The sequence below is a fragment of the Pseudaminobacter salicylatoxidans genome, assembly GCF_003148475.1.
GTDB classification, from domain to species: Bacteria; Pseudomonadota; Alphaproteobacteria; order Rhizobiales; family Rhizobiaceae; genus Pseudaminobacter; species Pseudaminobacter salicylatoxidans.
Window position 1 is genome coordinate 113845 of sequence record NZ_QGGG01000007.1, and the last position, 111021, is coordinate 224865.

The 111021-nt window shown below is 64.4% G+C and carries 114 protein-coding genes, 1 tRNA gene, 1 other RNA gene, 1 pseudogene and 1 riboswitch (2 of these 118 cut by a window edge); of the genes and pseudogenes, 67 read left to right on the forward strand and 50 right to left on the reverse strand.

Annotated features, from left to right (window positions below; all coding sequences use genetic code 11):
- The 7 genes from ftsZ to C7441_RS11545 form a co-directional block, all read left to right on the forward strand.
- Positions 1-1650 carry the 3' portion of a cell division protein FtsZ gene (gene ftsZ, locus C7441_RS11515; RefSeq protein WP_109612989.1) on the forward strand. Its footprint begins 48 nt before the window's first position, so 1650 of the gene's 1698 nt are visible here — the last part of the coding sequence; its start codon lies off the left edge, out of view; its stop codon occupies positions 1648-1650.
- A gap of 284 nt (positions 1651-1934) precedes the next feature.
- Entirely contained in the window at positions 1935-2879 is a 945-nt protein-coding gene (lpxC, locus tag C7441_RS11520) for a UDP-3-O-acyl-N-acetylglucosamine deacetylase (protein ID WP_109612990.1), read from the forward strand.
- Between the two features lie 171 nt (positions 2880-3050).
- Positions 3051-3920, forward strand: a complete 870-nt coding sequence (locus tag C7441_RS11525) for an outer membrane protein assembly factor BamD (protein ID WP_026060247.1) — start codon at positions 3051-3053, stop codon at positions 3918-3920.
- A 14-nt stretch (positions 3921-3934) separates the two neighbouring features.
- On the forward strand, positions 3935-5614 hold the full coding sequence (recN, locus tag C7441_RS11530) for a DNA repair protein RecN (RefSeq protein WP_109612991.1): 1680 nt from the start codon (positions 3935-3937) through the stop codon (positions 5612-5614).
- A gap of 115 nt (positions 5615-5729) precedes the next feature.
- Positions 5730-7883 (forward strand): NAD-dependent DNA ligase LigA, encoded by a 2154-nt coding sequence (gene ligA, locus C7441_RS11535; RefSeq protein ID WP_109612992.1) that lies wholly within the window; start codon positions 5730-5732, stop codon positions 7881-7883.
- A 95-nt stretch (positions 7884-7978) separates the two neighbouring features.
- Positions 7979-8725: an AzlC family ABC transporter permease gene (locus C7441_RS11540; protein WP_019171507.1), complete on the forward strand. Its 747-nt coding sequence runs from the start codon at positions 7979-7981 to the stop codon at positions 8723-8725.
- Positions 8722-9018, forward strand: a complete 297-nt coding sequence (locus tag C7441_RS11545; RefSeq protein ID WP_019171508.1) for an AzlD family protein — start codon at positions 8722-8724, stop codon at positions 9016-9018. The genes C7441_RS11540 and C7441_RS11545 overlap by 4 nt, the downstream gene beginning before the upstream one ends.
- Positions 9019-9031: 13 nt before the next feature.
- On the opposite strand, the gene C7441_RS11550 is transcribed toward C7441_RS11545, so the two are convergent.
- The 3 genes from C7441_RS11550 to C7441_RS11560 all read right to left on the reverse strand — a co-directional run bounded on the left by C7441_RS11550 (position 9032) and on the right by C7441_RS11560 (position 12448).
- Positions 9032-10861: an aminopeptidase P family protein gene (locus C7441_RS11550; protein ID WP_109612993.1), complete on the reverse strand. Its 1830-nt coding sequence runs from the start codon at positions 10859-10861 to the stop codon at positions 9032-9034.
- Positions 10862-10945: 84 nt separating this feature from the next.
- The gene (locus tag C7441_RS11555) at positions 10946-11818 is read right to left on the reverse strand and encodes a 50S ribosomal protein L11 methyltransferase (protein ID WP_109612994.1); all 873 of its coding nucleotides are present in this window, start codon (positions 11816-11818) and stop codon (positions 10946-10948) included.
- Positions 11819-11869: 51 nt separating this feature from the next.
- Positions 11870-12448 (reverse strand): SCO family protein, encoded by a 579-nt coding sequence (locus C7441_RS11560; RefSeq protein ID WP_109613089.1) that lies wholly within the window; start codon positions 12446-12448, stop codon positions 11870-11872.
- A gap of 224 nt (positions 12449-12672) precedes the next feature.
- On the opposite strand from C7441_RS11560, the gene C7441_RS11565 reads away from it, so the two are divergent.
- The 3 genes from C7441_RS11565 to C7441_RS11575 all read left to right on the forward strand — a co-directional run bounded on the left by C7441_RS11565 (position 12673) and on the right by C7441_RS11575 (position 14383).
- Positions 12673-13155: a CreA family protein gene (locus tag C7441_RS11565; RefSeq protein ID WP_109612995.1), complete on the forward strand. Its 483-nt coding sequence runs from the start codon at positions 12673-12675 to the stop codon at positions 13153-13155.
- Positions 13156-13201: 46 nt separating this feature from the next.
- Positions 13202-13837: a DapH/DapD/GlmU-related protein gene (locus C7441_RS11570; RefSeq protein ID WP_109612996.1), complete on the forward strand. Its 636-nt coding sequence runs from the start codon at positions 13202-13204 to the stop codon at positions 13835-13837.
- A 219-nt stretch (positions 13838-14056) separates the two neighbouring features.
- Positions 14057-14383, forward strand: a complete 327-nt coding sequence (locus C7441_RS11575) for a hypothetical protein (RefSeq protein WP_109612997.1) — start codon at positions 14057-14059, stop codon at positions 14381-14383.
- Positions 14384-14481: 98 nt separating this feature from the next.
- Here the strand turns inward: C7441_RS11575 and C7441_RS11580 are convergent, their stop codons facing one another.
- Positions 14482-15648 (reverse strand): hypothetical protein, encoded by a 1167-nt coding sequence (locus C7441_RS11580; RefSeq protein WP_109612998.1) that lies wholly within the window; start codon positions 15646-15648, stop codon positions 14482-14484.
- A 256-nt stretch (positions 15649-15904) separates the two neighbouring features.
- On the opposite strand from C7441_RS11580, the gene C7441_RS11585 reads away from it, so the two are divergent.
- Entirely contained in the window at positions 15905-16186 is a 282-nt protein-coding gene (locus C7441_RS11585) for a hypothetical protein (protein WP_109612999.1), read from the forward strand.
- Positions 16187-16289: 103 nt separating this feature from the next.
- On the opposite strand, the gene C7441_RS11590 is transcribed toward C7441_RS11585, so the two are convergent.
- The gene (locus C7441_RS11590; protein WP_109613090.1) at positions 16290-18803 is read right to left on the reverse strand and encodes an ATP-dependent helicase; all 2514 of its coding nucleotides are present in this window, start codon (positions 18801-18803) and stop codon (positions 16290-16292) included.
- A gap of 243 nt (positions 18804-19046) precedes the next feature.
- On the opposite strand from C7441_RS11590, the gene C7441_RS11595 reads away from it, so the two are divergent.
- A complete protein-coding gene (locus C7441_RS11595; protein ID WP_109613091.1) occupies positions 19047-19595 on the forward strand; it encodes a glyoxalase superfamily protein in 549 nt (182 codons plus the stop codon).
- Positions 19596-19668: 73 nt separating this feature from the next.
- Here C7441_RS11595 and C7441_RS11600 read toward each other — a convergent pair whose 3' ends face one another.
- Both C7441_RS11600 and C7441_RS11605 read right to left on the reverse strand, forming a co-directional pair.
- Positions 19669-20100 (reverse strand): hypothetical protein, encoded by a 432-nt coding sequence (locus C7441_RS11600; protein WP_109613000.1) that lies wholly within the window; start codon positions 20098-20100, stop codon positions 19669-19671.
- A gap of 9 nt (positions 20101-20109) precedes the next feature.
- Positions 20110-20859, reverse strand: a complete 750-nt coding sequence (locus C7441_RS11605) for a hypothetical protein (RefSeq protein ID WP_146201453.1) — start codon at positions 20857-20859, stop codon at positions 20110-20112.
- Between C7441_RS11605 and C7441_RS11610 the strand changes: the two genes are divergently transcribed.
- Positions 20840-21718 carry a dienelactone hydrolase family protein gene (locus C7441_RS11610; protein WP_109613002.1) on the forward strand — a complete coding sequence of 293 codons (879 nt, stop codon included), beginning with the start codon at positions 20840-20842 and terminating at the stop codon, positions 21716-21718. The two genes, C7441_RS11605 and C7441_RS11610, sit on opposite strands and share 20 nt — an antisense overlap.
- Before the next feature lie 170 nt (positions 21719-21888).
- On the opposite strand, the gene C7441_RS11615 is transcribed toward C7441_RS11610, so the two are convergent.
- Both C7441_RS11615 and C7441_RS11620 read right to left on the reverse strand, forming a co-directional pair.
- Positions 21889-22089 (reverse strand): hypothetical protein, encoded by a 201-nt coding sequence (locus tag C7441_RS11615; protein WP_019171520.1) that lies wholly within the window; start codon positions 22087-22089, stop codon positions 21889-21891.
- Positions 22090-22420: 331 nt separating this feature from the next.
- Entirely contained in the window at positions 22421-22906 is a 486-nt protein-coding gene (locus C7441_RS11620) for a thioesterase family protein (protein WP_109613003.1), read from the reverse strand.
- Positions 22907-22993: 87 nt separating this feature from the next.
- On the opposite strand from C7441_RS11620, the gene C7441_RS11625 reads away from it, so the two are divergent.
- Positions 22994-24403 (forward strand): FAD-binding oxidoreductase, encoded by a 1410-nt coding sequence (locus tag C7441_RS11625; protein ID WP_109613004.1) that lies wholly within the window; start codon positions 22994-22996, stop codon positions 24401-24403.
- 10 nt (positions 24404-24413) lie between these two features.
- Here C7441_RS11625 and C7441_RS11630 read toward each other — a convergent pair whose 3' ends face one another.
- Together C7441_RS11630 and C7441_RS11635 are read right to left on the reverse strand one after the other, a co-directional pair.
- Positions 24414-25196, reverse strand: a complete 783-nt coding sequence (locus C7441_RS11630) for a DUF2182 domain-containing protein (RefSeq protein ID WP_109613005.1) — start codon at positions 25194-25196, stop codon at positions 24414-24416.
- A 59-nt stretch (positions 25197-25255) separates the two neighbouring features.
- A complete protein-coding gene (locus C7441_RS11635; RefSeq protein WP_109613006.1) occupies positions 25256-25888 on the reverse strand; it encodes a DUF1326 domain-containing protein in 633 nt (210 codons plus the stop codon).
- A 207-nt stretch (positions 25889-26095) separates the two neighbouring features.
- Between C7441_RS11635 and C7441_RS11640 the strand changes: the two genes are divergently transcribed.
- The 4 genes from C7441_RS11640 to C7441_RS11655 all read left to right on the forward strand — a co-directional run bounded on the left by C7441_RS11640 (position 26096) and on the right by C7441_RS11655 (position 31844).
- Entirely contained in the window at positions 26096-26632 is a 537-nt protein-coding gene (locus tag C7441_RS11640) for a hypothetical protein (RefSeq protein WP_109613007.1), read from the forward strand.
- Positions 26633-26828: 196 nt separating this feature from the next.
- Positions 26829-27275 (forward strand): GNAT family N-acetyltransferase, encoded by a 447-nt coding sequence (locus C7441_RS11645; protein ID WP_109613008.1) that lies wholly within the window; start codon positions 26829-26831, stop codon positions 27273-27275.
- Positions 27276-27381: 106 nt separating this feature from the next.
- Positions 27382-31263, forward strand: coding sequence for an AsmA family protein (locus tag C7441_RS11650; protein ID WP_109613009.1), 3882 nt, complete (start codon positions 27382-27384; stop codon positions 31261-31263).
- 98 nt (positions 31264-31361) lie between these two features.
- Positions 31362-31844 carry an SRPBCC family protein gene (locus C7441_RS11655; RefSeq protein ID WP_019171527.1) on the forward strand — a complete coding sequence of 161 codons (483 nt, stop codon included), beginning with the start codon at positions 31362-31364 and terminating at the stop codon, positions 31842-31844.
- Positions 31845-31935: 91 nt separating this feature from the next.
- On the opposite strand, the gene C7441_RS11660 is transcribed toward C7441_RS11655, so the two are convergent.
- From C7441_RS11660 to ssrA, 6 genes are all read right to left on the reverse strand, one after another.
- The gene (locus C7441_RS11660) at positions 31936-32661 is read right to left on the reverse strand and encodes a hypothetical protein (RefSeq protein ID WP_109613010.1); all 726 of its coding nucleotides are present in this window, start codon (positions 32659-32661) and stop codon (positions 31936-31938) included.
- Between the two features lie 38 nt (positions 32662-32699).
- Positions 32700-32924: a ribbon-helix-helix domain-containing protein gene (locus tag C7441_RS11665; protein ID WP_109613011.1), complete on the reverse strand. Its 225-nt coding sequence runs from the start codon at positions 32922-32924 to the stop codon at positions 32700-32702.
- On the reverse strand, positions 32921-33136 hold the full coding sequence (locus C7441_RS11670) for a DUF4169 family protein (RefSeq protein ID WP_170125095.1): 216 nt from the start codon (positions 33134-33136) through the stop codon (positions 32921-32923). The genes C7441_RS11665 and C7441_RS11670 overlap by 4 nt, the downstream gene beginning before the upstream one ends.
- A 12-nt stretch (positions 33137-33148) precedes the next feature.
- Positions 33149-33670, reverse strand: a complete 522-nt coding sequence (locus C7441_RS11675) for an SspB family protein (RefSeq protein ID WP_109613013.1) — start codon at positions 33668-33670, stop codon at positions 33149-33151.
- Positions 33671-33866: 196 nt separating this feature from the next.
- The gene (locus tag C7441_RS11680; protein ID WP_109613014.1) at positions 33867-34421 is read right to left on the reverse strand and encodes an AAA family ATPase; all 555 of its coding nucleotides are present in this window, start codon (positions 34419-34421) and stop codon (positions 33867-33869) included.
- Between the two features lie 111 nt (positions 34422-34532).
- Positions 34533-34890, reverse strand: a transfer-messenger RNA (tmRNA) gene (gene ssrA / locus C7441_RS11685).
- Positions 34891-35040: 150 nt separating this feature from the next.
- Here ssrA and C7441_RS11690 point away from each other — a divergent pair.
- Both C7441_RS11690 and C7441_RS11695 read left to right on the forward strand, forming a co-directional pair.
- Entirely contained in the window at positions 35041-35352 is a 312-nt protein-coding gene (locus tag C7441_RS11690; protein ID WP_019171532.1) for a DUF2853 family protein, read from the forward strand.
- A 127-nt stretch (positions 35353-35479) separates the two neighbouring features.
- Positions 35480-36274, forward strand: coding sequence for a thymidylate synthase (locus C7441_RS11695; protein WP_109613015.1), 795 nt, complete (start codon positions 35480-35482; stop codon positions 36272-36274).
- Positions 36275-36470: 196 nt separating this feature from the next.
- Here C7441_RS11695 and C7441_RS11700 read toward each other — a convergent pair whose 3' ends face one another.
- The 4 genes from C7441_RS11700 to C7441_RS11710 all read right to left on the reverse strand — a co-directional run bounded on the left by C7441_RS11700 (position 36471) and on the right by C7441_RS11710 (position 39045).
- Complete coding sequence (locus C7441_RS11700; RefSeq protein WP_109613016.1) at positions 36471-37475, reverse strand: inorganic phosphate transporter; 1005 nt, start codon at positions 37473-37475, stop codon at positions 36471-36473.
- Between the two features lie 6 nt (positions 37476-37481).
- Positions 37482-38123, reverse strand: coding sequence for a DUF47 domain-containing protein (locus tag C7441_RS11705; RefSeq protein WP_109613017.1), 642 nt, complete (start codon positions 38121-38123; stop codon positions 37482-37484).
- Between the two features lie 154 nt (positions 38124-38277).
- On the reverse strand, positions 38278-38511 hold the full coding sequence (locus tag C7441_RS23740) for a hypothetical protein (protein ID WP_146201454.1): 234 nt from the start codon (positions 38509-38511) through the stop codon (positions 38278-38280).
- A 75-nt stretch (positions 38512-38586) separates the two neighbouring features.
- Positions 38587-39045, reverse strand: coding sequence for a GNAT family N-acetyltransferase (locus C7441_RS11710; RefSeq protein WP_109613018.1), 459 nt, complete (start codon positions 39043-39045; stop codon positions 38587-38589).
- Positions 39046-39252: 207 nt separating this feature from the next.
- Here C7441_RS11710 and C7441_RS11715 point away from each other — a divergent pair, with 207 nt between their 5' ends.
- The 5 genes from C7441_RS11715 (at position 39253) to C7441_RS11735 (ending at position 43917) form a co-directional block, all read left to right on the forward strand.
- Positions 39253-39774, forward strand: coding sequence for a dihydrofolate reductase (locus tag C7441_RS11715; RefSeq protein ID WP_109613019.1), 522 nt, complete (start codon positions 39253-39255; stop codon positions 39772-39774).
- 160 nt (positions 39775-39934) lie between these two features.
- Entirely contained in the window at positions 39935-41044 is a 1110-nt protein-coding gene (hflK, locus tag C7441_RS11720; protein WP_109613020.1) for an FtsH protease activity modulator HflK, read from the forward strand.
- Complete coding sequence (gene hflC, locus C7441_RS11725; RefSeq protein ID WP_019171540.1) at positions 41044-41985, forward strand: protease modulator HflC; 942 nt, start codon at positions 41044-41046, stop codon at positions 41983-41985. The genes hflK and hflC overlap by 1 nt, the downstream gene beginning before the upstream one ends.
- A 9-nt stretch (positions 41986-41994) precedes the next feature.
- Positions 41995-42180, forward strand: a complete 186-nt coding sequence (locus C7441_RS11730) for a DUF2065 domain-containing protein (RefSeq protein ID WP_109613021.1) — start codon at positions 41995-41997, stop codon at positions 42178-42180.
- 192 nt (positions 42181-42372) lie between these two features.
- Positions 42373-43917, forward strand: a complete 1545-nt coding sequence (locus C7441_RS11735) for a DegQ family serine endoprotease (RefSeq protein WP_109613022.1) — start codon at positions 42373-42375, stop codon at positions 43915-43917.
- Positions 43918-43962: 45 nt separating this feature from the next.
- On the opposite strand, the gene C7441_RS11740 is transcribed toward C7441_RS11735, so the two are convergent.
- Together C7441_RS11740 and serB are read right to left on the reverse strand one after the other, a co-directional pair.
- Positions 43963-44535 carry a GNAT family N-acetyltransferase gene (locus C7441_RS11740; RefSeq protein WP_109613023.1) on the reverse strand — a complete coding sequence of 191 codons (573 nt, stop codon included), beginning with the start codon at positions 44533-44535 and terminating at the stop codon, positions 43963-43965.
- Positions 44532-45419 carry a phosphoserine phosphatase SerB gene (gene serB, locus C7441_RS11745; RefSeq protein WP_109613024.1) on the reverse strand — a complete coding sequence of 296 codons (888 nt, stop codon included), beginning with the start codon at positions 45417-45419 and terminating at the stop codon, positions 44532-44534. The genes C7441_RS11740 and serB overlap by 4 nt, the downstream gene beginning before the upstream one ends.
- On the opposite strand from serB, the gene miaA reads away from it, so the two are divergent.
- Both miaA and C7441_RS11755 read left to right on the forward strand, forming a co-directional pair.
- Positions 45418-46341 carry a tRNA (adenosine(37)-N6)-dimethylallyltransferase MiaA gene (gene miaA, locus C7441_RS11750; protein ID WP_109613025.1) on the forward strand — a complete coding sequence of 308 codons (924 nt, stop codon included), beginning with the start codon at positions 45418-45420 and terminating at the stop codon, positions 46339-46341. The two genes, serB and miaA, sit on opposite strands and share 2 nt — an antisense overlap.
- Positions 46342-46485: 144 nt before the next feature.
- Entirely contained in the window at positions 46486-47277 is a 792-nt protein-coding gene (locus tag C7441_RS11755) for a GGDEF domain-containing protein (RefSeq protein WP_109613026.1), read from the forward strand.
- A gap of 74 nt (positions 47278-47351) precedes the next feature.
- Here C7441_RS11755 and C7441_RS11760 read toward each other — a convergent pair whose 3' ends face one another.
- Positions 47352-49184 carry an ATP-binding protein gene (locus C7441_RS11760; protein ID WP_109613027.1) on the reverse strand — a complete coding sequence of 611 codons (1833 nt, stop codon included), beginning with the start codon at positions 49182-49184 and terminating at the stop codon, positions 47352-47354.
- A 361-nt stretch (positions 49185-49545) separates the two neighbouring features.
- Between C7441_RS11760 and C7441_RS11765 the strand changes: the two genes are divergently transcribed.
- Entirely contained in the window at positions 49546-51333 is a 1788-nt protein-coding gene (locus tag C7441_RS11765; protein ID WP_109613028.1) for an acetolactate synthase 3 large subunit, read from the forward strand.
- 81 nt (positions 51334-51414) lie between these two features.
- On the forward strand, positions 51415-51987 hold the full coding sequence (gene ilvN / locus C7441_RS11770; protein WP_026060250.1) for an acetolactate synthase small subunit: 573 nt from the start codon (positions 51415-51417) through the stop codon (positions 51985-51987).
- A 75-nt stretch (positions 51988-52062) separates the two neighbouring features.
- On the opposite strand, the gene C7441_RS11775 is transcribed toward ilvN, so the two are convergent.
- Positions 52063-52818, reverse strand: coding sequence for a hypothetical protein (locus C7441_RS11775; RefSeq protein WP_109613029.1), 756 nt, complete (start codon positions 52816-52818; stop codon positions 52063-52065).
- 188 nt (positions 52819-53006) lie between these two features.
- On the opposite strand from C7441_RS11775, the gene C7441_RS11780 reads away from it, so the two are divergent.
- The 8 genes from C7441_RS11780 (at position 53007) to C7441_RS11815 (ending at position 58339) form a co-directional block, all read left to right on the forward strand.
- Positions 53007-53603 (forward strand): LysE family translocator, encoded by a 597-nt coding sequence (locus C7441_RS11780; protein ID WP_019171547.1) that lies wholly within the window; start codon positions 53007-53009, stop codon positions 53601-53603.
- 46 nt (positions 53604-53649) lie between these two features.
- Entirely contained in the window at positions 53650-54261 is a 612-nt protein-coding gene (gene nthA, locus C7441_RS11785) for a nitrile hydratase subunit alpha (RefSeq protein ID WP_109613030.1), read from the forward strand.
- A complete protein-coding gene (gene nthB / locus C7441_RS11790) occupies positions 54258-54917 on the forward strand; it encodes a nitrile hydratase subunit beta (RefSeq protein WP_109613031.1) in 660 nt (219 codons plus the stop codon). The genes nthA and nthB overlap by 4 nt, the downstream gene beginning before the upstream one ends.
- Entirely contained in the window at positions 54886-55260 is a 375-nt protein-coding gene (locus C7441_RS11795; protein ID WP_109613092.1) for a nitrile hydratase accessory protein, read from the forward strand. The genes nthB and C7441_RS11795 overlap by 32 nt, the downstream gene beginning before the upstream one ends.
- Positions 55261-55310: 50 nt before the next feature.
- Complete coding sequence (locus C7441_RS11800; RefSeq protein WP_019171551.1) at positions 55311-56279, forward strand: threo-3-hydroxy-L-aspartate ammonia-lyase; 969 nt, start codon at positions 55311-55313, stop codon at positions 56277-56279.
- 217 nt (positions 56280-56496) lie between these two features.
- Entirely contained in the window at positions 56497-56754 is a 258-nt protein-coding gene (locus C7441_RS11805) for a type II toxin-antitoxin system VapB family antitoxin (RefSeq protein ID WP_109613032.1), read from the forward strand.
- Between the two features lie 27 nt (positions 56755-56781).
- Entirely contained in the window at positions 56782-57165 is a 384-nt protein-coding gene (locus C7441_RS11810) for a type II toxin-antitoxin system VapC family toxin (protein ID WP_244916125.1), read from the forward strand.
- 46 nt (positions 57166-57211) lie between these two features.
- A complete protein-coding gene (locus tag C7441_RS11815) occupies positions 57212-58339 on the forward strand; it encodes an ATP-dependent DNA helicase (RefSeq protein WP_109613034.1) in 1128 nt (375 codons plus the stop codon).
- Positions 58340-58345: 6 nt separating this feature from the next.
- On the opposite strand, the gene C7441_RS11820 is transcribed toward C7441_RS11815, so the two are convergent.
- Complete coding sequence (locus C7441_RS11820) at positions 58346-59218, reverse strand: hypothetical protein (protein WP_109613035.1); 873 nt, start codon at positions 59216-59218, stop codon at positions 58346-58348.
- A 64-nt stretch (positions 59219-59282) separates the two neighbouring features.
- Complete coding sequence (locus tag C7441_RS11825; protein WP_019171556.1) at positions 59283-59687, reverse strand: SpoIIAA family protein; 405 nt, start codon at positions 59685-59687, stop codon at positions 59283-59285.
- Between the two features lie 111 nt (positions 59688-59798).
- On the opposite strand from C7441_RS11825, the gene C7441_RS11830 reads away from it, so the two are divergent.
- From C7441_RS11830 to ilvC, 4 genes are all read left to right on the forward strand, one after another.
- Entirely contained in the window at positions 59799-60560 is a 762-nt protein-coding gene (locus C7441_RS11830; protein ID WP_109613036.1) for a pyridoxine 5'-phosphate synthase, read from the forward strand.
- A gap of 101 nt (positions 60561-60661) precedes the next feature.
- On the forward strand, positions 60662-62584 hold the full coding sequence (locus tag C7441_RS11835) for a potassium transporter Kup (RefSeq protein ID WP_109613037.1): 1923 nt from the start codon (positions 60662-60664) through the stop codon (positions 62582-62584).
- 175 nt (positions 62585-62759) lie between these two features.
- A complete protein-coding gene (locus tag C7441_RS11840) occupies positions 62760-63416 on the forward strand; it encodes a TetR/AcrR family transcriptional regulator C-terminal domain-containing protein (protein ID WP_109613038.1) in 657 nt (218 codons plus the stop codon).
- A 25-nt stretch (positions 63417-63441) separates the two neighbouring features.
- On the forward strand, positions 63442-64461 hold the full coding sequence (ilvC, locus tag C7441_RS11845; protein WP_019171560.1) for a ketol-acid reductoisomerase: 1020 nt from the start codon (positions 63442-63444) through the stop codon (positions 64459-64461).
- Positions 64462-64749: 288 nt separating this feature from the next.
- On the opposite strand, the gene C7441_RS11850 is transcribed toward ilvC, so the two are convergent.
- Positions 64750-65043, reverse strand: a complete 294-nt coding sequence (locus C7441_RS11850; RefSeq protein ID WP_109613039.1) for a PilZ domain-containing protein — start codon at positions 65041-65043, stop codon at positions 64750-64752.
- Between the two features lie 131 nt (positions 65044-65174).
- The gene (locus tag C7441_RS11855) at positions 65175-65852 is read right to left on the reverse strand and encodes a BA14K family protein (RefSeq protein ID WP_170125097.1); all 678 of its coding nucleotides are present in this window, start codon (positions 65850-65852) and stop codon (positions 65175-65177) included.
- A gap of 231 nt (positions 65853-66083) precedes the next feature.
- On the opposite strand from C7441_RS11855, the gene C7441_RS11860 reads away from it, so the two are divergent.
- Both C7441_RS11860 and C7441_RS11865 read left to right on the forward strand, forming a co-directional pair.
- On the forward strand, positions 66084-67196 hold the full coding sequence (locus C7441_RS11860; RefSeq protein ID WP_109613040.1) for an endonuclease/exonuclease/phosphatase family protein: 1113 nt from the start codon (positions 66084-66086) through the stop codon (positions 67194-67196).
- 3 nt (positions 67197-67199) lie between these two features.
- Positions 67200-67916 carry a hypothetical protein gene (locus tag C7441_RS11865; protein WP_109613041.1) on the forward strand — a complete coding sequence of 239 codons (717 nt, stop codon included), beginning with the start codon at positions 67200-67202 and terminating at the stop codon, positions 67914-67916.
- A gap of 38 nt (positions 67917-67954) precedes the next feature.
- Here C7441_RS11865 and C7441_RS11870 read toward each other — a convergent pair whose 3' ends face one another.
- From C7441_RS11870 to C7441_RS11880, 3 genes are read right to left on the reverse strand one after another with little or no spacing between them, the layout of a single operon-like run.
- Positions 67955-69163, reverse strand: a complete 1209-nt coding sequence (locus tag C7441_RS11870) for an ABC transporter permease (protein ID WP_109613042.1) — start codon at positions 69161-69163, stop codon at positions 67955-67957.
- A complete protein-coding gene (locus tag C7441_RS11875; RefSeq protein ID WP_109613043.1) occupies positions 69163-69867 on the reverse strand; it encodes an ABC transporter ATP-binding protein in 705 nt (234 codons plus the stop codon). The genes C7441_RS11870 and C7441_RS11875 overlap by 1 nt, the downstream gene beginning before the upstream one ends.
- Before the next feature lie 4 nt (positions 69868-69871).
- Complete coding sequence (locus C7441_RS11880) at positions 69872-71152, reverse strand: efflux RND transporter periplasmic adaptor subunit (RefSeq protein WP_109613044.1); 1281 nt, start codon at positions 71150-71152, stop codon at positions 69872-69874.
- A 110-nt stretch (positions 71153-71262) separates the two neighbouring features.
- Here C7441_RS11880 and C7441_RS11885 point away from each other — a divergent pair, with 110 nt between their 5' ends.
- Together C7441_RS11885 and C7441_RS11890 are read left to right on the forward strand one after the other, a co-directional pair.
- On the forward strand, positions 71263-72174 hold the full coding sequence (locus C7441_RS11885; protein ID WP_109613045.1) for a PhzF family phenazine biosynthesis protein: 912 nt from the start codon (positions 71263-71265) through the stop codon (positions 72172-72174).
- A gap of 108 nt (positions 72175-72282) precedes the next feature.
- Positions 72283-72358: transfer RNA gene (locus C7441_RS11890), tRNA-Lys, on the forward strand.
- A 244-nt stretch (positions 72359-72602) separates the two neighbouring features.
- On the opposite strand, the gene C7441_RS11895 is transcribed toward C7441_RS11890, so the two are convergent.
- Both C7441_RS11895 and C7441_RS11900 read right to left on the reverse strand, forming a co-directional pair.
- Positions 72603-72977 carry a hypothetical protein gene (locus C7441_RS11895; RefSeq protein WP_019173998.1) on the reverse strand — a complete coding sequence of 125 codons (375 nt, stop codon included), beginning with the start codon at positions 72975-72977 and terminating at the stop codon, positions 72603-72605.
- Between the two features lie 120 nt (positions 72978-73097).
- On the reverse strand, positions 73098-73973 hold the full coding sequence (locus C7441_RS11900) for a DMT family transporter (protein WP_109613046.1): 876 nt from the start codon (positions 73971-73973) through the stop codon (positions 73098-73100).
- A 134-nt stretch (positions 73974-74107) separates the two neighbouring features.
- Here C7441_RS11900 and C7441_RS11905 point away from each other — a divergent pair, with 134 nt between their 5' ends.
- Together C7441_RS11905 and C7441_RS11910 are read left to right on the forward strand one after the other, a co-directional pair.
- On the forward strand, positions 74108-75289 hold the full coding sequence (locus C7441_RS11905; RefSeq protein WP_109613047.1) for a BaiN/RdsA family NAD(P)/FAD-dependent oxidoreductase: 1182 nt from the start codon (positions 74108-74110) through the stop codon (positions 75287-75289).
- A 121-nt stretch (positions 75290-75410) separates the two neighbouring features.
- On the forward strand, positions 75411-76130 hold the full coding sequence (locus tag C7441_RS11910; RefSeq protein ID WP_210205633.1) for an SH3 domain-containing protein: 720 nt from the start codon (positions 75411-75413) through the stop codon (positions 76128-76130).
- Positions 76131-76141: 11 nt separating this feature from the next.
- Here the strand turns inward: C7441_RS11910 and C7441_RS11915 are convergent, their stop codons facing one another.
- From C7441_RS11915 to cobA, 5 genes are all read right to left on the reverse strand, one after another.
- The gene (locus tag C7441_RS11915; protein WP_109613049.1) at positions 76142-76474 is read right to left on the reverse strand and encodes an ElaB/YgaM/YqjD family protein; all 333 of its coding nucleotides are present in this window, start codon (positions 76472-76474) and stop codon (positions 76142-76144) included.
- Positions 76475-76559: 85 nt separating this feature from the next.
- The gene (cobT, locus tag C7441_RS11920) at positions 76560-77570 is read right to left on the reverse strand and encodes a nicotinate-nucleotide--dimethylbenzimidazole phosphoribosyltransferase (RefSeq protein ID WP_109613050.1); all 1011 of its coding nucleotides are present in this window, start codon (positions 77568-77570) and stop codon (positions 76560-76562) included.
- 17 nt (positions 77571-77587) lie between these two features.
- Positions 77588-78352, reverse strand: coding sequence for an adenosylcobinamide-GDP ribazoletransferase (locus C7441_RS11925; protein ID WP_109613051.1), 765 nt, complete (start codon positions 78350-78352; stop codon positions 77588-77590).
- 3 nt (positions 78353-78355) lie between these two features.
- Positions 78356-79669, reverse strand: a complete 1314-nt coding sequence (locus C7441_RS11930) for a cobyrinic acid a,c-diamide synthase CobB (RefSeq protein WP_109613052.1) — start codon at positions 79667-79669, stop codon at positions 78356-78358.
- Positions 79666-80451 (reverse strand): uroporphyrinogen-III C-methyltransferase, encoded by a 786-nt coding sequence (cobA, locus tag C7441_RS11935; RefSeq protein ID WP_109613053.1) that lies wholly within the window; start codon positions 80449-80451, stop codon positions 79666-79668. Before cobA ends, C7441_RS11930 begins: the two co-directional genes overlap by 4 nt.
- Before the next feature lie 53 nt (positions 80452-80504).
- On the opposite strand from cobA, the gene C7441_RS11940 reads away from it, so the two are divergent.
- Entirely contained in the window at positions 80505-81635 is a 1131-nt protein-coding gene (locus C7441_RS11940; protein ID WP_170125098.1) for a cobalt-precorrin-5B (C(1))-methyltransferase, read from the forward strand.
- Here C7441_RS11940 and cobM read toward each other — a convergent pair.
- From cobM to cbiE, 3 genes are read right to left on the reverse strand one after another with little or no spacing between them, the layout of a single operon-like run.
- Positions 81602-82366 carry a precorrin-4 C(11)-methyltransferase gene (cobM, locus tag C7441_RS11945; protein WP_109613055.1) on the reverse strand — a complete coding sequence of 255 codons (765 nt, stop codon included), beginning with the start codon at positions 82364-82366 and terminating at the stop codon, positions 81602-81604. The two genes, C7441_RS11940 and cobM, sit on opposite strands and share 34 nt — an antisense overlap.
- Positions 82363-82761: a cobalamin biosynthesis protein gene (locus C7441_RS11950; RefSeq protein WP_109613056.1), complete on the reverse strand. Its 399-nt coding sequence runs from the start codon at positions 82759-82761 to the stop codon at positions 82363-82365. The genes cobM and C7441_RS11950 overlap by 4 nt, the downstream gene beginning before the upstream one ends.
- Complete coding sequence (gene cbiE, locus C7441_RS11955; protein ID WP_109613057.1) at positions 82746-83981, reverse strand: precorrin-6y C5,15-methyltransferase (decarboxylating) subunit CbiE; 1236 nt, start codon at positions 83979-83981, stop codon at positions 82746-82748. Before cbiE ends, C7441_RS11950 begins: the two co-directional genes overlap by 16 nt.
- Position 83982: 1 nt before the next feature.
- Between cbiE and C7441_RS11960 the strand changes: the two genes are divergently transcribed.
- Positions 83983-84750 (forward strand): cobalt-precorrin-6A reductase, encoded by a 768-nt coding sequence (locus C7441_RS11960; RefSeq protein ID WP_170125099.1) that lies wholly within the window; start codon positions 83983-83985, stop codon positions 84748-84750.
- Here C7441_RS11960 and C7441_RS11965 read toward each other — a convergent pair.
- From C7441_RS11965 to C7441_RS12000, 8 genes are all read right to left on the reverse strand, one after another.
- Positions 84714-85478 carry a precorrin-3B C(17)-methyltransferase gene (locus C7441_RS11965; RefSeq protein WP_109613059.1) on the reverse strand — a complete coding sequence of 255 codons (765 nt, stop codon included), beginning with the start codon at positions 85476-85478 and terminating at the stop codon, positions 84714-84716. The two genes, C7441_RS11960 and C7441_RS11965, sit on opposite strands and share 37 nt — an antisense overlap.
- On the reverse strand, positions 85475-86212 hold the full coding sequence (locus C7441_RS11970) for a precorrin-2 C(20)-methyltransferase (RefSeq protein ID WP_109613060.1): 738 nt from the start codon (positions 86210-86212) through the stop codon (positions 85475-85477). Before C7441_RS11970 ends, C7441_RS11965 begins: the two co-directional genes overlap by 4 nt.
- Positions 86209-86841, reverse strand: a complete 633-nt coding sequence (locus C7441_RS11975) for a precorrin-8X methylmutase (RefSeq protein WP_109613061.1) — start codon at positions 86839-86841, stop codon at positions 86209-86211. Before C7441_RS11975 ends, C7441_RS11970 begins: the two co-directional genes overlap by 4 nt.
- 2 nt (positions 86842-86843) lie before the next feature.
- Positions 86844-88325 carry a precorrin-3B synthase gene (gene cobG, locus C7441_RS11980; protein ID WP_109613062.1) on the reverse strand — a complete coding sequence of 494 codons (1482 nt, stop codon included), beginning with the start codon at positions 88323-88325 and terminating at the stop codon, positions 86844-86846.
- Positions 88322-91765, reverse strand: a complete 3444-nt coding sequence (gene cobN / locus C7441_RS11985; RefSeq protein WP_109613063.1) for a cobaltochelatase subunit CobN — start codon at positions 91763-91765, stop codon at positions 88322-88324. The genes cobG and cobN overlap by 4 nt, the downstream gene beginning before the upstream one ends.
- A 100-nt stretch (positions 91766-91865) precedes the next feature.
- Complete coding sequence (gene cobW, locus C7441_RS11990; RefSeq protein WP_109613064.1) at positions 91866-92903, reverse strand: cobalamin biosynthesis protein CobW; 1038 nt, start codon at positions 92901-92903, stop codon at positions 91866-91868.
- Positions 92900-93301, reverse strand: coding sequence for a DUF1636 family protein (locus tag C7441_RS11995; RefSeq protein ID WP_109613065.1), 402 nt, complete (start codon positions 93299-93301; stop codon positions 92900-92902). The genes cobW and C7441_RS11995 overlap by 4 nt, the downstream gene beginning before the upstream one ends.
- A 63-nt stretch (positions 93302-93364) precedes the next feature.
- A riboswitch (cobalamin riboswitch) is annotated at positions 93365-93566 on the reverse strand.
- A gap of 29 nt (positions 93567-93595) precedes the next feature.
- Positions 93596-94795, reverse strand: coding sequence for a winged helix-turn-helix domain-containing protein (locus tag C7441_RS12000; protein ID WP_109613094.1), 1200 nt, complete (start codon positions 94793-94795; stop codon positions 93596-93598).
- A gap of 344 nt (positions 94796-95139) precedes the next feature.
- Here C7441_RS12000 and C7441_RS12005 point away from each other — a divergent pair, with 344 nt between their 5' ends.
- The 18 genes and pseudogenes from C7441_RS12005 to C7441_RS12090 form a co-directional block, all read left to right on the forward strand.
- The gene (locus C7441_RS12005; RefSeq protein ID WP_019173890.1) at positions 95140-95505 is read left to right on the forward strand and encodes an NADH-quinone oxidoreductase subunit A; all 366 of its coding nucleotides are present in this window, start codon (positions 95140-95142) and stop codon (positions 95503-95505) included.
- Positions 95496-96077 (forward strand): NuoB/complex I 20 kDa subunit family protein, encoded by a 582-nt coding sequence (locus C7441_RS12010; RefSeq protein ID WP_026060742.1) that lies wholly within the window; start codon positions 95496-95498, stop codon positions 96075-96077. Before C7441_RS12005 ends, C7441_RS12010 begins: the two co-directional genes overlap by 10 nt.
- A gap of 6 nt (positions 96078-96083) precedes the next feature.
- Complete coding sequence (locus tag C7441_RS12015; RefSeq protein WP_019173892.1) at positions 96084-96686, forward strand: NADH-quinone oxidoreductase subunit C; 603 nt, start codon at positions 96084-96086, stop codon at positions 96684-96686.
- Between the two features lie 21 nt (positions 96687-96707).
- Positions 96708-97106, forward strand: coding sequence for a four helix bundle protein (locus tag C7441_RS12020; RefSeq protein ID WP_019173893.1), 399 nt, complete (start codon positions 96708-96710; stop codon positions 97104-97106).
- A gap of 58 nt (positions 97107-97164) precedes the next feature.
- Positions 97165-98355 carry an NADH-quinone oxidoreductase subunit D gene (locus C7441_RS12025; RefSeq protein WP_109613066.1) on the forward strand — a complete coding sequence of 397 codons (1191 nt, stop codon included), beginning with the start codon at positions 97165-97167 and terminating at the stop codon, positions 98353-98355.
- A pseudogene (nuoE, locus tag C7441_RS12030) lies at positions 98355-99017 on the forward strand (NADH-quinone oxidoreductase subunit NuoE); the annotation flags it as partial. The gene C7441_RS12025 and the pseudogene nuoE, both read left to right, overlap by 1 nt.
- A gap of 28 nt (positions 99018-99045) precedes the next feature.
- Positions 99046-100350 (forward strand): NADH-quinone oxidoreductase subunit NuoF, encoded by a 1305-nt coding sequence (gene nuoF, locus C7441_RS12035; RefSeq protein WP_109613067.1) that lies wholly within the window; start codon positions 99046-99048, stop codon positions 100348-100350.
- 61 nt (positions 100351-100411) lie between these two features.
- Positions 100412-100729, forward strand: a complete 318-nt coding sequence (locus C7441_RS12040) for a hypothetical protein (RefSeq protein ID WP_146201456.1) — start codon at positions 100412-100414, stop codon at positions 100727-100729.
- Between the two features lie 74 nt (positions 100730-100803).
- Entirely contained in the window at positions 100804-102885 is a 2082-nt protein-coding gene (gene nuoG / locus C7441_RS12045; protein ID WP_109613069.1) for an NADH-quinone oxidoreductase subunit NuoG, read from the forward strand.
- 7 nt (positions 102886-102892) lie between these two features.
- Positions 102893-103936 (forward strand): NADH-quinone oxidoreductase subunit NuoH, encoded by a 1044-nt coding sequence (gene nuoH / locus C7441_RS12050; RefSeq protein ID WP_109613070.1) that lies wholly within the window; start codon positions 102893-102895, stop codon positions 103934-103936.
- Positions 103936-104127 carry a hypothetical protein gene (locus tag C7441_RS12055; RefSeq protein WP_109613071.1) on the forward strand — a complete coding sequence of 64 codons (192 nt, stop codon included), beginning with the start codon at positions 103936-103938 and terminating at the stop codon, positions 104125-104127. The genes nuoH and C7441_RS12055 overlap by 1 nt, the downstream gene beginning before the upstream one ends.
- 2 nt (positions 104128-104129) lie before the next feature.
- The gene (gene nuoI / locus C7441_RS12060; protein WP_019173901.1) at positions 104130-104621 is read left to right on the forward strand and encodes an NADH-quinone oxidoreductase subunit NuoI; all 492 of its coding nucleotides are present in this window, start codon (positions 104130-104132) and stop codon (positions 104619-104621) included.
- Positions 104622-104754: 133 nt separating this feature from the next.
- Positions 104755-105375 carry an NADH-quinone oxidoreductase subunit J gene (locus tag C7441_RS12065; protein WP_019173902.1) on the forward strand — a complete coding sequence of 207 codons (621 nt, stop codon included), beginning with the start codon at positions 104755-104757 and terminating at the stop codon, positions 105373-105375.
- 2 nt (positions 105376-105377) lie between these two features.
- Entirely contained in the window at positions 105378-105686 is a 309-nt protein-coding gene (gene nuoK, locus C7441_RS12070; protein ID WP_019173903.1) for an NADH-quinone oxidoreductase subunit NuoK, read from the forward strand.
- 15 nt (positions 105687-105701) lie between these two features.
- Positions 105702-107696, forward strand: a complete 1995-nt coding sequence (nuoL, locus tag C7441_RS12075; RefSeq protein WP_109613072.1) for an NADH-quinone oxidoreductase subunit L — start codon at positions 105702-105704, stop codon at positions 107694-107696.
- A gap of 3 nt (positions 107697-107699) precedes the next feature.
- Complete coding sequence (locus C7441_RS12080) at positions 107700-109205, forward strand: NADH-quinone oxidoreductase subunit M (RefSeq protein WP_109613073.1); 1506 nt, start codon at positions 107700-107702, stop codon at positions 109203-109205.
- A 9-nt stretch (positions 109206-109214) separates the two neighbouring features.
- The gene (gene nuoN, locus C7441_RS12085) at positions 109215-110651 is read left to right on the forward strand and encodes an NADH-quinone oxidoreductase subunit NuoN (RefSeq protein WP_109613074.1); all 1437 of its coding nucleotides are present in this window, start codon (positions 109215-109217) and stop codon (positions 110649-110651) included.
- 5 nt (positions 110652-110656) lie between these two features.
- On the forward strand, positions 110657-111021 hold the 5' portion of the coding sequence (locus tag C7441_RS12090) for a biotin--[acetyl-CoA-carboxylase] ligase (RefSeq protein WP_109613075.1). It continues 460 nt past the right edge of the window; 365 of the gene's 825 nt are visible here — the first part of the coding sequence; the start codon lies at positions 110657-110659; its stop codon lies off the right edge, out of view.

The window sequence follows — 111021 nt, forward strand, 5'->3', positions numbered from 1 at the left end:
ATCACCGTGTTCGGTGTCGGCGGCGGTGGCGGCAACGCCGTCAACAACATGATCACCGCGGGGCTTCGCGGCGTCGAGTTCGTGGTGGCGAACACCGACGCGCAGGCGCTGAGCATGACCAAGGCCGATCGCCTCATCCAGCTCGGCGCGCATGTCACCGAGGGCCTGGGCGCCGGTTCGCAGCCTGAAGTCGGTCGCGCCGCCGCCGAGGAGTGCATCGACGAGATCATCGACCATCTGTCGAATACCCATATGTGCTTCGTCACCGCCGGCATGGGCGGCGGCACCGGCACGGGTGCCGCTCCCGTCGTTGCCCGCGCCGCCCGCGAGAAGGGCATCCTCACCGTCGGCGTCGTCACCAAGCCGTTCCACTTCGAGGGCCAGCGCCGCATGAAGACGGCCGATCTGGGCATCGAGGAACTGCAGAAGTGCGTGGACACGCTGATCGTGATCCCGAACCAGAACCTGTTCCGCCTCGCCAACGACAAGACCACCTTTGCCGACGCCTTCGCCATGGCCGACCAGGTGCTCTATTCGGGCGTTGCCTGCATCACCGACCTGATGGTCAAGGAAGGCCTCATCAACCTCGACTTCGCCGACGTGCGCTCGGTGATGCGCGAGATGGGCAAGGCCATGATGGGCACCGGTGAAGCTTCGGGCGAGGGCCGTGCGATGGCTGCGGCCGAGGCGGCGATCGCCAACCCGCTGCTCGACGAGACCTCGATGAAGGGCGCCAAGGGCCTGCTGATCTCCATCACCGGCGGCCGCGACCTCACCCTGTTCGAGGTGGACGAGGCGGCGACCCGCATCCGCGAGGAAGTCGATCAGGACGCCAACATCATCCTGGGCGCGACCTTCGACGAAGAGCTCGAAGGCGTCATCCGGGTGTCGGTCGTGGCTACCGGCATCGACAAGTCGGCGGCCGAGATTGCCGCCACGCCGATCGCCATCCGCGCGCCCGTGAAGCCTGTGCAGCAGCAGCGCCCGGCTGCCGCCATGCCTGAACCCCGCCCGGCGGTGATGGCTCCGGTGCAGGAAGCGCCGCGCATGGAAGCCCGTCCGGTCGATCCGGTCGCCGATGCCATCCGTGCCGCCGAAGCGAATGCCGCCGCCATGGCCGCGGCGCGTCCGGCTCCGGCCGCCGAGGAATTCCGCCCGCAGAGCAAGCTGTTCCAGGCACCGCCGCAGCCGGTGCAGCCGCAGCCCGTCCTGCAGCAGCCGCAGCCTGTGGCCGCGCCGCAGCCGGCTCCGGTCATGCAGCAGCAGCCCGTGCAGCCGATGCCGGCCGCGCCGCGCATGCCGCGCGTCGAGGATTTCCCGCCGCTGGTGCAGGCCGAGGTGGAAGCCAAGACCCGTCCGGTTGCAGAGCAGCACCATGAGGACCGTGGTCCGATGGGCCTGCTGAAGCGCCTGACCAACGGCCTGACCCGTCGCGAGGAAGAGCCCGCCCGCCTGCAGCCCGCGCAGCCGCGCGAGCCCAAGCTGCGCCAGCAGGCTCCGGAAATGCGCCGCGTCAGCCAGGATCCGTCGCTCTATGCGCCGCGCCGTGGCCAGCTCGACGACCAAGGCCGACTGGCGCCGCAGCAGCGCTCGCACCAGGACGACGACCAGCTCGAGATTCCGGCGTTCCTGCGCAGGCAGGCAAACTGACCGCTTGACGGTGGTTGCAAGATGAAATGGGGGCGGGCAGTCGATGCTCGCCCCTTTGCGTTTGAAAGTCTCGCATAAACAAGAGGTTGGAAGATCGATCGGCGAATGCCGTCCCGTTACATAGGGTAAAAAACCGTGATTTGGACTCTCCTGACGTCGTCATTATGTTCCGGCCATCATGGACACGGTGGTGAGAATCGATTGGGGACGCGTTCCTCCCACCGGCATAAACCGCAGACCGCATCTTCTTATCGGACTATCGCGGACATGGGCTAAACGGGCACATGGGGACTTATTTGTACGACTATCAGACGACGCTGAAGTCGCGCGTGACGCTGTCGGGCGTCGGCGTTCATAGCGGCAAGCCGGTCTCGGTGACCTTCCTGCCGGCCGATGCCGATACGGGCATCGTGTTTCATTCGGCGAACGAGCCGGGCCGCGAACTGCGCGCCCTGTCTTCCGAGGTCGGTTCGACTGATCTGTGCACGCTTCTTGGCGACCCGGCCGGCTTCCATGTCGGCACGGTCGAGCATGTCATGGGCGCGCTCTTCGGCATCGGCATCGACAATCTGGTTGTCGAGATCGACGGCAACGAAGTGCCGATACTCGACGGCAGCGCCATCCGCTTCGTGGAGGCGTTCGAGCAGGCGGGCATCGAGGTTCAATCCGCGCGCCGCCGCTATATCCGCGTGCTGAAGCCGGTTCGCATCGACTCGGGCGCTTCGTGGGCCGAGTTCCGCCCGCATAACGGTACCCGTTTCGAGGTTGAGATCGACTTCGCCAGCGCGGCCATCGGGCGTCAGTCCTTCAAGGCCGATATGTCGGCGGAACTGTTCCGCAACGAGATCGCGCGTGCGCGCACCTTCGGTTTCCTGAAGGATGTCGAGCCGCTCTGGGCGGCCGGCTATGCGCTCGGTTCCTCGCTGGAGAACTCGGTGGTGATCGGCGACGACAGCCGTGTCATCAACATGGAAGGCCTGCGCTATCCGGACGAATTCGCCCGCCACAAGACGCTCGACGCCATGGGCGATCTCGCGCTTGCCGGTGCGCGCTTCCTGGGCTGCTTCCGGTCCTATCGCGGCGGTCACAAGCTCAATGCCACGGCACTGCGTGCGCTGCTGTCGGATCGCACCGCCTTCGAAATCGTCGAAGCGACGCGCCGCGACCGTGGCCGCTCGATCGAGATGGTGGCGGTCAGCTCGCCGGTCTACGCGCCCTGGACGCTCTGAGGCACAGGCGGGATAGTTGCATCCCGGCAACGGTCCACGGCAGAGCTGCCCGTGCCACAGCCGCGCCACAAAATTGCACGATTGGCTGGCGATAGCGTTGCCGTTGGGCGGCAGTTGTGATCTATGACAGCGGCCGTCGAGTATAAAACGCCGAAAGGGCAGAATCGGATCATGGTTTTTCAGCGAGCTGCACAGTCCAAACAGCCGGCGCGCGCTGCCTTTCTGGCGCTGTCGGTGATTTCAGCCCCGCTTTTCCTTTCGGCCTGCATGTCTTCGGAAAAGGATATCGATCTCTCGACCTATGTCGAGCAGACCGAGCCGGCCGACGTGCTTTACAATCAGGGCCTGGCGAATATGAATGCCGGCCGCCTGAAGGAAGCCAGCCGCAAGTTCGAGGCGGTCGATCGCCAGCATCCCTATTCGGAATATGCGCGCAAATCGATGGTCATGGGTGCCTTCGCCAACTACCGGCAGGGCAATTATGACGATGCCGTCAACTCGGCCAAGCGCTATCTGGCGCTCTATCCCTCCACGACCGATGCGGCCTATGCGCAATACATCATCGGCCTCAGCTATTTCCGCCAGATCCGCGACGTGACGCAGGACCAGAAGGAATCGCGCCGCGCCATCGAGGCGATGCAGGAGGTGGTCACGCGCTGGCCCGATTCCGAATATGTCGAGGACGCCAAGGAAAAGATCCGCTTCGCGCGCGACCAGCTTGCGGGCAAGGAAATGCAGATCGGCCGCTACTATCTGGAGCGGCGCGAATATATCGCCGCGATCAAGCGTTTCCGCTATGTCGTGGAAAATTATTCGAATACGCGTCAGGTCGAGGAGGCGCTCGCACGCCTGACCGAAGCCTATTATGCGATGGGCCTGACTTCGGAGGCGCAGACTGCTGCGGCCGTTCTGGGGCAGAACTACCCCGACAGCCAGTGGTACAAGGATTCCTACAAGCTTCTGCAATCCGGCGGATTGGAGCCGCGTGACAACGCGGGCTCGTGGCTATCCAAGGCCGGAAAGCTGATCACCGGCGCATGACATAGCAGGCGTCGATGCTTTCGAGGCTGTCGATCCGCGATATTGTTCTGATCGAAAGGCTGGATATCGATTTTTCGACCGGCCTTTCGGTGCTGACCGGTGAAACCGGCGCGGGAAAATCCATCCTTCTGGATTCGCTGTCGCTTGCGCTCGGCGCGCGCGGCGATGCTTCGCTTGTGCGCCACGGCGCCACGCAGGGGCAGGTTTCGGCGGTGTTCGATGTGCCGCGCAACCATCCGGCGCGGCAAATCCTGGCCGACAACGCCATCGAGGACGATGGCGACATAATCCTGCGCCGCGTGCAGTCCGCGGACGGGCGCACCCGCGTCTTCGTCAACGACCAGCCTTCCAGCGTCACGCTGATGCGCGATATCGGTCGCGCGCTGGTGGAAATCCACGGCCAGCATGATGACCGCGCGCTGGTGGATGCCGGCGCGCATCGCGACGTGCTCGACACCTTCGGCGGCTATCTGGGCGAGGTGCGCGCCTGCGCCGAAACCTGGCGCCAGTGGCGCGATTGCGAGCAGGAACTGGCGCGCCATCGCGCCCGCGTCGAAGCGGCCGCGCGTGAGGCGGATTATCTGCGCGCCGCCGTGGCGGAACTCACCCAACTCGACCCGCAACCGGGCGAGGAGGAGGAGCTTGCCGAAATCCGCACTTCGATGATGCGGGCAGAAAAGATCGCGAGCGAAATCCAGGATGCGCAGGACGTGCTGTCCGGCTCCAATTCGCCGCTGCCGCAGCTTGCCAGCCTGCTTCGGCGCCTGCAGCGCAAGGCGGCCGAGGTGCCGGGCCTGCTGGACGATGTCGTGACCTCGCTGGACGAGGCGATGCTCTCGCTCGATGCGGCGCAATCCGGTGTCGATGCGGCCTTGCGCGCCACCGAATACGATCCGCAGCGGCTGGAGAAGGCCGAGGAGCGGCTGTTTGCGCTGCGCGCGGCCTCGCGCAAGCACAATGTGCCGGTGGACGATCTGGCGCGGTTGCGCGACACCATGGCCGCCGATCTTTCCGATCTCGACGCCGGCGAAGAACGGCTGGTTGCGCTGGAAAAGCAGGCTGCGGTTTCGCGCGATGCCTATGACGGCGTGGCCGCGCATCTTTCGGAACTGCGCAAGTCGGCGGCAATCGCCCTGCGCAACGCCGTGATGGCCGAATTGCCGGCGCTGAAGCTGGAACGTGCCGAGTTCATCGTGGAGATGAGCGCCGAGCCGGACAACCGGCAGCAGGAAGGCATCGACCAGATCGAGTTCTGGGTGCGTACCAATCCGGGCACCAAGCCCGGCCCGATGATGAAGATCGCTTCCGGCGGCGAACTGTCGCGTTTCCTGCTGGCGCTGAAGGTTGCGCTGGCCGATCGCGGCTCGGCGCCCACGCTGGTCTTCGACGAGATCGACACGGGCGTGGGCGGCGCGGTGGCCGATGCCATCGGCCAGAGGCTGTCGCGTCTTTCCAGCAAGGTGCAGGTACTGTCCGTCACGCATGCGCCGCAGGTCGCGGCGCGCGCGGGCACGCATTTCCTGATCGCCAAGTCGGGCGGCGCCGAACAGGTTTCCACCAGCATCGCCGAAATGGACCGGGCCTCGCGGCAGGAAGAGATCGCGCGCATGCTGGCAGGCGCGACCATCACCGAGGAAGCGCGCGCGGCCGCCGAGCGACTGTTGCGCGAAAATGCCGGGGCCGCCGCGTCCTGATCGCCTCGTTGTCAGGATCTTTTGCATCCCAATCTCTTTTCACCGAAAGCCTGCTGCCCTGCCGTTGCATGTTGGGGTAGTGTGGCGCCCTGCCATTCAGCCGGATTCGCACACCATGTCCGACATGACAAAACCCGTTGAAGACCTGACCGAAGCGGAAGCTGCGGCGGAGCTTGCCCGCCTTGCCGCCGAGATTGCCGAGAACGACAGGCTTTATCATCTCCAAGATGCGCCGAAGATTTCGGACGCCGACTACGATGCCATGCGCCTGCGCAACGCTGCAATCGAGGCGCGGTTTCCGGAACTGGTGCGCTCGGATTCGCCATCGCTCAAGGTGGGGGCTACGCCCTCGGCCGCCTTCACGCAGGTGGTCCACGCGGTGCCCATGCTGTCGCTCGACAACGTCTTCACAGACGGCGACGTTCTGGATTTTATCGCGAGCGTGCGGCGCTTTCTGGCATGGCCTGCGGATCAGGAACTGGTCTTCACCGCCGAGCCGAAGATCGACGGGCTTTCCATGTCGCTGCGCTATGAGAACCGGCGGCTGGTGACGGCGGCCACGCGCGGCGACGGCACCACGGGCGAGAACGTCACAGCCAATATCCGCACCATCGCCGAGATTCCGCAGCATTTGCCGGCGGATGCGCCCGATGTGGTGGAGGTGCGCGGCGAGGTTTATATGCGCCGCGACGATTTCTTCGCGCTCAACCAGCGCATGGCCGAGACCGGGCAGGTATTTGCCAATCCGCGCAATTCGGCCGCCGGCAGCCTGCGCCAGAAGGACCCGGAGGTCACGCGCTCGCGGCCACTGAAATTCTTCGCCTATGCCTGGGGCGAGACGAGCGATCCGCTTGGCGAGACGCAATATGACGTCGTGCAGCGCTTCGGCCAATGGGGCTTTGCCATCAACGGCCTGATGGCCCGCTGCAAGTCGATCGAGGAAATACTGGAGCACTATCTCGGCATCGAGGAGCAGCGCTCCGAACTGCCCTATGACATTGACGGTGTCGTCTACAAGGTTGACCGGCTCGACCTGCAGGAGCGGCTGGGCTTCCGCTCGCGCAGCCCGCGCTGGGCGACGGCGCACAAATTCGCCGCCGAGAAGGCGACCACCGTGCTTACCGGCATCGACATTCAGGTCGGCCGCACCGGCGCGCTGACGCCGGTGGCGCGGCTGCATCCGGTGACGGTCGGCGGCGTGGTGGTGACCAATGCCACGCTGCACAATGAGGACTATATCCGGGGCATCGGCAACAGCGGCCAGCCGATCCGTGACGGGCGCGACATCCGCGTGGGCGATACGGTGCTGGTCCAGCGCGCGGGCGACGTGATCCCGCAAATCCTCGACGTGGTGCTGGAAAAGCGCCCGGCCGATGCGCAGCCTTACGTGTTTCCCGATCGCTGCCCTGTCTGCCACAGCCATGCCGTGCGCGAGGAAGGGGAGGCGGTGCGGCGCTGCACCGGCGGCCTGATCTGTGCGGCGCAGGCCGTGGAGCGACTGCGCCACTTCGTGTCGCGCAACGCGCTGGACATCGAGGGCCTTGGCGAAAAGCAGATCGAGTTCTTCTTCAACGCCGAAGACCGGGCGCTGAGCATCCGCTCGCCGGCCGACATCTTCACGCTCAAGGCGCGGCAGGCGACATCGCTGACCAAGCTGGAGAATATCGAGGGCTTCGGCGCCGTCTCGGTGCGCAAGCTGTTCGCGGCCATCGACGATCGCCGGCAGGTGGAGTTTTCGCGCTTCCTGTTCGGGCTCGGCATCCGCCATGTCGGCGAAACCAATGCCAAGCGCATCGCACGGCATTTCCTGAGCTTCACCGCCTTCCGCGCTACTGCCGAAAGCGCGGTCATGCCCGAGGGCAAGGGCGATCCCGGCAATGCCGCATGGCAGGAACTGAACGGCATCAACGGCATCGGCGCGGTGGTGGCCGAGGCGGTGGTGGAGTTCTTTGCCGAAGAACACAACCAGCAGGTGCTCAATGCCCTGCTGGCGGAGGTGACGCCGCTCGACGAGCAGCCGGTCGGGCAGGTTTCCTCGCCGGTCGCGGGCAAGACGGTGGTGTTCACCGGGGCGCTGGAACGCATGTCGCGTGACGAGGCCAAGGCCATGGCCGAGAAATTCGGCGCCAAGGTGGCCGGCTCAGTGTCGAAGAAGACGGATCTGGTGGTGGCGGGGCCGGGAGCCGGCTCCAAGCTCAAACTCGCCACCGAACTCGGCATCGAGGTTATCGACGAGGATGCCTGGTTCGAGCGGGTGGGACGGAACTGACGGACAATTCAGTTTCGCTTATCGGTGGCTCAAAGGTTTTCATATGACAGGCGCACCGGAGCTACCTAAATACGGACCTTCGCGAGGAATGGTCCATGTCGGTAGATGCAGTGTCGCAAAGGTCTGAAGCGGGCGCCTTCTGGCGCGGTGCGCGGCTGAGCATACCGGTGATCGTGGCGTCCGGTCCGTTCGCGATGCTTTTCGGAGCCATCGCGGTCGATAACGGCTTTTCGGTCTTCGAGGCGACCCTGATGAGTGCCGCCGTATTTGGCGGCGCCAGCCAGATGGTGGGCATCGAGCTCTTCGGGCACCATGTGGCGCCGTGGCTGATCGTGCTGTCGATCTTCGCGGTGAACTTTCGGCACGTGCTCTATTCGGCGGCGGTCGGCCGACATCTCGCCCATTGGCCGCTGGCGCAGCAGGCGGCCGCCTATTTCCTGCTCACCGATCCGCAATATGCCTTTGCCGAAAGTGCGGGGCAGAAGGGCAAGGTGTCCTTCGTCTGGTATATGGGGGCGGCGCTGGCCGTCTATGTGCCGTGGGTGCTGCTCACGGCGGCCGGGGCGCTCTTCGGCAAGCTCATTCCCGATACCAAGGCGCTGGGGGTCGACTTCCTGCTGCCGATCTATTTCCTCGGGCTGGTGATGGATTTCCGCAAGCGCCCGCTCTGGCTGCCCATCGTGGCCGTCAGCGCGGTTGCCTCCATCCTTGCCTACAAGCTCGTCGGCTCGCCCTGGCATGTCTCGCTGGGCGCGCTGGCGGGTGTTGCGCTCGCCGTCATCCTGCCGCCGCATCACAGTGGCGTCGGCGTGGCCGAAACGGACATCGAGAAGCTGCCATGAGCGCCACATTCTGGATCATCATCGCCGGCGCCGTCGCCACCTATCTGACCCGCGTCGGCGGGCATCTGGTGATTTCCCGCTTCGAGCGTATCCATCCGCGCGTGGAAGCCGGTCTGAACGCGGTGCCGGCCGCGGTGCTGACCACGCTGGTCGCACCGGCGATGCTCGATGCCGGCCCGGCGGAATGGGCGGCAATCGTGGTCGCGGGCCTCGTCGCCCTGCGCGGCGGGCTGCTCTCCATGTTCCTGGCCGGCGCGGTCGTGCTGAGCGTGGCGCGCCAGTTCATGGCCTGAGTTCCGGCAATCGCTAATCCATCGGCTCGGTCGCGGCTTCCAGCCAGCGCAGCGTCTCGCCGTCCACCATCGGCCCGATCTCGGCCAGCACGCGTGCATGGTAGCTGTTGAGCCAGTCGAGTTCCTCGAATGAGAGGAGGTCGGTACGGATCAGCCGGCGGTCGATGGGCGCGAGCGTCAGCGTTTCGAAGGCGTGGACGGGAATGTCGCCATCCTTCATACGCTCGGCCGGCGTGACGAGAATGAGGTTCTCGATGCGGATGCCGTAGGCGCCTTCCTTGTAATAGCCGGGCTCGTTGGACAGGATCATGCCTTCGAGCAGCTTTTCGGTGCCGGTCTTGGCGATGCGCTGCGGCCCTTCATGCACCGCCAGATAGGCGCCGACGCCGTGGCCGGTGCCGTGGGCATAGTCCAGCCCATGCCGCCACAGCGCGACGCGGGCGAAGGCGTCGATATCGCAGCCGCGCGTGCCGGCGGGAAAGTTCAGCATGGAGATGCCGATCATGCCCTTGAGGACGAGCGTGAAGCGCTCGCGCATTTCCTCCGTCGGCCGGCCGACGGCCACGGTGCGGGTGATGTCGGTGGTGCCGTCCTGATATTGCGCGCCGGAATCGAGCAGGAACAGCTCGCCGTCGTTCAGCTTGCGGTTGGTGTCGCGCGAAACGCGGTAGTGGATGATGGCTCCGTTCGGCCCCGCGCCTGAAATGGTGTCGAAGGAAATGTCGCGCAGCGGCATCTGGGTTTCCTCGCCCACCTGCCTGCGGCATTCCTCCAGTTGCGTCACCACCTTGATTTCGTCGAGCGTTCCGGCTGTCTGCGCGTCGAGCCAGCACAGCAGTTTTGCCACCGCCGCACCGTCGCGGCGATGCGCGGCGCGTGAGCCCTGTATCTCGGCCTCGTTCTTGGTGGCACGGGGCAGACGGGCGGGATCGGCCTCCGGCATCACCGTGCCGTCATTGTCCTCGACCAGAGCGCGCAGCTTGTCGGCGGCGAGTGCCGGGTCGAGCGCGATGCGGCCGCCGGCCCGCGCGATCTCGATCAGGTCGGGCTCCAGCGCATCGGGCGCGCGCAGGTCGCAAAGTTGTGTCAGATAGGCCTCGACCTTGCGCGAGAGCTTGCGCTTATCGATGAACAGGCGGTGCTTGCCGTCGGCGGCGAGGATGGCGAAGCTGAGCGCCAGCGGCGTGTGCGGAACGTCGCCGCCACGAATGTTGAAGGCCCAGGCGATGGAGGACGGGTCGGTCAGCACGCAATGGGTTGCGCCCTGCGCCGAGATGCCTGCGGCCAGCCGCTCCAGCTTGTCCCTGGCCAGTTCGCCGGCATAGGCGATGGGCTGGATTTCCACCGGCGCAAGCGGCGGCTCGGGCTGGTCGGTCCAGATTTCATCGACCGGGTTGTCGGCCAGAGCCACCAGCGTGGCGCCGTTCCTTGCCGCCGCCTGTTTCAGCGCGCGCACCTCGCCGATGGTGTGCAGCCACGGGTCGTAGCCGATCTCCGCGCCCTTGCCGAGATTGGCGGCGATCCACGCCGGCGGCGGGTTTTCGATCAGGCTTTCGACGGTGAAGATGTCCAGATCGACCTGCTCGCGCACCTGCAACTGGTAGCGCCCGTCCACGAAGATATAGGCGCGGTCGGTCAGCACGATCGCCACGCCGGCCGAGCCGCTGAAGCCGGTCAGCCAGTTCAGCCGTTCCGAGCCGGGGGCGACATATTCGCCCTGATGCTGGTCGGCGCGCGGCACGATGAAGCCGTCGAGCTTGCGGGCTGCGAGCCATTTGCGCAGCTTGGCAATGCGGGCGACCGAACTTGCCGGATCACTGGCCGAATCGAAAGTCTGGAACATGCTGGCTGCCTCGGTTGCGAAGTGTTTCGCGCCAAATTATCCGCGCGGCCGGTCGCATGCAATGCGGCCGGCGTGGGCCAGCCGTCAGCGCTTCAGGTACAGCGTCGCCCAGCCTTCCTTGTGCAGCGTGCGGACATGGCGGAAGCCTTGCGCGATGTAGGCTGCCTGCACCGCGTCGGCCTGCCGGCCCAGAATGCCGGAGAGAATGATGGAGCCGTTCGGCGCGATATGCCGGGCCATCGAAGGCGCAAGCTCCATCAGCGGTCCGGCGAGGATATTGGCGACGATCAGCTCGAAAGGCCCGCGCGCGGCAAAGACCGGATGATCGAAACCGGTGGCGGTTTCGGCCTCGACATGGTCCGAAACGCCGTTGAGGCGCGCATTGCCGGCAGCGACTTCAGTGGCGACGGGGTCGATGTCGGTCGCCAGAACGGGGATGGGCGCGAGCTTCGCCACGGCAATGGCCAGAACGGCGCTGCCCGTGCCGAGGTCGAGCGCGTTGCGCGGCTTCTCCTCGCGAACGACTTCGGCCAGCAGTTCGAGGCAGCCTGCCGTGGTGCCGTGATGGCCGGTGCCGAAAGCAAGGCCGGCTTCGATCTCGATGCTGATTTCACCCTCGCGCGCCTCGTCGCGATCATGCGCGCCATGCACGATGAAGCCGCCCGCGCGTACGGGCTTCAGCCCTTCCAGCGATTTCGCCACCCAGTCGATCTCGGGCAGTGTCTCGCGTTCGATCGGCTTGGCCAGCGAGAGCGCGGTGAGCACTCCACGCATGCGCCGCTCGGCGTCGTCCGCCTCGTCCTCGACATAGAGCGACACTTCGTGGATGTCGCGTTCCTCGTCCACTTCCAGAACGGCGATGGGGAAGCCTTCTTCCTCGAATTCAGTTTCGAGGGCGTCGAAGATGCGGGTTGCATCTTCGCGTCCGGCCGTCAGGTGGAGGCGTGTCTGGCTCATTGTGCTTCACGTTCGGAAAAAGAGGGCATTGCTGTCCCGCTTTTGAACGGTTCAGCCCTTGGCTGCAAGCCGTTTCAGCTTGGCAAGCGCGGCACTGCTGTTTTCGCCATAGGCAATGGTGCCGAAGAAGTCGCCGGCATTGTCGAGCAGCAACACGGACGCGGTGTGGTCCATCGTGTAGTCGCCGCCTTCAAGCGGCACTTTCTTGGAATAGATGCCGAAGGATTTGGCCATGGCCGCGACCTTGTCCGGCTCGCCGGTGATGCCGGTGATGCGATCCGAGACATTGCTGACATAGCTGTCCATGGCTTGCGGCGTGTCACGCTCGGGATCGACCGAGATGAAATAGACCTTGATGTCCTTGCCCTCGTCGCCAAGCTGCTTCAGCCAGCCGTCGAGTTCGAACAGCGTTGTGGGGCAGACTTCCGGGCAATGGGTGAAGCCGAAGAACACCGCCGAGGGATGGCCGCGGAAGGCGGCTTCGGTGATCGGCTGGTTCTTCTGGTCGACGAGGGTGAAAGGCGCCCCGAAAGCCTGTCCGCCATGCCGTGCCTGATACCAGTCGAAGGTGAGCCAGCCGATGCCGGCTGCCATGAGAACCAGTATGCCGACGAGAATGGAACGCATCATCGTGTCGTTCTTTCCTGAATGCAGGCGGAAAGCATGGCCTGTGAAATGTCCGGTTGCGTTCGTTTCCTCGGAGCCGAACGAGATTGTCCGCAAGATAGGGGCTGTGGCGCCGACAAGAAAGAGGCCATCTTGCCGCTGCCCGCGGGTTCGCGGCGATTGTGTCTTGCGCTGCCCCGGTTCGGGCCCCAACTGTTGCAAACCACATCGGTTTTCAGGAGGTCTTCATGCGTCTGGCTGTTTTGGGTGCGGCTTTTCTGCTTGGCGTGGCAGCGCCTGCGCCTGCCGAGGAGGTCGGACGGGTCGGCGTCGACTGGCTGGGCAACGACATCGTCGTGGAAGCGGTGAGCGATCCCAAGGTGGAGGGCGTGACCTGCCACTTCGCCTATTTCGATCGCGGCGTCATCGACCGGTTGCAGAAGGGCAACTGGTTCGAGAACCCGTCGAACTCCGCCATTTCCTGCCACCAGACCGGCCCCATCACCATCGGCAAGATCGACATGGGGGAGAAGGGCGAGGAGGTTTTCAAGCAGGGCATCAGCCTGTTCTGGAAGAAGCAGGTGGTGAAGCGCATCTACGACAAGAAGAACGATGCCCTGATCTATCTGTCGCATTCGCGGCAGGTGCAGGACGGCTCGGCCAAGATGGCCATCAGCACCGTGCCGCTCTATGGCCAGAACGTCGTCTGGACCGACGGAAAGCCGCAATAGCCATGCGGCGCTTGCGGGGCGGGGCGGGGCGGCGTAAAGCCCGGCTATGGACCCCGCTCTTCGCTTCAAGGATTCCGAGCCACGCATCCACCCGACGGCGGAACTGAAATCCAGCCGCCTCGGCCGCTATGCCGTGGTCGGCGAGCGCGTCATCCTGCGCGAAGTGACGGTCGGGGACTTTTCCTATTTCGAGCGCCATGCCGAGGCGATCTACACCACCATCGGCAAGTTCTGCTCGATTGCCGCCAACACCCGCATCAATGCGCTGGAGCACCCGGTCGAGCGCCTCACCACCCACAAGGTGAGTTACCGGCCGAACGAATATTTCCGGTATCTCGGCGTCGATCAGGCGTTCAAGGCCCGCAGGCAGGCGAAGGCCGTAACCATCGGCCATGATGTGTGGATCGGGCATGGCGCGGTCATCCTGCCCGGCGTGACGGTCGGCAACGGCGCGGTGATCGGCGCCAATGCGGTGGTGACGCGCGATGTGGCGCCTTACGAGATCGTTGCCGGCGTGCCGGCGCGCAAGAAGCGGTTGCGTTTCGCGCCCGGGATCATTGCCCGCATCGAGGCGCTCGCCTGGTGGGACTGGCCGCTCGACCGACTGGCCGACGCCATCCCCGACATGCAGGCCATGAGCATCGAGGATTTTCTCGACCGCTGGGAAAACAGAGCGGACTGAGCATTTCCACGGTTTCGGCAGTCATGGTGCGCGGCTCAAGCCCGCGCGGTAACCATGCCGCTTAACCTAAAGCATTAGCGTTAAAATTTGGAAAACAGGTTGTATTAATGAAATGATACACTTGTAGATTGTGTTTGGCGCGCCGATATGAATAATCAATATCGGAGGTAATGAACTGAAGAAGTGGATGGTTTTTCATCCAACAAGGGAGACAATACTATGAATAAGTTCGCTTTTGCATTTGCCGCAGTTGCCTTTTCTTTCTCGGTCGCTACCGCGCATGCGGGTGGCGGCTTCGGTTCCCGTTCGGCCGGCAATGTCGGCCACTCCAGCGGCGGTCTCATCAACATCTCGCCGTCGCTGGGGCTGAACAATATCGGCGTGAACCTGCTCAACGGCTCGCCCATTCTCAGCGGCATCAACGTCTCGGGCATCCTGAGCGGCAACAAGACGGGGGTCGTCTCCGGCGTGCTCAACGGGCTGGGCGTCGGCATCCTGGGCACCGGTGCCGGCGGATCGAGCTACAAGGCGAAGGGCCGCCGCTGATCCATCGCATACTGCCTGACATATATTGAAACTATACTGTCACGCACGGGCAGGAGGGTTCGCGCCCTCCTGCCTTTTTGGTTCGACAGGTCCTGATCCTAGATCTTCGTGCGGATGCCGACAAAGGCGTCGAAAGCTTTCTTGCGCATGTCGAAAACGGTGAGATAGCGGTTGGTATAATCCAGCCGCACGACCAGCGAGAGATGCCGCGTGGCGTCATAGATCGCCTCGGCATAGAGGCCGTGGGCGCGCTCCTTGTTTTCAAGCAACAGGTTTTCCTTGAGTTCGGCGAACACGCCGGTGCCCAGCGTGAGTTTTTCGCCGCAGCGCAGCCGCGCCTCGATCTCGCCGCGCTGCAACCAGGAGGCCAGCGGATCGTCGCTGTCGGTGGTTTCGAAGCGGCCGAAGGTGGTGCCGCGCAGTTCCAGCCCGTGCGGCAGCATCTTCACGAAGCCGGCCTGCCATGTCGGGCGGATGTCCTGATAGATGCGCTGCGCGCCACGCAGCATCTGCAGGCCGATTGCCGCGCCAAGGCTGGAGCCGTCCGCACCCTTCCATGCGGCTTCGGCGCGCAGCGTGTATTCGCCCAGCGACAGGCCGACCGGAGGCGCGCCCAGCCTGTCCACCGATACAAGATTTGCGGTCGCGGCCACGGCATGGGCGACCTGCCCGCTGGTGCGGGTGAGCCTTGCGCCGAAGCGCAGCCGGTTCCTGTCCGGGTCGAGTTTTGCAGGCAGCAGCAGATCGTCCTGAAAGCGTGTCCTGCCAACCTTTTCATAGGCATCGGCCAGTTCGAAGACCAGCGCCGTGCCGCCGCCGAGATCGAAACCGAGCTGGGTCTCGGCGCCGAAGACGTGTTTGGGCGTGCGCATCCCCAGCACGAAGGGGCCGATGGCAAGATCGTCGCCCTCGCTGCTGTAGCGATAGGAGAGGGCGCCGCGCAGTTCGACCGACGCGCCAAGTTTGCGCGTCGCCTCAAGCAGCACCGCGGCCGCACGGTCGTCCTCGATCCTTACCGTGTCGTAGCGGCTGGCCTGCGCCTCGACACCCAGACGGACGACACCATCCTCGATCTGCCATGCGTGCTGCAGCGAGCCGCGGATGAGCGTGTACCAGTCCGCCATGGCCAGATCGCTGTCGAGCGCATTGCTGGTGTGGTGGCGCTCGATGCTTGCGGTAACGGTCGGCGCCGGCGCAACCGGTTGGGCGGCGGCGGGAGAAGCCATCGAGAGCGTCATTGCCAGCCAGAGATTCTTCGCCCGCACAGTGCTGCAACTCCGGAATCTGGACCCCTTCCGCCTGTGGGGGGATACAGGGCGGAAGGGGCTGGAGGTAACCCACCGGGAAGCGGAGGGTGCAGGGCTTTTGCCTGCAAGTGAAGAATTGTCTTAAAGTTGAAAAGTTCTCGTGTAAGTTGTATTCCATTTTTGGTTGTGGGTGGTTGTGACCTTTCATCACCCGACCTGCGGGTTGACGCCCCGCGCCGGCGAGGGGCATTTTGCCGGCCGAAAGGGAAGTGCGATGACCGATTGGCTCGAAATCCTGCGCCAGCAGACGCAGACCTGCGCGCAGATGGGCAAGGAGGTGCCGAAAATGTTGGCCACTCCCCAAATCGCTGCCGACCAGGTCAAGGCGCTGTTCGACGCGCTCGAAGAGCAGACCCAGTTTGTGGAGCGGCTGGTGCGCACGCTGGAAAAGCACGACTACGACCCCGATGTGGTGAAGGCTGCGGAGCGACTGGAGGAGCGCTATGCCGACCTTGCGGCGCAAGCGGCGGAGCGGCTGAAGCAGCTGCGCGATTGATTCTGCAACTTGAAACGGCGACGTGAAGTTGCTTGCCCATCGCCGGGATGATGTAGTGGGTGCGGCATCCCTGACCGGCAGCATGAAGGCGTGGGGCGTAACCTCACACCGCCGTGACAAAACTGTCGATCACCCGCTTCTGCCCAGCCTTGTCGAAGTCGATGGTCAGCTTGTTGCCTTCGATCGCCGCCACGTTGCCGTTGCCGAATTTCTGGTGGAACACGCGGTCGCCGACCTTGAAGGGCGAGGGCGAGTCGGCCACCGATTTGGCGACCAGTTCGCCTTCGATGGTGCGGCTTTTCACCGAGCCGCGCCCGGCGCCGTAGCCTGAATCCGTTTCGCCATAGCCGATGCGCTCGACATGGTGGCCGGAGCGCGAGCCCCAGTTGCGGTCGGTCGCCTCGTTGCGGTTCTGCTGCGCGCGCTGCCAGCCCGGCGTGGCGTAGGTGTTGGAGAAGGAGCGCTGGTCGGAGCCGATGCTGTCGAAGCGCGAGGCGCCATAGGGGTTCTGCCGGCCGCCATATCCGCCGCCACCGTAGCCGCCATAGGAATCGCCGCCCTCGGCCACCTCCACATGCGCTTCCGGCAGTTCGTCGAGAAAGCGCGAGGGAATGGTCGACTGCCACAGGCCGTGGATGCGGCGGTTGGAGACGAACCAGATGTGCAGGTTCTTCTTGGCGCGGGTCAGGCCCACATAGGCCAGCCGCCGCTCTTCCTCCAGACCGGAGCGGCCGCCTTCGTCCAGCGAGCGCTGGTGCGGGAACAGGCCTTCCTCCCAGCCAGGCAGGAAGACCGTCTCGAATTCCAGCCCCTTGGCCGAATGCAGCGTCATGATGGTGACGGCATCCAGCTCCTCGTTCTGCTCGCTGTCCATGACCAGCGCGACATGCTCCAGGAACGAGCGCAGCGACTCGTAATCCTCCATGGAGCGTATGAGTTCTTTCAGGTTCTCCAGACGGCCCGGCGCTTCGGCGGAGCGGTCGTTCTTCCACATGTCGGTGTAGCCGCTCTCCTCGAGGATGATCTCGGCAAGCTCGGTGTGCGAGGTGTTGTCGAGAGCCTTCTGCCAGCGCTCGAAATTGGCAGCGACCGCGCGCAGCGCCGCGCGCGGCTTGGGCTTCAGCTCGTCGCTTTCGGCAAGTTTTGCCGCCGCCTCCAGCATGGGGATGCGCAGCGCGCGCGCCGTGTCGTGGATCTGGCGCACCGCGGCTTCGCCCAGCCCGCGCTTGGGCACGTTGACGATGCGCTCGAAAGCGAGGTCGTCGGCCGGCTGCGCGACGACGCGGAAATAGGCCATGGCATCTCGGATTTCCTGCCGCTCATAAAAGCGCGGGCCGCCCACGACGCGATAGTTGAGGCCGAGCGTGACGAAGCGGTCCTCGAATTCGCGCATCTGGAAGGAGGCGCGCACGAGGATGGCCATATCGTTGAGCGCATGGCCCTTGCGCTGGAGCTGTTCGATTTCCTCGCCGACGGCTCGGGCTTCCTCTTCCGAATCCCAGGCCGCGTGGACGTTCACCTTGGCGTCGTCCGGGTCGGCGATGTCGGTGAACAGCGTCTTGCCGAGACGCCCCTCGTTATGGGCGATGAGATGCGAGGCGGCGCCGAGGATATGGGCGGTGGAGCGGTAGTTGCGTTCCAGCCTGATTACGGTCGCGCCCGGAAAATCCTTCTCGAAGCGCAGGATGTTGTCCACTTCCGCGCCGCGCCAGCCATAGATGGACTGGTCGTCGTCGCCGACGCAGCAGATGTTTTTCTGCGCCGATCCGCCGGTTTCCTGCGCCAGCAGCCGCAGCCACATATATTGGGCGGTGTTGGTGTCCTGATACTCGTCCACCAATATGTATTTGAAACGGCGGTGATATTCCTTCAGCACGTCGGGATGTGCGCGGAAGATGCGGATCGGGTGGCACAGCAGGTCGCCGAAGTCGCAGGCGTTCAGCGTCTGCAAGCGGTCCTGATAGGCCTTGTAGAGTTCGCGCCCCTTGCCGTTGGCGAAGGCGCGGGCATCGCCCTCGGGAATGTCGGCGGGGCCGAGGCCCTTGTTCTTCCACGTGTCGATCATCATGGCGAACTGGCGCGGCGGCCAGCGCTTGTCGTCCAGCCCCTCGGCCTGAATGAGCTGCTTGATGAGGCGGATGACGTCGTCGGTGTCAAGGATGGTGAAGTCCGAGCGCAACCCGGCAAGCTCGGCGTGGCGGCGCAGCATCTTCACGCCGATGGAGTGGAAGGTGCCGAGCCAGGGCATGCCCTCGATGGCCTCGCCCACCAGAAGGCCGATGCGCTGCTTCATCTCGCGCGCGGCCTTGTTGGTGAAGGTGACGGCCAGGATCTGGCTGGGATAGGCACGGCCGAGGCTGAGAATATGCGCGATGCGGGTGGTCAGCACGCGCGTCTTGCCGGTGCCGGCGCCCGCAAGCACCAGAACCGGGCCTTCCGTGGTTTCGACGGCCTGCCGCTGTTCGGCATTGAGGCCCTTCAGGTAATCGGGCGCGGAGGCGTTGCGCGCGGCCATGGCGCGCGCGGCGATGCCGCTGGGCGCAGGCGCGCCGGAGGGGCGTGGAGCGGGTGCGCCGGGCTCGTCGAAGAACGGAATATCATCGGGAAAGTCGGACATTTCCACGGAATGTAGTGATTCGGCCGGGAAACGCCAGCAGTGTTGCCGTTTTGTGCCCATCTTGACCGGCCGAACCTTGCCCACTACCGTCGAAATCGGCCGGATGCGGCCGGCAGCCCGCGCCTTTCGAGGCATGGCGAACGCATCCAGGGTGCCTGTCACGATCCTTTCCGGACGGTGAGAGCATCAGCAATGCGGGCACTGATGAACCTTCTCGCCGCAACCGAAGGATCGATAGACGCCATGCGAACCCATCTCGACGCCAAGGCGATGGCGAAGGCCATGCGCACAGCCCTTGCCGAGCGCAACCTGACGATTTCCCACAGCGAGGCGCTGGAAATCGTTGCAAGGCAGTTCGGGCTTTCCACCTGGAACATCTTGTCCGCGAGGCTCGAAGCGGAGCAGGAAATGGCCGCACCGGGAGGCGGCATTGCCTTCGAACAGGCCGTACCCATCGTGCGCATCTTCGATGTCGCCAAGGCGCATGAATTCTATCTCGGCTTCCTTGGCTTCAAGGTGGATTGGGAACACCGCTTCGGCGAGAATTTCCCGCTTTACACGCAGATTTCACGCGGCGGGTTGACGCTGCACCTGAGCGAGCATTCGGGCGATGCCAGCCCCGGCGGCAACATGGTCGTCTATATGGCGGGTGTGGAAGCGTTCCAGCGCGAACTTGCGGCCAGGAACTATCGCTATATGCGGCCCGGCGTCACCTCCGAGGAGTGGGGCAAGGAGATGCAGGTGATCGATCCGTTCGGCAACCGCATCCGCTTCATGGAGCGGCGGGACTGAGGGGGAGCAGGCTGGCAGGAGTGCAGGCGGACGAACCGGCGCACGGCATCCGCCTCGCGCCGGTTCCGTTTCGTCAGAGCCCGAGCTGGCCTTTCAGGCCTGGCACGGCGTCCACGATTTTCTTCATCGCATCGGGGCCGACCGCCGCTTCGGCCTGCTCCAACAGTGTTTCGCCGGCCTGCTTGATCTGTTCGACGTCGAGCCCGCTGGCACGAAGCTGCGCGACACCGTTCACCAGTGCCCCGGCCTTTTCGCCGAGCAATCCATTCACTGCCGATCCGATAGTGCCCAACAGGCCGCCGCCACCGCCTTCGGATACGGCCATGACGTCGTGGCTGTGAGCGAGGTCTTCGGCTCCGGGCACTTTCCCGAACAGAGAGGCAATGCGGTCTTCGCCCGCTTCGTGCTCGAGCACGGAGAGTATCGTGCCCACCGCCATTTCGGTCCTGGCCGGATCAAGGCCGGTTCTGGTCGAGATCGAAGAGATGATTTCCTGAGCGTTCATGGCCTCTGCTCAACCTCCGGCTTTCAGGCGCGCGTCGCACTCGCGCCAATATTGCGCCCATTTTTCGTTCTGGGGAAGCGCACCTGCCTCCCTGGCGGCATGCCACTCGTTGGTGCAATTGAACAGGCGTTGCCGATAGCCCATTTTGCGCGGCATGGGTTGCGCGTTGTGACCGTTCATCATCGTTTCCGCGGCGAGGCTGAACAATGGAGAAACGCTGCCTGCGGCCTGCCTTTGCGCATCCGGGGTCGCGGGAATCGTGAAGAACGAGGGGGACCTAGTGGCTGGCGTATAGGTCCTGGAAGGAGCGGCTGCCGCGCCGCCCCTCATGGAGGCGCTGCAGTCGTGCAGATATTGCTGCCAGGTCTGACCGTGCAGCGTATTGGCTTTCTTGGCGGCGTCATATTTGGCGCTGCAGGCCTTGGTGACGTTCTGGGCCGCGGTGGGATTGGCCGCGAAAACGGCGGAAGGCAGGAAGAAAAGGGCTGCGCCGGCAAACAGGACGCTTGCCGGTATCAATGTCTTGAAGGTCATTGGAACCTCCTTCGTTGATAGTGTCGCGTCGTGCGGCGCAGGCGGCATTTCCGCGTGAGCGGATTGCCCGCAAGTCGGCCGCACGGCTTTTCCCTGATTTGTGGCGTGGCGGAAGGGTGGACACCGGTTGACGAAAATTTGATGGATGCAAGCCCGCCACTCCACCGCATACTTGTGCCCGTAGACCACAAGAAAGGAGGATGAGATGAACAGACCCGCGATCACCCAGGCGATGATCGACGCCTACGACGAATATACCCACCTGACGCTCGACCGCCGGGCTTTCATGGATAAGCTGACCAGGCTGGCCGGGTCCGGCGCGGCGGCGGCCGCGATCGCGCCGCTGCTGGCGGCAAATTCGGCGCAGGCCGCGATCGTGGCCGAGGACGATGCGCGCGTGAAGGGAGAAGACATCACCTTTCCCGGCTCCAGGGGCGAGATGAAGGGCTATCTGGTGCGCCCGGCCGAGGCGAGCGGCAAGCTCGGCACCGTCATCGTCATTCACGAAAACCGCGGGCTCAATCCGCACATCCGCGATGTGGCGCGGCGTGTCGCGCTGGAAGGGTTCATCGCGCTGGCCCCGGATTTCCTGTCTCCCCTTGGCGGCACGCCATCCGACGAGGACAAGGCGCGCGAGATGTTCAGCCAGCTCGCGCCCGAGCAGGCCATCGCCGATGGTGTCGCCACCGTGAGCTATCTGAAAACGCTCGACGGCGGCAACGGCAAGGTTGGCGCGATCGGTTTCTGCTGGGGCGGCGGGCTGGTCAACGATCTGGCCGTGAATGCGCCCGATCTCAATGCCGCCGTCGCCTATTACGGGCGTCAGCCGAAAAGCGAGGACGTGGCGAAGATCAAAGCGCCGCTGCTGCTGCACTATGCCGGCAAGGACGAGCGCATCAATGCCGGCATCGATGCCTACAAGGCAGCGCTCCAGTCCGGCGGCAAGGAATATGCCGTGCATGTCTATGACGGCGCGCAGCACGCCTTCAACAACGACACTTCCGCCGCGCGCTACGACAAGGCCGCTGCCGATCTGGCATGGCAGCGCACGGTCGCTTTCCTCAAGGAAAAGCTGTCGTCATAGGAGATGGCATGGCCGGTCGCGTTAACCGGGCAAGGTATCGCTTGGTTAATGCGGCCGGGAGCGCCACCCGCGAACTTGGTGCAAAAGGCGGCTTGTGCCGATCTCCATCCGGCTGGCTGAAGCCGTGTGGCAGGGGTTTTCACCACGGCGCGAGGAAAGTGGGCGCGCGCCTATATACTTGGATTGCGCTTGCTGCGCGCGGATGTGATGATCGCACGTGCATAGATCATCTTCATCGGAATAGGCATCCGAAGACGTTCTATGCGGTATAGTTCGTTGTTTATTGTCTTCAGCGCGCGCCAGAAGTCGTAATCACTTATCGTATGATCGGACGCCAGGCGGCTCGACATCTGAGCAACGTCAATCTTCATGCCAATCCTCCGAACGGCGCCGCCCCCGCCGTCTCGGTTTCGAGTCGAATCTGGATGGATTGTGCCAGCCATGCCGGTGGGATCAATCCACCCCCATGGTTCAAACTGTGCAAAAACCCTTAAGGTTAATGCCTCATTTACCACTAAAATTTTAACGATTGGCGGATTTGCAAGCGCCGGTTGTTCCGGCGCCTGTCGAACGGGCCGCTGGAGCAGCGAGTGTTGCGACGAACGCGCTTCCGCTGCCCCGGCCGGGGTTTTCTGGCCGCATTTGTGCAACGTCAGACGATACCGTCCGGCTGCAAAATGCTCTGTCGGGATGGAAGCGGCGTCAGCCCTTCCTGCGCTTGATGCCGATCGCGCGGCCTGCGCGCTCGGGCACCGGCAGGGCGGCATGGGCGGCAGCCGTGGCCTGGAGCTTTTCCATGACGTCCTCGGGGAAGGGCGCGACCTTGGGCCCGTTCATGTCGACATGCAGCGACAGCGTCTCGGCGGTTGCGGCAAGCCACCCGTCCACATGATGGATCTCCTGATAGGTGCGCAAGCGCTTCTCGTCGTAATCGAGAACCTGGAATGTCACCGTCACCTTGTCGCCCAGGAGCAATTCGCGCACATAGCACAGGTGCACTTCGGCGGTGTAGAGGGTCAGCCTGCGGTCGCGCGCATACTCCGCGCCAAGGCTCAACAGGTCGAGGGCGGCCTCGGAGCCACGATCGAATATGACGTGGTAATAGGCCATGTTGAGGTGGCCGTTATAGTCGATCCAGTCTTTCTCCATCTCCATGACATGGGAGACGAAGGGGGCAGGAAGGGGCATTGACAGTTTCCTCATTTCGGCGTTTCCAAGAGCTCTATCCATAAACGCTTCTCACTGACTGCTCATAGTCCAATAGCGGAGGAATCGATGGCTTTACGCGACGTGGCGGCAGCCGAGCGCAACGATGAGGGGATTTCGGCGGTGCTCGGCATCCTCAGGCAGCGCTTCGGCGAACGGTTCCAGACCGGCGCGTCGATTCGCGAGCAGCACGGCCACACCACCACCTATATTCCGAACCAGATGCCGGACGGCGTGGTGTTTCCCGAGAACGTGGAAGAGGTGCAGGAAATCGTGCGGGCCTGCGCGGCGCATCGCGTGCCGATCATTCCCTTCGGCACCGGCACCTCGCTGGAGGGGCAGGTGAATGCGCCCGGCGGCGGCATTTCGCTGGACATGTCGCGCATGAACCGCATCCTGGCCGTCAATGCCGAGGATCTCGACTGCGTCGTGGAACCGGGCGTGACGCGCGAGGAACTGAACACCCATCTGCGCGATACCGGCCTGTTCTTTCCCATCGATCCGGGCGCCAATGCCAGCCTTGGCGGCATGGCCTCCACCCGCGCGTCGGGTACCAATGCCGTGCGTTACGGTACCATGCGCGAGAACGTGCTGGCGCTGACGGCGGTGACTGCCGACGGCCGCGCGATCACCACCGCCAGCCGTGCCAGGAAAAGCTCGGCCGGCTACGATCTGACGCGCTTGCTGGTCGGCTCGGAAGGAACGCTCGGCATCATCACCTCGCTGACCTTGAAGCTCTACGGCATTCCGCAGGCGATTTCCGGCGGGGTGTGCCCGTTTCCGTCGGTGGAAGCGGCCTGCAATGCGGTGATCATGACGATCCAGATGGGCATTCCGATTGCGCGCATCGAACTGGCCAACGGCTTGCAGATGCGGGCGATAAATCAGTATTCGCACCTTGATTATCCGGAAAGCCCCTGCCTGTTCGTGGAGTTCCACGGCAGCGAAGCAGGCGTTGCCGAACAGGCCGAAACCTTCGGCGAGATCGCGACCGAATATGGCGGCGGCCCCTTCCTCTGGACGGGGGTGGCCGAGGAGCGCGCGAAGCTCTGGAAGGCCCGCCACGATGCCTATTGGGCGTCGCTGACGCTGCGGCCCGGCGCCAAGGGACTTTCGACCGATGTCTGCGTGCCGATTTCGCGGCTTGCCGAATGCATCGCCGAAACCGAGGCCGACATTGCCCGCACGGGCCTGATAGCGCCTATCGTCGGCCATGTCGGTGACGGCAATTTCCACACGCTGGTGCTGATGGACACGAACGAGCCCAAAGAGATCGAGCAGGCCGAGGAGTTCGTCGGGCGGCTCAATATGCGCGCCATTGCCATGGGCGGCACCTGCACCGGCGAGCATGGCGTGGGGCAGGGCAAGAAGGGCTTCCTGCGCCATGAACTCGGCGAGGCGGTGGATGTCATGCGCTCGATCAAGACCGCGCTCGACCCGCTCGATATTCTCAATCCGGGCAAGGTGCTGCCAGGCTAAGGCTCGAACCTCACGTGCCCATGAATAGCGAAGTCAGCACATAGCCGCCCCAGCCGATCAGGGCGACGCCGGCGGCCTTGCCGATCCAGTGGCCCGCCGGCGCCAGCTTTTCCACCAGAACGAAAAGCGCGATGGCGGCAATCCAGGCAAAGCTCATCACGCCGCCGACGAACAGCAGCAGCATCAACATCCAGCAGCACCCAAGGCAGTAAAGGCCATGGGTGCTGCCCATTGCAAACGCGCCGCGGCGGCCGCCGCGCCAATGCTGCAGCACGAAATCCAGCGGCGAACGGCAGTGGCGCAGGCAGGACTGTTTCAGCGGCGTCCATTGATAGACGCCGGCTGCGACCAGAAGCGCGGCCGTCAGCGCCACGCTCGTGGTCTGCAACATGGGTGACAGCAGATTGGCGCGGTCGAGGCCGTATTGCAGCGCCACCGCAAGCGCGCTGAAGCCGGCCCAGACGGCAAGATAACCGAGACCGAACAGGCTGGTCGGGCCGATAGCCGCGCTGCCGGCATTCCGCTTGCGGGCGATGACGTCGTAGAACAGCAGCATCGGCGCAGCGCTTGGCAACATCATCGCCGCCATCATCGCAACCCACATGGCAAATGTCAGCGCGGCCTGCCCGCCGGTCCAGCCGGGCGGAGACATGGCCATGCCCATGTCGTCCATCTCGGGCATGGCGGCGTCCACGCCGAACAGCAGATAGGCCCAGCTCGCGGCAATGGCGGCAAGCAGTATCAGTATGACGATCGTCCGGTCATGCCGGTGCAGGGCAACGAGGAGCGTCACGGGTCACGTCTTTTCAGCAAAACCAAACGATGCGCCGGGACTGCCCCGGCGCGCGCGTGTCAGGCTGCGACGCCCTGCGGCGTCTGCACCACATGGGCAAGCGAACTGTGCGTTCCCTCCGTCTTGAACGCGATAGCACCCATGCTGCTGATGTTGGCCGAAGCGACCTCGGCCATGCGGTGCTCGAAACCTTCCGGCATCACCACCTCGATGCGGTGCGGTTGACCGGTGACGGGGTTCCTGATCGGCTCCACCTCGGTCTCGATCACTCCGGGTACGATAATCCTGGCGGTACGGCCATCCCGATCGAAGACGAAGGTGAATGGCGCGATGATCGGGTCATGCATCCTGGTCACGATCAGGCTGAAGATATGAAACAACGTTCCCTCGGCCGAATTTTCGCCTGACAGGATCGCACCCAGCGCATCGCGCTGTTCTGGGCTTGCCCGCTCGTCGAGTATCGGCTGGGCCTCGCCATTGCCCTCATGCAAGGCGCCGGGAAAATGCACGGTGACGCAGAAGCACAGATCATCGAGCTTCACGTCCCGAAAATGGCCCTTGGTGATGTGCATGCCCACCAGGCCCTCGCAATAGCCTTTCGTCGGCCTTGCGTTGAAATCGCAGGGGCAGCCGAAGGCGCAACTGCAATTCTTGATCCAGTCCCCTTCCAACCTCCAATCGGCGAAAGTCATGTTTTCCTCCCTAGATAATCCAGACTTCTGGAAATCCGTCAGGTCGGACGGCGGAGGCACATTCGGCCAGACTACGCAATCTAGCATGAAACCGGGATCGTGAGAATCAGGCGTTTCGTCGGAGAGCGGCTTGACTGTTGCAACTTGCGCCAAACATTCTGGGTGCATTCCCTTTCTGGAGACACCCGCAGGCGAGGAGCAGACGAGATGGCGATATCACGCAAGGAAGAGGCACGGGCACTGAACGCGGATGAACGCGAGCTGGTCGAGAAATCGCACCATCCGGCTGTCCAGGAGCTTTCCGATGCGGACCTGTCGGACCTGGTCAAGCTCATGCGCGAGCGACGCGACAAGGCGCAGGCCGACGTGTTTCGCCGTCGCCGGGAAATTCGCGGCAAGGGCGCACCGAAGGGCGCGAAACCGGCCACGGGCGAAGCCGGTTCGCGCACCAAGCTTGCCGTGCTCGCCATGGCCATGCGCCGGCTGAACACCGAGACCGAGCGCCGGCGGCAACTGGCGGCCAGTCTTGAGCATATCGAGAATGCGCAGCGCGCCCTTGAGATGAAGAAAAAGAAGGCGGAGGCGCGCGCATCGGATTTCAACACGCGCCATGCCCATAATGGCATGCGGGCGAATGCCAGCCGCAAGCCCAAGAACCTGATCCGGCCGATGGAGCTCGGGCGCCAGCGCAAGGCGGCGCAGGTGGCGCAGGCCAAGCGCGATGCCCGCGGCCAGAACCCGTGAGATCACGAGCCCGTCACTTCCGACACCGTTGACTTCGGCATCCGGCCAGGAGAAAAGACAACCGGTCCACAAGGATGTTTATGCGCAGAGAACTCATTTCGAGAATGTCCGCCTGAGGGCGGATGACGGCGGCAACGCCGCGCGACGACGCGTGCGCGCCGCTCTCTGTTTTTTCATAACATCACGGATCATACTCATGACAACCACTACGGACATTCGTCCCTATGCGGCCGCGTGCGACCGCGAACGCCTTCTCGACATCTGGCTGGCGGCCTCGCGTGTCGGCCATTCCTTCCTCGGTGAAGCCGATCTTTTGGCGCAGATGAAAATCGTCGGAGACGTTTATCTGCCCAAGGCCGAAAACTGGGTCATCGTCGCAGATGGCCGTCCGGCCGGCTTTATCGGCCTGCTCGACAATTTCATCGGCGGGCTTTTCGTGGACCCGTCCCATCACGGACAGGGCCTGGGGAAGCAGCTTGTGCTTCACGCAGCGCGGCTGAAGGGCGCACTCGACGTCGAGGTCTACGCCGACAACCGCGATGCCTGCCTGTTCTACGCGCGCCTGGGGTTTGCCGAGACCGCGCGGCTTGCGCAGGACGATGAAGGGCGCCCGCTTGCGGTGATCCGCATGCACAGACCGTGACACGATCTGGCCGGGGGACATCTGTTCCCCCGGCCAACATGCCTCTTTATCGACACGCTCATAAGGGTACAGTGCTGGCTCGTTTGGGGCGAATTGCCGGAGTGAGATGCTGGCCCGACTCTTTGTTTTCGTGGGCGGATTGATCGTGCTGGCGCTGACGGCAGCGCTGGTCGCACCCTATTTCATCGACTGGACCTCCTACCGTGCCGATTTCGAGCGCGAGGCGAGCGCCATCCTCGGCCGCAAGGTCACCGTCGAGGGTTCCGCCACCGCGCGGCTCCTGCCGTTTCCTTCCGTGACCTTCTCGGACGTGTCGGTGGGCGCTTCGGCCGCCGGCGAGCCGGCCATGACGGTCGAAACTTTTTCCATGGATGCCGAACTGGCGCCCTTCATGCATGGCGAATTGCTGATCTTCGACATGCGGCTGGTGCGGCCGCGGGCCGTCATCGACATTGCCGGAGACGGCACGGTGGATTGGGCGATGCGCCCGTCCACGCCGATGGACCCGAGACGGATCGCGCTGGAAAAGCTGACGATCAGCGACGGCGAAGTGACGATCCGCCACGGCGCGGGCGGGCGCGTACATCGGTTGACCGGCATCAACACGGAAATCTCGGCCAAGTCGCTCGCCGGGCCATGGCGCGCCAACGGCACGATGCTGGTTGACGGCATGCACACCACCATTGCCGCTTCTACCGGCGCGGTGGATGCGAACGGCCAGTTGCGTGTGCGCGTCAAGGCCGATCCGGAGCTCTACCCCTTCACCATCGAGACCGATGGCAATGCGCGCTTCGAGAATGGCGCGGGCGCCTATGCCGGGCAGTTCAAGATCATCGGCCGTTCGCCCGAAAAGCCGCACCGTGATGGCGAGGCGGTGAAGACTGCAGGCAAGAAGCCGGAGCCGGGGTTCCGGCTCAATGGAGCGTTCGGCCTCGACCACCAGAAGCTCAGCATCGACAGTTTCCGCTTCGAGACCGGCCCGCTGGACAATCCCTACACAGCGGACGGCACGGCGCTCATCGAGCTGGGCGCCGCGCCCCGCTTCGCCATCGAGGCCAAGGGTGCGCAGGTGCGTTTCGACGAAGCCGTCGCGGGGGGCGACACAGGCGAGGGGCTGACGCTTGCCGAGCGCATCTCGGCCCTGGAAAAGGCACTGGCCGGCCTGCCGCGCCCGACCATTCCCGGCACCGTCGAGGTCAACCTGCCGGCAATCGTCGCGGGCGACACGACCGCGCGCGACATTCACCTCTCGGCCGAGCCGGCGGAGGGCGGCTGGAAGATCAAGTCGCTGGCGGCGACGCTGCCTGGCCGCACCACGCTGGAGGCCGACGGCTTCCTGCGCACCGGGCAGGAATTCGGCTTCCGGGGCGCGCTGCTGCTGGCTGTCGGCCAGCCATCGGGCTTCGCCGCCTGGGTGGCCTCGGACGTGGACGAGGCGATCCGGCGTCTGCCGGCCGCCGGCTTCAGCGCCGATGTGGACATGACCGAAAACCGGCAGAGCTTCGACAATCTCGAACTGGTGCTGGGTGACGCGAAATTCCGTGGCCGCATCGACAGCCGCCAGCCGACGGACATGCGCCCCTCGGTGACGCTGAAACTGGATGGCGAGGCGCTCGATGTGGAAGGGCTATCGGCTTTCGCCTCGCTGTTCGTCAGCGACAAGGGCGCAAACCGCTTTGCCGACCGCGATCTCGACTTCGACATCAAGGCGGGGCCGGTATCGGCAGGAGGCCTGTCGGCCGACCATGTGGATACGGCGCTTCGCCTGCGTGGCGGGGTTCTGGAAATCGACAGGCTTTCGGTGGAGGGACTGGCCGGAGCCTCGGTGAGCGCCACCGGCCGGGTGAAGGATTTTCCCGACAATCCGACCGGCAATCTGGATGCCTCTGTCGTGGCGGTCGATCTTGCCCCGCTCGTCAGGCTCGCGGCCGGGCACTATCCCGACAACAGACTGCTGGAAGGGCTGAATGCCCGCGCGCAGGCCTATCCGGGACTGTTCGAGGATGCCCGCATCGACGTCGTGGCGAGTGCCGCCGCCAATGACGATGGCACCACCGGCGCGGCGCTGAGCCTGCAAGGCAATGCCGGCGGTTCGGCGATCTCTGCCACGCTTTCGGCCAAGGGCCTGTCGCAGATGCCGGAAAAAGCTCCGCTGTCGCTTTCACTGTCGGCGCGTAACGACGACGCCACCGCGCTGATGGCGCTGGCCGGCGTGCCCTCCATACCGCTTGGCCTGACCGGCCCCGGCACGCTTACGCTTTCGGCCAGGGGAAGCGCGGCAGGCGGTCTCGATACGGCTTTCAGCCTCACCGGCGATGGATTTTCCGCAAAGTTCGACGGCAATGCGGTGCTTGCCGACGAGGGAGCGGAGGCAAAGGGCAGGATTGCCATCGACGCCGCCGACATCGAGCCGTGGATGATCACCGCCGGCCTGGGCCTGCCCGGCATGGGCATGGGCACGCCGCTGACGCTTGCCGCCGATGCCGACTACGGCAATGGCCTGCTGGTGCTCGACAATCTGGACGGGGTCATCAACGAGGGCGCGGTGTCCGGCGCCGTCAACGCCGAAGTGAAGAACGGCGTGCCGCTGCTGACCGGGGCGCTGTCGCTCGATGAACTCAATCTCGACCCCGCATTGGCGATGGTGCTGGGCGAACAGGCGATCGCACCAACCGGCAAGGGGTGGTCTTCCGTGCCGTTTGCGTCGAAGCCGCTGACGCCCTTCGCCGCCAATCTCGACCTGACGGCCGGTACGGTTTCGGTGGCAGGCCTTGCCAATGCCTATGATGCAAAACTGAGGTTGAACCTCGACGGCGAAGGCTTGCGGCTTTCGGACGCGCGCGCGCGTCTGTTCGGTGGCCAGTTTGCCGGGCTGTTCGAGCTGCGCAACGACGGAGGCACGGGCCTGTTTTCGGGCCAGATGAAGCTCGACGGCGTCGATCTGGCCGCGGCGCTGCCCGATAGCGGCCTTGTCGGGCAGGGCGACCTTGCCGCTCAGCTCACGGCGAGCGGCAAGTCGGTCGGCGCGCTGGTTGCCGCCTTGTCGGGTTCCGGCACGGCCGGCGTGAAGAAACTGGTGGTGCCCAACGTCAATCCGGACGCCTTGCCGGCGCTCATTGCCAAGGCCGACGAGGTTGGCCGCGACGTCGATGCGGCACGCACCGCCGGGTTCGGGCCGCGGATCGTTTCGGCGGGTAGCTTCCCGGCGGGCGAGGCCGACATCGCCTTCACCGTTGCAGGCGGCGTGTTGCGCGTGCCGCCGTTCAGCTTCGAGACGCCGGCCGCCCGGCTTTCCACCGACCTGCGCGCCGACCTCAATGACGGTACGGTGGCGGCGGACGGCACCATTGCCTACACGCCCGGCGACGAGGCGCTGGTAGGGTCGGAGCCCAGCCTGCGCTTCACCGTTTCGGGACCGATAAGCGCGCCCGCGCGCAAGCTCGACAGCGGTCCGCTGGCGCAGTTCCTGACCCAGCGCGCGCTGGAGCGCGAACAGGCGCGGGTGGAAGCCATGCAGGCCGAAGTGCTGGAAAAGCAGCGGCTGCGCCGCGAAGCCCGCTACTATGCGTCGTTGCAGGAGGAGCGCGAGCGCGCCGCCGAGGAACTGCGCCGCAAGCAGGAAGAGGAGCGCCTGCAAGCTGAAGCCAAAGCGCGCGCCGAAGCCGAAGCACGGGCGAAAGCCGAGGCGGAAGCGCAGGCCAAGGCTGAGGCGGAAGCGAAAGCTCGCGCCGCCGAAGAGGCTGCCGCACGGCAGGCCGAGAAAGCCCGGCAGGAAGCGGAAGCCAGGTCGCGTGCGGAAGCGGAGGCCAAGGCCAGGGCCGACAAGGCGCGCATGGATGCCGAGCGAAACAGCGCCGGCCAGCCTTCCGAAATCGAACGCGCGCCGCTGCCTGCGCCCAGCCAGCCGGCCCCGCCCGCCGTCGCCCCCAGAACCTTCGATCCCGATTCGATCGAGGGACTTCTGCGCACGTTGGGCAATGGTGGGTGACGTCGGCGCTCCGCGCCGACGAAAAAACTTGCATGGCGAATGTCGGGGTGCGGCTGCGTCGCGCGTCCCTATGGCATTGACAACAAGTGGAGATGCAGATGACCGCCGCCAACGAAGCCGCTTCCGCAGCCGACCGCGAACTGGTGTTGACCCGCATGATCGACGCGCCGCGTGAAAAACTCTTCCGAGCCTGGACCGAGCCGGATTTGCTGGTGCAGTGGTTTGCACCGCTCCCCTGGACGACCTCGGCAGTCGAAGTCGACCTGCGGCCGGGCGGCCGCAGCCTCTTCGTCATGCGCGACCCGGACGGCAAGGACTATCCGAACATGGGCGTCTATCTCGAGGTGGTGAAGAACGAAAAGCTGGTCTTCACCGACGCCTATACCGAAGGCTGGCAGCCTTCCGAAAAGCCGTTCTTCACCGGCATCATCACCTTCGAGGATGTCGGCGGCAAGACCCGCTACACCGCCCGCGCGCGCCACTGGACGGTCGAAAACCGCGATATGCATGAGAAGATGGGCTTCCACGAAGGCTGGGGACAATGCGCCGACCAGTTGGCGGCGCTGGTCGCGAAGATTTAGAGCATGATGCCGAAAAGCGCGAAGCGGTTTTCGGGTGACATCATGGGTCTATCTCATTGATTTTGCCGCATGTATGTGATTCCACCATGCTCTACCGACGCAGCCAGACGCGCAATTGCCCGATGCTTTCGAAGCCGGCGCGGCGGGCGGTCGCCAGATCGTCGCCGCTCTCGTAGCCGACCAGGGGCAGGCCCGGATATATCCGGGCCGCCTCCGTGACCAGTCCCTTCCAGACGGCTTCCGCAGGCAAGCCTTGCGAGAACACATTCGACAAGCCGGTCACGCCCGCCGCATGGCTCAGCACGCCGCCACCGATCGGGATGCCGTCCGCCAGCAGAAGCAGGAAGCGGATGTCCGGACCGGACAGCAGGCCGGGCAGGAATATCCGCGAACCGGCTGGCGCCGATGTCCCTGCCCAATTGTCCTCCCAGCGCTGAAGCTCAGCATCGCTGCGCATCTGGAGGCAGGATAAGGCAGCCGGACTTTCCCGGTCCGCCTCCGGGAAGGGAAGGGCAATCCAGTCGGCATCGAACAGGATTTCAAAGCCGTGCCCGGCAAGATCGAGGCGGCAAAAGCTGTCCTTGACGGCAACAGCATGGGGCCGCGCGTGGGCAAGTGCTACGATATGCCGTTCCTGGCTCCGGCCTTCTTGCGCGCTCAACGTCACCGCGTCGGGATAGAAGGGCGGCGACCCATCATGCTGAAGCCATATGTGGGGCTGGAACTCACCGGGCCTGCCATGCGCAGCACAGACACTGTCGCACCAATGGGCGTTGTTGAGGGCGGCGCGTTCAAGCAGATCGTGTGCGCCCGGCATTCAAGCGGCCATGAGGATTGATGTGAGAGTTTCGCCGGTCATCTGTCAGACTGCCTTTTGGCCCATTCGAGCACGCTGAGGCGCAGCGCCGACGACAGATTGGCCTCACGGTGGCGGTTTTCATCGATGTCGGCGACGAGCGCCGACAGTGTCAGGCCGCGCTGGGCGGCTATGACGACAAGATCGTCATAGAAAGGCTGTTCGAGCGAGAAGCTGGTACGATGACCGCGGATGGTCACCGAGTGCTTGCGCACCAGGCTCACCGTGGCGCGCCCTCTTGCGAGGGGGCCGGGTCGTCATTCTTCTCGCGTTTGTGGCCTTCGATGAAACGTGAAGCCTGCTCGGCTTGCTTGCGATCGCGCTGCTTTTCAGCCTTGCTGCGCCCATGCAGGGCACGGCTCTGTTCGGCTTCGCGCTCCTTGTCGGCGCACGCCTTCTGCTTGCGGAATTGTCGTAGATTGACGATGTCCGCCAAGGCCATGCGTTCCTATTTCTTGCGGAAGGCGTCCAATGAAACGACGTCGGCGCCCTTGCTCTCGCCGGCTTCGGCCACCGCTTCCTCGACCTTGGCTTTTTTCGCGCGGCTCTCGCTTTTGACGGGGACCTTTTCTTCCTCCGGCTGTTGGTCGAGCGAATCGATCACGCCACCCTCGATCTTGACGTCGAATTCGAGTTCGAAATTGACCGACGGATCATAGAAACCGCGCACGGCCGAGAAGGGGATTTCCAGCTTTTCGGGAATGTCCGAGAAGGACAGGCCGATTTCGAAGCCGGTTTCAGTGACCTTGAGGTCCCAGTACTGGAATTGGATGACGATCGTCATCTGCTCCGGGTAGCGTTCGCGCAGGCGGCTGGAAATGCGCACGCCCGGCGCCCCAGTCAGGAAGGTGATGAAGAAATGATGGTTCCCCGGCAGTCCCGTGCGCGCAACCTCCGCCAGAACCTTGCGCATAACGCCGCGCAGGGCTTCCTGTGCCAGAATATCGTAGCGGATGTGGTCTTCGGCCATGTGCGGATGTACTTCCGGTGAATCGCGTGACTAGCTCTAATCAAGCTGGAGCCTATCGTAAACCGCATATAGCGCATCAGCGCAACAGGGATAGAGGGCTGTCGCAGCAACGCCGGACAGGTGTGGCGGGCACGCAATATAGGTGCGCCTTGCAAGCCTGCTGTCGCCGCGGGGCCATCGGCACCGCCCGCCGCCATCAGGTGGGGGTTATCGCGTCGAGCACGAAGCGAAGCCGTTCCGGCACGGTCAGGCGCGGGACTTCGACAAGGTCGTAGCCGCAGGCGCGGTAGGTTTCGACCATTGCCTGATAGGTGCGATGGGCTTCGTCGAGATCCTGCCGACGCTCGGCATCCTGAGAGAATATTTCCGGCCAGGGCGGCAGGATGAACACCTTGCGGTTGTAGCGGAAATGCTCGGCGGCCTTCCGGGCATGAAGCGGCACCGGAAGGTCGGTGAGACACAGATAGCCGATCACGTCCGGCACGCCGCGATCGAAGAAAACCGGGCCGGTTCCCGCTCTCGCCGCTTCATGCGAGCGCATTTCCCAGGCAAGCATCAGTTCGGCGAAGAGTGCCGGGTCGTTCCATGGCAGGGCAGGGCCGTCCACCGCCATATGCTGGCGGATGATGCCGCGCCCGGCCTCCGGCGCGGTTGCGTGGCCTGCCGCCGCAAGCGCTTCGATGAGTGTCGTCTTGCCCGAACCGGGACCTCCGGTGAGCACGTGGAATCGTTCGGTGTCGGTGCCGGTCATATGGCCTCGCCTGAGTTGTGGATATTTGGAGGATGCGTGCGGGATCGCGTGCAAGGGCACGGGAAATGCAGCCGCATGCGTCGAAGAATGATGGGTAATGGAAGGGGGAGAAGTGGAGGCTTCTGTTGCCAGGTGCCTCCGGACCCCGCCTAGAGGTGCGAACCGCTAGGGCTTGATTTGAAGCGTTCGCGCCGCATTAAGCAGCGAGACGAGCTTCCGCATAGTTGTCGTTGGCAACTATAAGTTTAGCCCGATAACGGTGGTACAATGCCGGGCAAAAGTACGATCTTTACACCTTCGTCGATCCTGTTTCGCCCCCATCAAAAGCCGCTCCCTCAAGAGCGGTTTTTGGTGGAGGCGCCGGGTACCGCCCCCGGGTCCGAACGGCTTATTTCATCGCCCGTTTATTGCCATAGTCAGGCGAACTGACAGGCTGAATATAGGCAGTCTTTGCGCAAATTGAAAGGCCGCGGCCGCACAATCCACGCCCTGCAAAGTGCTTGACAGCCACGCGCTCAGCAAGGAAGGATTTGTTGTGGTGAGGACGCGTGGGAAGCGCAGAAGTTGTGGCCCCGCGACTCTCATGGATCGAAGTCTGTTTCCGACGAGGGGAATTTACATGACCGACTATCTTGCGGATGTGAAGAAGTACGATGCTGGCGCAAGCGCCGAAACGGTCGACAAGATCGTGAAGCATCTGGGCATCGCGCTGCGCAACCGCGACTCGTCGCTGGTTTCCTGCACCGACCCGAAGGAACTCGACCGCGTGAAGGAAAGCTGGATCGCCAAGAAACTCGGCGTGACCGACGACGCCAAAGCCGACGCGGCAGTCCAGGCGGTCTGCAAGGCCATGGCGGCGGATAACACCAAGAACCGCGTGACGTTCTACTATCTCGCGGCCAAGGAACTGGGCAAGCTCGCCGCCCTCTGATATCCGGCCGAAATCCATCTGGCATCGGCCGCCGCCGCGGTCGATGGCTGGGGATGGCCCCGGTTATGCATGGCGCCGACCGGGGCTTGCGCTATGATCGGTAAAGTTACCGAATCAAGCGAAGCCGATGCGCCAATATCTCGACCTTCTCAGACATGTACTCGAAACCGGAGTGGATCGCGGCGACCGCACCGGCACGGGCACACGCTCGGTGTTCGGCTACCAGATGCGCTTCGATCTGGCCGACGGCTTTCCCGTCACCACCACCAAGAAGCTGCATCTGAAGTCCATCATCCATGAACTGCTCTGGTTCCTGGCCGGCGACACCAACATCAAATATCTGAACGATAACGGCGTGACCATCTGGGACGAATGGGCGGACGCCAATGGCGATCTCGGCCCGGTCTATGGCGCGCAATGGCGCTCCTGGCCCGCGCCGGACGGCCGGCAGATCGACCAGATCGCCAACCTGCTGCAGCAATTGCGCACCAACCCCAATTCGCGCCGGCTGATCGTTTCGGCCTGGAACCCGGCCGAGGTGGACGAGATGGCGCTGCCGCCCTGCCACTGCCTGTTCCAGTTCTATGTCTCGGAAGGGCGGCTTTCGTGCCAGCTCTACCAGCGCTCGGCCGATATTTTCCTCGGCGTTCCCTTCAACATCGCCTCCTATGCGCTGCTCACCATGATGGTGGCGCAGGTGACGGGGCTGAAGCCCGGCGAGTTCATCCACACGCTGGGTGACGCGCATCTCTATGCGAATCATTTCGAGCAGGCGCGCGAGCAGCTTATGCGCTCGCCCAAGCCGCTGCCGACGATGTGGATCAATCCCGAGGTGAAGGACCTGTTCGCCTTCCGTTTCGACGATTTCCGGCTGGAGAACTATCAGGCCGATCCGACCATTCGCGCGCCGATCGCGGTTTAGAGCATTCTGCAGCCAGACTGAAATCGTCTGGCGCCGCAGGAATGCGACTGGAAAACCAAGCCGGGGCAATGGAAGCGCGTTTTCCAGAACGCCCGCTGCTCTGGTCAGAATCCAGCCCCCAAACAGGGTCTCTTTCAATAAAGAATGAGAAAGCTTTCGCGACCTGTCGCCGCGGGAGCTTCGGTCTTGTTGCCGCTCAGACGAAGAAGCCGGCAGCCATATAGGTCAGGGCCGAGATGACGGCCGCTGCCGGCAGCGTCACCACCCATGCGGTCACGATATTGCCGGCCACGCCCCAGCGCACGGCCGAGACACGCCTTGCCGCGCCGACGCCGATGATGGCGCCGGTGATGGTGTGGGTGGTGGAAACCGGAATGCCCAGCCAGGTTGCCGCAAACAGCGTGATCGCGCCGCCGGTTTCGGCGCAGAAGCCCTGCATCGGATTGAGTTTGGTGATCTTGGAGCCCATCGTGTGCACGATACGCCAGCCGCCGAACAGCGTGCCCAGCGCCATGGCGCTCTGGCAGGAAATCACCACCCAGAACGGCACGTAGAACTCGCTGCCGAGATGGCCTTGCGAGAACAGCAGAACGGCGATGATGCCCATGGTCTTTTGCGCGTCGTTGCCGCCATGGCCGAGCGAATACATCGAGGCCGACACGAACTGCATGAAGCGGAAGGTGCGGTCCACGGCGAACGGTGTCTGGCGCACGAACAGCCACGATACGGTCAGGATCAGGAGCAGGGCCAGCATGAAACCGATCAGCGGCGACAGCACGATGGCCGCCGATGTCTTGAACAGGCCCGTCCATACCACCGCACCGCCGCCGGCCTTGGCCATGCCGCCGCCCACAAGGCCGCCGATCAGCGCATGCGAGCTGCTCGAAGGGATGCCGAAAATCCAGGTCAGGATGTTCCAGACAATGGCGCCCATCAGGGCCGAGAAGATCACCCGCGCGTCCACGATGCTGGCGTCGATGATGCCGGTGCCGAGCGTCTGCGCCACATGCAGGCCGAAGAACAGGAAGGCGATGAAGTTGAAGAACGCCGCCCAGAACACCGCATATTGCGGCCGCAGCACGCGCGTGGAGACGATCGTCGCGATGGAATTGGCCGCGTCGTGCAGCCCGTTCAGGAAATCGAAGAACAGCGCGACCGCGATCAGGCCGGCAAGCAACGGAAAGGCGAGCGAGGCGTCCATCAGTGTTTACACGTTCTCGATCACAATGCCGCTGATCTCGTCGGCGACGTCCTCGAAGCGGTCCACCACCTTTTCGAGCTGGCTGTAGAGCTCGCGCCCGATCATGAAGGTCATCGGCTCGCTGTGGCCATATTTGAGGAACAGCTCCTTCATGCCCTGGTCATGGAGCTGGTCCGAGCGGCCTTCCACCCTGGTCACGTCTTCCGCGATCGCCTGCAGGCGGCTGGCGTGGACACCGACCCGGTTGAGCAGCGGGATCGCCTCGTCCACTAGCCTTGCGGCGGTGACGATGGAATCGCCCATCTCCTGCATCAGCGGCTCGAAGCTCTTCTGCTCGTAGAGCAGCACCGTCTTGACCGTCTTGCGCATCATGTCGATGGCGTCGTCCAGCGACTGGATGAGATCCTTGATGTCGCCCCGGTCGAAGGGGGTGATGAAGCTCTTGTGGACCGCCTCCAGCACCTGATGGGTGATGACATCGGCCTGATCCTCAAGGGCCATGATCTCGCGGGCAAGTTTCTCGACATCGCCGCCGGCAAGCAGGCTTTGCAGCGCCTCGGCGGCCTGCACCACGATGTGGGAGTGTTGCGCGAACAGGTCGAAGAAGCGGTCTTCTCTCGGCATCAAGGCCCGAAACCAGCCCAGCATCTCAAAATCCCTTTCCCTTCCCGTCCGGGAGCGTCAGCATGGACGGGCGGCTTCATAACAACGCATATTCGGCAGTCGATTGATTTTCCGGCTACCGGTTTCAGTTGTCGTCTATTCCACGATTGGCGGCCCCGCTAGTGCAGAAACGTCGAGATCAACGGCGAATCCGCAGCAAAATGCACATTTTGTGAGCCGCGATTGGTGATTTCCGGTCCCCGATTGCAAGGTTTTTGCCGGACAAATGGGCTTTTTGCTCAATACAGCACAGCGCTTCCACAGGATTTTCGAGACGCTTCGCAGCATGGTGCTGGAGAACTGGCCGGTCCAGGCGCATCGCCCAGGTGGCGGCCTTTTCGCTCGACAATTCCGACGTGATCGCCTTCGGCATGGCCGCCAGAGTGCGGTCCCCGGTAGGGTCGTTCCGGACGGTTTCGTCATGGCGCCCGGCAAATCGCTGGAATATTCAGAGTTTCAGCTTGTAGCCGAGATGGCTGGCCTCGAAACCGAGCCGGCCATAGAAGCGGTGGGCGTCGAGGCGGTCCCGGTCGGTGGTGAGCTGAACGAGAATGCAGCCACGCGTGCGGCATTCATCTATCGCCCATTCGAACATTTTCCGGCCGAGGCCTTTGCTGCGGTGGCTGGCTGCCACGCGCACGGCCTCGATCTGCCCGCGCAGCGCGCCCTTGCGCGACAACCCGGCGATGAAGGTAAGCTGGAGCGTGCCGACAATTGCGTCGCCCTCGGTGGCCACCGCCAGATACTGGTTGGGATCGGAATCGATTGCCTCGAAGGCCGCGAGATAGCCTTGCGCCAGCGGCAGGCCGGTGTCTTCGCGCAGCTTTCCGAGTTCGTCGTCGGCAAGCATGGCGACGATCGCGGGAAGGTCGGCTTCTCGGGCGCGGCGAAAAACGATTCCACTCATGCCGCCACCTTATCCGCTTCGAATGGCGAGGCAATGCGTGAAGAAGCCGGTTCTCTGGGGATGGTATGCACTGGCGAGGTGAGGCAGCCCGTTTTCCTTTGATCGCGCATGCCTCCACACGCTACACGCTAGATGCGTGCAGGTTTTGTATGTTTTGCCGACCGGCACGACCGAACGCGTTAGACTGAGTGAGTGGAGCAGCAACGGATGAAAGTCGCGATCTATGTGGCGATTGCCGAAAATGGCGTGATTGGGCGCGATGGCGGCCTGCCGTGGCGGCTTTCCACCGATCTCAAGCGCTTCAAGGCCGACACGATGGGCAAGCCCATCGTCATGGGCCGCAAGACGTGGGAGAGCTTTCCGCGCCGGCCGCTGCCGGGCCGCCTCAACATCGTCGTGACGCGTGACAAGGCCTATCGCGCCGAGGGCGCGGAAGTCGTCGGCTCGCTTGAGGATGCCATAACCCTTGCCACCACGCGGGCGCGCTGCATGCCGGATGTGGAGGAAATCTGCGTCGTGGGCGGCGCGGAAATCTACCGGCAGGTGCTGCCGATGACCGACCGGCTGCATGTCACCCATGTGCTGGCCACGGTGGATGGCGACACGTTTTTCCCGGACATCGACCCGGATGTCTGGCAGGTCGTCAGCGCGCTCGACGTGCCGGCCGGCGAGAAGGACAGCCATGCGACACGCTACACAGTTTACGAAAGACGCACCGATATGCATTGAAATAAGCGGGAGGCCGCGCTGAAAACGCCGTTTCGTAACCAAAACGACCGGTGCGTCAGGCGGCTGCGTTGAAAGCGGATCGTGGCATCCCTATAGATGGAAAGCACGAGAGGACAGCTTCTGCCGTCAGGCGCGGAAGTTTTGAAGCGAAAGGACATTCATGCCCTGGAACAATCAGAGCGGCGGTGGCGGCGGCCCTTGGGGGGGCGGCGGCAATAGCGGAGGACCATGGGGGCAAGGCCCTCGCGGCCCCGGCGGGCCGCAAGGAACACCCCCGGACCTCGAAGACATCATCCGCCGCGGGCAGGACAGACTGAAGAATGTGCTTCCCGGCGGCGGTGGCGGCAGCCCCGTGCTTTTCGGGCTCATCGCGCTTGCGCTTGTCGTCTTCTGGGCCTTCCAGGCAGTCTATACCGTGCAGCCCGACGAAATGGCCGTGGAACTGCGTTTCGGCAAGCCGAAGGACGAACTGTCCGGCCCCGGCCTGCACTTCCACTGGTGGCCGATCGAAACCGTCGAAAAGGCGAACACGGCTGAAAAGCTCATCAATGTCGGCGGTGGTTCGGATCGCGGCAGTTCCGGCCTGATGCTGTCGGGCGACCAGAACATCGTCAACGTGCAGTTTTCCGTCGCTTATCAGGTGAGCGACCCCAAGGCCTATCTCTTCAATGTCTCCGATCCGGACGGCATGTTGCGTCAGGTTTCCGAGAGCGCCATGCGTGAGGTGGTCGGCCGCCGTCCGGCGCAGGACATCTTCCGCGACGACCGCCAGGGCATCGCCGACGGCGTGCGCAACATCCTGCAGACGACGCTCGACGGCTATGGGGCGGGTCTGACCGTCAACGCCGTTTCCATCGAGGACGCCGCGCCGCCGCGCGAGGTGGCCGATGCGTTCGACGAGGTACAGCGCGCCGAACAGGACGAGGATCGCTTCGTGGAGGAAGCCAACCAGTATTCCAACCAGAAGCTCGGTCAGGCTCGCGGTCAGGCCGCACAGATCCGCGAAGATGCGGCCGCCTACAAGAACCGCGTGATGCAGGAGGCCGAAGGTGAGGCCCAGCGCTTCATCTCCGTCTACGACGAATATGTGAAGGCGCCGGAAGTGACGCGTCAGCGTCTCTATCTCGAAACCATGGAAACGCTGCTCAAGGGAACCAGCAAGGTTATCGTCGATGACGGCAACGGGCAGGGCGTGATTCCGTATCTGCCATTGCCAGAATTGCAAAAACGCATGCCGACTGCGGCTGCTCCGGCCGAAGGAGGCAAGTGATGTCCAATCGTCTCCCCATCATCGGCGTTATCGTCGCGATCATCCTGGTCCTGCTCTATTCCTCGATCTTCGTCGTGAATGCCCGCCAGCAGGCGATCGTCATGCGCTTCGGCCAGATCGTGGATGTGAAGAGCGACCCCGGCATCTACTTCAAGCTGCCGTTCTCCATGTTCGACGCCGACACGGTGCAATTCGTGGACGACCGCATCCTGCGCTTCGACCTCGACGACATCCGCGTTCAGGTTTCGGGCGGCAAGTTCTACGAAGTGGACGCGTTCGTGGCCTATCGCATCAAGGACCCGCGCGTGTTCCGTCAGGCCGTTTCGGGTAGCGTGCAGCTTGCCGAGCAGCGCCTGAAGACGCGTCTCGACGCGGCCCTGCGCCGGGTCTACGGCGTGCGCGGCTTCGAGGCGGCGCTGTCGGAAGAACGCGGCTCGATGATGCGCGAGGTGCGCGACCAGCTTCGCGCCGACGCGAATTCGCTCGGCCTAGAGATCGAGGACGTGCGCATCCGCCGTACCGACCTCACGGCCGAAGTTTCGCAGCAGACCTACGATCGCATGAAGGCCGAGCGACTGGCCGAAGCCGAAAGGCTGAGGGCACGTGGCCGCGAAGCGGCGCAGCGTATCCGCGCCCGCGCCGATCGCGAGGTCGTCGAGACGGTGGCCGAGGCACAGAAGGAAGGGGAAATCCTGCGCGGTGAGGGCGATGCGACCCGAAGCGCCACCTTCGCCAACGCCTACCAGCGCGACCCTGCGTTCTTCGAGTTCTACCGCTCGCTGAACGCCTATGGCATGTCGATCAACAACGCCGACACCACCATGGTGCTGTCGCCGGATTCGGAATTCTTCCGCTTCTTCCGCAACCCTTCGGGCGCAATGCCCGGTGGGGCGGCGGCGACGCCCGCACCGCAACAGCCTGCAACCGGCGCGAACCCGTAAAGCGCGCCGGTGTCCGACCTGATCGTCGCCATAGGTCTGGTGCTCGTCATCGAGGGCCTGATCTATGGCGGCTTTCCCGACCTCGCCAAGCGACTGGCGGCCGAGGTTCTCTCCCTTCCTGAAAGTGCCCTGCGCGTGGCGGGACTTGCTTCCATCGCGGTGGGTGTCGGCCTCGTCTGGCTGGCGCGCGGATAGCGTGCCGGCCGGGACGTCCGGGCTTCCGGCCGTGCCCGGCAGCCTCTGCAGGGGGGAATTATTGTCCGGCATTCCCCACAAGCCGGTATGCAAAGCCGCAAACACGCCTTATTTCTTACGATCATGGTGCCGCGCCCGTTCCATCGGGGCGGCCGTGCCTGTTTTCATGTCTGATCTGGAGACATCCTGCCTATGACAGCCAATCTCACCCTGCCGCGACTGCGCAAGAGCCTTGCCGCCACGGGCGCGGCGCTTCTGGCCGGCGCGATCGCCCTGCCGCATGTCGCCACCCCGGCGATGGCCCAGCAGGCGCAGACCAAACCGCTGATCCAGCCGCAAGGGCCGGCTTCGGTCGCGGATCTGGCCGAGGGCCTGCTTGGCGCGGTGGTCAACATCTCGACGTCGCAGACGATCAAGGGAGCCGAGGGGCCGGATGCCGTGCCCATGCCGCAGCTTCCCGAGGGATCACCCTTCCAGGATTTCTTCGATGACTTTTTCAAGAACCGTCGCGGCGACAAGGGCGGTGGCGGCGCGACGCCGCAGAAGGTCCAGTCGCTCGGCTCCGGCTTCGTGGTCGATGCCGAAAAGGGCATCATCGTCACCAACAATCACGTGATTGCCGATGCCGACGAAATCGAGGTCAACTTCTCCGACGGCTCCAAGCTGAAGGCGACGCTGGCCGGCACCGACACCAAGACCGATATTGCCGTGCTGAAGGTCGATCCGACGATCAAGAAGCTGACGGCGGTGAAGTTCGGCGATTCCAACACGCTGCGCATCGGCGACTGGGTGATGGCGGTCGGTAATCCGTTCGGGCTGGGCGGCACGGTGACGCTGGGCATCGTCTCGGCGCGCAACCGCGACATCAATTCCGGCCCCTATGATGACTTCATCCAGACCGACGCGGCCATCAATCGGGGCAATTCCGGCGGCCCGCTGTTCAACATGGACGGCGAGGTCGTGGGCATCAACACCGCGATCATCTCGCCCTCCGGTGGGTCGATCGGCATCGGCTTTTCCATTCCGTCCGAGCTTGCGGCCGGCGTGGTGGAGCAACTGGCCGAATATGGCGAGACGCGGCGCGGCTGGCTTGGCGTGCGCATCCAGCCGGTCACCGACGAGATCGCCGAAAGCCTTGGCATGAAGAGCGCGAAGGGCGCGCTGGTCGCCGGCGTCACCAAGGGCGGGCCGGTCGACAACGGCTCCATCCAGCCCGGCGACGTGATCATCAAGTTCGACGGCAAGGACGTGCACGAAATGCGCGACCTGCCGCGCGTGGTGGCCGAGAGCCCGGTCGGCAAGGATGTCGACGTGGTGCTCGTGCGCAAGGGCGTCGAGCAGACCGTCAAGGTGAAGCTCGGCCGCCTCGAGGACGGCGAGAAGATCGAGAGCGCCAGCGGCGACAAGCAGACCCAGAACGAAGACAAGGCCGTGGAAACGGCATCGGTGCTGGGCATGACCGTCGGCGAACTGGACGAGGCCACGCGTGAAAAATTCGGCATCGGCGCGGAAGTCTCCGGCGTGGTCATCACCGAAGTCGAGCCGAAATCGCCTGCTGCCGAGCGTGGCGTTTCGGCGGGCGATGTCATCACCGAAATCGCCCAGGAATCGGTTTCGACGCCCAAGGACGTGACCGACAAGGTCGCGTCGCTGAAGGAGCAGGGCCGCAAGAACGCGCTTCTGATGCTCGCCTCCAAGGCTGGCGAGCTGCGCTTCGTGACGGTGCGGATAGATTGAGTCCGGAAACGGCCTCAACGCATTGAATGAAAAAGAAAAAGGCGGCTACCGGGCCGCCTTTTTCCTTGCCTGCCAGTCTTCGCGCGTCATGCGGTAGAAGACATGAAACCTGAGCTGTGGGTGCGTATCGGGCACGCTGGGGTGATCGAAATCGCGGGACGGGTCGCGGCGCATGCCGAGCCGTTCCATTACCGCCGTCGAGCGGTTGTTGTTCGCCACCGCAAAGGAGGAAATCTCGTCGATGCCGAGCGTTTCGAAGCCGTAGTCGAACAGAGCGGCCGCGGCCTCGGTGACGTAACCGTGGCCCCAGAATTCCGGCGCCAGCCGCCAGCCGATTTCGATGGAACCGGCCGGGAGGATCGATTCGATCTCGACGTCGTGCAGTCCGACGAAGCCGATGCACTGGCCGGTCGCTGCGATCTCGACCGCCGTCCAGCCATAGCCCTGACGGGCGATTTCGGCGCGCATCTCGTCCATCTTCTCATCCGCCTGCGCGCGGTCGCGGCGGAAGGGAAAGAACTCCATCACGGTTTCATCGGAATTGATGCGGTGGAAGAGGTCGCGGTCGCGCTCTTCCCAGTTGCGCAGGATCAGGCGTTCCGTGCGGATCGGCGTCATGTGGCAAACTCGCTCTGGCTGTAACCTTGCAGATAGAGAAGGGCGGTGAGGTCGGCGTGGTCGATGCGTATGCGCGCTTCGGCCGCCACGCTGGGCTTGGCATGCAGCGCCACGCCGGTGCCGGCCAGCCGGATCATGTCGAGATCGTTGGCGCCGTCGCCCACGGCCATTGCATCGGCAGGCGCAAGCCCGAGCCGGGCCGAAATCTCGGCAAGAGCCTCGGCCTTGGCCGCGCGGCCCAATATCGGCTCGATGACTTCGCCGGTCAGCATCCCGTCGAGCTCGATCAGGCGGTTGGCGCGGTTCTCGTGGAAGCCGAGCATGGCGGCAATGCGCGAGGTGAAGACGTCGAAGCCACCCGACACCAGCGCGGTATAACCGCCATTGGCGCGCATGGTGGCCACCAGCGCCTTGCCGCCGGAGGCGAGTGTGAGGCGGTTGGAGATGATGCGCTCGATGACCGCCGCGTCCAGACCTTTCAGCAGCGCGACGCGTTCGCGCAGCGCCGGCTCGAAGGCGATCTCGCCGTTCATGGACCGCGCGGTGATGGCCGCGACATGCTCCTTGACGCCGATCTCGTCGGCAAGCTCGTCAATGCATTCCTGTTCGATCATGGTCGAATCCATGTCGGCGAGCAGGATTTTCTTTCTGCGGGCGGCAAGCTCCTGGACGGCGATGTCGATTGCCTCGGAGGCAAGTGTATCGCGCAATTTTGCCTCGGCTTCCGGTATGGAAAGCCCGGCCGGCAGGTCGAGATCGGCGGCAATTTCCTGCGCCAGCCAGCGAACGGAGCTTGCGCCCACCGCCTGCGAGGCCATATTCGCGAGCGACTGCGACAGACGGCGCTGGGCCGGATGGGAAATAAGGGTGGCGACAAGGGGCATGGGACGTTCCGGCAGAGATGAAGGCGGCGAGCGCGTGAAGAACGCAATCCTGATAGCCGGGCCGACCGCCAGCGGCAAGTCGGCACTGGCGCTGGAACTGGCGGAAAAGCAGGCAGGCGTCGTCGTCAATGCCGATTCCATGCAGGTCTATGACGTGCTGGAGGTGCTGACCGCGCGCCCCGATGCCGAAGACCGCGCGCGTGCGCCGCATCATCTTTACGGCCATGTTTCGCCGGCTGTCGCCTATTCGACCGGTGCCTGGCTGCGCGACGTGATGGTCCTGTTCGAGAGCGGTGTATTTGCCGACCGCGTGCCGATTTTCGTCGGCGGCACCGGCCTCTATTTCCGGGCGCTGTCGGAAGGCATTTCGCAGATGCCGGACGTTCCGGCCTCCACCCGCGAGCATTGGCGGAGGCGATGGGCTGAAGAGGGATCGGAGGCGCTGCATCGGGTTTTGGCCGAGCGGGACCCGGCAATGGCGCAGCGTCTCAAGCCGGGTGACAGCCAGCGCATCGTGCGGGCGCTGGAGGTGCTGGATGTGTCGGGCCGTTCCATCCTTGCCTGGCAGGGCGAACGCGGTCGGCCGCTGATCGAGCGCGGGAGCGCGCGTTTCCTGGTAATCGAGCCGGATCGTGCCGAACTGGGACGCCGCATCGACCGGCGCTTCGACCATATGCTGGAAACCGGCGCGCTGGACGAGGTGCGCGCGCTTGCAGCCATGAAGCTCGATCCGGCGCTGCCGGCGATGAAGGCCATCGGCGTGCGCGAATTGCAGGCCGCCGATGCGGGCGCATTCGGCTTCGATGAGGCAATCGCCCGCGCCAAGATCGCTACGCGTCAATATGCCAAGCGGCAATCCACATGGTTCCGAAACCAGCTTGGCCCGGAGTGGCGGCGCATTCCGGGGCCAGGCGCGGGGTAACAGCCACACATATCGCGGCGCGGCGCCGCGCCGATACAGGGCTTTTGCCCGGTTGGATTAACCCTCCGTAAGTCCGGCCATGGGATAAAAATGGACGTGCCACGGGCCCGCTGGACGGCTCGGCACTTCGGCAGCGGAAGGTTCATGCGTTTCCATCAGTCGGAATCGGCCTTCTTTGTTCTGATCACCGTGATTCTGCTCGCGGGGATGGTGACGGTGCACGCCTATGGAGTGCTGAGCGGCGCCGGGCCGATGCTCTATGAACCGGGCAGGATAGAGAATGCCGAATATCTTGCCCGGCTGCTGTTCGCCACAGGCGTGCTTCTGGCCACGGCGCTGTTTTTCGGCGTGCTGTTCATCTATCCGCAAATCCGCAGTCAGGTGAAGGAAGAAGGCAAGCTGCGCGCCATGACCGCAAAGCTCAGCGCGCGCTCCGAAACGCTGGAGCAGGCCGCCCTGACCGATGCGTTGACCGGCATGCACAATCGCCGCTATTTCGATGAGGCGCTGAAGGAATATCTCGAGGCTTTCGGGCAGATCGGCAAGCCGGTCGGCCTGATGATCCTCGATCTCGATCATTTCAAGCTGGTCAATGACACGCATGGCCACGACATAGGCGACGAGGCGTTGCGCAGCGTGGCCGGCTGCCTGCGTGGACTGACACGCTATCACGATGTCGTGGCGCGGTTGGGTGGCGAGGAATTCGCCGTGCTGGTGCCGAATATGGAAAGCGAGGGACTGGTGCGCTTTGCCGAGCGCATCCGCAAGGCTATCGCCGCCACGGCAGTGGCTTCCGGCAATATCCGGCTCAAGGTCACGGCCAGCGTCGGGCTTGCCGTCTGGGACGGAAAGGAGAGTGCGGAAGACTTTTTCCGCCGGGCCGACCAGCAGCTCTATCAGGCCAAGAGGCAAGGGCGGAACCGCGTCTGCGCGTAAGAAACTCGACAGCCATGCATCTCCCCTGACCGGCTCTGGAAGCCGATCAAAGGACTTTCACGCGCGCGGACCTTTCAATCCGAGCGCGGCCTGAGGCCGAAGGTCGTGGGCTTGAGGCCGAAGCTGACATCGAGATCGTCGGAGATGGGCGCCGGGGTCGTCTCGGCCGTGCGGCGATAGCCCGGATCGCCCGGCTGCAGCCGCGTGTCCACCGTTTCGGCAAAGGCTACTGCCTGCTGCGAGCGCGGCACGTTGCGCAGCCGCTCGACGATCTCCGCCAGATCGACATCGGCGTCGTCGCCGCTGCCGGCCTCGTGCGTATTGCGCTTATCGGCGCCGGGGATGAGACGCTGCGGCAGCTTCTCGAATTTGAGCCGCATGGTTGTCGCTACGCCCTCGCCGAAGGCAATCGCCTCGCGCTGGCCCATGGAGGACAGGAAGGCGAGCGTGGAGGCCGATGAATCGGCAATCGCCGAGCGGATGATTTTCTGGTCCTGGTCGTTGGCGAGCCTCATGGCAAAGACGGTCGAGCATTGCGACAGGATCGTCGGGTCGAGCTCGCCGGGGCGCTGGGTGACGACGCCCAGATAGCAGCCATATTTGCGGCCTTCCTTGGCGATGCGCGACAGCGCATGGCGGGTGGGCGCGAAACCGAGCCGCGTGTCGGCGGGCATGTAGCGATGCGCCTCCTCGCACAGGAGCAGCAGCCGCAGCTTGCCCTCGCTCCACAAGGCAAGGTCGAAGGCGAGCCGCGCAAGCACCGAACAGACCGAGTTCACAACCTCGGAGGGAAGTCCGGCCATCTCGAAGCAGGTGATGGGCCGCCCGCCATGCGGGATGCGGAAGATATTGCCGATCGTCTGATGGATCGTGTCCTCGATCAGCCGCGAGTTGAACATGAAGCGGTAGCGCGGGTCGGCCACGGCCGCTTCGATGCGGGTCTTGAGCGAGCGGTAGATCGGTCGGTCATTCTTACTTTCCAGCAGCCCCATGCGCTCGTCGAGCTGACGGATGAGATCGGCCATGCGGTAGGGCACGGGGGTATCGGCGGTGAGCGAATCGCTGCCGCGGCGCAGGAAGGCGCCGGCGCCCGGATTGCGATAGAGGTTCTTGGCTGCCGGTATGAGGTCGCGCAGCACGTCGAGCTCTTCCGGCACCACTTCGCGCCCGCGAAACAGCACTTCGGCAAACTCTTCCAGGCGGAACAGCCAGAAGGGCAGGTCGAGCGTGGCGGTGTCCACCTTGACGCTGTGCTCGGGCAGGGCGCTGGCGAATTCATTGTGCGGGTCGAGGATCAGCACGCGCAGGTCCGGCCGTGCCTCGATCGCCTTGCGCAAAAGCAGGGAGACGGCGGTGGACTTGCCGACGCCTGTGGTGCCCACGACCGCGAAATGACGGGCCAGCGTGTCGTCTATGGCGATGCAGGCATTGATCGCCTCGTCCTGCGAGAGCTGGCCGATGGTCACCGACTTGCGGCCGGCGAGATCATAGACCGCCTGCAGGTCGCGGGCGCGAATGCGGTGGGCGATCGCGCCGATATGCGGATAGGTGGTGATGCCGCGGTCGAAGACAGGGGCGGATCCGGCCGGTCCGTCGCGCACCTCACCGATCAGCTCCACGCTGACTTCCACGGGATTGCGGCCCTGATCGTCCCAGACCCGGTCGGGGCGGCCGATGGCATAGACGAGGCCGACGGTGCGCGACACGCCGAGATTGATGGAGATCATCCGGCCCACGGTCCACAAGCCGGTCATCGTGCCTTCGCCGCTGTCGGCAAAGGCCGCGATCGTGGCGCGTGCGCCGTCGCAATGCACGACATGGCCCAGCACCCGCGCGTCGGGTTGCGCCTGGTCTCGGCGCTCCTGCGACGTGGTCTCTCCGTCGAATCTTCCGCGATCGACAAACATGTGCTGGTCCTGCCCCCGCAAATCAATTGCTCCACCTTAGGCAATCCGGGTTAAGCGGCGATGAGACGACATGGTGCAGAAACCGCTAAGAGCCCGATTGCAACTTTAATGAGGGGCGTGCGTGACGGGCCGTGTTTCCGTACCGTAAATTGTGCGTTGACACCAAAGCGGATAGCCCCTTAATGTCCGCCACCATGAAGATGGCACTCATTCTCGTAGGAAGGCGCGTGGGCAAGGCGGTGTAACCGCCGGGCAAGTCCTCCCATGCGCAAACACACAGGCTCCCTCGGGGGCCTTTTTTATTGGCAAAAATATCGTTACGACCACAGAACGCTAAAGCGGAAGAGACGGAACCAGACCGATGAGCAACGGACAGAACGAAACCGGACGGCGCGAAATGACAGGCGCCGAAATGGTGGTGCAGGCGCTGAAGGACAATGGCGTCCAGCATATTTTCGGATATCCGGGTGGCGCGGTCCTTCCGATCTATGACGAAATCTTCCAGCAGGACGATGTCGAGCACATCCTGGTGCGCCACGAGCAGGGTGCGGGTCACGCCGCCGAAGGCTATGCGCGCTCCACCGGCAAGGCCGGCGTCATGCTGGTGACCTCCGGTCCCGGCGCGACCAATGCGGTGACGCCGCTGCAGGACGCGCTGATGGACTCGATCCCGCTGGTCTGCATCACCGGGCAGGTGCCGACGACGCTCATCGGCTCGGACGCCTTCCAGGAGTGCGACACGGTCGGCATCACACGCCCCTGCACCAAGCACAACTGGCTGGTGAAGGACGTCAATGATCTCGCCCGGACGCTGCATGAGGCTTTCCATGTCGCCACGACCGGCCGTCCCGGCCCGGTGGTGGTCGATATCCCGAAGGACGTGCAGTTCGCGCGCGGCATCTATACGCCGCCGCAGACCGCACCGCGCACCAGCTATCACCCGCAGGTTCAGGGCAGTCTGGAAAGCATCAAGGAAGCGGTGGCGCTGCTGGCCGGCGCGAAGCGCCCGATCATCTATTCGGGCGGCGGCGTCATCAATTCGGGCCTGGAAGCCAGCCATCTGCTGCGCGAACTGGTGGAGCTGAGCGGTTTTCCCATCACCTCCACGCTGATGGGGCTGGGCGCCTATCCGGCGTCGGGCAAGAACTGGCTCGGCATGCTGGGCATGCATGGCACCTATGAAGCCAACATGGCGATGCACGATTGCGATGTGATGCTGTGTATCGGCGCGCGCTTCGACGACCGCATCACCGGCCGCCTCGACGCCTTCTCGCCGGGCTCGAAGAAGATCCACATCGACATCGACCCGTCATCGATCAACAAGAATGTCCATGTCGACATTCCGATCATCGGCGATGTCGCGCATGTGCTGGAGGATCTGGTGCGACTGTGGCGCGCGACCGTCAAGGCCGACAAGAAGGCGCTCTATCCGTGGTGGGAGCAGATCGCCAAGTGGCGCGCGCGCGATTCACTGGCTTTCAAGACCAATGACGACGTGATCATGCCGCAATATGCGATCCAACGGCTCTACGAGCTGACGAAGCATCGCGAGACCTTCATCACCACGGAGGTGGGGCAGCACCAGATGTGGGCCGCCCAGCATTTCCACTTCGACAAGCCCAATCACTGGATGACCTCGGGTGGCCTCGGCACGATGGGTTACGGCCTGCCGGCGGCGCTGGGCGTGCAGATCGCGCATCCCGACGCGCTGGTCATCGACATCGCAGGCGACGCATCGATCCAGATGTGCATCCAAGAAATGAGCGCGGCGGTGCAGTATGAGGCGCCGATCAAGATCTTCATCCTGAACAACCAGTATATGGGCATGGTAAGGCAGTGGCAGCAATTGCTGCATGGCAACCGCCTGTCGCACTCCTACACCGAGGCGATGCCGGACTTCGTCAAGCTCGCCGAAGCCTATGGCGGCCACGGCATACGCTGCGACAAGCCGGCCGATCTGGACGATGCGATCAAGGAGATGATCTCGGTGAACAAGCCGGTGATCTTCGATTGCCGCGTGGCCAACCTCGCCAACTGCTTCCCGATGATCCCCTCCGGCAAGGCGCATAACGAGATGCTGCTGCCCGACGAGGCCACCGACGAGGCGGTCGCCAACGCCATCGACGCCAAGGGCCGCGAACTGGTCTGAGGTGTTTCCGGTCACCGCGTGGCCAGTAAAAGGCCACGCGAAAACAACGCATTGAGCGACACGCTTGAGAACGAGATTCACATGAACGCACAGCTACAGGCGACCGGCTCCGCCTACTTCATCTCCAAGGAGACGCAGCGGCCGGAAATCCACACGCTATCGGTTCTGGTCGACAACGAGCCGGGTGTCCTTGCCCGCGTCATCGGCCTGTTTTCCGGGCGCGGCTACAATATCGAGAGCCTCACTGTCTCGGAAACCGAGCATGAAAAGCACCTTTCGCGCATCACCATCGTGACGCGCGGAACGCAGCATGTCCTGGAGCAGATAAAGCACCAGCTCGAGCGCATCGTGCCGGTGCACCGGGTGATCGACCTGACGGTGCGCGCGGCCGAACTCGGGCAGGACCGGCCGCTGGAGCGCGAACTGGCGCTGGTCAAGGTTTCGGGCACCGGCGACGCGCGCGTCGAGGCCCTGCGGCTGGCCGACGCCTTCCGCGCCAGCGTCATCGACGCCAATACCGAGCACTTCATCTTCGAGATCACCGGCAAGGTGTCGAAGATCGAGCAGTTCATCTCCATCATGAAGCCGCTGGGGCTGGTGGAGGTCTGCCGCACCGGCGTGGCGGCCATGAACCGGGGCGCCCAGGGTATGTGACAAGAAAACGCCCGCGCAGCCTGTGGGCGGCGCGGGCGTTGATCTGGGAGGCGTGGCGGGCAGGCCCGCCGCGGCTCAGAAGCCGACGTTTTCGTTGATATAGAAGGTGTTGAGCAGGGTGATGCGCTGCTGTTCGATCGGCGTGTGGATCTTCGGGCGGCCGTGCCAGCTCATCTTCAACAGCGAATGGTAAGCCTTCAGTACCACGAAAGCGTAACCGACATTGGGCAGGAACGGCAGCGTCTTGACCGGCTCCAGCCCGTAGGAACCGACATGGACCAACCCTTTCAGCGAGGCCTGATAAAGCGTCGTGCCAAGATCGTGCTGGCTTTCGTCGGCCGGGCAGTAAAGCTGCATGGTCACGACCTTCTTGCGCGTGTCGGGGTGCGGCTTGATCTGGTAGCCGTCCTTGTCGCGGTAAAGCACCGGCTTGGCCACCAGGCGCAGGGCGTCGGGCCCGGCAACCTTGTCGCCGCGCGCGCGGATTTCCAGCCCCTCGTGAAGCTGGTTGCGGATGGCGTTTTCCACCTCGGACGAGGTCAGCATGGCCGAGACGGCCGCCCACATCTCGCGCACGCTGGCATCGACCTTGTCGACATTGTCGCCGTAGAGGCGCAGCGCCATGCGCGTGCCGTTGTCCTTGATCGGATCATATCCCTCGGTCGGGATCGACTTGATCATGTCGGCGTAAAAATCCTTCGGGAAGAAATTCCGGAAGAAAATGTGCGGAAAAGGTTTGGAAAAGCGGTCAGCCGCCTCAATGCTCGCCACGGCGTGAGCGATGAGTTCCTGGGTAAGGCTGTTGTTTTCAGCTTTGGCGACGGCGGACATTTTTCACCTGAACTTGCTGGGGGTGTCGAGAGCGGCTTCCGGCTTGCCGACTTTGTCGCAACGCGGCGAATACCGACTGGCTTGCGCCGAATATATCGTTTTCCCCGGTCCGTTCAATCCCGCACAGGACTGAACCCAACGCGGCGATGCCCTTCAACGACCGGATCGTTCAATATCGGAACCACACAATGAGCACTGACGCCTTCCTTGCCCTTTTGATCTATGCGCTGGTCACTTCGATCACGCCGGGGCCGAACAATTTCATGCTGCTGGCGTCGGGGGTGAATTTCGGCTTCGTGCGCACCATTCCGCATATGCTGGGCATCGGCATGGGGTTCCTGTCGCTGCTTCTGGGCGTCGGTTTCGGGCTGGGCGCGGTGCTGACGGCCTTTCCGGCGCTGCACACGGGGCTGAAGATCGCGGGTGGCGCCTATCTGGCCTATCTGGCCTGGCGCATCGCCATGTCGCGTTCGATGGGCAAGGACAATGACGCCAAGGCGCGGCCGATGACCTTCTTCGAGGCGGCCGCCTTCCAGTGGGTCAATCCCAAGGCATGGGTGATGGCGCTGACGGCGATGGCCGTCTACACCAATCCGGAATCGCCGTTCCTTTCGGTCGTGCTGATTTCGTTTGCCTTTGCGCTGGTCAATCTGCCGAGCGTTTCGTCGTGGGCTGGCTTCGGCATGGCGCTGCGCGGCTTCCTGTCCGATCCGGTGCGGTTGAAATGGTTCAACATCTGCATGGGGCTGCTTCTGGCGGCGACGCTGTGGCCGATGCTGAGGTGAAGTCTGGCGCTTGCGCGCAGGCCTGGTGCGGCATAGCCTGCCTGGCATGTCGCACGATCATGATCACCATCACGACAACGAGCTTGACCCGATGGCCGCGCGGGTGCGGGCGCTGGAGACGATCCTGACGCAGAAGGGGCTGCTGGACCCGGCCGCCATCGATGTCATCGTCGAAACCTATGAGACCAGGGTCGGTCCGCGCAACGGCGCGCGCGTGGTCGCCAAGGCGTGGAGCGAGCCGGAATTCGCCGACTGGCTGAAGCGCGACGCCACCGCGGCGATCGCCTCTCTTGGCTATACCGGCCGCCAGGGCGAGCACATGCAGGCGGTGTTCAACATGCAGGACCAGCACAACATGGTCGTGTGCACGCTGTGTTCCTGCTACCCATGGTCTGTGCTGGGCCTGCCGCCAGTGTGGTACAAGTCGCCGCCCTACCGGTCGCGCGCGGTGATCGACCCGCGCGGCGTGCTCGCCGAATTCGGCGTGACGCTGCCGGTTGAAACGAAAATCCGCGTCTGGGATTCCACCGCCGAACTGCGCTATCTCGTCGTGCCGTTGCGGCCGGCCGGAACCGAAGGCTGGAGCCAGGAAAAGCTTGCCGATCTGGTCACGCGCGATTCCATGATCGGCACCGGGCTGGCCAAGGAGGCTGCATGAACGGGGCGCAGGATCTCGGCGGCCAGATGGGGTTCGGCCCGGTCGCGCCCGAGAAGGATGAGCCGATATTTCACGCCGAATGGGAAAAGCGGGCGCTGGGCGTAACGCTTGCGGCCGGGGCCATGGGGCACTGGAACATCGACGAAAGCAGGCATACGCGCGAAAGCCTGCACCCGGTCGATTACTATTCCTCCAGCTATTACGAAATCTGGATCAAGGCGCTTGAAACGCTGCTCAAGCGGCATGGTTTCGTCACGCAGGGCGAGCTTCTGGTTGGCGACTCGCTGGGCGGAACCGCCAAGCCGAAGCGCGTGCTGAAGGCCGAGGAGGTACCTGCGATGCTGGCGCGTGGCGGGCCGTGCGACCGTCCGGTCCGCGGTCCTGCGCGTTTCAAGGCTGGCGACCGCATACGCACCATGAATTTTCATCCGACAGGCCATACGCGCCTGCCGCGCTATGCGCGCGACAAGGTCGGCGTGATCGACGCCGTACGGGAAGGGTTCGTGTTCCCCGACACCAATGCTCACGGTCGCGGGGAGAACCCGCAATGGGTCTACACGGTCGTTTTCGGCGGCCGCGAAATCTGGGGCGAGGGGGCCGACCCGACACTGACCATCAGCATCGATGCATGGGAGAGCTATCTTGAGCCGGCATGATGCGGAGCGTCCGCTGCCGTCCGGCATGGACGAACCGGTGTTTGCCGAACCGTGGCAGGCCGAGGCTTTCGCGCTGACGGTGGCCTTGCACGAAAAGGGCCTGTTTTCGTGGAGCGAGTGGGCCGAAATGCTTTCGGCCGAGGTGAAGGTGCCGGGCGCCGCGCAGGACGGCAGCGACTATTACCGGCACTGGTTGCGTGCGCTGGAAAAGCTTCTGGCTGCCAAAGGCCTCGCGCCTGTGCACGATGTCGATGACCTCGCCGCCGCCTGGCAGCGCGCCGCGCATGCGACGCCGCACGGCAAGCCGATCCTGCTGGAGAATGATCCGCTCCACGACCGATAAGATCCGTATTTTCATCCTGCCAAGTGTCGCCAACACGAAAGGCCGCCGCCGTGCAACCTGTTCCGACCTATGACGATGTCGCCGCCGCCGCCCGCCGCATCGAAGGACATGCGCATCGGACGCCCGTGCTCACCTCCGCCACGCTTGACGGGCAACTGGGGGCGAAAGTCTTCCTCAAGGCGGAGAATTTCCAGCGCATGGGGGCGTTCAAGTTCCGGGGCGCCTTCAACGCGCTGTCGCGCTTCACGGATGAGCAGAAGAAGACCGGCGTCCTGACGTTTTCCTCGGGCAACCACGCGCAGGCGATCGCCCTTTCGGCGAAACTGCACGGCATTGCCGCCACCATCATCATGCCTCAGGACGCGCCCGCCGCGAAGCTCGCGGCAACGAAGGGATATGGCGGCAAGGTCGTCACCTACGATCGCTATAGCGAGGACCGGGACGAGATCGGGCGCCGCCTGCGGGATGAGACGGGCGCGACCCTCATTCCACCTTACGATCATCCCGACATCATTGCCGGGCAGGGAACCGCGGCCAAGGAGCTTTTCGACGAGGTCGGGGAACTGGATGCGCTGTTCGTTTGCCTCGGCGGAGGCGGGTTGCTGGCGGGCAGCGCGCTTGCCGCGAAGGCGCTTTCTCCCCAATGCAAGGTCTATGGCGTCGAGCCGGAAGCCGGAGACGACGGGCGGCAGTCTTTCAGGCAAGGCCGCATCGTGCGCATTGCGACGCCCAAAACCATTGCGGACGGCGCCCAGACGCAGGCGCTGGGCGATCTGACGTTCGACATCATCCGGCGCGAGGTCAGCGATATAGTGGCCGTTTCGGATGCCGCACTGGTGGAAACGATGCGGTTCTTCGCGTCGCGCATGAAGATGCTGGTGGAGCCGACCGGATGTCTCGGTCTCGCCGGGGCGCGCCAGTCGGCCGGCAACCTTAACGGGCAGCGCGTGGGCGTCATCATCAGCGGCGGCAATGTCGATCTCGACCGCTTCGCAAAACTGGTTTCCGGGGTGGTATAAGACGGCACGGCCGCCTATCTGGGGAAGTCCCAGATAGGCCAGGCCGCTTTCGCAGTTATCTCGGATTGTCCTGTGTCTCGGATTGTCCTGGAAAGTCGTTGCGCGGAGCCGACGGTGGCTGACCGGGCTTCAACCGACGGAAAAATGTTCTTATTGTGTTCTCTATTTATATACATTAGAATGGTATTTACATAGCTTATTCGCGGTTGTATATAATATGGTGATACACGTTAAAGACGAGAAGGCCGACATGCTCGTTCGACGACTGGCTCGCTCGCGTGGGATTGGTATCACCGAGGCGATCAGGGAGGCCGCCGAGGAAGCCCTTGCCAAGGATGCGATGGAAGAGCGGGAGGAGGGCCTCCCGTTGCACCAGCGCCTGCAGCCGCTATTGAGCAGGCTGGATAGGTTGCCGCGACCGCAAGGCGCAACTGACAAGCGGTTTTTCGATGATTTGTGGGGTGAGGGGGGATGATCCATGGCTGCGGCTGGGAGTTGGTATGTGGAAACCTCCGCGATCGTCGCGGTCTTGAAGAACGAGCCTGAACGCGAGGATTTCATCGACAAGATCGAGCAAAGTTCTTACTGCATCACATCTCCGGTGTCGGCTTTTGAGGCGTCAATCGCGCTCACGGAAATGGTTGGCAGTTGCTCCGCCGCTTTGAGCGAAGTGCTCCGGTTTCTCCAGATTGCCAAGGTCACTATTGGTGAAATCGGCGAGGACCTGCTGCCTGAACTGGCGCTGGCAAGGGATCGCTACGGCAAGGACTCCGGGCATCCCGCGCGTCTGAACCTTGGCGATTGCTTTTCTTATGCCGTGGCTAAACAGCGCGATGTTTCACTGCTCTACAAAGGCGATGATTTTGCCCTGACCGATTTGGGCTGAGCCATCAGGCCTTGCCCTTCGGACACGAATCCTGTCTGTCAAAGCTATGGAATTCTCTCCCCAACAGGATGCCGCGCTGCAGGCGGTGGCTCAGTGGCTGAAAAGCGGCGGGCCGCAGGTGTTTCGCCTGTTCGGCTACGCCGGCACCGGCAAGACGACGCTGGCGCGCTATTTCGCCGAGCATGTCGACGGGCAGGTGCAGTTCGCCGCCTTCACCGGCAAGGCCGCGCAGGTGCTGCGTTCCAAGGGCGCAACCAACGCGCGCACCATCCATTCGCTGATCTACCGGCCGCGCGGGGAGGAAGCGGTTGAGGACGAGACGACCGGCAAGACGTCCATGTCGCCGACCTTCTCGCTCAACCGCCAGAGCCCGATCGCGAAGGCCGCGCTGGTCATCATCGACGAATGCTCGATGGTGGACGAGGAACTGGGCCGCGATCTCCTGTCCTTCGGCACGCCGATCCTCGTTCTGGGTGATCCCGGCCAGTTGCCGCCGATTTCGGGCGGCGGTTTCTTCACCGAGCACGAACCGGATTTCCTGCTGACGGAAATTCACCGGCAGGCACGCGACAACCCGATCATCCGCCTGGCGCTCGACGTGCGCGAAGGGCGCGAATTCATGCGCGGCGATTTCGGCATGGCGCAGGTCATCGGCAAGGAGCAGGTGACGCAGGAACTGGTGCTGTCGGCCGACCAGGTTCTGGTGGGCACGAACCGCACGCGCCGCCGCTACAATGGGCGGCTGCGCGAGCTGAAGGGCTTTACGGCGAGCTATCCGCAGGCCGGCGACAAGCTGGTGTGCCTGCGCAACGATCCCGCCAAGGGACTGCTCAACGGCTCGCTGTGGAAGGTCATGACCTCGTCGCGGGAGACCGTGAAGCCCGGCATCAACCTTCTGGTCTCGCCCGAGGAAGACGATCCGGACCGGGGCGTGGCCAAGATCAAGCTCCTGAAGGCCGCCTTCGAGAACCCGGACGGGGACATTCCCTGGCAGCAGAAGAAGCGTTTCGACGATTTCGACTACGGCTACGCGCTGACGGTGCACAAGGCGCAGGGCTCGCAGTGGAACAATGTCGTGCTGTTCGACGAGAGCTTCGCTTTCAAGGACACGCGCCAGCGCTGGCTCTACACGGCCATCACCCGCGCCGCCGAACGGCTGACCATCGTGCGTTGACGGCCATCACTCCACGATTTCGAACAAAACGGCGGTGGCGTCGTCGCTCATCTTGAAGCGCGGATATTTCATGCCGTCGGGGTCTTCGACGCGCTCGATCCGGCGCAATTCGTCCAGAAGGGTGGAGAGACCTGTCTCGCGCGCGGCAGCGACGAATTCCCCCGCGTTGTAGCGCTGATACTGGTCCACAAGCGCGGCAAAGCCGTCGCTGCAAAGCAGGCCGCAGGCGGGCAGGGCCGGATGCAATGGCTCGCTTGCCAGATGTTTTCCGGCCTCCGGCTCGATGCCCAGGGTCCAGATGCCGGACGACGACGTGTTGTAGGCGGCGCGGCGGCGGCGCAGTTCGTCACGCACCGCCGGCTCCTCGGCCAGCGCCTGATAGGCGGAAAAGCCGCCGGTATGCGCCAGCGCCATCCTGGCGCCCTCGCGCTCCGCCGCAGCGGCCTGCCGCATTGCACTGGTTTCAAAAGCCATGCCATTGTCGTCCAGCAGGAAGAGCCGGCAGTCGCCAAGGCCGTGGGTGACGAGGGCATCGTCTTCGACGCGCACCATCTGGAAGCCGGCGACGGGCAGGTTCCATGGCTCTATCGGCAGCGAATGGGCGGCCTCATGCACCACATTGGCCACGCGGCCATTGAATTCCTGAACGATCTCGGCCATCGGCCGGCCGGGCCTCACCATCTGCTCGAACGCGCTTTGCGCGAACTGCGCCAGCCAGGCGGCGTCGGAGCCGTGCAGGCCGACGATATTCTTGCCGCCGAGGCCGGTCGCCCCGTCGATGACGAAAGCGCAGCTTGCGTTGCCGCCGGCGGCGTCCTCGTTGGGGCGGGACGTCGAGCCGGGATCGGAGATGGAATCAATGATGCGGATATTGGCCATGACACAGCCATGTCGCGTGGGGGCATGTCGGTATTGTGACCGTAGCCCGACGCGCGGCGCGTGGCTATGCGTCATCCACAGGATGCGCATTCAGCCACTTCCACGCCTGCGACTCTTCTCCCGCCGAAAAATGACGGATGTCCACCGTGGCGACGGTCATCAGCCTGGCCTTGGCGTAGAGCGTCCAGTTCGGTTCGCCCACTGCCGCGCACCGGCGTACATGCTCCAGTGCATGCAGCCGTCCGTCGATGCGGGTTTTGCGGGACACGTCGAGCCATTCGGCGTGGTCATAATCGACGATGCGGATGAGCAGGTCGATCTTGTCGTGCAGTTCGTATGCGCCTTCGAGCAGGCCATAGAGGTTTTCGATGTCGGCCGCGGTGATGCGTCCGGTGAGTTCAAAGGCATAGCAGGTCGGCCGGTCCGTCTCGATGCGGCGAACAGCCGGGATGAAGTCCGCCATGCCCATGAAAGGCTCCTTTGCTCCTTCGATTTCGGTTGAATCTGGAACACATAAAGTCGCTGTCTGTTCCCATAGGACACGCTATAGAGGTTGCAGGTGAAAGTACGAGGTGCAGCCATGCCCGCCAAATTGTCCGTGAATCTCAACGCCGTCGCCATGCTGCGCAACCGTCGCGACCTGCCGTGGCCGAGCGTCACCGGGCTGGGGCGCATTGCGCTTGCCGCGGGCGCGCACGGGCTGACGGTGCATCCGCGCCCCGACGAGCGCCACACGCGCTTTTCCGACCTGCCGGAATTGCGGGCGTTGATCGACGACGAGTTTCCGCAGGCCGAATTCAATGTCGAAGGCTATCCCACCGAGGATTTCCTGCAGCTTGTGGAAAAACATCAACCGGATCAGGTGACGCTGGTGCCGGACGATCCGGCACAGGCGACCTCCGACCACGGCTGGAACTTCGTCGAGCATCACGCGTTCCTGACTTCGATTGTCAAACGATTGAAGCAAGGGGGATTTCGCGTGTCGCTGTTTGCAGATCCCGACCCTGCGCAGGTGTCGGCCGCGCGCGATACCGGCACCGATCGGATCGAGCTTTACACGGGGCCTTACGGCGCTTGCCATGCCGATTCCGAAAAAGCCGGGAAGGAATTGGAAAAGCTCGGAAAAACCGCCGATGCCGCTTTCGCGGCGGGGCTTGCGGTCAATGCCGGGCATGATCTGGTCGTCGCCAATCTGCCGGCGCTGGCCAGACAGATTCCGACGCTGGCCGAAGTGTCGATCGGACACGGTTTGACGGCCGATGCGCTTCAATACGGGATGGCGGAAACGACCCGTCGTTTCCTGAGGGCGTGCGGCTGGCAGGTCCAGGATCCTGGGGCCTGACGCCGAGATCGAGGGGGAGGTTCCACGAAGAGCGCACCAACATGACTGTTGATCTTGCGGCCCGACAGGAGTAGAGCCCGCCGCCTCACGGAGTGTCACGTATGGCCCAGACCAATTTGGGTGCAGATGCGGAACCGATACAACAGGCAGTCCCCACCAGTCTGGAAGCGCAGAATACGAAACTGCTTATGCTGGGCGCGCTCGGCGTCGTCTATGGCGACATAGGCACCAGCCCGATATACGCCTTTCGCGAGGCGCTTGCCGCTTCTTCCGGCGGCGGCGCGGTGGCTTCGGAGGAAGCCGTGTTTGGCGTGCTGTCGCTGATCGTGTGGGCGCTGACAATCATCGTCACCGTGAAATATGTGACTTTCGTGCTGCGGGCGGGAAACCGCGGCGAAGGCGGCACGCTGTCGCTGATGGCGCTTGCGCAGACCAGCTTCCGCGGACGGACGCCGCTTATCCTGGCGGCCGGCATTTGCGGAACGGCGCTGTTCTTCGGCGATTCCATCATCACGCCGGCAATCTCGGTGCTTTCTGCGGTGGAGGGCGTGGGCGTGATAACGCCATCCTTCGAGCCCTATGTGGTGCCGATGACGCTGGTCATTCTGGCGGTGCTGTTTTCGGTGCAGCGCTTCGGCACGGGCCGCGTCGCATCCGTGTTCGGTCCGATCACGCTGGTCTGGTTCCTCAGCATCGGCTATTCGGGGGCGCGGCACATCGCCGACGCGCCGTCGATACTGGCCGCGCTCAATCCGATCTACATCGTCGATCTGCTTTCCGACTCGCCGAGCGTCGCTTTCGTGACGATCGGCGCGATTTTCCTGGCCGTCACCGGCGCGGAGGCGCTTTATGCGGATCTCGGCCATTTCGGACGCCGGCCCATCGTACTGGCCTGGCTGGCCATCGTCTTTCCGTGCCTGCTGCTCAATTATTTCGGGCAGGGGGCCTATGTGCTGGCAAATACGGGACGCATCGGCCAGCCTTTCTTCGAAATGAATGAAGGCTGGATGCTGGTTCCGATGGTCGGCCTGGCGACGGCCGCGACGGTCATTGCCAGCCAGGCAGTGATTTCGGGCGCCTATTCGCTGGCGCGGCAGGCCGTGCAGCTCAATCTTTTGCCCCGGCTGGAGATCCAGCACACCTCCGAAACGCAACTCGGCCAGATCTACATGCCGCGGATCAACCTGCTTCTGGCGATCGGGGTCATGCTGCTGGTCGTCGGTTTCCAGGCCTCCAGCAACCTGGCTTCCGCCTACGGCATTTCGGTGACCGGCAACATGCTGGTGACGACGGTCCTGCTGTTCGTGGTCATGCGGCGCATCTGGAAATGGCCGCTCGGCATGGTGGCCGGGCTCATCGCCATATTCGCTTTTATCGATGTCGGCTTCTTCGCCTCCAACATCGTGAAGGTCTTCGACGGTGGCTGGGCGTCGCTGCTGGTGGCGGCATTCGTCATCACCGTTATGGGCACATGGGTGCGCGGCAGCCGCCTGCTGTTTGAAAAGACCCGCAAGAACGAGGTGCCGCTCGACTTCCTGGCCGAGAACCTCGACAAGAAGCCGCCGCAGATCGTACCCGGAACCGCCGTGTTCCTGACCAGCGATCCGCAAAGCGCCCCCACGGCGCTGATGCACTCCCTCAAGCACTACAAGGTGCTGCACGACAACAATGTCATCCTCACCGTCGTCACCGCGCCGCAGCCCTATGTGCCGCCGAGCGAGCGGGTGAGCATGGAGAGGATCAACAAGCTTTTCATGCGCGTGTCGCTGACCTTCGGCTATATGGAGCACCCCAATATCCCCAAGGCGCTGGTGATCTGCCGCAAGCAGGGCTGGAAGTTCGACATCATGGAAACGTCGTTCTTCCTGTCGCGGCGCTCGCTGAAGGCCTCGCCCAATTCCGGCATGCCGGTGTGGCAGGACCGGCTGTTCATAGGGCTGGCACGCACCGCCTCCGACGCGACGGAATATTTCCAGATCCCGACCGGGCGCGTGGTGGAGATCGGGACACAAGTCGCCATCTGAGGGCGTGGCCGGCCCTTCGCGCGCCGACCGTTCCGTCACCACGATCTGTTTGACCGCGACAGCGCAGAAATACGCTTGCCAATGCCCCGGCGTTTCGGCATAAGTTCAAGAACCGTAACGTACGGTACGGTTGCAGGCGAACGCATTCACGAGCGGAAACAGGACGACCAGGGCGGTGCAGACCAGCTTCGAGATCAACAGCGGCGAAGAGCTGACGGAGCGTCAGAAGGACGTTCTGAATGCTGTTCTTCTGCTCCTGGTGGAAGAGGGCGACCGGCTGACCATGACCGCCGTGGCGCGCCGGGCGAGCTGCTCGAAGGAAACGCTCTACAAATGGTTCGGCGACCGCGACGGCCTGCTGACCGCCACCGTGCAGTGGCAGGCTTCCAAGGTGCGCGTGGCATCGGTGGATCGCTCCCGCCTCGATATGCCGTCGCTGACGGAAAACCTTGAGCGCTATGCATCGGACTGGCTGCACGTCATTTCCAGCGACACCTCCATCGCGCTGAACCGGGTGGCCGTTGCCCATGCCGGCTCCGACAAGCGTGACCTTGGGGCGATTGTGCTGGAGAATGGACGCCTCGCCATGGGGCGGCGGCTGAAACCCGTTCTTCTTGCCGGCCGCGAGGCGGGCCTGCTTGCCTTCGATGACGCCGAGGAGGCGTTCAGGACCTTTTTCGGGCTGGTTGCCCGGGATGTACAGATCCGGTTGCTGCTGGGCGACCGGTTGAAACCGACTGACGCGGAGATCGACCGGGATGCGGCCGAAGCGACGCGCCAGTTCCTCGCTCTTTATGGAGCACAAACCGGGGCGGCGAGCGCCGACCTCTGAAACACCGCAAGGGAAGGAAGACGAAATGCGCGTTTATTACGATCGCGACGCCGATCTCAATCTGATCAAGGGCAAGAAGGTCGCCATCATCGGCTATGGCAGCCAGGGCCGTGCCCATGCGCTGAACCTCAAGGATTCGGGCGCCAAGGAAATCGTGATCGGCCTCAAGGCCGGTTCGCAGACCGCCAAGAAGGTCGAGGCCGACGGCCTCAAGGTGATGAGCGTGGCCGACGCCGCCAAGTGGGCCGACCTGATGATGATGGCGACGCCCGACGAACTGCAGGCCGACATCTACAAGAACGAAATCGCCCCGAACATCCGTGACGGCGCTGCAATCGCCTTCGCCCACGGTCTCAACGTGCACTTCGGCCTGATCGAGCCGAAGTCGACGGTCGACGTCGTCATGATCGCGCCGAAGGGCCCCGGCCACACCGTGCGCGGCGAGTATCAGAAGGGCGGCGGCGTGCCGTGCCTGGTCGCCGTTCATCAGGACGCTTCCGGCAACGCGCTCGACCTCGCGCTTTCCTATGCATGCGGCGTCGGCGGCGGCCGTTCGGGCATCATCGAGACCAACTTCCGCGAAGAGTGCGAAACCGACCTGTTCGGCGAGCAGGTGGTGCTCTGCGGCGGTCTGGTCGAGCTGATCCGCGCCGGCTTCGAGACGCTGGTGGAAGCCGGCTACGCGCCGGAAATGGCCTATTTCGAGTGCCTGCACGAAGTGAAGCTGATCGTCGACCTGATCTACGAAGGCGGCATCGCCAACATGAACTACTCGATCTCCAACACCGCCGAGTGGGGTGAGTATGTGTCGGGTCCGCGCATCATCACCGCCGAGACCAAGGCCGAGATGAAGCGCGTGCTCAAGGACATCCAGACCGGCAGGTTCACGTCCGAATGGATGCAGGAATACCGCTCGGGCGCCGCCCGCTTCAAGGCGACCCGCCGCCTCAATGACGAGCATCCGATCGAGCAGGTCGGCGAGAAGCTGCGCGGCATGATGCCGTGGATCTCGACGAACAAGCTTGTCGACAAGGCCAAGAACTAAAGCACGATCCCGGACCGAAGGCCCGCGCAAGTGAAACGCTGCGGACTTTTCGGATAGGGTCATGTTTCCAACGCAACGCTTTGGAGCGAGATCGATCTGGCTCCAAGGTGGACCGGGATCAAGCCGCCTCCCAGGGCTTCCTCCCCGCGCGTTCCGGCTCCGCCGGGATGCGTGGGGGCGATGGTGGAGGCTTCGTCTGGATCGAACGGGAGCGTTGCAGGTCTTCGGACAGAAAAAGCCGGCGTCATGCGCCGGCTTTCCTCGTTTCAGGTGATTTTGCTCCTGATCCTAACCATAGTGCCAGCCCGGCTTGGGCCGGGTGCCGGTGAACTGCACGCCGACACGATCTTCCTTGCGCCAGCGCACGACCGTTTCATAGGCGATGCCATCGACCGGCACGTAGAGCAGGAATTCCTGCGGCACACGCGAATCGATCGAAATCTTCAGCTCCGCGCCATCCTTGTGCATGTTGCGGATCACGCATTTGATCTCGGAATTGGCAACGCCGGTGAGGATCGAGGCGCCTTTGAACACCCGCTGGCGGTGCAGACGGCGGTTTTCCGCCCCTTCCGGTTCCGTCATGTGCGTCTCCCGTCGATTGAATCCGATTGGGAGGCCTTCTTACGACAGGCGGTTCAAAAAAGGTTTAAGGAGCGCGTCAGCGGCGGCGCCGAAGCGACGCCGCTTTCCGTCATATATCTTGCGGGCCGTGCTCAATCGTAGGGTGACACGCACTGGCGGCGCGGCCCGTAATTGGGCTGGAACGTGTTGTCATAGGGCCTGTAGGACCGGTAGCGGCTTTCGCACCACCTGACATGTGCGCTGGACATGCTCACGCGATAGCGAGGCGCATAATAGTACGGGGCATAGTAGTCGGGGCCGTAGTCATAATAGTCGTCATACAGGCCGCCATAGACCGGCAGCCCCAGTCCGAAGCCCAGTAAGCCGCCATCGAAGAAGAAGTCATCGCGGTCGCGGAAGTGGCGATGGTGATGGCCACGCCAGTCGCCGTTCCATCTCATGGCGTGTCGGCCACCGAAGCTCATGCCTCCGCCACTGGGGCGCACCATCATCATGCCGCCATGGCCGCTCCAGCCACCGCCATGCCAAGCGCCACCGCCGCCGCCATGCCAGCCACCACCGCCGTGCCAGCCACCGCCGCCGCCATGCGGTATCCAGGCGGCGTTCTGGAGCGAGGCCCCGGATTGTCCGGCCCGGCTCATCAGAACGGAGCTCTGCAGACCGCTCTGGTTGGCATTCATGTTGACCGCCGGGGGAAAGATGAGGGAAGGCTGGTCGATCGGGCCAGCGGCCACCGGCATGCACATGCCGGCAAGCGCGCCAAAGGCGATGACGCCGGAGCGCGCCAGGTAAGAGAGATGCCGTTTCATCGTTATCTCCGTGGAAAATCGCTCGAATGAGCCTTCCCGGCGGGTATTCAATGACCGGAGGGATCCGGCTGTTTCGAACCAACGGAAGTAACGGATGGCCACATGCCGGGGTTCCGCCGCACACGATTAAGTGACGCGGGGCGCGGTCTTGTGTTCGGGCGTGCTTGCAGGCAAAGCTGGGCGGACGGCTTCACGCCTTTTCGACCAGATCAACGGGTCCTGACTCGCTCCATGTCGCTGCGCATCGCCACCTTCAATGTCGAAAACCTCATGAACCGGTTCGACTTCTCCGGTTTTCGGAACCAGCTCAACCAGGACCGGACGCTCGCCCTGTTCGAGATCAAGGACGAGGCCGAATACAGGCGTCTCGAGCAGGCCCGCGCCATCGCTCATGCCGACGATGCGCGCCAACTCACCGCGCTGGCCGTCGCCGAGACGCGCGCCGACATCATCTGCATGCAGGAGGTGGATAATATCGAGGCTCTGAGGGCCTTCGAATATGGCTATCTGTTCAAGATGATCGGGCAGGGCTACCGCCAGAAATACACGACCGCCGGCAATGATTCACGCGGGATCGACGTGGCCGTGATGATGCGCACCGAAACCGCCGACGGCGAGCCGATCGAATTCGTGCGCATGACCAGCCATGCGCATGTGACCTTCGAGGAATTCGGCCTGCATACGCCCGAATTGACCGCGCTCGGCATCGAGCCCTTCGAGCGCATCTTCCGCCGCGACTGCCTGGAAGTCGATGTGAAGATCGCGGGACGGCCGCTCACCATCTACTCGGTGCATCTGAAGTCCATGACCGGCAGCCGCAACGGCCTGAGCGGCCGGGAAGGCTCCATGCCGATCCGCTTTGCCGAGGCAACGGCCGTGCGGCGCATCATCGAGGATCGCTTCGGCCGCGACCACGCAGGCGACAAGCGCTGGGTGATCTGCGGTGATTTCAACGATTATCGCCAGCGCACCGTCATTTCCGGGGATGCCTTTTCAGGCTTTCATTTCGAGGTTGTGAACGAAACCGTGTCGAGCCTCGATGTGCTGCTGGCCGACGGCTTTGCGCAGAATATCGTCGAGCGGCGGCCTGAGCTGGACCGCTGGACGCTCTATCACACGCGCGGACCGGAGGAGCGACATCTGTGTCAGCTCGACTATATATTGCTGTCGCCGGCGCTTGCCCGCGCGAATGCCGATGTGGTGCCGGATATCGTGCGCGGCGGGCAGCCCTGGCGAACCGTCTTTCCGCCCGGACAGGAGGTGGAGCGCTATCCGCGCGCCGGCTGGGACCGGCCGAAAGCCTCCGATCACTGCCCGGTCGCGGTAACACTCAGCATCAGGTGAGCCATGAGTTTCGATATTCCGCGCAATGTCATCCTGCCGGTCGATGCGGTGGATGTCCGGCTTGATCCGGGGCCGCATCCGTTCGAGAGCGAGAACGCCGGGGCGATCGAGCGCAACTGGCAGGCGGAGACAGCGGCCAATCCGGCGCTGTTCGACGGCACGGTGATGCTGCTTTCGCGGCTCGCCTACACGAACCGGCGGCTGGAAGGGCGCTGCCACGCCATCCGCTTCGCCACCTTCATGCTGTGGCGCAGGCACCAGCCGGTGCCGACGGCCGAACATGCCTTTGCGCATGCCATGCTTGTTTCGCGCGACAATGCGCTGGTGGCGATCCGCATGGGCGGCCACACCGTCAATGCCGGCAGCGTCTATTTCGCCGCAGGCTCGTTCGAGCCGGTGGATTTCGTCGACGGCGGGGCCGATGTCGATCTCAACATGATGCGCGAGGTGGAGGAAGAAACCGGCCTCGATCTTCGCATGGCTCGGCGCGAGCCGCTGTATCACGCGCTTTCGACCGCGCGCGGCACGGTGATCTTCCGCCGCTATTTCCTCGATGCCGACGCCGATGACATCGCGGCTGGTATCCGCGCCTTCGTGGCGGCCGATCCCGAGCCGGAAATCGTCGGGCCGGTGGTCATTCGCGGCAAGGATGACCTGCCCGAAGGCCTCAAGCCGCACATGCTGCCTTTGATCGACTGGCATTTTTCCAGGACGCAGTAGGCTTTCGTTACGACCCCTCCGGCACGAAGGACGGGGCGTTACTCATGCCGCAGGGCGTCGATAGGGCTCAGCCGTGCTCCGCGAAGCGCGGGGAAGAAGCCGAACACCATGCCGATCAGCGCCGAGAAGCCGACCGCGAGCAGGATGACCGGGATGCTCGGCGCGAAGGGGATGGACATCATTACCGCAGCGAGGCCGGCCAGCGACAGGCCGAGCGCGATGCCGATCAGCCCGCCCAGCAGCGACAGCACGGTCGCCTCCACCAGGAACTGGATGAGGATGTGCTTCTCATGCGCGCCGATGGCGAGGCGGATGCCGATCTCGCGGGTACGCTCGGTGACCGATACCAGCATGATGTTCATGATGCCGATGCCGCCGACCAGCAGGCTGACGGCCGCGAGCGCCCCCAGCATACCGGTCATGGTGGTGGTGGCGCTCGCCATGGCGTCGGCGATCTGGGTCATGTCGCGCACCTCGAAATTGTCGTCGGCGTCCGGGGCGATGCGTCGCGCGTCGCGCATGATCGTTTCGATGCTGTCCTGCACATCCGACGTGGCGTAGCCGTCCTGTGCCGCGACATAGATGGCGTCGATGTTGCGGTTGCCGGCGATGCGCCGCTGGAAGGCGGCAAGCGGCATCATGACCACATTGTCCTGATCCTGGCCGAAGCCGGAGGTGCCCTTGCTTTCGAGCACGCCGATGACCTTGCAACTCGTGCGGTTGACACGGATCGACATGCCGTCGGGATCGCCCGCACCGAAGAACTGCCGACGCACGGTCTCGCCCAGAATGCACACGCCGGTGCCGCCGCGCACTTCCGATTCGGTGAAGCTGCGGCCGGAAGCGATGTTCCAGTCGCGCGCGGTGAAGAAGTCGTTGTCGGTGCCGGTGATGCTCGCCGCGATGTTGTCGGCGCCATAGACGACGCGAACCGTGCGTTGCGAGGCGGCAGACACCGCCTTGGCGTTGGTCAGCCCCTTGCGCAGCCCGACAAGGTCCTTTTCCTCCAGTTGGCGTGGCGTGAAGGAGGCCAGGCCACCCCGCTCGGGCCTTGCCGCGCGCACCACCAGAAGATTGCTGCCCAGCTTGGAAATATCGTTCTTCACCTTCTGCGTGGTGCCCGAACCGATGGTGATCATGGCGATCACCGCCGCCACGCCGATGACGATGCCCAGCAGCGTCAGGAAGGAACGCAGCACATTGCGACGGATGGAGCGCAGCGCAAGCTTTACGGTTTCCCAGATCATCAGGCGGCCTCCCGGTTCATCTCGTCCGAGGCGATGTGCCCATCGAGGAAGCCGATGGTGCGTTTGGCATAGGCGGCGATGTCGGGCTCGTGCGTGACCATGACGATGGTGAGCCCCAGATCATTGTTCAGCCGCGTCATCAGCTCCATGATCTCGTGGCTGCGGGCGGTGTCGAGATTGCCGGTGGGCTCGTCGGCCACCAGAAGCATCGGCGTGGTGACGATGGCGCGCGCGATCGCCACGCGCTGCTGCTGGCCGCCCGATAGCTCCGCTGGCGTGTGGTTCTGGCGGCCGGCAAGCCCGACCTGCTCCAGCGCCTCGATGGCGAGCCTGCGGCGCTCGCCATGCGGCACGCCGCGATAGATCAGCGGCAGCTCGACATTTTCCACCGCGGTCGTGCGCGGCAGCAGATTGTAGCCCTGGAAGACGAAGCCGATATAGAGGTTGCGCAGAACGGCCCGGCGGTTACGGTCCAGCCGCCCGGCATCGACGCCCATGAAGCCGTATCGGCCGGCGGTCGGCGTATCGAGGCAGCCGATGATGTTCATGGCCGTCGACTTGCCCGAACCGGAAGGCCCCATGATCGCGACGAATTCGCCGCGCTGGATGGTCAGGTCCACGCCGGCCAGCGCATCTACTCGCGCCTCGCCCTCGCCATAGCTCTTGCGCACCTTCCCGAAGGTGATCAGCGGCTTTTCCGTCATGGCCTCAGTTCCGCGTCTGCGAGCCGGTGATGACGAGGTCGCCCATCTGGATGCCGGACAGGATTTCGGTGTCCTCGCCGTTGGTGGAGCCGGTCCTGACCCGCACCGGGCTGGGTTCGCCGTCCTTCAGCACATAGAGAGTGCGCGTGCCGTCCGCTGCGGCCTGGCGTTGACGCCCGCCGGGGCGGCCCATCCGCGGCATGAACATGTTCTGCAGGCTCCAGCCACGGCGCTCCTGAGTGGCGGGTGGGCGGTAGCGGAGGGCCGCGCTCGGCACGGTGATGACGTCGTTTGCTTCGCGGGTGACGACCGCGACGGTCGCCGTCATGCCCGGACGCAGCAGAAGCTCCTTGTTGTCGACATCGAAGCGCGCGTCATAGGTGACCACGCCCTCGGTGGTGACGGAGGCGTATGCGATGTCGCGGATTTCGGCATCGAAGCGCTTGTCGGGGAAGGCATCGACGGTGAAGCGCGCCCTCTGGCCGGGGGTGACGGAGCCGATATCGGCCTCGTCGATCGCCGCCTTCAGTTCCATCTGCCTGAGATCGGCGGCAATGACAAACAGAACAGGGGCCTGCAGCGAGGAGGCGACCGTCTGGCCCGGATCGACCGAGCGGGTCAAAACGATGCCGTCGATCGGCGCATAGATGGTGCTTTTTTCGAGATCGGCCTGCTGCAGCTTCAGATCGGCAATCGCGATGGCCAGATTCGCATCCGCGCTGGCGACGGCACTGTCGGCGCGGTCGCGCGCGGCCTGCGCGCTTTCCAGCGCCTGCTCAGCCACCATGCCGCGCTGGGCAAGCTGCCTGGACCGGGCCAGGGCCTGTTCGCTTTCCTTCAGCGTGGTGCGGGCATCGGTCACCTTGGCCTCGGCCGCCTTGACGGACGCTTCGGCGCGCTCGATCTGCGCCACGAGGCGGGTCGTGTCGAGCTCGGCCAGCACGTCGCCCTTGCGCACCTGCTGGTTCTCCCGCACGGCGACGGCGCGCACGACGCCCGAAAGCTCACTGGAAATATCCACCTGCGTCAGCGGTTGCAGCGTGCCTGTCGCCGATACCTCAACGGTCAGGTTGCCGGTTTCGGCCGGGACGGTGGTGTAGGTGATCTTCGCGGACGAAGGCGAAGCCCAGAAATAGGCGCCGATGCCGCCGGCCACCGCCAGCGCGCAAAGCGCATAGAGCCAGCGGCGGTCACGCCTGCGCGTGCCTGTCTTGCCGTTCAGTCCGAGTGCGGCCTCGATGCCGTCCGGAGTTTCCGTCATTGGCCGATTGACAACCTGGTCCATGGCGGCCCCCTATATTCAAATGTCCCAACAGTGCGACAACTCGTGGCTGCGGGTCGCGATTACAAGTTAAATTTCGCTCATGTTGGGATGCAGGCAAGGGAACAACGGCCATGAAGGGCAGGAGATATCTGGTCTATGACGTGTTCACGCAGGAGCGATTGGCCGGAAATCCGCTCGCTGTCGTGCTCGATGCGGAGGGGCTGAACGAGGTCGCGATGCAAAAAATCGCACGCGAGTTCAACTATTCCGAGACGACGTTCGTCTCCCCGCCGGCCGCGCCCAGGCACAAGGCGCGCGTGCGCATCTTCACGCCCGCCTTCGAACTGCCCTTTGCGGGCCACCCCACCGTGGGCACGGCGATCGCGCTGGCGGAACTGGCCGCACATGACGGCACCGACCAGCTCATCGTGCTGGAAGAGAATATCGGCCTCCTGCGTTGCGCGGTCTCGCGCGCGGATGGCGGCAGCTTCGCCGAGTTCGACCTGCCGGAAATGCCCCGCGCGCTCGACCTCGGCATCGAGCCGGAAGTGGTGGGGGCAGCGCTCGGGCTCGGGCCGCATGAGATCGGCTTCGAGAATCATCGCGTCGGCCTGTGGACGGCGGGCGTGCCCTACATCACCGTGCCGGTTTCGGGCATGGACGTCATCGGCCGGGTCCGGCTCGATAACGAGGCCTGGATGGACCTGTCGCCGAAGCGCGGCGACGGCAAGGCGGCCAGCGCCTATGTCTATACGCGCGATACCGTGCGCCACGACAGTTCGTTTCATGCGCGCATGTTCGTTCCGGGCTGGCCTTCCTATGAGGACCCGGCGACCGGCTCTGCTGCTGCGGCCTTCTCGGGCGCCATCGCGCGATTCGACAAGCTGGACGAGGGACCGAACCGATTCTGGATCGAACAGGGCATGGAAATGGGCCGTCCTTCGCGAATCCGACTCGAAATCGATGCCGAGGGTGGAAAAATGATTGCCGCGCGCATCGGCGGACATGCCGTGAAAGTGGCGGAAGGCCTGCTTTTTGCGTGATCGGGCGGAGAGTGATCTGAAACTTTCGCGACAAATGTAAAATTGAGGGTGGACAGGCCGGAAAGCTATGGCTATATCGCGCCCATCACCGGCGCGCCGGTGGCGAGTGGGTGTGTAGCTCAGTTGGTAGAGCAGCTGACTCTTAATCAGCGGGTCCACAGTTCGATCCTGTGCACACCCACCATTTTCTTCCCGCAATAAGCAATCCGATCTACGCCTTGGGCGCGAATGTTCGCGCTTTTCCTCAAGAGAGGGCGATCGCTGAACTGCCATGCCTGGCGCTGGCTTTGCCCCGCCAGACCATGATGCCGAAAGGTGTGAAGCGGTTTTCGGACGACATCATGGCCTGCCGATTGATCTTGTCGCATGTGTGCGGCGCCAGGTGATTCCACTTGGCTGCAACATACTCTAGCGGAGCAAAGCGCCGTTCACCCGCAGGGGGTTACGATGGCGCGTTTGCCGGCACGCGACAGGAAGGTGATGTGCAGCGATTTGTCCACAGGCGAGATGGTCACGGCCTCCTCGGACGTTTGTCCTTCGCCCTCGCAGGCAAGCGACGCCGTGAATGTGCCCTGAAAATTGTTCAGCCGGGTGATGGCGCATTTGTTCTCGCGGCTGTCGAACCGGTCCTGTGAGATCGAGAAACGCCCGCCAGCAGGGCTGCACCATGTGCCGGTGATCGGCGTGGCATCCACGGGCGGGGGCGGGGGCGGCGTAGCGGCAACCTTTTGCGATCCGGTTTCCGAACAGGCCGCCAGCAGCGGAAATACCAGTGCGAGAGCGGCGAGCTTCGGTTTGTGCATGATACTGTCCCTCCTTGTTTTCGACATGATTCGCGAGACTGCGACCTGCCTGCCAGCAGGGAAAGGCGAAACCGGGGCACGAGAACGCCGCAATTCCTGCGAATCACCCATGGGACGCTTTCAGGCCGGTGCGGTCGGGCGCAACTGCCGGCTGCCGAGGTTGAAGAGATTGCCGCAGAGGATGAGCGCGGTGCCCGCTGCCGTGTAGATGTCTATGACTTCGGCATAGACGAGGAAGCCGAGCAATGCGGTGAGCGGCACGCGCAGGAAGTCCATCGGCATCACCACCGTCGCATCGGCGTGGGAGAGGGCGCGCGCCATGCAATAATGCGAATAGGAGCCGGCGAAGGCGATCACCACCACCCAGGGCCAGACCTGGGCCGAGGGCCAGCGCCAATCGTACAGGGCCGGGACGATGCCGATGACTGACTGGATGACGAGCATCCAGAAGATGATCCGCACCGCGCTTTCGGTGCGGGTGAGCGATTTCACCAGAACCACCGATATGCCGAAGGTAAGGGCCGCGCCCAGCACCACGAACTGCCCCGGCTCTATGCCGGCGGTGCTCGGGCGCACGATGACCGTGACACCGGCAAGGCCGAGGACGATGGCCGCCGTCTTCCAGCCGTTCATGCGCTCGCCGAGAAAGATCATGGCCAGCAGGGCCGTCCAGATCGGCGTGGTGAACTCGATGGCGATGACCTGCGCGAGCGGGATCAGCGTGATGGCGTAGAGCCAGGCGAATTGCCCGGCATAGTGGGCCACGTTGCGCGCAAGATGCTGCACGGGCCGCCTGGTTTTCATCGCGGCAAGCCCGCCGGCACGCCAGACCAGCGGCGCCAGCAGCGCCAACCCGATGAGCGAGCGCATTTCCATGACCTGGAAGAGCCCCAGTTCGCGCGTCGTCTCGCGTCCCGAAACCGTCATGAGCAGCGTGCAGGTGAGCGAGCAGCCCATCCAGAAAGCGGCTTTTGCGATCGATTGGTTGGCGGTCATGGCGCTGATATGCGGCCGTCTCCGGTTTGCGGCAATCGTGCTCCTGGATCATTCGCATGGGCCAGCGGCAAGGCGTCACTCCCTTTCATCGCCATGTTGGTATAGGAGACCGGCACGGTAAAGGAGCGTGGCGTTTGGAAACAGTCGATGTCGTGGTGATCGGGGCGGGTGCGGCCGGCATGATGTGCGCCATCGAGGCGGGCAAGCGCGGCCGCTCGGTGCTGGTGGTCGATCATGCGCCAAAGCCCGGCGAAAAGATCCGCATTTCCGGTGGCGGCCGCTGCAACTTCACCAATCTCAACGCCAGTCCGAAGAATTTCCTGTCGCAGAACCCGCATTTCTGCATTTCGGCGCTCAGCCGCTACACGCAGCGCGATTTCATCGGGTTGGTCGAGCATTACGGCATCGCCTATCACGAAAAGACGCTCGGGCAGCTTTTCTGCGACGGTTCGGCCACGCAGATCATCGCCATGCTGGTCGGCGAGATGAAGCGCCATGGCGCCGAACTGCGGCTCGCCACGCGCGCCGAGCACATCGAAAAGGTCGATGGCGGCTTCCTGCTGGGAGTGAATGGTACCAGGCTGCGCTGCCAGTCGCTGGTGGTGGCCTGCGGCGGCAAATCCATCCCCAAGATGGGTGCGACCGGTTTCGGCTATGACATCGCCGCGCAATTCGGCCTGCGGGTGTTGGAAACGCGACCGGCGCTGGTGCCGCTGACCTTCGACCAGAACACGCTGGCGCGGCTGAAGCCGCTGGCGGGCGTGGCAGTGGAGGAGGCTGCCGTCTCCTGCGGCAAGACGGCGTTCAGGGAAGCCATGCTGTTCACCCATCGCGGCATCAGCGGGCCGTCGATCCTGCAGATCTCGTCATACTGGCGCGAGGGCGACGAGATCGGCATCTCCATGCTGCCGCAAACCGACCTGTTCGAAGCGCTGCGGCAGGCGCGCGCGGCCAACGGCCGGCAGGCGTTGCAGACGGCGCTGGCCGCGCATCTTCCCAGGGCGCTGGCGCAGTCGATTGCGGAAGAGGCGAACCTGCCCGGCAATATCGCCGACATTCCCGACAGGCAGTTGCGGCGCGTGGCGGAGATGGTGAATGGCTGGCGCATCAAGCCCGCCGGCTCGGAAGGCTATCGCACTGCCGAGGTGACGCTGGGCGGCATCGATACGCGCGACCTCGATTCCAGGACGATGGCGGCGCGCTCGGTGCCCGGCCTCTATTTCATCGGTGAGGTTGTGGACGTCACCGGCTGGCTCGGCGGCTATAATTTTCAATGGGCATGGTCGTCCGGCTGGTGCGCGGGGCAGGCGGCCTGACGAAAGCTTCCGCGTCAACCGCCTTTTAAAACCTTCGCGCCATGGTGTGGCCATGGCTGGATTCGCGCTTCCAAAACTCAGATGGCTGTTGATCGGTGCCGTGGGTGCGGGCATATGGGCAATGACCCAGGAGCCGCCCGCGCAACGCAAGACGCAAACCCATCGCCCTGTTGCAACGGCCCCGCACAAGGCCGATCCGAAACGGCAGAGCGCGGCGGCGGTCGCGCCGGCGCAGAAACCGGCTGCGAGCCCGACGCCATCCACGCCGAAGGCGATCGTGCCTCCGTCCATGCGCCCGTCCGAACTCGTCACCAGTTCGGTCACGCGGCCGGAGCATCCGCTGCCCAGGCAGGCACCCGACAATGCGCTCTACACCACGACACGGGTGAACATGCGCGGCACCGCCGGCGTGAGCGCGCCCATCGTGGCGACGCTGAATGTCGGCGAAGCGGTCAAGCCGATCCTGCGCGACGGTAAATGGCAGCTCGTCTCGGCGCGCGGCCGCAAGGGCTGGATCCTTGCCGACTATCTTCATCCGGCAAGCCCGGAGGCACCGCGCCCGAGCGCCGGGGTGGGGGCAGCCGGCAAGCCCGTTGCGCAGGCGGCCGTGCGAACCGTGCCGCCGGCGTCGATCCGGCCGCAGGGCTATACGCCGCCGCGGCCGCAGACGGATGCGCTGTTTTCGGGTGTGAAATCACTGTTCGGCGCGCGCAAGCCCATACGCGCACCGCAGGAAGGCGATTGCCAGTGCCCCTACGATCTCATGATAGACGGCTCGCAATGCGGCGAGCGCAGCGCCTATAGCAAGCGCAGCCGCCGCGCGGTGCAATGTTACCTGTAGGCGGCTGACGGTCAGCGGCGCATCAACAGGCCGGCAACGAGGCCGAGCACCGCAAGGCCCACCACCGCCGTGGCAACCGGATTGTCGCGCGCCACCTTACGCATCTCGCGGCCGTGCCTCTGAAGATTGGGAACGGCATCATGCATGCGCGACATGAAGTCGTCGTAGAGATCGGTTGCGTGATCGCGAAACTCCGAGGCGTGTTCGCGGGAATCGGCAAGGGCCGCCGCGCCGCGCTTCGACAAGGCTTTCTTCAGCGACGAGACTTCGTGGCGCAGGCTGGCGATCTGATCTTCCAGATCGTCGGTCATGTTATCGCGGAGCTTGGAGAAAGTGGAAGCCATTCGGAAAATCCTCGTTTGGGGTGATGGCACCACAACGGCAGTTCCGCCGATTGGTTCCCCAACCCGCAGAGGGCACCGGGAAGCGCTATTTCTCCGAAACGCCGGCTTCGGCGAAGCTCGCCATGCCCGCATGGCATTCGAGCGCCGAGCGCACGATGTTGACCGCAAGGCAGGCGCCCGAGCCTTCGCCGAGCCGCATGCCGAGATCGAACAGCGGGTTCAGTTCCAGCGCCTCCAGCAGCGCGCGATGGCCCGCCTCGGCCGAGACATGGGCGGCAAGCACGTGTGCGAGCCCTGCGTTGTGGAGTTTTGCCAGCGGTGCGACGGCTGCGGTGCAGACGAAACCGTCGAGGAGCACCGGCACGCCGTGCCGGCGCGCGGCAAGCGTGGCGCCGAAGATCGCCGCAAGCTCGCGCCCGCCGAGAGCGGCTGCGACCTTCAGCGGGTCGGAGAGGGAGGCTGCATGCAACGAGAGGCCCTTTTCGATGGCCGTCACCTTGCGCTTCAGCCCCGCATCGTCGACGCCGGTGCCGCGGCCCGTCCATTTTTCCGCGCCGCCGCCGAAAAGTGCAGCCGCGATGGCCGCCGCCGGCGTGGTATTGCCGATGCCCATTTCGCCGAAGCAGATCAGGTCGGTGTCCTTGCCGACCGCCTCGTAACCGGCCGAGACGGCGGCGAGGAAGTCCTCCTCGTCCATCGCCGGTTCCTGCGTGAAATCACCGGTCTGGCGTTCGATCTCGAGCGGCACCACCGCCAGTTCGGCTCCGGCGATGCGGGCGAGCTGGTTGATGGCAGCCCCTCCGCCGGCGAAATTCGCCACCATCTGCACGGTGACTTCGGAAGGGTAGGCCGAAACGCCCTGCGCGGTGACGCCATGCGAGCCGGCAAAGACGATCACCTTCACCTTGTCCAGCCTGGGCATGTCGCGGCTCTGCCAGCGCGCCAGCCATGCGGCAATCGCTTCGAGCCGGCCGAGGCTGCCTTGCGGCTTTGTCAGCATGTCCTGACGGCGGACGACGGCTTCGGCCGCCGCATCGCTGCCCATGGGCAGGTTTTCGCAGGCAGCGCGCAGGTCGTCGAGAGAAGCGAAGGTCATCGTGGGGCTCCGATAGGTCAAACAAGGATTGCGCTTGCCGCAAGCAGGACGAGGATTTCCGCGCCCTGCTGCAGCGCGCCGACGGTGTCGCCGGTGTGGCCGCCGATCTGGGCGAGGCACAACCAGCGCAGGAAGAGGAACCAGAGGACGAGCAGGGCGGCGACAGCCACCGCACCGGACAGGCCGAGCAGAAGCAGGGCGATTGCGCCGATCACCGCGCCGATCACTGCAACTTCGGCGGAAGGCGCGCCGGCATCGGCCGCCAGCCCTTTGGTGCGGGCGGAGGGCAGGAAATGCATGAAACCGGGGATGAGCGCGCGCGAGGCGGCATGGGCGGCGATGAGGGCGCTGAAGATTTGCGCCACGCCGGCAAGTTCGGAAAGGGCGCTCCAGCGCAGCAGGATCGAAAGCGCCAGCGTGGCGACGCCATAGGTGCCGACGCGGCTGTCGCGCATGATCTCCAGCTTGCGCTCGGGCGTGTGGCCGCCGCCGAAACCGTCTGCGGTGTCGCCAAGGCCGTCCTCGTGCAGGCAGAAGGTGGTGAGCATCGTGGCGCCGAGCGCCAATGCCGCCGCCGCGCCGGCGGCGAGCCCGAGCCATGTGGCGATGGCGAAGACGCCGCCGCCGATCAGTGCCACCACGACGCCCACGATCGGTGCGGCCCATAGCGCGGAAGACAGGCTGCGGCCGTTGAAATCGAGATGCGGCAGCGGCAGGCGGGTCAGGAAGACGAGCGCGAGGGCGAAGTCCCTGGCCGCCTTGTCGAAAAGCCCGCCGCCCACCGCTCAGCCTCTCGCGATTGCGTGGAAGAAAGTGCCGCTGACATGGCCGCGACGGCCGCCGGCCGCGCCCAGCGGGTTGCCCTGACCATCCGCCAGTGCGGCGAGCTTTTCGTCCGAGCCGTGCGAGACGACCTGCGCATAGTGGAACTCATGGCCGCGCACGAGCATGCCTTTCTGTCCAAGCGGGCAGTCGGCCAGCAGCGTCGCCTGCCGGTAGCCGAGGTTCATCTTGCGCCTGGCGAAGCTGGTGGAGTGGCCGAGCAGGCCAAGCATTTCATGGGTTTCGCCATCAGCGTCCACCAGCGTTTCGCCGAGTGCCATGAAGCCGCCGCACTCGCCATGGACCGGCCGCGTCGCCGCGAAGGCACGCATGCCTGCGCGAAAATTCTGCGCGGCGGCCAGCGTGCCTGCATGCAGTTCCGGGTAGCCGCCGGGCAGCCAGCAGGTGTCGCAATCGTCGCGCGGGGCCTCGTCGGCCAGCGGCGAAAACGGCACGATCTCCGCGCCCGCTTTGCGCCAATGGGCGGCGACATGCGGATAGACGAAGGTGAAGGCGGCGTCCTGCGCCAGCGCGATGCGCTGGCCGGGCGGCGGAAGCGCATCGGAAAAATCAATGCCTCGCGGTGCAAGCGGCGTCATCAGCGCCATGATCGCTTCGAGGTCGAGCGAGCGCTCGGCCATGTCGGCGAGGCGGTCGAGATGCGCCATCAGATCGGCATGCTCGCCTGCCTGCACCAGTCCGAGGTGGCGTTCGGGCAGCGCCAGCGCGGTGTCGCGCATGACGGCGCCGACGACAGGCAGGCCGATCGCCTCGATCGCCTCGCCGGCCAGCCGCAAATGGCGCTCGCTGCCGAGCCGGTTCAGAACCACGCCGGCAATGCGCACTTGCGGATCGTAGGTGGCAAAGCCTTTGGCGATGGCCGCGGCCGTCTGCGACTGTCCCGACACGTCGAGCACCAGAAGCACCGGCAGGCCGTAGAGCCGGGCAAGGTCGGCGGCCGAGCCCGAGCGGCCGGGCGCTCCCGGAATGCCGTCGAACAGGCCCATCGCGCTTTCCAGCACGATCATGTCGGCCTGCGACGCGGCATTTGCCGCCAGCGCGTTGAGGAGCGCCGGCGACATCGCCCAGCTATCCAGATTGACGCCCGGCCGGCCGGTGGCGGCGTGGTGGAAGCCGGGGTCGATATAGTCGGGACCGGACTTCGCGCCGCCGACGCTCAGGCCTCGCCGCGCCAGCGCACGCAATATGCCGATGGTGACGCTCGTCTTGCCGGAACCCGAACGCGGGGCGCCGATGATCAGGCCGCGCGCGCTCATGGCTGCCCCAGCAGTTCGGCACGCATGGCGACGATGCCGCCGACAACGATCAGCGCCGGTGAAACGACGTTTTCGCGCTCTGCCGCCTCCACCAGCTTGCCGAGCGTCGTGGTCACGGTGCGCTCTTCGGGCAGGGAGGCGTTTTCGACCAGCGCGGCCGGCGTTTCGCCGGGAAGGCCCGCCGCCAGAAGTTCGGCCACGGTTTCGGCCATATGCGTCAGGCCCATATAGATGACCATGGGCTGGCCGGTGCGGGCAAGGGCGGCCCAGTCCGGTCGGTCGTCGGAGACGGCGGCAAAGCCGGTGGCCAGGATGATCGCGCCATTGACGCCGCGCATGGTCGCCGGAATGCTCGCCGAGGTCAGGCCGCCGAAGGCCGAGGTGATGCCCGACAGCACCCGCCAGGGAATGTTTTCGCGGGTCAGCACCAGCGCCTCTTCCGCGCCACGGCCGAAGATGAAGGGATGGCCGCCCTTCAGCCGCACCACCTTGCGCCCCTCGCGCGCCAGCTTCACCAGAAGCGCGTTGATGTCGTCCTGCGGAATGGAAAGCCTGCCGCCGCGCTTGCCGACGAAGAATTTCTCGGCCTGGCTCGCAACCGCGACGATTTCCGGCGACACCAGCGCATCATGCACGAGGGCGTCGGCCTGATCGAGCGCGGACAGCACATCGAGCGTCAGCAGGCCGGGATCGCCCGGACCCGCGCCCGCCAGCCAGACATGGCCGGGTTCGAGCACCTTCGGCTCATGCTTTAAACGTGAAATAGCTTTTTCGAGACTCATGAATGCCGCTTTCGACGATGACGCGGAGCGTCGCCAAGCCTATAGATTGTGCCATGACCGCCGAACAAGCTCCCTCCGAAGAAGCTCCCCTGCGTCGTGGCTGGACCACGGGTGCCTGTGCCACCGCCGCAACCAAGGCGGCCTGTACGGCACTGTTGACCGGCAATTTCCCCGATCCGGTGGAGATCACGCTGCCCGGCGGCAATGCGGTGAGCTTCGCGCTGGCGGTTTCCGAACCGGGCGAGGGGGAGGCGATGGCCGGTATCGTCAAGGATGCCGGCGACGATCCCGATGTGACGCATGGCGCGCTGGTGAAAAGCAGGGTGCGGCGTGGCGCGCCAGGCAGCGGCGTTGTGTTCCGTGCCGGGCCGGGCGTCGGCACAGTGACGCGGCCGGGCCTGCCGATCCCGCCGGGCGAACCGTCGATCAATCCCGTGCCGCGCAAGATGATCGCGCAGGCGGTGCATCAGATCGCCGGCGAGAGCGCCGATTTCGAGGTCGAGATTTCCGTGGTCGGCGGCGAGGAGATGGCGCAGCGAACGCTCAACCCGCGTCTCGGCATTCTCGGTGGCATCTCGATACTGGGCACGACCGGCATCGTCATTCCCTATTCCTGCGCGGCCTGGATCCATTCCATCTATCGCGGCGTCGATGTGGCGCGCGCCATGGGCTTTACCCATGTCGCGGGCTCCACCGGCAACGCGTCCGAACTGGCGGTCCAGAAATTGCACGGCCTGCATGAAGTGCAGCTCATCGACATGGGCGATTTCGTCGGCGGCATGCTGAAATATATCCGGGCGCACCCCGTTGCGCGCGTCACCATTGCGGGCGGCGTGGCCAAGATGACCAAGCTGGCGCAGGGCATGCTGGACGTGCATTCCAACAGGGGCAGGGCCGATCTGGAAGGACTGGCCGCCGTTGCCGCGGAAGCCGGCGCGAGCGAGGAGCTTGCCGCGCGCATAACGGGTGCCAACACCGTGGCAGAGGCCTTTTCGCTGGCTCTGGCCGAGGGCGTTCCGCTTGGCGATGCCATTGCCGCAGGCGCGTGGCGCACGGCCGCGCCAGTCTTGAAGAGCGCGGACATCGAACTCGAAATCCTGGTCTTCAACCGCGAAGGCGAGTTGAGGGGGCATGCGCCCTTCGCGCCCGTTCATAGCGTATCGCGTCCCCTGAACCGGCGCTGATAGTCGGGATCGTAAAGCGAGCTTTCGCGAAAATCCTGTGTCGCAAGCGATGGCCCGACGAAGATCAGCGCCGTGCGCTCGATCGGGTCTTCGGCCAGCTTTGCCGCAATCGTGCCGAGCGTGCCGTGCAGCACGCGCTCATCCGGCCAAGAGGCATGGAACACGATGGCCACCGGGCAATCGGCCCCATAGAGCGGCGTCAGTTCCTCCACCACGCGGTCGATGGCGTGGATGGCAAGATGGATGGCAAGCGTCGCGCCAGTCGCGCCGAAGGCCGCCAGATTTTCCTTTTCCGGCATGGGCGAGGCGCGGCCGGAAATGCGCGTCAGCACCAGCGATTGCGCCACCGCCGGAATGGTCAGCTCGCGGCCTAGTGCCGAAGCGGCCGCGGCGAAGGACGGCACGCCGGGTGTCATCGTATAGGCAATGCCGTGGCGCTCCAGGCGGCGAATCTGCTCGGCCACCGCGCTCCACACCGAAAGGTCGCCCGAATGCAGGCGCGCGACGTCCTTGCCCTCGTCATGTGCCGCCAGATATTCGGCTTCGATCTCGTCGAGCGACATCGGCGCGGTGTCGACCAGTTTTGTCCCCGGCGCGCAATAGGCGAGCAGTTCGGGCGCGACGATCGAGCCGGCATAGAGGCAGACCGGGCAGCTTGCCAGCAGGTCGCGGCCGCGAACGGTGATGAGGTCTGCGGCTCCGGGGCCGGCGCCAATGAAATGAACCGTCACGCTTTGTCTCCACTGATGGCGATGGCGCAGGTGACCGCCTCGCGCACGATGCGGGGGCCGAGCAGCCGCGAGCCCGGACCCGCCGCCGCAAGTGCCGCCGCTTCCGAAAGCGAGGGCGCGCCGGTCGCTTCCAACGATAGTTCCGAATGCGTCCGGGCGCGTTTGCCGGCTTCGGCCAGTTCGGCGTCGCCGACGATGATGATGGCGCGGCGCAATTGCCGGCCTGCCTGAAAAATCGCGTCCTCGTGCTGCTTCAGCTTGCCGGTCGCCAGCGCGTCGAGCCGGGCAATGTCGAGGTCGTGCACGCCCAGCGCGGTGTTGATCGCCCCCAGAACCTGTTCCCTGCTGACGCCCTTGCGGCTGCCGATACCCGCCACGATCATGGTTTTGTCCATGACCATTGCGTGACCGGCATGGCCGGGCGCCAGCCCTGCATGGTGCCGACCGGAACCGCGCGCGACACCGACAGGCGGATCAGTTCGCCGCCATGGCGCGCTTGCAGCGCAAGCAGCAGCGCTTCCATTTCAAGCGTCACCGCGTTGGCGACCAGTCGTCCGCCCGAGGGCAGGGCGGCGATCGCCGCGTCCATGACGCCGGGTTCCGAGCCGCCGCCCCCGACGAAGATGGCATCCGGCGTCGGGAGGCCGGCAAGCGCTTCGGGCGCGCGGCCTTCCACGACCGTCAGGCCGGACACGCCGCAGGCGCTGGCGTTGCGGGCAATGCGGGCGGCGCGTTCGGCATTGGTCTCGATGGCGATGGCGCGCATGGACGGATCGCGCAGCATCCATTCGATGGAGATGGAGCCGGAACCGCCGCCGATGTCCCACAAAAGCTCGCCACGACGTGGCGCGAGCGACGACAGCGTGACGGCGCGGATCTCGCGCTTGGTGATCTGGCCGTCATTTTCGAACAGCTTGTCCGGCATGCCGGGGGCGAGCGGTAGGATGCGTGCTTCAAAATTCGATTCAACCTCTACCGCCAGCACGTTGAGCGGATTGATGTTTTTTAGGTCGAAGGTGTCGGCGATCGTCGTCGTCAGGCGCTCGGAGGGGCCGCCCAGCGCTTCCAGAACCGTCAGCCGCGAGAGGCCGAAGCCGAGTTCGCGCAGCAGCTTTGCCACCGCCGCCGGACCGTCGCCGTCGGATGTCAGCGCCAATATATGCGCCTTCGGGTGCAGCAGCGGCCGGATGAGGTCAATGGGCTTGCCGTGCAGCGACACCGTCCTGACGTCCGGCAATGCCCAGCCCAGCCGCGAGGCCGCGAGGCTGAAGGCGGAAGGCGCGGGCAATACGCGCATTTCGGCAACCGGCACATGGCGGGCAAGCGTGGTGCCGACGCCATGGCAGAACGGATCACCAGAGGCGAGCACGCAGACCGGGCGGCCGGAGAACGCCAGCACGGCCCGCATGCCGGCATCGAACGGCGCTGGCCATGGCTTGGCCGCGCCTGTCACCAGCCCGTCCACCAGCGCCAGATGCCGCTTGCCGCCGAATACGACTTGCGCTGTCGCAATGCAGCGCTTGGCCTCGTCGCCAAGACCCTCTACACCATCCTCGCCGATGCCGACGATGGTCAGCCAGCGCGCAGCGGCGGAGTTTTCTCGTTCAGCAGGCATGATGACCCACCGCATTCTGATACTTGGCGGCACCACGGAAGCCCGGCAGCTTGCCGGCAGGCTGGCCGTCCGCGCCGATCTTTCGCTCACATTGTCGCTGGCCGGCCGCACGCTTGATCCCCTGGCGCAGCCCGTGCCGGTGCGCAGCGGCGGTTTCGGCGGCGCCGAGGGGCTGGCGCAATATCTGCGTGACGAGCACGTCGACCTGCTGATCGATGCCACCCATCCTTACGCGGCCAATATTTCGCGCAATGCGGCGCAAGCCGCCACGCTTGCCAGCGTGCCGATCCTTGCGCTGCGCCGTCCGGGCTGGGAGGCGGTCGAGGGCGATAGCTGGAAACTGGTCGAAAATGCCGAAGAAGCGGTCGCCGTGCTGGGCGAAAAGCCGCGCCGCGTGTTCCTGGCGCTCGGCCGGCAGGAGATCGCCGCCTTCGAGAACGCGCCGCAGCACGCCTATGTCATCCGCAGCGTCGATCCGGTCGAGCCGCCCTTGGCCGTGCCGGACGCCACCTACATCCTCGCGCGCGGCCCCTTTGCGGAAACCGACGAGCGCGAGCTGCTCTCCACCGGTCGCATCGACGCCATCGTCGCCAAGAACAGCGGCGGGGCGGCCACCTATGGCAAGATCGCGGCCGCACGCGCACTCGGCATCGAGGTCATCCTGTTCCGCAGGCCGGACCTGCCGCAGGTGCCGCATGCCGAAAGCGTCGCGGAGCTGGCCGGCATGGTCGATCATTGGCTGGCACCTGCCGAAAAGCGCGGCGTGTAGACCAAGGGGCGCTGGCCATTGCGCTCGACGATGCGGGTTTCGGGCGAGCCGATCATCACGCAGGTGGCCATGTCGGCCTGCTCGGCACGGGCCTGCGCCAGCGGCGTGATCTCGATGCGCTCGTCGGGCCGGCCGGCGGCGCGGCCGAAAATGACGGGTGTGGTGCCGGGCAGGATGCCGCGCAGCTTCTCCAGCGCCTCGCCAAGCTGCCACGGGCGCGCCTTGCTGATCGGGTTGTAGAGCGCGATCACGAAGCCCGCGCCCGCAGCCGCTTCCAGCCGCCGCAGGATCAGGTCCCAGGGCTTCAGATTGTCCGAGAGCGAGATGGCGCAGAAATCATGGCCCAGCGGCGCGCCGATGCGGGCTGCGACTGCCAGCATGGCGGTGACGCCGGGAACGATGGTCAGTTCGATGTCGCGCCATTCGGCGGGACCGGCCTCGATCGCCTCGCAGACCGCCGCCGCCATGGCGAAGACGCCGGGATCGCCACCCGAAACCACCGCGACGCTGGCGCCTTGCGCCGCCTGCTCAAGCGCCGCGTTCGCACGCGAAAGCTCCTCGCGATTGTCGGAGGCGATACGGGTCTGGTCGGGACGCAGGTTCAGCCGATCGACGTAAGGGGCGTAGCCGTAGAAAAATTTTGCTTCGGTCGCAGCCGCACTGGCCTCCGGCGTGATCTGGCCGGGATTGCCGGGGCCTAGCCCGATGACGAAAAGACGCCCGCTCATGGCCGCTCCTCCCAGCCGGGAACCAGCACGATGGCGAAGTATGGCGCGGTGTCGTCGGCCTTTTCAGCCAGCGGCGTGGAGGCGGTGTTGGCCATGGTGGCGCGCTCGACATACATCGCCCGCTCCAGCTTGCCGGTGGCGGCCAGCGCGCGGCGGATTTTCGGCAGGTTGCGCCCCACCTTCATGATGACGGCGGCGTCCGTGTCGGCCAGCCGTCGCGAAAGTTCGAACTCGCTCATCGTGCCGGGCAGCACGCTCAGCACGTCGTCACCCTGCACGATGGGCAGGCCGGTCTGCGACCAGCAGCCGGACATGGCGGTGACGCCCGGGATCACCTCGGTCGGATAATGCTGCGACAGCCGCACATGCAGGTGCATGTAGGAGCCATAGAACAGCGGGTCGCCCTCGCTCAGCACGGCCACCGTGCGACCCGCATCGAGATGCCCGGCCACCGCGCGTGCCGACTCTTCATAGAAGCCGGTGATCGCGGCCTTGTAGTCGGCGTGGTCCTTGTCGATCTCGGTGGTCACCGGATAGAGCAGCGGCAGTTCGACGATGCCGGGCTTGAGATGCCCGGAGATGATGGCGCGGGCGTTGCCGTTGTTGCCGCGCTTGGCGAAATGCGCCAGCACGTCTGCCTCGCCCAGCGCGCGAACGGCTTTCAGGGTCAGAAGCTCGGGATCGCCGGGGCCGGTGCCGACGCCGATGAGGCGGCCTTTGGGATGTGCGTTCACAGTCCGGGCCTCGCCAGTGCGTTGAGGGCGGCGGCCGTCATGGCGCTGCCGCCGAGGCGGCCACGTACGATGGCATAGGGCACGCCATAGGAATTTTCCGCCAGCGCGTCCTTGGATTCGGCCGCGCCGACGAAGCCGACCGGCATGCCGATGATGGCGGCCGGCTTGGGCGCGCCGTCGCGCAGCAGTTCCAGCAGATAGAAGAGGGCGGTCGGCGCGTTGCCGATCGCCACCACCGAGCCTGCCATGCGGTCGAGCCAGAGCTTGATCGCGGCGGCGGAGCGGGTGTTGCCGATTTCCTGCGCCAATGCGGGCGTGCGCTCGTCGCGCAGGGTGCAGATTACCTCATTGTCGGCGGGCAGGCGGGCGCGGGTGACGCCGCGCGACACCATCTCGGCATCGCAGAAGATCGGCGCGCCGGCTTTCAGGGCCGCGCTGGCAGCTTCTACGAAGCCCGGGCCGAATTCGAATTTTTCCGCCGCCTCGACCAGGCCGCAGGCGTGGATCATGCGCACGGCGACATCGGCCTCGGCTTCGGAAAAGCGCGACAGGTCGGCCTCGGCGCGAATGATCGCGAAGGAGCGCTCGTAGATCGCCGTGCCGTCGTGAATGTAATCGTATCCCGCCATATCTATCCTTGCTGAAAAGCCACTGCCAGCCGGGTTTCGCCGAGCCGCGCGATGCACTGTGCCGTGGTCTCGCCGGGGCGGCGCTCCTGTTTCAGAAGCGTCGCGATCCGGCGGAAACCAGAGGCGAGTTCATAGCCCGGCCTGTACGCGGCCGGAAGTCCCTTCGCCGTCCCGTCAACGACAAGTCCGGCTCCTTTTTCGCCGCCTACCAGGGTGAGGGCCGCGCGGGCCGGATGTGCGCAGCCCTTGGCGCAGCCGGAAATGTGCAGCGTGACGGATGGATCGAGTGCTGCGCCGCTGTCGCGGGCGATCTCTTCGGCCACCTCGCGCGCGGCGATGCGGCCCGAGGCGCAGGCCGGCGCGCCGGGACAGGCGGCGATCATGCGGCGCGGATCGAGCGGGTCGGTGACGAAGCCGAGCGAGGCTGCTTTGCGCTGCAACTCCGCGCATGCGGATCGCGATAAACCAAGAATCAAAATGGCGCGCTGCTGTGAGAAGCGGATTTCGCCGGCGCCCGATGTTTCTGCCGCGCGGCAAATGGCGATCACCCTGTCAGCCGGCATGTGGCCGAAGGGCAGGCCGAGGCCGAGCGCGGTGATGTCGCGAAGCTGGAGAATGCCGACCGGGGAAGGGTGCTCTACGTTGCTTCCCTCTGTCCTGCCGGACATCTCCCCCACGAGGGGGGAGATCTGCCGGCCGCACTGGCCCTGCTCAGTCTGCGATGCTGACCATTTCTCCGGCATGGACCATTGGCAAAGGTCGCGATGACAGCCGATCTCCCCCTCTGTGGGGGAGATGTCCGGCAGGACAGAGAGGGGCGCGAAGGAACTCACCCTCTGCAGGAAACTCGTCAAATCGTCTGACGGCAAATCCCGCGCCCGTGCCTCGCGGCCGCGCCCGGCAATCGCCTCCAGTATCGCCAGCGCGGCGTCACGAGCATCGGTCTCGGCAATCGCTCTGACCGGCGTTGCAGTACTTGCGTCGCCAGCGACCGCCAGCAGCCACTGGCCGGATGCGAGCGCGGTCAGCCGCACATCGGCCTGCACGGTGTTCATGTTCAGCCGGCCGCCGCCATCGACCACCACGGACACTTTTGGTCCGAGCCGCGCGCCAAGCCCGGCCGCGTCGATGGCGTCGCGGATTCTGGCGGCGAGTAGGGAGGGGTCGGCAATTTCGTCAGGGTCCAGGCTTGCGAGCGGTCCCGTCTCCACCGGCACGCCGGTGCGCACGGCGATACCCAGCGCATCGACCTCGGCCGCCAGCAACGGCGCGCTTTCGGCGGTGAGCCCCCGAATCTGCAGGCTGCCGCGCGCCGTCACTTCGACCACGCCATTGCCATGCCGCAGCGCGGATTCGCAGAGTCCGATCAATGCCTTGGGCGACACTCCTCCAGCAACCGGATTGAGCCGCACGAGAAGACCGTCCCCAGTCTGCATGGGGGCCGAGAGTGCCGGGCAGGCGCCCCTGCGCGAAAAGCCGCTCACGCCGCCGCTCCCAGCGCTTCGGCCTCAGCGATCAGGCTGGCCAGATCGTCGTCGATAGAATTGCGCAACGGGTGCCACAGGCCGCGCCGGCGCGCCGAAGCAAACCGCTCGGCGATTACCTTGGCCGCGGCCGGGTTCTCGCGCAGCAGGAAGGCGCGCACCGCCTCGTCGCCGAGATAGGCGTCGTGCACGGCCTCGATCAGCGCGCCGGGAATGGCATGGGTGGTTTCGGCAAAGCCCACCAGCCGGTCGACCGTTTCGGCGAATTCGGAGGCGCCGCGCGGCCCGTGGCGCATCTGGCCCTCGATGAAGCGCGGATTGATCGCGCGGGCGCGCACCACGCGCGCCACCGCCTCCGTGATCGAGCGCGGGCGGGGGCGCGCCGGATCGGTGGTATCGAGAACGATCACGTCGGCATTGTTGCCGAGCGCGGCGAGTGCTGCCGAAAAGCCGCCGATGAAGGCGACGTCGGCCGAGCCCTCGAGGATGTCGCGGCCGGGGTCGTCGCCGCTGTGCACCAGAAGGTCGGCTTCGGCAATGCGTGTCGCAAATGCGCCGGGCGCGGAAACCCCTTCGCCGGTCGCACCGCCATAGGCGTGGGAGGTGGCGTCGAGATAGGCGCGGCCGAGCTCGGCGCGGTCCTGCCAGTCGCCGCGCGCCAGCATGTCCTCCAGCCCCGCGCCATAGGTGCCGGGCGAGGAACCGAAGATGCGGGCAGGGGCCTTGCCGCGCGCGCGCGCTTCTGCGGCCAAGGGGTTCTCGGACGTGTCCTCGTCGCGTGCGGCCACGGCCGCCGCCGCTGCATCGATCAGCGCGATCTGGGTCGGGAACATGTCGCGGAACAGGCCGGAAATGCGCCAGGTCACGTCCACGCGCGGCCGCCCGACCGTTGCCGGCGGCAGCACCTCGATGCCGGTGACGCGGCCGGTGGCGGCATCCCATTGCGGGCGGCAGCCCATCAGGAACAGGCCTTGCGCGATCTCCTCGCCGCCGGTGCGCAGCGAGGCACTGCCCCACAGGTCGATGACCAGCGAGCGCGGCCAGTCGCCATGGTCCTGCAGATAGCGCGTCAACACCTCCTGCGCCGCCGCGCGGCCGAGGTCGAAGGCCGTCGGCGTCGGCATGGTGCGCGGATCGGCGGTGAACAGGTTGCGGCCGGTGGGCAGTACATCGGTGCGGCCGCGCGCCGGCGCGCCGGAAGGACCGGCGGTGATGTGACGGCCGTCGAGTGCCGCGATCAGCGCCGAGCGTTCGCTTTCCGCGCTTTGGCGGCGCATCTCGTCGGCCTCGCCTTCGGCGGCGCGGCCATAGATGTGCAGCCCGTCCTTGACGGCAAAATCCTTGAGGTCGCAGAGCCAGGCATCGATGCGCCGCAGCGCCTCGTCCGGCTCGTCGCTTCCGGCGACGCCGGCCTCGGCGGCAAGGCCGGTCTGCGAGGCGGTGTCGACGATCAGCTTCGCCAGCCGGTCGCGGCGGCGGCGGTCCAGCCCGTCGGCCTGCGCATATTCGTCCACCAGCCGCTCCAGCGTCTGCTGGTGCTCGTCCAGCCCCGCATGGGAAAGCGGTGGCGGCAGATGGCCGAGCGTGACGGCCGAAATACGCCTTTTGGCCTGGGCTGCCTCGCCCGGATTGCTGACGATGAAGGGGTAGACCACCGGCAGGCCGCCGGTGACGATTTCGGGAAAGCAGTTCTGGCCGAGCGCCACCGTCTTGCCGGGCAGCCATTCCAGCGTGCCGTGCGCGCCCACATGCACCAGCGCGTGGCAGCCAAGGCTTTCGCGCAGCCAGAGCCCGAAGGCGATCAGTTCGTGGCGCGGCGGCAAGGTCGGATCGTGATAGTCGGCGCGGCGGTCGGTCGAGCGCCCGCGATCCGGGGCAAGTGCGACGGTGATGTTGCCGAAGGTCGCGGCGCGGAAGGGGAAGGATGGGCGAGTGTCGTGCTCTACGACGCAACAACCTATCTCGCCAACTGCCGTACCCCACGCCGCCTCGACCGTCGCCCGCGCGTCTGCCGGCAGTCCGGTGGAGAAGTGCGCATATTGCTCAAGGCTCAAGCCGTGGTCGCAGCGCGCGAGAAGGTCCAGCAGCTCGCGCGGCGATTCGGGAATCCCTTCAACGTGATAGCCGTCGGCCTTCATGTCGTGCAGCATGGCGAGCACGCTGGACGGCACGTCGAGGCCGACGGCATAGCCGGTGCGGCCCGGCGCGCTCGGATAATCCGGGATCAGGATCGCCACCTTGCGCGTCGCGCGCGGTTCGCGCCGCAGGCGCAGGAAGGCGGCGATGCGGGCCGCCACCTGTTCGACGCGGTCGGGTTCGGGGCGGTTGGCGAGACCCTTGAAGGCAAGGGCGCTATCCGTCTCCATCTCGGCCTTGAACGAGATCGCGCCGGCAAGGATGCGCCCGTCGAGCTCGGGCATCACCACATGCATGGCAAGGTCGGCTGGCGCCAGCCCGCGCTGGTTTTCGGCCCAGGCGTCGCGGCGCGTGGTGGCGACGATGACCTGGAACACCGGCGCGCCGGCACGGTCGAACAGCGTCTCCACGCCTGGCTCGGCACTGCTGGCAAAGGCGGTCGCGGTAACGATTGCCGCAGGCTTCAGGCTCGCCAGCGTGGTCTCCACGAAGGCGAGGGAGGTTTTGTCCTTCAGGCTGGAGACGAAGATGGGAACAGGCGCGATGCCCTGCGTGCGCAGCGCGTCGACCAGCGCGTCGACAGGCGCGATATCGGCTGCCAGCAGCATCGAGCGGTAGAACAGGATCGGGACGATGGGGGTTGTTTGATTTTCGGCATCGAGTCTTGTCGTGCCTCCCTCTGTCTTGCCGGACAGAGGGAGGCGTGAAGAAACGAAATCCTCTCCGAAAGGAGCGGGCCGCTCCACCACGCCCTTGCCGGGCTCGTAATACCCGGCCTTCGGCACCGTGACCGGCTGCGCCGCCACGCCCTGGCCGCCGGCAAGGCCGGCCAGATGGCGCATCAGGGCGCGCATATTGTCCGGTCCGCCCTCGCGGAAATAGGCGAGCAGCAGGTCGAGTTTTTCGCGCGGCAGCGTCGAGCACTCGATCAGTCGCTGGTCCTCGTCGTGGCTTTCGCCCGGCAGCAATGCGAGGTGGACGTTCCTCTCGCGGCAGATGGCGGCCAGCCGGTCGCAGCCATAGCGCCACCAGTCATAGCCGCCGAGGATGCGCACGAGGATGATTTTTGCATGCGCGGCCACGCTGTCAGCCCACAGGTCCACTGACATCGGGTGGCGCAGGTCGCGAAGTGCTGCCAGCCGCATGGAGGGCAGGGTGTCCGCTTCCTGCCGCCACGCCGCCGCGAGCCCGGCCAGATCGCTGTCGGTGAAGGACAGAGCCACGACATCCGCCGGCGTCTGCCGCAGATCGACCGGCTCGATCAGATCGTCGAGCGAGGCGGATGTCGTGGTCAGTATGTGCATGACGATATCCGTCTCGGCAAAGAAACGTTCCGAAGGTTGTGCATTACGACACCCCCTCTGGCAACGTAGAACGCCGTCTTGTCACTGAACCCTCAGTTCCTCAGTTCGCCAGAATGCGCTCGATGGCGTCGCGGTTCAGGCCCTTCAGCCCGATGACGACGAGGCGCGAACGGCGTTCTTCGGCCGGTGTCCAGGCGCGGTCGTAATAGTGGTTCACGCGCGGGCCGACCGCCTGCACCAGAAGCCGCATCGGCTTGCCGGCAACGTCGATGAAACCCTTCACGCGCAGCACATTTTCCTGCTCGGCGGCGGCGGCCACGCGGTTTGCGAGTTCCTCGGGACTGACGATGGCCGGCAGTTCCACGATGAACGAGTCAAAATCGTCGTGCTCGTGGTCGAGCATGCCGTCATGCAGCGTCTTGCGGTTTTCAATGTCGTCCTCGACGGCGAGGCCGAGGCCGAGCATCACGGACGGATCGACCTTGCCGTGCGCGCTGGGCACCACCTTCACGGCGCGCGACAGATGCTCGCCGATCGTCGCATTGGCACGCGCGCTGCCGTCTTCGTCGATCAGGTCGCTCTTGGACAGGATGATCAGGTCGGCGCAGGCCACCTGGTCCTGGAACACTTCCTCGACCGGGTCGTCATGGTCGAGCGTCTCGTCTTCCTCGCGCTGCGCCTGCAGGGCGTCCATGTCCGAGGCCACCTGGCCGGCGGCAAGGGCGGCACCGTCAACCACGGCCACGACGCCGTCAACGGTTACGCGGCTTTTCACCGATGGCCACTGGAAAGCCTGAACCAGCGGCTTGGGCAGGGCAAGGCCCGAGGTCTCGATCAGGATATGGTCCACCTTCGGCTCGCGCGAGAGGATCTCGTCCAGCGCCGGCACAAAATCGTCGGCCACGGTGCAGCACAGGCAGCCATTGGCAAGCTCGACGATGTTTTCTTCCGGGCAGGCATCGATGCCGCAGCCCTTGAGGATTTCGCCATCGACGCCGACATCGCCGAATTCGTTGACGATGAGCGCCAGGCGCTTGCCATTGGCATTTTCGAGAATGTTGCGGATCAGCGTGGTCTTGCCGGCGCCGAGAAAGCCGGTGACGACGGTGCAGGGAACGCGGGTCGCGGAGGCGGTCATGAAATGTCCTTCACAATGGCAAGGGGAGGGATGCGCGCGACAAGGCCGCGCTTGAGACTGTCAGGGCGACCGCGCCACGGCAGAATGCCGTCGCTGGCGGTCGCGAAAAGTTTTGCGCCGGCAATCAGGTCCGGTCCGCTTTCGGGTGTCAGATCGCCGAAAACGTAGCTCCAGCAGCCGTCGCGCAGCAGGGCGGCGCTGAGGCGGCGCTTGCAATTGCCGAGGCACTCGACCTGACGAACGCGGATGTTTTCACCGGCAGCCGCGCATGCGGCGTCCTGCGCCAGAATTTCACCGGCGCGGGGGCGGGCATCGGAGCCGGTTTCGTCCCGGCAGGATGAACAGACGATAATGGTGACATCGGACATATCCGCATCGGAAATGTCCTCGGCCAGCATTGCGGGGTCGGCTTCAGTTCTCACTAGAATCATGCTCCTTGCCCGGGAATACCCGCCGGGCGGTCGGATTTGGTTTTGACGGCAGGTCTCCTGGCTCGCGCTTCGTCGCCTCGTGCCGCCTTCCCGGAAAAATCCAGTGGCTGTCGGCGCTCGGCTCTTCGCTCACAGTTGCGGGTACAGCTACGGAATTGGGTTTTTTACCCGCACCGCATTCCCTCTTGGCCCCTCCCTTTGCGGAGAGGGGACCGTCGCCGGCGAATTTAGGCGGCCGGGTGTCGTTCTGTCAACGCGCGGTTACGACGCCAGCGTGTCCGCCAGCGCCTGGGCGAGATCGCCCGCGGGCAGAACTTCGACGCGCTCCAGTTCGAGCCATTGCGCCATCAGGCGAAGCTCTTCGGCGAGCGCCTCGGCGGTATGGGCGGGCGCGCCCGATTCGGCATAGGCCGCCAGTACGCGCAGCACGCCGGCGGGACGGTCGGCCTTGAGGTCGATGCGCGCCGCGATCCGGTCGCCCAGCAGGAAGGGCAGGACGTAATAGCCATACTGCCGCTTGGCGGCCGGCGTATAGATTTCGATGCGGTAGCGGAAGTCGAACAGCCGCTCGGCGCGCGCGCGTTCCCACACGACCGGATCGAAGGGGGCGAGCAGCGCGCGGGCCTCCACCTTGCGCGGCATGCGCGCCTGGTGGTGAAGATAGGCCGGCTGCGTCCAGCCTTCCACGCGCACCGGCAGCAGTTCTCCCGATTCGACCAGTTCCTCGATGCGGCCTTTCATATCGGCCGGCGAGAGGCGGAAATAGTCGCGCAGGTCGCCGGCCGTGGCGACGCCGAGCGCGCGCGCCGAGATGCGCAGGAGTTCGCGGTGCGCCTCGGCGGGATCAGGAGCGGGGAGGTTATAGATATGCGCGGGCAGCACGCGTTCGGGCAGGTCGTAGAGCCGTTGGAAGCCGCGGCGCGAGGCGGTGGTGATGCGGCCGGCCCAGAACAGCCATTCGAAGGCATGTTTCTCGTCGCTCCAGCCCCACCAGCCGCCGGAGCCTTTGGCGCCGTCGATGTCGGAGGCGGCGATCGGCCCGCGCGCGACGACCTCATTATATATGTCGTCGATGAGGCGCATATTGCGTCGCGCCCATTTGGCGAGGCCCTTGTACATTTCCTCGTGGCGGGCGGCGCGCTCCATGCGCCAGCGCAGCAGCGGATAGGTTTCCACAGGCAGGAACGAAGCCTCGTGTGCCCAATATTCGAACAGTGCACGTTTTCGTGATGTTGCGGCGGTATCGAGCAGGTCGCGCGGGTAGGGACCGAGCCGCGAGAACAGCGGCATATAATGGGCGCGCACGACCACGCTGACGGAATCGATCTGCAGCAACCCGATGCGCGACAGCACCTTGTGCACATGCCGCCGGGTGATCGGGCCGGCAGGGCGCGCATCGCCGAAACCTTGCGCGGCAAGCGCTATGCGCCGCGCCAGCCTGAGCGGGATCTTGTCCTTCATCTCCAGTCGGTCCGATGCGCCATGCCGCCGTTCCTGCATTTTCGGGAATCGAATGTGCATATGAGCCTAGCAATGTCGCAATGGGAATTGTGTCAGTAGAGAAAGTGGAGTAAAAAAGTATGGATATCAAAAGTGCCTTGTGCGCCGTCAAATGCCGAAAAAGCGTTTGGCGCGGCCACCGTTTCGCCAAGGTTTGACTTGCTTCCCCCGGCCGCCTGCGCTAACCCTCGCCGCGTTGCAGCATGGATTTTCGGTGCCGCTGCCACCGACGCATGTGTCGCGGTGCCGCGATGCGATTCGGTGCTATAATTCAGGCTGATCGGCCGTCAACGGAAAGTTGGAGCATGAGCGGGCTCTTAAGTTCTTATCTTCCTATTGTCATTTTCATCGGCGTCGCCATGGTCATCGGCCTGGCCCTGATCGTCGCGCCGTTCCTGATTGCGTATCGCAATCCCGATCCGGAGAAGCTGTCGGCCTATGAGTGCGGCTTCAACTCGTTCGACGACGCCCGCATGAAGTTCGACATCCGCTACTATCTGGTGGCGATCCTCTTCATCATCTTCGATCTGGAAGTGGCGTTTCTGTTTCCGTGGGCGGTCTCCTTCGGTTCGATCGGCATGTTCGGCTTCTGGTCCATGATGGTTTTCTTGGCCGTGCTCACCATCGGCTTCATCTATGAGTGGAAGAAGGGAGCACTGGAATGGGATTGAACACCGCGCCCTCCCTGCTGGTTGCTGAAAAGCCCAAGGGCATTATCGATCCGAATACCGGCAAGCCCGTGGGGGCCGACGATCCGTTCTTCGGCGAGATCAACAACGAACTTTCCGACAAGGGTTTCCTCGTCACCTCGTCCGAGGCGCTGATCACTTGGGCGCGCACGGGCTCGCTCATGTGGATGACCTTCGGTCTAGCCTGCTGCGCAGTCGAGATGATGCACATCTCCATGCCGCGCTACGACGCCGAGCGCTTCGGCATCGCGCCGCGCGCTTCCCCGCGCCAGTCCGACGTGATGATCGTGGCCGGCACGCTGACCAACAAGATGGCGCCTGCGCTGCGCAAGGTCTACGACCAGATGCCTGAGCCGCGCTACGTCATCTCCATGGGCTCCTGCGCCAATGGCGGCGGCTACTATCACTATTCCTATTCGGTTGTGCGCGGTTGCGACCGCGTGGTGCCGGTGGACATCTATGTGCCCGGCTGCCCGCCCACGGCCGAAGCCCTGCTTTACGGCATTCTTCTCCTGCAGAAGAAGATCCGGCGCACCGGCACGATCGAACGGTGATCCCCAATGAGTGAATCCCTGAAGGACCTCGCGGCCTATCTGGCCGAGAAGCTCGACGGCAAGATCGGCGACGCGCTGCTTGCCTATGGCGAACTGACGATCACGGTCGAGCCTGCCGACATTGTCGAGGTGGCCGGCTTCCTGCGTGATGACGTGCAGTGCCAGTTCGTGTCGATCATCGATATCTGCGGCGTCGACTATCCGACCCGCGCCAAGCGCTTCGATGTCGTCTATCACCTGCTGTCTCCGCGCCAGAACCTGCGTCTTCGTCTGCGCGTGCGCGCCGACGAAGATACGCTGGTGCCGTCGCTCACCGATGTCTATCCGGGCGCCGACTGGTTCGAGCGCGAGGCCTACGACATGTACGGCATCCTGTTCTCGGGCCATCCCGACCTGCGCCGCCTGCTGACCGACTACGGTTTCGAGGGCTATCCGCTGCGCAAGGACTTCCCGCTGACCGGCTTCGTCGAGGTTCGCTACGACGACGAGGTGAAGCGCGTGGTCTACGAGCCTGTCTCGCTGAGACAGGAGTTCCGCAACTTCGACTTCCTCTCGCCCTGGGAAGGCACCGATTACGTGCTGCCCGGCGATGAGAAGGCGAAGCAGTGAATGGTGAATGGTGAATGGTGAATGGACGCACCTGCGGAGCAGCGCGATCCCATACGCGACTACCGCGACCTGATCGTCTGGAAGGAGTCGATGGATCTTGCCGTCGATATCTACGCCCTGACGCGGTCTTTTCCGCGCGAGGAAGCGTTCGGACTGACGTCTCAGTTGCGCCGGGCGGCGTCTTCCATTCCCGCCAATATCGCAGAGGGCTTCGGCCGCGCGCAGCGCCGGCCCTTCATTCAGTTTTTGCGGGTCGCTCAGGGGTCGCTCAAGGAACTGGAAACGCATGTCACCCTGGCCGAAAGGGTGGGCTATCTGGAAAGTTCCGCCGTTTCGGGGCTGACCAGTCGCTGCGAGCTTTTGGGCAAGAGGCTCGTCTCTTTCGTCCGTTCGCTGGAGCGGGAAGGCGGGCGGACATGACCATTCACCATTCGCCATTCACCATTCACTTTTTCGGCGCTTCAAAAGAGGCGATGCGATGACCGAACATTCCGTCCGCAACTTCAACATCAACTTCGGTCCGCAGCATCCGGCCGCGCACGGCGTGCTGCGTCTGGTTCTGGAACTGGACGGCGAGGTGGTCGATCGCGTCGACCCGCATATCGGCCTGCTGCATCGCGGCACCGAAAAGCTGATGGAGAACAAGACCTATCTGCAGGCGCTGCCCTATCTGGACCGGCTCGACTATGTCGCGCCGATGAACCAGGAGCACGCGTTCTCGCTTGCGGTGGAGCGGCTTCTGGGGATCACCGTGCCCAAGCGCGGCCAGCTCATCCGCGTGCTCTATTCGGAAATCGGCCGTATCCTCAACCATCTGCTCAACGTCACCACGCAGGCGATGGACGTCGGCGCGCTCACCCCGCCGCTGTGGGGCTTCGAGGAGCGCGAGAAGCTGATGGTGTTTTACGAGCGGGCCTCGGGCGCGCGCATGCATGCGGCCTATTTCCGGCCCGGCGGCGTGCACCAGGACCTGCCCGAAAAGCTGGTCGAGGACATCGGCAAGTGGTGCGATCCGTTCCTGAAGACGGTGGACGCGCTCGACGAACTGCTGACCGAAAACCGCATCTTCAAGCAGCGTAACGCCGATATCGGCGTGGTGTCGCTGGAAGATGCCTGGGCCTGGGGCTTCTCGGGCGTGATGGTGCGCGGCTCGGGCGCGGCATGGGACCTGCGCAAAAGCCAGCCCTATGAGTGCTATTCCGAAATGGAATTCGACATTCCGGTGGGCAAGCACGGCGATTGCTACGACCGCTATCTCATCCGCATGGAAGAAATGCGCCAGTCGGTCCGCATCATGCGCCAGTGCATCGAGCGCCTGCTGGGCAGCGAGCGCACCGGTCCGGTGTCGGATATGGATGGCAAGGTCGTGCCGCCCAAGCGCGGCGAGATGAAGCGCTCCATGGAAGCGCTGATCCATCATTTCAAGCTGTATACCGAGGGCTATCGCGTCCCGGCCGGCGAGGTTTACGCAGCCGTCGAGGCGCCAAAGGGCGAATTCGGCGTCTATCTCGTTTCGGACGGCACCAACAAGCCTTATCGCTGCAAGCTGCGGGCTCCGGGCTTCGCGCATCTGCAGGCGATGGACTTCCTGTGCCGCGGCCACATGCTGGCCGACGTCACCGCCGTCCTCGGTTCCATCGATATCGTGTTTGGTGAGGTAGATAGATAATGTCGGTTCGCCGCCTCGCAGACGAGTCCGTCCAGCCCGCGTCCTTCGCGTTCAATCGCGAAATGACGGCGCAGGCCAAGGTCTGGATCAAGAAATATCCCAAGGGCCGCGAACAGTCGGCGGTGATCCCGCTGCTCATGCTCGCGCAGGAGCAGGAAGGCTGGGTGACGCGCGCGGCGATCGAGCACATCGCCGCGATGCTCGACATGCCGCTGATCCGCGTGCTGGAAGTCGCGACTTTCTACACGCAGTTCCAGTTGCAGCCGGTCGGCACACGCGCCCACGTCCAGGTCTGCGGCACCACGCCCTGCATGCTGCACGGCGCCGAGGCGCTGATGGATGTGTGCCGCTCCAGGATCCATCATGATCCATTGCACACCAATGAGGCCGGCACGCTGTCGTGGGAAGAGGTTGAATGCCAGGGCACCTGCGTCAACGCACCCATGGTCATGATCTTCAAGGACACTTACGAGGACCTGACGCCTGAGCGTCTGGCCGAGATCATCGATGCCTTCGAGGCGGGCAAGGGCAGCACCATCAAGCCCGGCCCGCAGGTCGATCGCATCTATTCCGCGCCGGAAGGCGGCCTGACCTCGCTGACGGACGAGAAGGTGTTCCTGAAGTCCGCGCCGCGCGCAAAAGCCGCGAAGGCGACGAGCGAAGACAAGAAGACGGTCTGAGGGAAGAAAAATGCTTCAGGATAAGGATCGCATCTTCACCAATATCTACGGCCGCTTCGACCAGTCGCTGAAAGGCGCCATGGCGCGCGGCAGCTGGGACGGCACGAAGGGGCTCATCGAGAAGGGCCGCGACTGGATCATCAACGAGATGAAGGCGTCCGGCTTGCGCGGGCGCGGCGGCGCCGGGTTCCCGACCGGCCTGAAGTGGTCCTTCATGCCGAAGGAAAGCGACGGCCGGCCGCATTATCTCGTCGTCAATGCCGACGAATCCGAGCCCGGCACGTGCAAGGACCGCGACATCCTGCGCCACGATCCGCACACGCTGGTCGAGGGCTGCCTGCTGGCCGGTTTCGCCATGGGCGCACACGCCGCCTACATCTATGTGCGTGGCGAGTTCATTCGCGAACGCGAGGCGCTGCAGCGCGCCATCGACGAGGCCTATGATGCCGGATTGATCGGCAAGAACAACAAGAACGGCTGGGATTTTGACGTTTTCGTTCATCACGGCGCCGGCGCCTATATCTGCGGCGAGGAAACCGCGCTGCTGGAGAGCCTTGAAGGCAAGAAGGGCCAGCCGCGCCTGAAGCCGCCGTTCCCGGCCAATGTCGGCCTCTATGGCTGCCCGACGACGGTCAACAACGTCGAGTCGATCGCGGTGGCGCCGACCATCCTGCGCCGGGGCGCGGCCTGGTTCTCCTCGATCGGGCGCCCGAACAATGTCGGCACCAAGCTGTTCATGCTGGTCGGTCACGTCAACACGCCGTGCACCGTCGAGGAAGAGATGGGCATCACCTTCCGCGAGCTGGTGGAAAAGCATGGCGGCGGCGTTCGCGGCGGCTGGGACAATCTGCTGGCGGTCATTCCCGGCGGCGCGTCCTGTCCGGTGGTCAAGGGCGAGGACATCCTCGACGCGCCGATGGATTTCGACGGCATGCGCGAGCTGAAGTCGTCCTTCGGCACGGCGGCAGTGATCGTCATGGACAAGTCCACCGACATCATCAAGGCGATCGCGCGGCTGAGCTATTTCTTCAAGCACGAGAGCTGCGGCCAGTGCACGCCGTGCCGCGAGGGCACGGGCTGGATGTGGCGCGTGATGGAGCGGCTGGTGCGCGGCGAGGCGCAGAAGCGCGAGATCGACATGCTGCTCGACGTCACCAAGCAGATCGAGGGTCACACGATCTGCGCGCTGGGCGACGCGGCGGCCTGGCCGATCCAGGGCCTGATCCGTAATTTCCGCCCGGAGATCGAGCGCCGCATCGACGAGTTCACCCGCAACGCCCATCGCGCCGAACCAGCGCTGGTGGCGGCGGAATAAGCCGGTCGCAAGGACGAAGAGGTAAGGGACGGGCCGAGAAGCAAGGCACTGGAAGATGACCATGGCCAGAGCGACGAAGCCCGGAAGTTTCATGCCGGAGGCACAGCGCCAGGAAATGATGAACGAGCCATTCGCCATGACGCTCCCCGCGGAGCTTGCCGGCGCCGTCAACCTGATGGCGCATCCGGTGGCGGGCGCGGCTGCGTTCTCGGCGCTCGGCTTCGGCATGGCAAGCCAGGCCTTCGGTCTCTGGATGGGCGCGATGGCGGGTGCGGCGGATGCCTCCCGGCGCGCGCTCGAAGTGCTGGCGGCCGATGGCGTCGAAGGGGTGTCGCAGCCGCGCGCCACTGCGGACCGGACGAAGAAGACGAAGCATTGAATTGGGTCGGCCGGGCGGTTCGGGAAGAACACCGGCCAAGGAATTGCGGATACACCGCAGGGGTTTGAAGCGATATGGCTAAACTCAAGGTCGACGGCATCGAGATCGAGGTTCCCGATCACTACACGCTCTTGCAGGCGGCGGAAGAGGCAGGCGCGGAAGTGCCGCGCTTCTGCTTCCACGAGCGTCTGTCGATCGCCGGAAACTGCCGCATGTGCCTGGTTGAAGTGAAGGGCGGGCCGCCCAAGCCGGCCGCGTCCTGCGCCATGGGCGTGCGCGACTTGCGCCCCGGCCCCAATGGCGAGGCGCCCGAAATCTTCACCAACACGCCGATGGTCAAGAAGGCCCGCGAAGGCGTGATGGAATTCCTGCTCATCAACCATCCGCTCGACTGCCCGATCTGCGACCAGGGCGGCGAGTGCGACCTGCAGGACCAGGCCATGGCCTTCGGCATGGATTCCTCGCGCTACACGGAAAACAAGCGCGCGGTCGAGGACAAGTATATCGGCCCGCTGGTCAAGACGATCATGACGCGCTGCATCCACTGCACGCGCTGCGTCCGCTTCACCACCGAAGTCGCCGGCATTTCCGAACTCGGCCTGATCGGCCGCGGCGAGGATGCCGAGATCACCACCTATCTCGAGCAGGCGATGACCTCCGAGCTGCAGGGCAACGTCATCGACCTGTGCCCGGTCGGCGCGCTGACCTCGCGTCCCTATGCGTTCCAGGCGCGTCCGTGGGAACTGACCAAGACCGAATCCATCGACGTGATGGACGCGGTCGGCTCGGCCATCCGCGTCGACAGCCGCGGTCGTGAAGTGATGCGCATCATGCCGCGCCTCAACGAGCAGGTGAACGAGGAGTGGATCTCGGACAAGAGCCGCTTCATCTGGGACGGCCTGCGCACGCAGCGCCTCGACCGGCCCTATGTGCGCCGCAACGGCAAGCTTGCGCCGGCAAGCTGGGCCGAAGCCTTTGCCACGATCAAGGACGCAGTCGCGAAGACATCCGCCGACCGTATCGGCGCGATCGCCGGCGATCTCGCGGCGGTCGAGGAAATGTATGCGCTGAAGCAGCTTCTCGCCTCGCTCGGCTCGGCCAATGTCGACTGCCGTCAGGATGGCGCGGCGCTCGACCCGTCGCTCGGTCGTGCAAGCTACATCTTCAACCCGACCATCGAGGGCATCGAGCAAGCCGACGCGGTGCTGATCGTCGGCTCCAACCCGCGCTTCGAGGCTTCGGTGCTCAATGCCCGCATCCGCAAGCGCTCGCGCATGGGCGACCTGCCGGTCGGCGTCGTCGGCGACATGGGCGACCTGCGTTATGACTACGACATGCTCGGCGCCGGTCCCGAGACGCTGAAGGAACTGGCCGACGGCAAGGGCAAGTTCTTCTCGGTGCTGAAGAAGGCGAAGCACCCGCTCATCATCGTGGGGCAGGGGGCATTGGCGCGCGAGGACGGATTTGCCGTTCTGGGCCATGCCGCTAAGCTCGCCACCGCAGTTGGTGCCGTCAGCGACGCATGGAACGGCTTTGCCGTGCTGCATACGGCCGCCGCGCGCGTCGGCGGCCTCGACATCGGCTTCGTGCCGGGCGAGGGCGGCAAGCCGGCGGGCGAGATGCTCGGCGCAACCGATGTCCTGTTCCTGCTGGGTGCTGACGAATTCGACATGGCCGCTGCCGGTTCGGCCTTCGTGGTCTATATCGGCACGCATGGCGATGCCGGCGCACACCGCGCCGATGTCATCCTGCCGGGTTCGACCTATACCGAGAAGTCCGGCACCTATGTGAACACCGAAGGCCGCGTGCAGATGGCCAACCGCGCCGGCTTCGCGCCAGGCGACGCCAAGGAAGACTGGGCTATCTTCCGCGCGCTGTCGGATGTGCTGGGCCACCGCCTGCCGTTCGACTCGCTGGCCCAGCTTCGCGCGAAGCTCTATGCCGACCACCCGCATCTGGCCGGGATCGACGAGATCGCAGCCGGCAATCCGGCCGACATCGCCAATGTCGCCAAGCTCGGCGGCGCGCTGGGCAAGGGCGCATTCGTGTCGCCGGTACAGGACTTCTATCTGACCAATCCGATCGCCCGCGCTTCGGCCGTCATGGCCGAATGTTCGGCCCTCGCGAAGGGCGGCTTCAAGCAGGCAGCCGAGTAGGACGACCATGGAAACTTTTTTCTCATTCTATGTCCTGCCGGGACTGATCATCCTCCTGAAGTCGGTGGCGATGCTCGTCATCCTGCTGATCTTCGTGGCCTATCTGCTTTATGCCGACCGCAAGATCTGGGCGGCGGTGCAGATCCGTCGCGGCCCGAACGTGGTCGGCCCGTGGGGTCTGCTGCAATCCTTCGCCGACCTTCTGAAATTCGTCGTCAAGGAGCCGGTCATTCCGTCCGGCGCCAACAAGGGCGTCTTCCTGCTCGCCCCGCTGGTGTCGGCGGTGCTGGCCATGGCTGCCTGGGCGGTCATTCCGGTCAATGAAGGCTGGGCGGTCGCCAACATCAATGTCGGCATTCTCTACGTTTTCGCCATCTCCTCGCTCGAGGTGTATGGCGTGATCATGGGCGGCTGGGCCTCGAACTCGAAATATCCGTTCCTCGGCGCGCTGCGTTCGGCCGCGCAGATGGTGTCCTACGAAGTCTCCATCGGCTTCGTCATCGTCACCGTTCTGCTCACCGTCGGCTCGCTCAACCTCAGCGACATCGTTCTGTCGCAGAGCGACGGCCTCGGCACCATGCTCGGCATGCCGAACTCGTTCCTTGACTGGAACTGGCTGGCGCTGTTCCCGATGTTCGTCGTGTTCTTCATCTCGGCGCTGGCCGAGACGAACCGCCCGCCCTTTGACCTGGTGGAAGCCGAGTCGGAACTGGTGGCCGGCCACATGATCGAATACTCATCGACGCCGTTCCTGCTCTTCTTCCTCGGCGAATATGTCGCGATCGTCCTGATGTGCGCGCTCACCACCATCCTGTTCCTGGGTGGCTGGCTGCCGCCGTTCGACTTCGCGCCGTTCACCTGGGTACCGGGCGTGATCTGGTTCGTGCTCAAGGTGTGCCTGGTGTTCTTCATGTTCGCCATGGTGAAGGCATTCGTGCCGCGCTACCGCTACGACCAGCTCATGCGTCTGGGCTGGAAGGTCTTCCTGCCGATCTCGCTGTTCATGGTGGTGGCCACCGCCGCCTTCCTGAAGCTGACGGGCCTGGCGTAATGAGCGCGGGCGTGATCGGCGCATTGGTGGGACTGGTGATCGCGGCAGCTGACTTCGGGTTGCTGCGGCTGCTGGCGAGCCGCGTCGATCTGCCCGAAACCAAACGGGTTCTCAACATCACCGGCTTGAGCCAGTTCGTGCTCCTTCCGGTCATCGGCTACTTCGTAGCCCCTTACGTAATCGGAGATTGACGATGTCAGCTCTCGCTCAGGCGGCCAAATCGCTCCTTCTCAAGGAGTTCGTCGATGCGTTCTTCCTGTCGATGCGGATGTTCTTCTCGCCCAAGCCGACGCTGAACTACCCGCACGAGAAGGGGCCGCTCAGCCCGCGCTTCCGTGGCGAGCATGCGCTGCGCCGCTATCCCAACGGCGAAGAACGCTGCATTGCGTGCAAGCTGTGCGAGGCGATCTGCCCGGCGCAGGCCATCACCATCGAGGCCGGTCCGCGCCGCAATGACGGCACCCGCCGCACGGTGCGCTACGACATCGACATGGTGAAGTGCATCTATTGCGGCTTTTGCCAGGAAGCCTGCCCGGTCGACGCCATCGTCGAGGGACCGAACTTCGAATTCGCGACGGAAACGCGCGAGGAGCTTTACTACGACAAGGACAAGTTGCTCGCCAATGGCGACCGGTGGGAGCGTGAGATCGCGCGCAACATCGCGTTGGATGCGCCGTACCGCTAGGACGAGAATCATGGACGAGCCGGGAATGCTCGTCTAAGGAACACGCGGCCGCGCCCGCCCGAACGGTGGAGACGGCCAGGAATCGGGTCTGACGGCTGGCGCCGCGACCCAAGTAGGAAAACTGGGGAACCCCATGCTGAACGGATTAGAGGCAGCCTTCTTTTACCTCTTTGCCTTTATTGCGGTCGCGTCGGCCTTCATGGTCATCTCGGCCCGCAATCCTGTGCATTCGGTCCTCTTCCTGATCCTCACCTTCTTCAACGCGGCCGGCCTGTTCATGCTGACCGGCGCCGAATTCCTGGCGATGATCCTGCTGGTGGTCTATGTCGGCGCGGTGGCGGTCCTGTTCCTGTTCGTCGTCATGATGCTGGATGTCGATTTCGCCGAAATGAAGTCGGGCGCGCTGCAATATGCGCCGATCGGCGCGCTGGTGGGTCTGATCCTGCTGGCCGAGCTGATCGTGGTGGCCGGCGGCTATGTCTTTTCGCCGAAGCTGGCCGAGACGGTCGCGGCGCCCATGCCCGACATCGCCACGCGCCACAATACGGCAGCGCTCGGCGACATCCTCTATACGGACTACGTCTTCTACTTCCAGGTGGCCGGCCTGATCCTGCTGGTCGCGATGATCGGCGCCATCGTGCTTACGTTGCGCCACAAGCAAGGGATCAAGAGACAGAACATCTCGGCACAGGTCGCCCGCACGGGGCCGACCTCGATCGAAGTCAAGAAAGTCGAGACTGGTAAGGGAATCTGACGATGGAAGTTGGCATCGCACATTATCTGACCGTTTCGGCGATCCTGTTCACGCTCGGCGTGTTCGGCATCTTCCTGAACCGGAAGAACGTCATCATCATGCTGATGTCGATCGAACTGATCCTGCTTTCGGTCAACCTCAACTTCGTCGCCTTCTCGGCAACGCTGGGCGACATGATCGGCCAGGTCTTCGCTCTGTTCGTGCTCACGGTCGCGGCCGCCGAAGCGGCAATCGGTCTTGCCATTCTCGTCGTGTTCTTCCGCAACCGCGGCTCCATCGCGGTCGAAGACGTCAACATGATGAAGGGCTGACGGGGACATAATATCATGTATCAAGCCATCGTCTTCCTTCCTCTCCTGGGCTTCCTGATTGTCGGCCTGTTCGGCAATTCACTCGGCGCCAGGGCATCCGAATACATCACCTCCGGCTTCCTCGTGATTGCCGCGGTGCTGTCGTGGGTCGCGTTCTTCTCGGTGGGCATCGGTTCGACGGAAGCGTTCACCGTGCCGCTGCTGCGCTTCATCGATTCCGGCACGCTGCAGTCCGACTGGGCGTTGCGCGTGGACACGCTGACGGTGGTGATGCTCGTCGTCGTCAACACCGTGTCGGCGCTGGTGCACATCTACTCGATCGGCTACATGCATCACGATCCGCATCGGCCGCGCTTCTTCGCCTATCTGTCGCTGTTCACCTTCGCCATGCTCATGCTGGTGACGTCGGACAATCTGGTGCAGATGTTCTTCGGCTGGGAAGGCGTGGGCCTGGCGTCGTATCTGCTGATCGGCTTCTGGTACAAGCGCCCGTCGGCCAATGCCGCCGCCATCAAGGCCTTCGTCGTCAACCGCGTCGGTGACTTCGGCTTCATCCTCGGCATCGCCGGCGTGTTCCTGCTGTTCGGCAGCGTCAATTTCGACACGATCTTCGCCACCGCCGCATCCTACGTGCCGGTCGAAGGCGCGGTCGAGAACACCGCCGTCGCGTTCAACTTCCTCGGCTGGGACGTCGACAGGGCAGGGGCCCTGACCGTCATCTGCCTGCTGCTCTTCATGGGCGCGATGGGCAAGTCGGCGCAGGTGCCGCTGCACACCTGGCTGCCGGACGCCATGGAAGGCCCGACGCCGGTGTCGGCGCTCATTCACGCGGCCACCATGGTCACCGCCGGCGTGTTCATGCTGGCGCGCCTGTCGCCGATCTTCGAGCTGTCGCACACCGCGCTTCTGGTCGTCACCTTCATCGGCGCCATCACCGCCTTCTTCGCTGCGACCGTCGGCCTCGTGCAGAACGACATCAAGCGCGTGATCGCCTATTCGACCTGTTCGCAGCTCGGCTACATGTTCGTGGCGCTGGGCATGGGCTTCTATTCGGCGGCGATCTTCCATCTGTTCACGCACGCCTTCTTCAAGGCGCTGCTGTTCCTGGGCTCGGGCTCGGTCATCCATGCCGTTTCCGACGAGCAGGACATGCGCAAGATGGGCGGCCTGAAGAAGCTGATCCCGACCACCTACTGGATGATGGTCATCGGCACGCTGGCGCTTACCGGCGTCGGCATACCCGGCACGATCATCGGCACGGCCGGCTTCTTCTCCAAGGACGCGATCGTGGAAGGCGCCTTCGCCGGTATCGGGCATAACGCGGTGGCGGGCTTCGCCTTCACGCTGCTGGTGATCGCCGCGATCTTCACGAGCTTCTACTCGTGGCGACTGATCTTCATGACCTTCCACGGCAAGCCGCGCGCCACCGCCGACGTCATGCACCATGTGCACGAATCGCCGCCGGTGATGCTGGTGCCGCTGTTCATCCTCGCCGTCGGCGCGCTGATGGCCGGCGTGGTGTTCCACGACCAGTTCGTCGGCGAGGGCTACGACGCGTTCTGGAAGACGGCGCTCTACATGCTGCCGGAGAACCATATCCTGCACGAAGTCCACGATGTACCGCTGTGGGTGAAGCTGTCGCCGTTCATCGCCATGGTCATCGGCTTCGTCGTCGCCTACCAGTTCTACATCCGCAAGCCGGAGACGCCGAAATACCTCGCGGCCCAGCATCGCGGCCTCTACGCGTTCCTGCTGAACAAGTGGTATTTCGACGAGCTGTACGACTTCCTGTTCGTGCGCACCGCCAAGCGGCTCGGCACCTTCCTCTGGAAGAAGGGCGACGGCGCCGTCATCGACGGTCTTGGCCCGGACGGTGTCTCAGCCTGGGTGATCGACGTCACCAACCGCGTCGTCAAGCTTCAAACCGGATATCTCTACCACTATGCATTCGTCATGCTGATCGGCGTCGCCGCCCTCGTCACCTGGATGATGCTCGGGAGCTCGTTTTAGACCATGACCGATTGGCCCATTCTTTCTACGGTCACCTTCCTGCCGCTGGTCGGCACGTTCCTGATCCTTCTGATCCGGGACGACAGCGAGGCCGCGCGCCGCAACATCCGTAACGTCGCGCTGCTGACGACCGTCTTCACCTTCATCCTGTCCATCTTCATCTGGGTCGGGTTCGACAATTCCAACCCTGGCTTCCAGATGGTGGAGCAGGCCGAGTGGCTCGGCGGCGGCGTCTCCTATCACATGGGCGTCGACGGCATCTCGATGCTGTTCGTCATCCTGACGACCTTCCTGATGCCGATCAGCATCCTGGCGAGCTGGGAATCCATCCAGACGCGGGTGAAGGCGTATATGATCGCCTTCCTGATCCTCGAAACCCTGATGATCGGCGTGTTCTGCGCGCTCGACCTTGTGCTGTTCTACGTCTTCTTCGAAGGCGGCCTGATCCCGATGTTCATCATCATCGGCGTCTGGGGCGGCAAGCGGCGCGTCTATGCCTCGTTCAAGTTCTTCCTCTACACGCTGCTCGGCTCGGTGCTGATGCTGCTCGCAATCATGGCGATGTATTGGGAAGCCGGCACCACCGACATCCCGACGCTGCTGGCGCACTCCTTCCCCGGCAACATGCAGACATGGCTATGGCTTGCCTTCTTCGCGTCCTTCGCGGTGAAGATGCCGATGTGGCCGGTGCACACCTGGCTGCCCGATGCGCACGTCGAGGCGCCGACGGCCGGTTCCGTCATCCTGGCGGCGATCCTGCTGAAGATGGGCGGTTACGGCTTCCTGCGCTTCTCGCTGCCGATGTTCCCGGAAGCCTCGCTCTATTTCCAGCCGCTGGTCTTTGCGCTGTCGGTCATCGCCATCGTCTACACCTCGCTGGTGGCGCTGATGCAGGAGGACATGAAGAAGCTGATCGCCTATTCGTCGGTCGCCCATATGGGCTACGTGACCATGGGCATCTTCGCCATGAACGCGCAGGGCATCCAGGGCTCTCTGTTCCAGATGCTGTCGCACGGCCTGGTCTCGGGCGCGCTGTTCCTATGCGTGGGCGTGATCTACGACCGCATGCACACCCGCGAGATCACGGCCTATGGCGGCCTGGTCAACAACATGCCGAAATATGCGGTGGCGTTCCTCATCTTCACCATGGCCAATGTCGGCCTGCCGGGCACCAGCGGTTTCGTCGGCGAGTTCCTGACGCTGATCGGCGTGTTCAAGGTCAACACCTGGGTCGCGCTGTTTGCCGCCACGGGCGTCATCCTGTCGGCCAGCTATGCGCTGTGGCTCTATCGCAAGATCATCTTCGGCGCGCTGACCAAGGACAGCCTGAAGGGGCTGCTCGACCTTTCGGCCCGTGAGAAGACGATCCTCTATCCACTGATCGTGCTGACCATCTTCTTCGGCGTCTATCCGGCTCCGGTCTTCGACGTGACCGCCGCCTCGGTGCAGTCGCTGATCAACAACATCACCGCATCGCTCGACGCCGCGCAGGCCGTGGCTGCGAACTGAGGGTAGAACATGACGCCGGAACTTTACTCGAGCCTCTCGCTGATCCTGCCGGAACTGATCATCGTCGTCGGCGCGCTGGCGCTGCTGATGATCGGCGTCTATTCGGGTGAGCGCGCCAACAACACCGTCACCGGCCTTGCCGTGGCGGTGCTGATCGCGGCGGGTGCCTGGCTGATGCTGTTCGGCGGGGAAGGCAAGGCGTTCAACGGCGCGCTGGTTGCCGATCCCTTCGCCAAGATCATGAAGGTGCTGACGCTCATCGGCTCGGTGGTGACGCTGATCGTCTCTGTCGGCTTCGCCAAGGCGGAAAAATTCGACAAGTTCGAATATCCGGTGCTGATCCTGCTGGCCACGGTCGGCATGATGATCATCATCTCCGCCAACAGCATGATCTCCCTCTATATGGGGCTGGAGCTGCAGTCGCTGGCGCTCTATGTCGTGGCCGCCTTCAACCGCGAGAACGTGCGTTCGACCGAGGCCGGCCTGAAATATTTCGTCCTCGGCTCGCTGTCGTCGGGCATGCTGCTCTACGGCATCACCCTGGTCTACGGCTATACCGGCCATGTCGGATTCGAGCAGATCGCGGCAGCGGTTTCCAGTGGCGAGCGCGAGCTTGGCCTGGTCTTCGGCCTGGTGTTCGTCCTGGCCGGCGTGGCCTTCAAGATCTCGGCCGTGCCGTTCCATATGTGGACGCCGGACGTCTATGAGGGCGCGCCGACACCGGTGACGACCTTCTTCGCCTCCTCCCCGAAGATGGCGGCGATGGCGTTGATGGTGCGTGTCACCATGGGCGCCTTCGAAGGCATTGCGCCCGACTGGCAGCAGATCATCGTGTTCGTCTCCATCGCTTCCATGGTGCTGGGCTCGTTCGCGGCTATCGGCCAGAAGAACTTCAAGCGCCTGATGGCCTATTCGTCGATCGGCCATGTCGGCTTCGCGCTGGTCGGCCTTGCGGCCAACACGGAAGCCGGCGTTCGCGGTGTCATCATCTATATGCTGATCTATCTGGTGATGACGCTCGGCACCTTCGCTTTCATCCTGGCCATGCGCCGCAAGGACGGCAATGTCGAGGAGATCGGCGATCTGGCGGGACTGGCGACCACCAATCCGGTGATGGCGACCATCCTCACCATCCTGATGTTCTCTTTGGCCGGCATTCCGCCGCTCGCGGGCTTCTGGGCCAAGTGGTATGTGTTCCTCGCCGCCATCAACGCCAACCTCTACACGCTTGCGGTGATCGGCGTTCTGGCTTCGGTGGTGGGCGCCTACTACTATCTGCGCATCATCAAGATCATGTGGTTCGACGAGCCGGTGGGCGGGTTCCTGCCGATGGCCGGCGAACTGCGTCTCGTGCTTGGCGCGTCGGGTGCGTTCATCCTGTTCTATGTGCTGTTCGCGGGTCCGGTGGGCCATATCGCGGAAGCCGCGGCCAAGACGTTCTTCTGACGGGCATGGGCTTCCAGCTCGCTCCGACAGCGACGGCCGAGGGCTTCCGGCTGGAGGCGCATGACAGCGTCGGATCGACCAACGCCCTCGCGCTCGATCGCGCGCGCGAAGGCGACCCAGGCAAGCTCTGGGTCGTCTCGCGGAAGCAGGAGAGCGGGCGCGGCCGGCGCGGCCGTGCATGGGCCTCGCCCGAAGGCAATCTTGCCTCCACGCTGCTGCTGATCATCGACCGCGACCTGAAAACCGCCGCCACGCTCGGCTTCGTTGCGGGGCTTGCGCTTGGCGATGCGCTGGAGGCGATCGTGCCGGGACGCACCGCAATGGCCGCCGATGGCGCGGGCGACAGGCGGGGCAATCGCTTCGAGCTGAA

Coding starts and splice junctions, on each gene's coding strand:
- lpxC (WP_109612990.1), top strand. CDS start 1,935: ATGGGGACTTATTTGTACGACTATCAGACGACGCTGAAGTCGCGCGTG.
- C7441_RS11525 (WP_026060247.1), top strand. CDS start 3,051: ATGGTTTTTCAGCGAGCTGCACAGTCCAAACAGCCGGCGCGCGCTGCC.
- recN (WP_109612991.1), top strand. CDS start 3,935: ATGCTTTCGAGGCTGTCGATCCGCGATATTGTTCTGATCGAAAGGCTG.
- ligA (WP_109612992.1), top strand. CDS start 5,730: ATGTCCGACATGACAAAACCCGTTGAAGACCTGACCGAAGCGGAAGCT.
- C7441_RS11540 (WP_019171507.1), top strand. CDS start 7,979: ATGTCGGTAGATGCAGTGTCGCAAAGGTCTGAAGCGGGCGCCTTCTGG.
- C7441_RS11545 (WP_019171508.1), top strand. CDS start 8,722: ATGAGCGCCACATTCTGGATCATCATCGCCGGCGCCGTCGCCACCTAT.
- C7441_RS11550 (WP_109612993.1), bottom strand. CDS start 10,861: ATGTTCCAGACTTTCGATTCGGCCAGTGATCCGGCAAGTTCGGTCGCC.
- C7441_RS11555 (WP_109612994.1), bottom strand. CDS start 11,818: ATGAGCCAGACACGCCTCCACCTGACGGCCGGACGCGAAGATGCAACC.
- C7441_RS11560 (WP_109613089.1), bottom strand. CDS start 12,448: ATGATGCGTTCCATTCTCGTCGGCATACTGGTTCTCATGGCAGCCGGC.
- C7441_RS11565 (WP_109612995.1), top strand. CDS start 12,673: ATGCGTCTGGCTGTTTTGGGTGCGGCTTTTCTGCTTGGCGTGGCAGCG.
- C7441_RS11570 (WP_109612996.1), top strand. CDS start 13,202: ATGGACCCCGCTCTTCGCTTCAAGGATTCCGAGCCACGCATCCACCCG.
- C7441_RS11575 (WP_109612997.1), top strand. CDS start 14,057: ATGAATAAGTTCGCTTTTGCATTTGCCGCAGTTGCCTTTTCTTTCTCG.
- C7441_RS11585 (WP_109612999.1), top strand. CDS start 15,905: ATGACCGATTGGCTCGAAATCCTGCGCCAGCAGACGCAGACCTGCGCG.
- C7441_RS11590 (WP_109613090.1), bottom strand. CDS start 18,803: ATGTCCGACTTTCCCGATGATATTCCGTTCTTCGACGAGCCCGGCGCA.
- C7441_RS11595 (WP_109613091.1), top strand. CDS start 19,047: ATGCGAACCCATCTCGACGCCAAGGCGATGGCGAAGGCCATGCGCACA.
- C7441_RS11600 (WP_109613000.1), bottom strand. CDS start 20,100: ATGAACGCTCAGGAAATCATCTCTTCGATCTCGACCAGAACCGGCCTT.
- C7441_RS11610 (WP_109613002.1), top strand. CDS start 20,840: ATGAACAGACCCGCGATCACCCAGGCGATGATCGACGCCTACGACGAA.
- C7441_RS11615 (WP_019171520.1), bottom strand. CDS start 22,089: ATGAAGATTGACGTTGCTCAGATGTCGAGCCGCCTGGCGTCCGATCAT.
- C7441_RS11620 (WP_109613003.1), bottom strand. CDS start 22,906: ATGCCCCTTCCTGCCCCCTTCGTCTCCCATGTCATGGAGATGGAGAAA.
- C7441_RS11625 (WP_109613004.1), top strand. CDS start 22,994: ATGGCTTTACGCGACGTGGCGGCAGCCGAGCGCAACGATGAGGGGATT.
- C7441_RS11635 (WP_109613006.1), bottom strand. CDS start 25,888: ATGACTTTCGCCGATTGGAGGTTGGAAGGGGACTGGATCAAGAATTGC.
- C7441_RS11640 (WP_109613007.1), top strand. CDS start 26,096: ATGGCGATATCACGCAAGGAAGAGGCACGGGCACTGAACGCGGATGAA.
- C7441_RS11645 (WP_109613008.1), top strand. CDS start 26,829: ATGACAACCACTACGGACATTCGTCCCTATGCGGCCGCGTGCGACCGC.
- C7441_RS11650 (WP_109613009.1), top strand. CDS start 27,382: ATGCTGGCCCGACTCTTTGTTTTCGTGGGCGGATTGATCGTGCTGGCG.
- C7441_RS11655 (WP_019171527.1), top strand. CDS start 31,362: ATGACCGCCGCCAACGAAGCCGCTTCCGCAGCCGACCGCGAACTGGTG.
- C7441_RS11660 (WP_109613010.1), bottom strand. CDS start 32,661: ATGCCGGGCGCACACGATCTGCTTGAACGCGCCGCCCTCAACAACGCC.
- C7441_RS11675 (WP_109613013.1), bottom strand. CDS start 33,670: ATGGCCGAAGACCACATCCGCTACGATATTCTGGCACAGGAAGCCCTG.
- C7441_RS11680 (WP_109613014.1), bottom strand. CDS start 34,421: ATGACCGGCACCGACACCGAACGATTCCACGTGCTCACCGGAGGTCCC.
- C7441_RS11690 (WP_019171532.1), top strand. CDS start 35,041: ATGACCGACTATCTTGCGGATGTGAAGAAGTACGATGCTGGCGCAAGC.
- C7441_RS11695 (WP_109613015.1), top strand. CDS start 35,480: ATGCGCCAATATCTCGACCTTCTCAGACATGTACTCGAAACCGGAGTG.
- C7441_RS11700 (WP_109613016.1), bottom strand. CDS start 37,475: ATGGACGCCTCGCTCGCCTTTCCGTTGCTTGCCGGCCTGATCGCGGTC.
- C7441_RS11705 (WP_109613017.1), bottom strand. CDS start 38,123: ATGCTGGGCTGGTTTCGGGCCTTGATGCCGAGAGAAGACCGCTTCTTC.
- C7441_RS23740 (WP_146201454.1), bottom strand. CDS start 38,511: ATGCCGAAGGCGATCACGTCGGAATTGTCGAGCGAAAAGGCCGCCACC.
- C7441_RS11710 (WP_109613018.1), bottom strand. CDS start 39,045: ATGAGTGGAATCGTTTTTCGCCGCGCCCGAGAAGCCGACCTTCCCGCG.
- C7441_RS11715 (WP_109613019.1), top strand. CDS start 39,253: ATGAAAGTCGCGATCTATGTGGCGATTGCCGAAAATGGCGTGATTGGG.
- hflK (WP_109613020.1), top strand. CDS start 39,935: ATGCCCTGGAACAATCAGAGCGGCGGTGGCGGCGGCCCTTGGGGGGGC.
- hflC (WP_019171540.1), top strand. CDS start 41,044: ATGTCCAATCGTCTCCCCATCATCGGCGTTATCGTCGCGATCATCCTG.
- C7441_RS11735 (WP_109613022.1), top strand. CDS start 42,373: ATGACAGCCAATCTCACCCTGCCGCGACTGCGCAAGAGCCTTGCCGCC.
- C7441_RS11740 (WP_109613023.1), bottom strand. CDS start 44,535: ATGACGCCGATCCGCACGGAACGCCTGATCCTGCGCAACTGGGAAGAG.
- miaA (WP_109613025.1), top strand. CDS start 45,418: ATGGGACGTTCCGGCAGAGATGAAGGCGGCGAGCGCGTGAAGAACGCA.
- serB (WP_109613024.1), bottom strand. CDS start 45,419: ATGCCCCTTGTCGCCACCCTTATTTCCCATCCGGCCCAGCGCCGTCTG.
- C7441_RS11755 (WP_109613026.1), top strand. CDS start 46,486: ATGCGTTTCCATCAGTCGGAATCGGCCTTCTTTGTTCTGATCACCGTG.
- C7441_RS11760 (WP_109613027.1), bottom strand. CDS start 49,184: ATGTTTGTCGATCGCGGAAGATTCGACGGAGAGACCACGTCGCAGGAG.
- C7441_RS11765 (WP_109613028.1), top strand. CDS start 49,546: ATGAGCAACGGACAGAACGAAACCGGACGGCGCGAAATGACAGGCGCC.
- ilvN (WP_026060250.1), top strand. CDS start 51,415: ATGAACGCACAGCTACAGGCGACCGGCTCCGCCTACTTCATCTCCAAG.
- C7441_RS11775 (WP_109613029.1), bottom strand. CDS start 52,818: ATGTCCGCCGTCGCCAAAGCTGAAAACAACAGCCTTACCCAGGAACTC.
- C7441_RS11780 (WP_019171547.1), top strand. CDS start 53,007: ATGAGCACTGACGCCTTCCTTGCCCTTTTGATCTATGCGCTGGTCACT.
- nthA (WP_109613030.1), top strand. CDS start 53,650: ATGTCGCACGATCATGATCACCATCACGACAACGAGCTTGACCCGATG.
- nthB (WP_109613031.1), top strand. CDS start 54,258: ATGAACGGGGCGCAGGATCTCGGCGGCCAGATGGGGTTCGGCCCGGTC.
- C7441_RS11795 (WP_109613092.1), top strand. CDS start 54,886: ATGCATGGGAGAGCTATCTTGAGCCGGCATGATGCGGAGCGTCCGCTG.
- C7441_RS11805 (WP_109613032.1), top strand. CDS start 56,497: ATGGTGATACACGTTAAAGACGAGAAGGCCGACATGCTCGTTCGACGA.
- C7441_RS11815 (WP_109613034.1), top strand. CDS start 57,212: ATGGAATTCTCTCCCCAACAGGATGCCGCGCTGCAGGCGGTGGCTCAG.
- C7441_RS11820 (WP_109613035.1), bottom strand. CDS start 59,218: ATGGCCAATATCCGCATCATTGATTCCATCTCCGATCCCGGCTCGACG.
- C7441_RS11825 (WP_019171556.1), bottom strand. CDS start 59,687: ATGGGCATGGCGGACTTCATCCCGGCTGTTCGCCGCATCGAGACGGAC.
- C7441_RS11830 (WP_109613036.1), top strand. CDS start 59,799: ATGCCCGCCAAATTGTCCGTGAATCTCAACGCCGTCGCCATGCTGCGC.
- C7441_RS11835 (WP_109613037.1), top strand. CDS start 60,662: ATGGCCCAGACCAATTTGGGTGCAGATGCGGAACCGATACAACAGGCA.
- ilvC (WP_019171560.1), top strand. CDS start 63,442: ATGCGCGTTTATTACGATCGCGACGCCGATCTCAATCTGATCAAGGGC.
- C7441_RS11850 (WP_109613039.1), bottom strand. CDS start 65,043: ATGACGGAACCGGAAGGGGCGGAAAACCGCCGTCTGCACCGCCAGCGG.
- C7441_RS11855 (WP_170125097.1), bottom strand. CDS start 65,852: ATGAAACGGCATCTCTCTTACCTGGCGCGCTCCGGCGTCATCGCCTTT.
- C7441_RS11860 (WP_109613040.1), top strand. CDS start 66,084: ATGTCGCTGCGCATCGCCACCTTCAATGTCGAAAACCTCATGAACCGG.
- C7441_RS11865 (WP_109613041.1), top strand. CDS start 67,200: ATGAGTTTCGATATTCCGCGCAATGTCATCCTGCCGGTCGATGCGGTG.
- C7441_RS11870 (WP_109613042.1), bottom strand. CDS start 69,163: ATGATCTGGGAAACCGTAAAGCTTGCGCTGCGCTCCATCCGTCGCAAT.
- C7441_RS11875 (WP_109613043.1), bottom strand. CDS start 69,867: ATGACGGAAAAGCCGCTGATCACCTTCGGGAAGGTGCGCAAGAGCTAT.
- C7441_RS11880 (WP_109613044.1), bottom strand. CDS start 71,152: ATGGACCAGGTTGTCAATCGGCCAATGACGGAAACTCCGGACGGCATC.
- C7441_RS11885 (WP_109613045.1), top strand. CDS start 71,263: ATGAAGGGCAGGAGATATCTGGTCTATGACGTGTTCACGCAGGAGCGA.
- C7441_RS11895 (WP_019173998.1), bottom strand. CDS start 72,977: ATGCACAAACCGAAGCTCGCCGCTCTCGCACTGGTATTTCCGCTGCTG.
- C7441_RS11900 (WP_109613046.1), bottom strand. CDS start 73,973: ATGACCGCCAACCAATCGATCGCAAAAGCCGCTTTCTGGATGGGCTGC.
- C7441_RS11910 (WP_210205633.1), top strand. CDS start 75,411: ATGACCCAGGAGCCGCCCGCGCAACGCAAGACGCAAACCCATCGCCCT.
- C7441_RS11915 (WP_109613049.1), bottom strand. CDS start 76,474: ATGGCTTCCACTTTCTCCAAGCTCCGCGATAACATGACCGACGATCTG.
- cobT (WP_109613050.1), bottom strand. CDS start 77,570: ATGACCTTCGCTTCTCTCGACGACCTGCGCGCTGCCTGCGAAAACCTG.
- C7441_RS11930 (WP_109613052.1), bottom strand. CDS start 79,669: ATGAGCGCGCGCGGCCTGATCATCGGCGCCCCGCGTTCGGGTTCCGGC.
- cobA (WP_109613053.1), bottom strand. CDS start 80,451: ATGAGTCTCGAAAAAGCTATTTCACGTTTAAAGCATGAGCCGAAGGTG.
- C7441_RS11940 (WP_170125098.1), top strand. CDS start 80,505: ATGACCGCCGAACAAGCTCCCTCCGAAGAAGCTCCCCTGCGTCGTGGC.
- C7441_RS11950 (WP_109613056.1), bottom strand. CDS start 82,761: ATGGACAAAACCATGATCGTGGCGGGTATCGGCAGCCGCAAGGGCGTC.
- cbiE (WP_109613057.1), bottom strand. CDS start 83,981: ATGCCTGCTGAACGAGAAAACTCCGCCGCTGCGCGCTGGCTGACCATC.
- C7441_RS11960 (WP_170125099.1), top strand. CDS start 83,983: ATGACCCACCGCATTCTGATACTTGGCGGCACCACGGAAGCCCGGCAG.
- C7441_RS11965 (WP_109613059.1), bottom strand. CDS start 85,478: ATGAGCGGGCGTCTTTTCGTCATCGGGCTAGGCCCCGGCAATCCCGGC.
- C7441_RS11975 (WP_109613061.1), bottom strand. CDS start 86,841: ATGGCGGGATACGATTACATTCACGACGGCACGGCGATCTACGAGCGC.
- cobN (WP_109613063.1), bottom strand. CDS start 91,765: ATGCACATACTGACCACGACATCCGCCTCGCTCGACGATCTGATCGAG.
- cobW (WP_109613064.1), bottom strand. CDS start 92,903: ATGACCGCCTCCGCGACCCGCGTTCCCTGCACCGTCGTCACCGGCTTT.
- C7441_RS11995 (WP_109613065.1), bottom strand. CDS start 93,301: ATGCTGGCCGAGGACATTTCCGATGCGGATATGTCCGATGTCACCATT.
- C7441_RS12000 (WP_109613094.1), bottom strand. CDS start 94,795: ATGAAGGACAAGATCCCGCTCAGGCTGGCGCGGCGCATAGCGCTTGCC.
- C7441_RS12005 (WP_019173890.1), top strand. CDS start 95,140: ATGAGCGGGCTCTTAAGTTCTTATCTTCCTATTGTCATTTTCATCGGC.
- C7441_RS12010 (WP_026060742.1), top strand. CDS start 95,496: ATGGGATTGAACACCGCGCCCTCCCTGCTGGTTGCTGAAAAGCCCAAG.
- C7441_RS12015 (WP_019173892.1), top strand. CDS start 96,084: ATGAGTGAATCCCTGAAGGACCTCGCGGCCTATCTGGCCGAGAAGCTC.
- C7441_RS12020 (WP_019173893.1), top strand. CDS start 96,708: ATGGACGCACCTGCGGAGCAGCGCGATCCCATACGCGACTACCGCGAC.
- C7441_RS12025 (WP_109613066.1), top strand. CDS start 97,165: ATGACCGAACATTCCGTCCGCAACTTCAACATCAACTTCGGTCCGCAG.
- nuoF (WP_109613067.1), top strand. CDS start 99,046: ATGCTTCAGGATAAGGATCGCATCTTCACCAATATCTACGGCCGCTTC.
- C7441_RS12040 (WP_146201456.1), top strand. CDS start 100,412: ATGGCCAGAGCGACGAAGCCCGGAAGTTTCATGCCGGAGGCACAGCGC.
- nuoG (WP_109613069.1), top strand. CDS start 100,804: ATGGCTAAACTCAAGGTCGACGGCATCGAGATCGAGGTTCCCGATCAC.
- nuoH (WP_109613070.1), top strand. CDS start 102,893: ATGGAAACTTTTTTCTCATTCTATGTCCTGCCGGGACTGATCATCCTC.
- C7441_RS12055 (WP_109613071.1), top strand. CDS start 103,936: ATGAGCGCGGGCGTGATCGGCGCATTGGTGGGACTGGTGATCGCGGCA.
- nuoI (WP_019173901.1), top strand. CDS start 104,130: ATGTCAGCTCTCGCTCAGGCGGCCAAATCGCTCCTTCTCAAGGAGTTC.
- C7441_RS12065 (WP_019173902.1), top strand. CDS start 104,755: ATGCTGAACGGATTAGAGGCAGCCTTCTTTTACCTCTTTGCCTTTATT.
- nuoK (WP_019173903.1), top strand. CDS start 105,378: ATGGAAGTTGGCATCGCACATTATCTGACCGTTTCGGCGATCCTGTTC.
- nuoL (WP_109613072.1), top strand. CDS start 105,702: ATGTATCAAGCCATCGTCTTCCTTCCTCTCCTGGGCTTCCTGATTGTC.
- C7441_RS12080 (WP_109613073.1), top strand. CDS start 107,700: ATGACCGATTGGCCCATTCTTTCTACGGTCACCTTCCTGCCGCTGGTC.
- nuoN (WP_109613074.1), top strand. CDS start 109,215: ATGACGCCGGAACTTTACTCGAGCCTCTCGCTGATCCTGCCGGAACTG.